This is a genomic window from Rhodoferax sp. MLSD5-FHT05B10, assembly GCF_058793415.1.
In genome coordinates this window covers 1-114,277 of the sequence record NZ_JBXAFT010000007.1, presented here as the reverse complement: position 1 = coordinate 114,277, position 114,277 = coordinate 1, and the positions used below count along the sequence as shown (strand labels likewise).

111 protein-coding genes and 3 tRNA genes (1 of these 114 cut by a window edge) are annotated in these 114,277 nt (G+C 60.9%); 42 read left to right on the top strand and 72 right to left on the bottom strand.

Annotated elements, in window-relative coordinates; genetic code table 11:
• The 3 genes in view from AC1Q5W_RS12820 to AC1Q5W_RS12810 are tightly spaced (at most 47 nt apart) and all read right to left on the bottom strand, a layout consistent with a single transcriptional unit that may run on beyond the window.
• Positions 1–579, bottom strand: the 5' portion of a protein-coding gene (locus tag AC1Q5W_RS12820) for a chemotaxis protein CheA (RefSeq protein ID WP_492644999.1). The gene continues 1,524 nt to the left of window position 1, outside the view; only the first 579 of its 2,103 coding nucleotides appear in the window; the start codon lies at positions 577–579; its stop codon lies off the left edge, out of view.
• A gap of 47 nt (positions 580–626) precedes the next feature.
• Positions 627–989: a response regulator gene (locus AC1Q5W_RS12815; RefSeq protein WP_492644998.1), complete on the bottom strand. Its 363-nt coding sequence runs from the start codon at positions 987–989 to the stop codon at positions 627–629.
• Positions 990–1,024: 35 nt separating this feature from the next.
• Positions 1,025–1,468, bottom strand: coding sequence for a hypothetical protein (locus AC1Q5W_RS12810; RefSeq protein ID WP_492644997.1), 444 nt, complete (start codon positions 1,466–1,468; stop codon positions 1,025–1,027).
• Positions 1,469–1,699: 231 nt separating this feature from the next.
• Between AC1Q5W_RS12810 and AC1Q5W_RS12805 the strand changes: the two genes are divergently transcribed.
• A complete protein-coding gene (locus AC1Q5W_RS12805; RefSeq protein WP_492704200.1) occupies positions 1,700–2,794 on the top strand; it encodes a hybrid sensor histidine kinase/response regulator in 1,095 nt (364 codons plus the stop codon).
• The gene (locus tag AC1Q5W_RS12800) at positions 2,791–3,420 is read left to right on the top strand and encodes a response regulator (RefSeq protein WP_492644995.1); all 630 of its coding nucleotides are present in this window, start codon (positions 2,791–2,793) and stop codon (positions 3,418–3,420) included. The genes AC1Q5W_RS12805 and AC1Q5W_RS12800 overlap by 4 nt, the downstream gene beginning before the upstream one ends.
• A 9-nt stretch (positions 3,421–3,429) precedes the next feature.
• On the opposite strand, the gene fliR is transcribed toward AC1Q5W_RS12800, so the two are convergent.
• From fliR to fliF, 13 genes are all read right to left on the bottom strand, one after another.
• Positions 3,430–4,197 carry a flagellar biosynthetic protein FliR gene (gene fliR / locus AC1Q5W_RS12795; RefSeq protein WP_492644994.1) on the bottom strand — a complete coding sequence of 256 codons (768 nt, stop codon included), beginning with the start codon at positions 4,195–4,197 and terminating at the stop codon, positions 3,430–3,432.
• A gap of 13 nt (positions 4,198–4,210) precedes the next feature.
• Positions 4,211–4,480, bottom strand: coding sequence for a flagellar biosynthesis protein FliQ (gene fliQ, locus AC1Q5W_RS12790; protein WP_492644993.1), 270 nt, complete (start codon positions 4,478–4,480; stop codon positions 4,211–4,213).
• Positions 4,481–4,495: 15 nt separating this feature from the next.
• A complete protein-coding gene (gene fliP / locus AC1Q5W_RS12785) occupies positions 4,496–5,251 on the bottom strand; it encodes a flagellar type III secretion system pore protein FliP (RefSeq protein ID WP_492644992.1) in 756 nt (251 codons plus the stop codon).
• A gap of 36 nt (positions 5,252–5,287) precedes the next feature.
• Positions 5,288–5,542, bottom strand: a complete 255-nt coding sequence (locus AC1Q5W_RS12780) for a flagellar biosynthetic protein FliO (protein WP_492646159.1) — start codon at positions 5,540–5,542, stop codon at positions 5,288–5,290.
• 69 nt (positions 5,543–5,611) lie between these two features.
• Positions 5,612–6,058, bottom strand: coding sequence for a flagellar motor switch protein FliN (fliN, locus tag AC1Q5W_RS12775; protein WP_492644991.1), 447 nt, complete (start codon positions 6,056–6,058; stop codon positions 5,612–5,614).
• Positions 6,048–7,052: a flagellar motor switch protein FliM gene (gene fliM / locus AC1Q5W_RS12770; protein ID WP_492644990.1), complete on the bottom strand. Its 1,005-nt coding sequence runs from the start codon at positions 7,050–7,052 to the stop codon at positions 6,048–6,050. Before fliM ends, fliN begins: the two co-directional genes overlap by 11 nt.
• Positions 7,053–7,073: 21 nt before the next feature.
• The gene (locus AC1Q5W_RS12765; protein WP_492644989.1) at positions 7,074–7,652 is read right to left on the bottom strand and encodes a flagellar basal body-associated FliL family protein; all 579 of its coding nucleotides are present in this window, start codon (positions 7,650–7,652) and stop codon (positions 7,074–7,076) included.
• Positions 7,653–7,762: 110 nt separating this feature from the next.
• Entirely contained in the window at positions 7,763–9,121 is a 1,359-nt protein-coding gene (locus tag AC1Q5W_RS12760; protein ID WP_492644988.1) for a flagellar hook-length control protein FliK, read from the bottom strand.
• Positions 9,118–9,585 carry a flagellar export protein FliJ gene (locus AC1Q5W_RS12755; protein ID WP_492644987.1) on the bottom strand — a complete coding sequence of 156 codons (468 nt, stop codon included), beginning with the start codon at positions 9,583–9,585 and terminating at the stop codon, positions 9,118–9,120. The genes AC1Q5W_RS12760 and AC1Q5W_RS12755 overlap by 4 nt, the downstream gene beginning before the upstream one ends.
• Before the next feature lie 24 nt (positions 9,586–9,609).
• Complete coding sequence (gene fliI, locus AC1Q5W_RS12750; protein ID WP_492646158.1) at positions 9,610–11,025, bottom strand: flagellar protein export ATPase FliI; 1,416 nt, start codon at positions 11,023–11,025, stop codon at positions 9,610–9,612.
• Positions 11,015–11,713 carry a FliH/SctL family protein gene (locus AC1Q5W_RS12745; RefSeq protein WP_492644986.1) on the bottom strand — a complete coding sequence of 233 codons (699 nt, stop codon included), beginning with the start codon at positions 11,711–11,713 and terminating at the stop codon, positions 11,015–11,017. Before AC1Q5W_RS12745 ends, fliI begins: the two co-directional genes overlap by 11 nt.
• Positions 11,713–12,714 (bottom strand): flagellar motor switch protein FliG, encoded by a 1,002-nt coding sequence (fliG, locus tag AC1Q5W_RS12740; protein WP_492644985.1) that lies wholly within the window; start codon positions 12,712–12,714, stop codon positions 11,713–11,715. Before fliG ends, AC1Q5W_RS12745 begins: the two co-directional genes overlap by 1 nt.
• Positions 12,715–12,735: 21 nt before the next feature.
• Positions 12,736–14,424 (bottom strand): flagellar basal-body MS-ring/collar protein FliF, encoded by a 1,689-nt coding sequence (gene fliF / locus AC1Q5W_RS12735; protein ID WP_492644984.1) that lies wholly within the window; start codon positions 14,422–14,424, stop codon positions 12,736–12,738.
• Positions 14,425–14,596: 172 nt separating this feature from the next.
• Between fliF and fliE the strand changes: the two genes are divergently transcribed.
• Both fliE and fliB read left to right on the top strand, forming a co-directional pair.
• Positions 14,597–14,914: a flagellar hook-basal body complex protein FliE gene (gene fliE / locus AC1Q5W_RS12730; RefSeq protein ID WP_492644983.1), complete on the top strand. Its 318-nt coding sequence runs from the start codon at positions 14,597–14,599 to the stop codon at positions 14,912–14,914.
• Between the two features lie 38 nt (positions 14,915–14,952).
• Positions 14,953–16,176, top strand: a complete 1,224-nt coding sequence (fliB, locus tag AC1Q5W_RS12725) for a flagellin lysine-N-methylase (RefSeq protein ID WP_492644982.1) — start codon at positions 14,953–14,955, stop codon at positions 16,174–16,176.
• A gap of 40 nt (positions 16,177–16,216) precedes the next feature.
• On the opposite strand, the gene AC1Q5W_RS12720 is transcribed toward fliB, so the two are convergent.
• The 4 genes from AC1Q5W_RS12720 to AC1Q5W_RS12705 form a co-directional block, all read right to left on the bottom strand.
• Positions 16,217–16,516: a flagellar protein FliT gene (locus tag AC1Q5W_RS12720; protein ID WP_492644981.1), complete on the bottom strand. Its 300-nt coding sequence runs from the start codon at positions 16,514–16,516 to the stop codon at positions 16,217–16,219.
• Between the two features lie 13 nt (positions 16,517–16,529).
• The gene (fliS, locus tag AC1Q5W_RS12715; protein ID WP_492644980.1) at positions 16,530–16,949 is read right to left on the bottom strand and encodes a flagellar export chaperone FliS; all 420 of its coding nucleotides are present in this window, start codon (positions 16,947–16,949) and stop codon (positions 16,530–16,532) included.
• An 82-nt stretch (positions 16,950–17,031) separates the two neighbouring features.
• Positions 17,032–18,438, bottom strand: a complete 1,407-nt coding sequence (fliD, locus tag AC1Q5W_RS12710) for a flagellar filament capping protein FliD (protein WP_492644979.1) — start codon at positions 18,436–18,438, stop codon at positions 17,032–17,034.
• Positions 18,439–18,570: 132 nt separating this feature from the next.
• Positions 18,571–19,368: a flagellin N-terminal helical domain-containing protein gene (locus AC1Q5W_RS12705; RefSeq protein WP_492644978.1), complete on the bottom strand. Its 798-nt coding sequence runs from the start codon at positions 19,366–19,368 to the stop codon at positions 18,571–18,573.
• A gap of 342 nt (positions 19,369–19,710) precedes the next feature.
• Between AC1Q5W_RS12705 and AC1Q5W_RS12700 the strand changes: the two genes are divergently transcribed.
• From AC1Q5W_RS12700 to AC1Q5W_RS12645, 12 genes are all read left to right on the top strand, one after another.
• Positions 19,711–20,511 carry a flagellin N-terminal helical domain-containing protein gene (locus AC1Q5W_RS12700; protein WP_492644977.1) on the top strand — a complete coding sequence of 267 codons (801 nt, stop codon included), beginning with the start codon at positions 19,711–19,713 and terminating at the stop codon, positions 20,509–20,511.
• Between the two features lie 352 nt (positions 20,512–20,863).
• Positions 20,864–21,190, top strand: a complete 327-nt coding sequence (flhD, locus tag AC1Q5W_RS12695; RefSeq protein WP_492644976.1) for a flagellar transcriptional regulator FlhD — start codon at positions 20,864–20,866, stop codon at positions 21,188–21,190.
• Between the two features lie 26 nt (positions 21,191–21,216).
• Complete coding sequence (gene flhC, locus AC1Q5W_RS12690; protein WP_492644975.1) at positions 21,217–21,753, top strand: flagellar transcriptional regulator FlhC; 537 nt, start codon at positions 21,217–21,219, stop codon at positions 21,751–21,753.
• Positions 21,754–21,971: 218 nt separating this feature from the next.
• The gene (gene motA / locus AC1Q5W_RS12685; protein WP_492644974.1) at positions 21,972–22,832 is read left to right on the top strand and encodes a flagellar motor stator protein MotA; all 861 of its coding nucleotides are present in this window, start codon (positions 21,972–21,974) and stop codon (positions 22,830–22,832) included.
• Between the two features lie 18 nt (positions 22,833–22,850).
• On the top strand, positions 22,851–23,795 hold the full coding sequence (motB, locus tag AC1Q5W_RS12680) for a flagellar motor protein MotB (RefSeq protein WP_492644973.1): 945 nt from the start codon (positions 22,851–22,853) through the stop codon (positions 23,793–23,795).
• Positions 23,796–23,855: 60 nt separating this feature from the next.
• On the top strand, positions 23,856–24,245 hold the full coding sequence (cheY, locus tag AC1Q5W_RS12675; protein ID WP_492644972.1) for a chemotaxis response regulator CheY: 390 nt from the start codon (positions 23,856–23,858) through the stop codon (positions 24,243–24,245).
• 2 nt (positions 24,246–24,247) lie between these two features.
• Positions 24,248–24,901 carry a protein phosphatase CheZ gene (locus AC1Q5W_RS12670; protein WP_492644971.1) on the top strand — a complete coding sequence of 218 codons (654 nt, stop codon included), beginning with the start codon at positions 24,248–24,250 and terminating at the stop codon, positions 24,899–24,901.
• A 94-nt stretch (positions 24,902–24,995) separates the two neighbouring features.
• Positions 24,996–26,150 (top strand): EscU/YscU/HrcU family type III secretion system export apparatus switch protein, encoded by a 1,155-nt coding sequence (locus AC1Q5W_RS12665; protein ID WP_492644970.1) that lies wholly within the window; start codon positions 24,996–24,998, stop codon positions 26,148–26,150.
• Positions 26,147–28,228 (top strand): flagellar biosynthesis protein FlhA, encoded by a 2,082-nt coding sequence (gene flhA, locus AC1Q5W_RS12660; protein ID WP_492644969.1) that lies wholly within the window; start codon positions 26,147–26,149, stop codon positions 28,226–28,228. Before AC1Q5W_RS12665 ends, flhA begins: the two co-directional genes overlap by 4 nt.
• Positions 28,225–29,658, top strand: coding sequence for a flagellar biosynthesis GTPase FlhF (gene flhF / locus AC1Q5W_RS12655; protein ID WP_492644968.1), 1,434 nt, complete (start codon positions 28,225–28,227; stop codon positions 29,656–29,658). The genes flhA and flhF overlap by 4 nt, the downstream gene beginning before the upstream one ends.
• The gene (locus AC1Q5W_RS12650) at positions 29,651–30,457 is read left to right on the top strand and encodes a hypothetical protein (RefSeq protein WP_492644967.1); all 807 of its coding nucleotides are present in this window, start codon (positions 29,651–29,653) and stop codon (positions 30,455–30,457) included. The genes flhF and AC1Q5W_RS12650 overlap by 8 nt, the downstream gene beginning before the upstream one ends.
• On the top strand, positions 30,457–31,173 hold the full coding sequence (locus AC1Q5W_RS12645; RefSeq protein ID WP_492644966.1) for an RNA polymerase sigma factor FliA: 717 nt from the start codon (positions 30,457–30,459) through the stop codon (positions 31,171–31,173). Before AC1Q5W_RS12650 ends, AC1Q5W_RS12645 begins: the two co-directional genes overlap by 1 nt.
• 61 nt (positions 31,174–31,234) lie before the next feature.
• Here AC1Q5W_RS12645 and AC1Q5W_RS12640 read toward each other — a convergent pair whose 3' ends face one another.
• From AC1Q5W_RS12640 to flgA, 3 genes are all read right to left on the bottom strand, one after another.
• Positions 31,235–31,615 carry a hypothetical protein gene (locus AC1Q5W_RS12640; RefSeq protein WP_492644965.1) on the bottom strand — a complete coding sequence of 127 codons (381 nt, stop codon included), beginning with the start codon at positions 31,613–31,615 and terminating at the stop codon, positions 31,235–31,237.
• Positions 31,616–31,654: 39 nt separating this feature from the next.
• A complete protein-coding gene (gene flgM, locus AC1Q5W_RS12635) occupies positions 31,655–31,987 on the bottom strand; it encodes a flagellar biosynthesis anti-sigma factor FlgM (RefSeq protein ID WP_492644964.1) in 333 nt (110 codons plus the stop codon).
• 94 nt (positions 31,988–32,081) lie between these two features.
• A complete protein-coding gene (flgA, locus tag AC1Q5W_RS12630; protein WP_492644963.1) occupies positions 32,082–32,825 on the bottom strand; it encodes a flagellar basal body P-ring formation chaperone FlgA in 744 nt (247 codons plus the stop codon).
• Between the two features lie 219 nt (positions 32,826–33,044).
• Between flgA and flgB the strand changes: the two genes are divergently transcribed.
• The 12 genes from flgB to AC1Q5W_RS12570 all read left to right on the top strand — a co-directional run bounded on the left by flgB (position 33,045) and on the right by AC1Q5W_RS12570 (position 44,717).
• Positions 33,045–33,485 carry a flagellar basal body rod protein FlgB gene (gene flgB / locus AC1Q5W_RS12625; protein ID WP_492644962.1) on the top strand — a complete coding sequence of 147 codons (441 nt, stop codon included), beginning with the start codon at positions 33,045–33,047 and terminating at the stop codon, positions 33,483–33,485.
• A gap of 30 nt (positions 33,486–33,515) precedes the next feature.
• On the top strand, positions 33,516–33,920 hold the full coding sequence (gene flgC, locus AC1Q5W_RS12620; protein ID WP_492644961.1) for a flagellar basal body rod protein FlgC: 405 nt from the start codon (positions 33,516–33,518) through the stop codon (positions 33,918–33,920).
• A 16-nt stretch (positions 33,921–33,936) separates the two neighbouring features.
• A complete protein-coding gene (locus tag AC1Q5W_RS12615; protein ID WP_492644960.1) occupies positions 33,937–34,593 on the top strand; it encodes a flagellar hook assembly protein FlgD in 657 nt (218 codons plus the stop codon).
• A 42-nt stretch (positions 34,594–34,635) separates the two neighbouring features.
• The gene (gene flgE, locus AC1Q5W_RS12610; RefSeq protein WP_492644959.1) at positions 34,636–35,886 is read left to right on the top strand and encodes a flagellar hook protein FlgE; all 1,251 of its coding nucleotides are present in this window, start codon (positions 34,636–34,638) and stop codon (positions 35,884–35,886) included.
• A gap of 16 nt (positions 35,887–35,902) precedes the next feature.
• Positions 35,903–36,643 (top strand): flagellar basal-body rod protein FlgF, encoded by a 741-nt coding sequence (flgF, locus tag AC1Q5W_RS12605; protein ID WP_492644958.1) that lies wholly within the window; start codon positions 35,903–35,905, stop codon positions 36,641–36,643.
• A 39-nt stretch (positions 36,644–36,682) separates the two neighbouring features.
• On the top strand, positions 36,683–37,465 hold the full coding sequence (flgG, locus tag AC1Q5W_RS12600) for a flagellar basal-body rod protein FlgG (RefSeq protein WP_492644957.1): 783 nt from the start codon (positions 36,683–36,685) through the stop codon (positions 37,463–37,465).
• Positions 37,466–37,473: 8 nt separating this feature from the next.
• The gene (locus tag AC1Q5W_RS12595) at positions 37,474–38,181 is read left to right on the top strand and encodes a flagellar basal body L-ring protein FlgH (RefSeq protein ID WP_492644956.1); all 708 of its coding nucleotides are present in this window, start codon (positions 37,474–37,476) and stop codon (positions 38,179–38,181) included.
• A gap of 66 nt (positions 38,182–38,247) precedes the next feature.
• Positions 38,248–39,390, top strand: a complete 1,143-nt coding sequence (locus AC1Q5W_RS12590) for a flagellar basal body P-ring protein FlgI (protein ID WP_492644955.1) — start codon at positions 38,248–38,250, stop codon at positions 39,388–39,390.
• Between the two features lies 1 nt (position 39,391).
• Entirely contained in the window at positions 39,392–40,267 is an 876-nt protein-coding gene (gene flgJ, locus AC1Q5W_RS12585; protein WP_492644954.1) for a flagellar assembly peptidoglycan hydrolase FlgJ, read from the top strand.
• Between the two features lie 12 nt (positions 40,268–40,279).
• The gene (gene flgK / locus AC1Q5W_RS12580) at positions 40,280–42,223 is read left to right on the top strand and encodes a flagellar hook-associated protein FlgK (RefSeq protein ID WP_492644953.1); all 1,944 of its coding nucleotides are present in this window, start codon (positions 40,280–40,282) and stop codon (positions 42,221–42,223) included.
• A 24-nt stretch (positions 42,224–42,247) separates the two neighbouring features.
• Complete coding sequence (gene flgL / locus AC1Q5W_RS12575; protein WP_492644952.1) at positions 42,248–43,498, top strand: flagellar hook-associated protein FlgL; 1,251 nt, start codon at positions 42,248–42,250, stop codon at positions 43,496–43,498.
• A gap of 4 nt (positions 43,499–43,502) precedes the next feature.
• The gene (locus AC1Q5W_RS12570) at positions 43,503–44,717 is read left to right on the top strand and encodes an HDOD domain-containing protein (RefSeq protein WP_492644951.1); all 1,215 of its coding nucleotides are present in this window, start codon (positions 43,503–43,505) and stop codon (positions 44,715–44,717) included.
• Between the two features lie 21 nt (positions 44,718–44,738).
• Here the strand turns inward: AC1Q5W_RS12570 and AC1Q5W_RS12565 are convergent, their stop codons facing one another.
• Complete coding sequence (locus tag AC1Q5W_RS12565; RefSeq protein WP_492644950.1) at positions 44,739–46,172, bottom strand: aminotransferase-like domain-containing protein; 1,434 nt, start codon at positions 46,170–46,172, stop codon at positions 44,739–44,741.
• A gap of 167 nt (positions 46,173–46,339) precedes the next feature.
• Here AC1Q5W_RS12565 and AC1Q5W_RS12560 point away from each other — a divergent pair, with 167 nt between their 5' ends.
• From AC1Q5W_RS12560 to AC1Q5W_RS12535, 6 genes are all read left to right on the top strand, one after another.
• Positions 46,340–47,272 carry a DMT family transporter gene (locus AC1Q5W_RS12560; RefSeq protein ID WP_492644949.1) on the top strand — a complete coding sequence of 311 codons (933 nt, stop codon included), beginning with the start codon at positions 46,340–46,342 and terminating at the stop codon, positions 47,270–47,272.
• Entirely contained in the window at positions 47,269–48,474 is a 1,206-nt protein-coding gene (locus tag AC1Q5W_RS12555; RefSeq protein ID WP_492644948.1) for an aminotransferase-like domain-containing protein, read from the top strand. Before AC1Q5W_RS12560 ends, AC1Q5W_RS12555 begins: the two co-directional genes overlap by 4 nt.
• Positions 48,471–49,406, top strand: coding sequence for a PhzF family phenazine biosynthesis protein (locus tag AC1Q5W_RS12550; protein ID WP_492646157.1), 936 nt, complete (start codon positions 48,471–48,473; stop codon positions 49,404–49,406). The genes AC1Q5W_RS12555 and AC1Q5W_RS12550 overlap by 4 nt, the downstream gene beginning before the upstream one ends.
• A 59-nt stretch (positions 49,407–49,465) precedes the next feature.
• Positions 49,466–50,149: a histidine phosphatase family protein gene (locus AC1Q5W_RS12545; protein ID WP_492644947.1), complete on the top strand. Its 684-nt coding sequence runs from the start codon at positions 49,466–49,468 to the stop codon at positions 50,147–50,149.
• Positions 50,150–50,272: 123 nt separating this feature from the next.
• On the top strand, positions 50,273–51,589 hold the full coding sequence (locus tag AC1Q5W_RS12540; RefSeq protein ID WP_492644946.1) for an ammonium transporter: 1,317 nt from the start codon (positions 50,273–50,275) through the stop codon (positions 51,587–51,589).
• 11 nt (positions 51,590–51,600) lie between these two features.
• Positions 51,601–51,945, top strand: a complete 345-nt coding sequence (locus AC1Q5W_RS12535; protein ID WP_492644945.1) for a hypothetical protein — start codon at positions 51,601–51,603, stop codon at positions 51,943–51,945.
• Between the two features lie 46 nt (positions 51,946–51,991).
• Here AC1Q5W_RS12535 and AC1Q5W_RS12530 read toward each other — a convergent pair whose 3' ends face one another.
• Positions 51,992–52,831 carry a creatininase family protein gene (locus tag AC1Q5W_RS12530; RefSeq protein WP_492644944.1) on the bottom strand — a complete coding sequence of 280 codons (840 nt, stop codon included), beginning with the start codon at positions 52,829–52,831 and terminating at the stop codon, positions 51,992–51,994.
• Between the two features lie 47 nt (positions 52,832–52,878).
• Here AC1Q5W_RS12530 and AC1Q5W_RS12525 point away from each other — a divergent pair, with 47 nt between their 5' ends.
• The 6 genes from AC1Q5W_RS12525 to priA all read left to right on the top strand — a co-directional run bounded on the left by AC1Q5W_RS12525 (position 52,879) and on the right by priA (position 60,766).
• A complete protein-coding gene (locus tag AC1Q5W_RS12525; RefSeq protein ID WP_492644943.1) occupies positions 52,879–53,211 on the top strand; it encodes a DUF167 domain-containing protein in 333 nt (110 codons plus the stop codon).
• A 173-nt stretch (positions 53,212–53,384) separates the two neighbouring features.
• Positions 53,385–53,963, top strand: coding sequence for an outer membrane beta-barrel protein (locus tag AC1Q5W_RS12520; protein ID WP_492644942.1), 579 nt, complete (start codon positions 53,385–53,387; stop codon positions 53,961–53,963).
• Between the two features lie 332 nt (positions 53,964–54,295).
• A complete protein-coding gene (locus tag AC1Q5W_RS12515) occupies positions 54,296–56,575 on the top strand; it encodes a protein-disulfide reductase DsbD family protein (protein WP_492644941.1) in 2,280 nt (759 codons plus the stop codon).
• 12 nt (positions 56,576–56,587) lie between these two features.
• Positions 56,588–57,049, top strand: a complete 462-nt coding sequence (locus tag AC1Q5W_RS12510) for a CoA-binding protein (protein ID WP_492644940.1) — start codon at positions 56,588–56,590, stop codon at positions 57,047–57,049.
• A 16-nt stretch (positions 57,050–57,065) separates the two neighbouring features.
• Positions 57,066–58,229 (top strand): uroporphyrinogen decarboxylase, encoded by a 1,164-nt coding sequence (gene hemE, locus AC1Q5W_RS12505; RefSeq protein WP_492644939.1) that lies wholly within the window; start codon positions 57,066–57,068, stop codon positions 58,227–58,229.
• Positions 58,230–58,600: 371 nt separating this feature from the next.
• Positions 58,601–60,766, top strand: a complete 2,166-nt coding sequence (gene priA, locus AC1Q5W_RS12500) for a replication restart helicase PriA (protein WP_492644938.1) — start codon at positions 58,601–58,603, stop codon at positions 60,764–60,766.
• Between the two features lie 6 nt (positions 60,767–60,772).
• Here priA and AC1Q5W_RS12495 read toward each other — a convergent pair whose 3' ends face one another.
• The gene (locus AC1Q5W_RS12495; protein WP_492644937.1) at positions 60,773–62,218 is read right to left on the bottom strand and encodes a catalase; all 1,446 of its coding nucleotides are present in this window, start codon (positions 62,216–62,218) and stop codon (positions 60,773–60,775) included.
• A gap of 296 nt (positions 62,219–62,514) precedes the next feature.
• On the opposite strand from AC1Q5W_RS12495, the gene AC1Q5W_RS12490 reads away from it, so the two are divergent.
• Together AC1Q5W_RS12490 and AC1Q5W_RS12485 are read left to right on the top strand one after the other, a co-directional pair.
• Positions 62,515–64,677 (top strand): ATP-dependent helicase, encoded by a 2,163-nt coding sequence (locus AC1Q5W_RS12490; RefSeq protein ID WP_492644936.1) that lies wholly within the window; start codon positions 62,515–62,517, stop codon positions 64,675–64,677.
• Positions 64,674–65,786 carry a phospholipase A gene (locus tag AC1Q5W_RS12485; protein ID WP_492644935.1) on the top strand — a complete coding sequence of 371 codons (1,113 nt, stop codon included), beginning with the start codon at positions 64,674–64,676 and terminating at the stop codon, positions 65,784–65,786. The genes AC1Q5W_RS12490 and AC1Q5W_RS12485 overlap by 4 nt, the downstream gene beginning before the upstream one ends.
• A 54-nt stretch (positions 65,787–65,840) precedes the next feature.
• Here the strand turns inward: AC1Q5W_RS12485 and AC1Q5W_RS12480 are convergent, their stop codons facing one another.
• The 46 genes from AC1Q5W_RS12480 to AC1Q5W_RS12255 form a co-directional block, all read right to left on the bottom strand.
• Positions 65,841–66,401: a sugar transferase gene (locus AC1Q5W_RS12480; RefSeq protein WP_492644934.1), complete on the bottom strand. Its 561-nt coding sequence runs from the start codon at positions 66,399–66,401 to the stop codon at positions 65,841–65,843.
• Positions 66,398–67,342, bottom strand: coding sequence for a UDP-glucose 4-epimerase family protein (locus AC1Q5W_RS12475; protein WP_492644933.1), 945 nt, complete (start codon positions 67,340–67,342; stop codon positions 66,398–66,400). The genes AC1Q5W_RS12480 and AC1Q5W_RS12475 overlap by 4 nt, the downstream gene beginning before the upstream one ends.
• Complete coding sequence (locus AC1Q5W_RS12470) at positions 67,339–68,577, bottom strand: glycosyltransferase family 4 protein (protein WP_492644932.1); 1,239 nt, start codon at positions 68,575–68,577, stop codon at positions 67,339–67,341. Before AC1Q5W_RS12470 ends, AC1Q5W_RS12475 begins: the two co-directional genes overlap by 4 nt.
• 10 nt (positions 68,578–68,587) lie before the next feature.
• The gene (gene wecB, locus AC1Q5W_RS12465; RefSeq protein WP_492644931.1) at positions 68,588–69,724 is read right to left on the bottom strand and encodes a non-hydrolyzing UDP-N-acetylglucosamine 2-epimerase; all 1,137 of its coding nucleotides are present in this window, start codon (positions 69,722–69,724) and stop codon (positions 68,588–68,590) included.
• Between the two features lie 23 nt (positions 69,725–69,747).
• Positions 69,748–70,878: a UDP-2-acetamido-2,6-beta-L-arabino-hexul-4-ose reductase gene (wbjC, locus tag AC1Q5W_RS12460; RefSeq protein ID WP_492644930.1), complete on the bottom strand. Its 1,131-nt coding sequence runs from the start codon at positions 70,876–70,878 to the stop codon at positions 69,748–69,750.
• 1 nt (position 70,879) lies between these two features.
• Positions 70,880–71,938 carry a polysaccharide biosynthesis protein gene (locus tag AC1Q5W_RS12455; protein ID WP_492644929.1) on the bottom strand — a complete coding sequence of 353 codons (1,059 nt, stop codon included), beginning with the start codon at positions 71,936–71,938 and terminating at the stop codon, positions 70,880–70,882.
• 22 nt (positions 71,939–71,960) lie between these two features.
• A complete protein-coding gene (locus AC1Q5W_RS12450; RefSeq protein WP_492644928.1) occupies positions 71,961–72,362 on the bottom strand; it encodes a GtrA family protein in 402 nt (133 codons plus the stop codon).
• A complete protein-coding gene (locus AC1Q5W_RS12445; protein ID WP_492644927.1) occupies positions 72,343–73,044 on the bottom strand; it encodes a class I SAM-dependent methyltransferase in 702 nt (233 codons plus the stop codon). Before AC1Q5W_RS12445 ends, AC1Q5W_RS12450 begins: the two co-directional genes overlap by 20 nt.
• Positions 73,041–74,006 (bottom strand): NAD-dependent epimerase/dehydratase family protein, encoded by a 966-nt coding sequence (locus AC1Q5W_RS12440; protein ID WP_492644926.1) that lies wholly within the window; start codon positions 74,004–74,006, stop codon positions 73,041–73,043. Before AC1Q5W_RS12440 ends, AC1Q5W_RS12445 begins: the two co-directional genes overlap by 4 nt.
• Positions 74,007–74,969 carry a glycosyltransferase family 2 protein gene (locus AC1Q5W_RS12435; RefSeq protein ID WP_492644925.1) on the bottom strand — a complete coding sequence of 321 codons (963 nt, stop codon included), beginning with the start codon at positions 74,967–74,969 and terminating at the stop codon, positions 74,007–74,009.
• Positions 74,966–76,240 (bottom strand): hypothetical protein, encoded by a 1,275-nt coding sequence (locus AC1Q5W_RS12430; protein WP_492644924.1) that lies wholly within the window; start codon positions 76,238–76,240, stop codon positions 74,966–74,968. The genes AC1Q5W_RS12435 and AC1Q5W_RS12430 overlap by 4 nt, the downstream gene beginning before the upstream one ends.
• 57 nt (positions 76,241–76,297) lie before the next feature.
• Positions 76,298–77,437, bottom strand: a complete 1,140-nt coding sequence (locus AC1Q5W_RS12425; RefSeq protein WP_492644923.1) for a glycosyltransferase family protein — start codon at positions 77,435–77,437, stop codon at positions 76,298–76,300.
• Between the two features lie 75 nt (positions 77,438–77,512).
• Positions 77,513–78,508 carry a polysaccharide deacetylase family protein gene (locus AC1Q5W_RS12420; RefSeq protein WP_492644922.1) on the bottom strand — a complete coding sequence of 332 codons (996 nt, stop codon included), beginning with the start codon at positions 78,506–78,508 and terminating at the stop codon, positions 77,513–77,515.
• The gene (locus tag AC1Q5W_RS12415; protein WP_492644921.1) at positions 78,501–79,475 is read right to left on the bottom strand and encodes a lipid II:glycine glycyltransferase FemX; all 975 of its coding nucleotides are present in this window, start codon (positions 79,473–79,475) and stop codon (positions 78,501–78,503) included. The genes AC1Q5W_RS12420 and AC1Q5W_RS12415 overlap by 8 nt, the downstream gene beginning before the upstream one ends.
• Entirely contained in the window at positions 79,450–80,562 is a 1,113-nt protein-coding gene (locus tag AC1Q5W_RS12410; RefSeq protein ID WP_492644920.1) for a DegT/DnrJ/EryC1/StrS family aminotransferase, read from the bottom strand. Before AC1Q5W_RS12410 ends, AC1Q5W_RS12415 begins: the two co-directional genes overlap by 26 nt.
• A complete protein-coding gene (locus AC1Q5W_RS12405; RefSeq protein ID WP_492644919.1) occupies positions 80,544–81,695 on the bottom strand; it encodes a glycosyltransferase family protein in 1,152 nt (383 codons plus the stop codon). The genes AC1Q5W_RS12410 and AC1Q5W_RS12405 overlap by 19 nt, the downstream gene beginning before the upstream one ends.
• Entirely contained in the window at positions 81,692–82,456 is a 765-nt protein-coding gene (locus AC1Q5W_RS12400; RefSeq protein WP_492644918.1) for a class I SAM-dependent methyltransferase, read from the bottom strand. Before AC1Q5W_RS12400 ends, AC1Q5W_RS12405 begins: the two co-directional genes overlap by 4 nt.
• Before the next feature lie 12 nt (positions 82,457–82,468).
• Positions 82,469–83,926, bottom strand: coding sequence for an oligosaccharide flippase family protein (locus AC1Q5W_RS12395; protein ID WP_492644917.1), 1,458 nt, complete (start codon positions 83,924–83,926; stop codon positions 82,469–82,471).
• A complete protein-coding gene (locus AC1Q5W_RS12390) occupies positions 83,927–85,303 on the bottom strand; it encodes a BFO_1060 family glycosyltransferase (protein ID WP_492644916.1) in 1,377 nt (458 codons plus the stop codon).
• An 83-nt stretch (positions 85,304–85,386) separates the two neighbouring features.
• Complete coding sequence (wecC, locus tag AC1Q5W_RS12385; RefSeq protein WP_492644915.1) at positions 85,387–86,679, bottom strand: UDP-N-acetyl-D-mannosamine dehydrogenase; 1,293 nt, start codon at positions 86,677–86,679, stop codon at positions 85,387–85,389.
• Positions 86,672–87,796: a non-hydrolyzing UDP-N-acetylglucosamine 2-epimerase gene (gene wecB, locus AC1Q5W_RS12380; protein ID WP_492644914.1), complete on the bottom strand. Its 1,125-nt coding sequence runs from the start codon at positions 87,794–87,796 to the stop codon at positions 86,672–86,674. Before wecB (AC1Q5W_RS12380) ends, wecC begins: the two co-directional genes overlap by 8 nt.
• A 128-nt stretch (positions 87,797–87,924) precedes the next feature.
• The gene (gene pseI / locus AC1Q5W_RS12375; protein WP_492644913.1) at positions 87,925–88,980 is read right to left on the bottom strand and encodes a pseudaminic acid synthase; all 1,056 of its coding nucleotides are present in this window, start codon (positions 88,978–88,980) and stop codon (positions 87,925–87,927) included.
• A gap of 7 nt (positions 88,981–88,987) precedes the next feature.
• Complete coding sequence (pseG, locus tag AC1Q5W_RS12370; RefSeq protein ID WP_492644912.1) at positions 88,988–90,556, bottom strand: UDP-2,4-diacetamido-2,4,6-trideoxy-beta-L-altropyranose hydrolase; 1,569 nt, start codon at positions 90,554–90,556, stop codon at positions 88,988–88,990.
• A 2-nt stretch (positions 90,557–90,558) separates the two neighbouring features.
• Complete coding sequence (gene hisF, locus AC1Q5W_RS12365) at positions 90,559–91,338, bottom strand: imidazole glycerol phosphate synthase subunit HisF (RefSeq protein WP_492644911.1); 780 nt, start codon at positions 91,336–91,338, stop codon at positions 90,559–90,561.
• Positions 91,332–91,970, bottom strand: coding sequence for an imidazole glycerol phosphate synthase subunit HisH (hisH, locus tag AC1Q5W_RS12360; protein ID WP_492644910.1), 639 nt, complete (start codon positions 91,968–91,970; stop codon positions 91,332–91,334). Before hisH ends, hisF begins: the two co-directional genes overlap by 7 nt.
• A 7-nt stretch (positions 91,971–91,977) precedes the next feature.
• Positions 91,978–93,129 carry an N-acetyl sugar amidotransferase gene (locus AC1Q5W_RS12355; RefSeq protein ID WP_492644909.1) on the bottom strand — a complete coding sequence of 384 codons (1,152 nt, stop codon included), beginning with the start codon at positions 93,127–93,129 and terminating at the stop codon, positions 91,978–91,980.
• 34 nt (positions 93,130–93,163) lie between these two features.
• Positions 93,164–93,796, bottom strand: coding sequence for a pseudaminic acid biosynthesis-associated methylase (locus tag AC1Q5W_RS12350; protein ID WP_492644908.1), 633 nt, complete (start codon positions 93,794–93,796; stop codon positions 93,164–93,166).
• Positions 93,793–94,497, bottom strand: coding sequence for a pseudaminic acid cytidylyltransferase (gene pseF, locus AC1Q5W_RS12345; protein WP_492644907.1), 705 nt, complete (start codon positions 94,495–94,497; stop codon positions 93,793–93,795). Before pseF ends, AC1Q5W_RS12350 begins: the two co-directional genes overlap by 4 nt.
• Before the next feature lie 15 nt (positions 94,498–94,512).
• Positions 94,513–95,673: a UDP-4-amino-4,6-dideoxy-N-acetyl-beta-L-altrosamine transaminase gene (gene pseC, locus AC1Q5W_RS12340; protein WP_492646156.1), complete on the bottom strand. Its 1,161-nt coding sequence runs from the start codon at positions 95,671–95,673 to the stop codon at positions 94,513–94,515.
• Positions 95,674–96,131: 458 nt separating this feature from the next.
• Positions 96,132–96,207, bottom strand: a tRNA-Gly gene (locus AC1Q5W_RS12335).
• Positions 96,208–96,266: 59 nt separating this feature from the next.
• Positions 96,267–96,342 (bottom strand) — tRNA-Phe (locus AC1Q5W_RS12330).
• A 48-nt stretch (positions 96,343–96,390) separates the two neighbouring features.
• Positions 96,391–97,068, bottom strand: coding sequence for a response regulator (locus AC1Q5W_RS12325; RefSeq protein ID WP_492644906.1), 678 nt, complete (start codon positions 97,066–97,068; stop codon positions 96,391–96,393).
• A 38-nt stretch (positions 97,069–97,106) separates the two neighbouring features.
• Positions 97,107–99,392 (bottom strand): sensor histidine kinase, encoded by a 2,286-nt coding sequence (locus AC1Q5W_RS12320; protein ID WP_492644905.1) that lies wholly within the window; start codon positions 99,390–99,392, stop codon positions 97,107–97,109.
• Complete coding sequence (locus AC1Q5W_RS12315) at positions 99,389–99,961, bottom strand: DUF4390 domain-containing protein (protein ID WP_492644904.1); 573 nt, start codon at positions 99,959–99,961, stop codon at positions 99,389–99,391. Before AC1Q5W_RS12315 ends, AC1Q5W_RS12320 begins: the two co-directional genes overlap by 4 nt.
• A gap of 7 nt (positions 99,962–99,968) precedes the next feature.
• A complete protein-coding gene (gene rsmB, locus AC1Q5W_RS12310) occupies positions 99,969–101,303 on the bottom strand; it encodes a 16S rRNA (cytosine(967)-C(5))-methyltransferase RsmB (protein ID WP_492644903.1) in 1,335 nt (444 codons plus the stop codon).
• Between the two features lie 7 nt (positions 101,304–101,310).
• Positions 101,311–101,868 (bottom strand): LemA family protein, encoded by a 558-nt coding sequence (locus AC1Q5W_RS12305; protein WP_492644902.1) that lies wholly within the window; start codon positions 101,866–101,868, stop codon positions 101,311–101,313.
• 102 nt (positions 101,869–101,970) lie between these two features.
• Positions 101,971–106,197 carry a DNA-directed RNA polymerase subunit beta' gene (gene rpoC, locus AC1Q5W_RS12300; protein WP_492644901.1) on the bottom strand — a complete coding sequence of 1,409 codons (4,227 nt, stop codon included), beginning with the start codon at positions 106,195–106,197 and terminating at the stop codon, positions 101,971–101,973.
• 26 nt (positions 106,198–106,223) lie between these two features.
• Positions 106,224–110,336, bottom strand: coding sequence for a DNA-directed RNA polymerase subunit beta (gene rpoB, locus AC1Q5W_RS12295; protein ID WP_492644900.1), 4,113 nt, complete (start codon positions 110,334–110,336; stop codon positions 106,224–106,226).
• A 265-nt stretch (positions 110,337–110,601) separates the two neighbouring features.
• Positions 110,602–110,976 carry a 50S ribosomal protein L7/L12 gene (rplL, locus tag AC1Q5W_RS12290; protein WP_492644899.1) on the bottom strand — a complete coding sequence of 125 codons (375 nt, stop codon included), beginning with the start codon at positions 110,974–110,976 and terminating at the stop codon, positions 110,602–110,604.
• 42 nt (positions 110,977–111,018) lie between these two features.
• A complete protein-coding gene (rplJ, locus tag AC1Q5W_RS12285; RefSeq protein WP_492644898.1) occupies positions 111,019–111,546 on the bottom strand; it encodes a 50S ribosomal protein L10 in 528 nt (175 codons plus the stop codon).
• Positions 111,547–111,775: 229 nt separating this feature from the next.
• Positions 111,776–112,471, bottom strand: coding sequence for a 50S ribosomal protein L1 (gene rplA / locus AC1Q5W_RS12280; protein WP_492644897.1), 696 nt, complete (start codon positions 112,469–112,471; stop codon positions 111,776–111,778).
• A 2-nt stretch (positions 112,472–112,473) separates the two neighbouring features.
• Positions 112,474–112,905, bottom strand: coding sequence for a 50S ribosomal protein L11 (gene rplK, locus AC1Q5W_RS12275; RefSeq protein ID WP_492644896.1), 432 nt, complete (start codon positions 112,903–112,905; stop codon positions 112,474–112,476).
• 123 nt (positions 112,906–113,028) lie between these two features.
• On the bottom strand, positions 113,029–113,619 hold the full coding sequence (gene nusG / locus AC1Q5W_RS12270; RefSeq protein WP_492644895.1) for a transcription termination/antitermination protein NusG: 591 nt from the start codon (positions 113,617–113,619) through the stop codon (positions 113,029–113,031).
• Entirely contained in the window at positions 113,619–114,002 is a 384-nt protein-coding gene (secE, locus tag AC1Q5W_RS12265) for a preprotein translocase subunit SecE (protein ID WP_492644894.1), read from the bottom strand. The genes nusG and secE overlap by 1 nt, the downstream gene beginning before the upstream one ends.
• Before the next feature lie 109 nt (positions 114,003–114,111).
• Positions 114,112–114,187: transfer RNA gene (locus AC1Q5W_RS12260), tRNA-Trp, on the bottom strand.
• 9 nt (positions 114,188–114,196) lie between these two features.
• Positions 114,197–114,277, bottom strand: an 81-nt coding sequence (locus AC1Q5W_RS12255; RefSeq protein ID WP_080700483.1) for an EF-Tu C-terminal domain-related protein, incomplete at its 5' end; no start/stop codon positions are given.

The following is a 114,277-nucleotide window of genomic DNA, read 5'->3' as shown; positions in this document are numbered from 1 at the left end:
TTCGATGTGCTCCAAGGGTCCAAAACGTATTTCCAAAGACCGGATGGAATGATCTTCCGGGGAAGCGGCCACCACAGCCGGCGGTGGTGGCGGTGGAGAAACAGTGGCGGGGACAACCGGCGCCGCAGCAGGCGGAGCCACAACAGCGGGAGATCCGCCAGAAGCCAAGATGCTGATTCGTCGAACCAAATCTGCCGTCGGCAGCGCTTCGCCCTCACCACCGGCCTGGTGGCGCGCCAAAAGGCTACGCGAGGCATCAGCGGATTCTAGCAGCACATCCACCATGGCCGCATTGGGCTGTAATTCATGGCGACGCAGCTTGTCCAGCAACGACTCCATTTGGTGGGTTAGTTCAGCCACGTCAGAAAACCCGAACGTGGCAGCCCCCCCCTTAACCGAGTGAGCACAGCGAAATACCCCGTTCAGTTCCTCGTCGTCCGCAGTATCTAGATTCAGATTGAGCAACATTTGCTCCATCAAATCCAGATTCTCGCCAGCTTCCTCAAAGAATATTTGATAAAACTGCGTTAGGTCAAAATCGCCACCCCCGCCGCCGCTGTCTTGATGCGTATCAGCCATGCCTAGCTCTCCTCTATATTCGTTCAGTCAAGTCACCAGACCGCCAATCAGCGAATGACTTTCTTAATTACATCCAGTAAGCGAGCCGGATCAAAAGGCTTTACCAGCCACCCGGTAGCGCCAGCTGCACGCCCCGCCTGCTTCATCAAATCACTGGATTCTGTTGTCAAAACCAGAATGGGAGTCATCTTAAACTGGGGGTGATCACGCAATTTCCGCGTCAACCCCAAGCCATCCAAACGTGGCATGTTTTGATCCGTCAGGACTAGGTCAAACGCTTGCGCCTGCGCCTTTTCATAGGCATCCACCCCGTCCACAGCCTCTACCACTTGGTACCCAGCACCAGTTAAGGTAAATGTCACCATCTTTCGCATGGATGGCGAATCGTCAACGGCAAGAATTAAAGGCATTAGAAACTCCGACTAGTTCAGTTTGATCGTTTTTTTCAGAAAAGCTCAATGGACCCTGCGTCCATTTCGTCTTGCGTTACCGGATTGGGGCGCTCCGGGACCTCTTCCACGAAAGGAACCGCCTCCCCATCTTCAGACCCCATGGATTCAGAAGCCAGCCGGTAGGCACATCCCTGCAAGATTTTTGAAGTGTGGGAAATCAGCTGCGACGCCATATCCTGGAACTGCAATTCCGTAACCGCAGCCCGCAACGTGCTACGAACGTCATCAAGCTCACGGGAGTCCATGAGTGCGGGCTCGGCAAGATTGGCGCTCGCACTGGTGAAACGCTCCATTAGGTTTTCCATGGCGTGTGCAAGCAGATCATCCAGGCGCGTCAGATCATGCACGACCACAAGCAAGGCGTCCTGGACCTCCGCCACGAGCATGACAGGCACTTGCACAACCGGCGTACTCGGCGTTGTCAATGATGGTTGCATTGTCATTTGTCCTAAAAACCGCTCTTCACGTCAATCAGCGCCCGCCCCGCACCAGCAACCGGGAATCCTGCATGCGCCTAGGTTAGCAGGAATCTTGAAGCATGGGGGAGATATCGACAGCCGTCCAAACGGTCTGCGCCGGGGTCGAAACGCCAAGTATTGCCCATCTGGCCCTCATAATCCGCCACAATGATAGCGTTGAACATGGAACACAATCCCTCCGTAACCCCCATGAAAGTCCTCCATCTGGAGGATTCGCTGCTGGATCACCAACTGGTCTGCCGTGCGCTGAAAAAGGCGAACTTCAACTTTGAAATCACTCGCGTGGAAACGCTTGAAGCGTTTACACAAATGGTCAACCATTCCGCATTTGACCTGATTCTTGCCGACTATCGGCTTCCTGGCTTTACCGCCCTCGATGCTTGGTCCGCGTTGCCAACAAACAGTGTCCGCCCGCCATTCATATTGCTTTCAGGGACGATCGGCGAAGCTGCCGCGGTATCGGCCATACATTCGGGCATCAGCGACTATTTGCACAAAGACGATCTGGAACGGCTCGAGCGTGTGATCAAAAGGGCTCTGGAAGTGTGCCAAGCCCATGCCGCAAAGGAAAAGGCCAACCGGGAACTTGCGCTCTCAGAGAAACGCCTGGCGGAATTTGCCAGCTATTTGCAAGCCGCCATCGAAAGGGAACGTGCCGTTATCGCCCGCGAGATCCATGACGATATCGGCGGCTCTCTGGCCGCAGCAAAACTCGACTTGGCCTGGATATCTAGGCATCAAACCGAAGCCACCGTTGAAGCCCACGTGCAAGCTGCCATCGAGATGCTGCAACATGCCATTGGCGCCAGTCAACGCATCATGATGAACCTGCGGCCATCCATTCTTGATCAGGGCCTCTTTGCGGCCATCCAGTGGTTGGCCACCAGCTTCGAAAAACGCACGGGGGTCAAAACATACCTGCGGACCAATAACGAGCACCTCGTCCCACGAAAGGACATCCAGTTGACCGCGTACCGAACGGCGCAGGAAGCGTTGACGAACATATCCAAATATGCAGCCTGCAGCCAGGTCCATATTGAGCTATCGGATGCAGAAAACGTCCTGACTTTGGAAATCACCGATAACGGCCAAGGAATGTCCAGGCAGGAGATGGCAAAGACCGAAGCATTCGGATTGCGCGGCCTGCAGGAGCGGGCAAAAACGGTTGGCGGCTGGCTGGATATCAGTACACGCGAAGGCACAGGCACGTCCATCATCCTGTCCGTGCCGTTAGGGCCCACAGGGGATAGCAGCCATGACGCATTGGAGGAACAGTTTCAGTGATAAAAGTGGTTCTTTGCGATGACCATGCAATGGTCCGGCGCGGCATCCGCGACACTCTGGCAGACGCGGTCGACATACAGGTTGTTGCCGAGTCGGGCAGTTATGCCGAGGTCCGGGAAGTATTGCGTACAACGCCCTGCGATGTGCTGCTACTGGACCTGAACTTGCCGGGACGAGGTGGGCTTGAGGTCCTGGCCAGTCTGCGCGAGGCCAATTCACCGATCCGGGTTCTGGTGGTTTCCATGTTCGCAGAAGATCAATATGCCATTCGGTGCTTGCGCGCAGGCGCATACGGTTACCTCAACAAGGCAGGGGACCCCACAGAATTGATCACTGCCGTGCGTACGCTGGCCAACGGCCGCAAGTACGTGACACCCGCCATATCCGAAATGCTGGTTGAGAATCTGGCCTCACCGAGCGAAGAGGCCCTGCATGCGGCCTTGTCAGAACGCGAGTTGCAGACGTTACTCAAAATTGCCTCTGGGAAACGTCTCTCCGACATTGCGGAAGAACTCATGCTCAGCCCGAAAACCGTGAGTGTCTACCGGTCGCGGCTTTTGGAGAAACTCAAGCTGACCAACAACGCCGAGCTCACGGTTTACGCCATTCGGAATGGCCTGGTTTGAGCCGGACTCCTAGTTGTTGACAAAAATCTCAATGGCTCGCTCCATGATCGCCATAAAAGGCTGATCCAGCATCGGCAAGGTTGTCGCAATGCCAATCAAGCCCACCATCAGGGTCACAGGAAATCCCACTGCAAAGATATTCATCTGTGGCGCAACACGGGAAATAATGCCCAGCGCCAAATTGACAAACATCAGCATGCCCACCATGGGAAGTGCAATCCATAAGGCGCTGGCAAATACATCCGCGCCCAGTCGGTACAACTTCATGCGTGCCAGTGTCTCCAGGAAATTCTGGTCAATGGGAAACGATTGGAAACTGCGATTGATCGCCAGAAGCACCATGAGATGCCCATTCATCGCAAGAAAAAGCAGCGATGTCATTTGCCCGAAAAACCGGGCAACGGCACTGGACTGGGCATTGATGGTCGGGTCAAAGAATGCGGCAAAGTTCAGACCCATCTGAAAGCCCACTACTTCTCCGGCCAACTCTACGGCCGAAAATACCAACCGGACAGCGAACCCGATCGCCAATCCAACACCGACTTGTTGAATCACTACGCCCAGCGCCTGGGGATCGTTGAACCCGATAACTGGCATGGCGGGCAGGCTCGCCTGTGTCGCCAGCGCAATCAGAAAGGCCAATGCAATTCTGGCTCTCAGCGGAATGGCCCGAGAAGAAAACACCGGAGCAGTGGTAAACACGGCCAGCACACGCAAGAAGGGCCAGAATATCGGCGAAATCCATGCCGCAAGTTGCGCCTCAGTAATGGAAATCAACCGATACCCCCAATCACACGACGGATCCGGGAATAGCCTCAAATGTCCGGCGGATGTACTCCACCAGCATGGTCAACATCCAGGGGCCGGCAATGGCAAATACGGCAATAACGGCAATCAGCTTGGGAACAAAAGCGAGCGTAGCCTCATGGATCTGTGTCACGGCCTGAAACAAGCTCACCAACAGCCCCACCACCAAAGCAACACCCAAAACAGGTGATGACACCATCAACAGCATCAATAGAGCGTCCTGCCCCATTGTCAAAACCATTTGTGCGTTCATGGTTCGATGCGCTCCTCAATTGACAAAGCTGGCTGCCAGCGAACCAATCAGCAGGTTCCAGCCATCTGCCAGCACAAAAATCATCAGCTTGAACGGCAGCGCCACCAGCACCGGCGACAGCATCATCATGCCGAGAGACATCAATACGCTGGCCACCACGATATCAATGACCAGAAATGGGATGAAGATCATGAACCCGATCTGAAACGCCGACTTCAGTTCACTGATCACAAATGCCGGCACCAAGACCCGTATGGGAGCCGTATCCGGCTTGATATCCGGCGCGAGCTTGGCCAGTTTGGCAAACAGAGAAAAATCCGACTGCCGGGTCTGCTTCACCATGAAGTTCCGAATCGGGGCCTCCGCCCTTTCCAGCGCCTGCTCAAAAGAAATGGCATTGTTTGTGTAAGGCACATAGGCATCGGCATAGACGCGGTCAAAAGTGGGCCCCATGACAAAGAAAGTCAAAAACAACGAGAGCCCCACAATAACCTGATTGGGCGGCGCAGACTGGGTGCCCAGTGCCTGCCGCAGCAGCGATAAAACAATGACGATTCGGGTAAACCCAGTCATCATCAACAAGATCGCCGGCAAAAACGACAGCGCCGTGAAAAACACCAACGTCTGGACCGGGACCGAAAAACTGACACCCGATCCCCCGGTCCCTACCAGCAAAGGTAACTGCCCTGCAGCCTGGGCGCTGGCAGCGCCATGCAGCAAAACTGCAACAAGCCCTATAAAACCTTTGCCAAGCAAACCAACCCCGTTCAAGCGACCCCCCCAGTTATACATACCAACACCCCGTGCTCACACCGCCGCGACCTGTTGCACGGAGGCCCCGCCACCAACCGCGGGAAGAGATGCTTCAACAGGTGCAGTGTGCAGACAGGTAATTGCCTGGGAGGTTACACCCAAGGTCAACCAAACCCGTGCGCCATCCGGTCCGACTTCGACTGTAACCACTCTTTGGTGCGGACCTACCGCCACAGCCGAAATAAAGCGGGCCTGCCCACCCAACTCTCGCGACCCTATTTCCGAGCGGCGCTTGACCCACTTCACCATAAAAGGCAAGCACACCAGCAACGCCAGAAATATCCCAACCGGGATCAGGGATTGGGACACCACAGGGCGTCAACCCTTGCTGACGCGGCGCAACCGCTCGGACGGCGTAACAACGTCCGTCAGGCGAATGCCGAACTTGTCATTCACCACGACCACTTCCCCCTGCGCAATCAGGTAGCCGTTGACCAGTACATCCATGGGCTCACCTGCCAGCGCATCCAGTTCAACCACCGAGCCCTGACCGAGCTGCAAAATGTGCTTGATGGGGACTTTGGTGCGTCCCAGTTCAACCGACAGCTGTACCGGAATATCCAGCACCATATTGATGTCGCTGACGGGGCCATCTCCCCCTCCGCCGGACGTGGAAGAAAACGGCTTGGGTGTATCGCCTGTCAACACCCCACCCTGCCCGTCAGCCGCAGCAGAGTCATTCGCTTTTTGTTCCAACAGGGCTTCCGCCCAGTCGGCCATACCGTCATCGGCGGCCGCTTCACCGGGTTTATCTTCAGATGCCATTTCTATCTCCCAACCAGTTTTGGTCATTGCCACGCAAAGCTTTGTCTATGCGAATGGCGTACTTGGCGTTGTGCGTGCCATATTGGCACTCGAAAATTGGAACGCCGTCCACAGACGCCTGAATCTTAGGCTCCCGATCGAGTTCGATAAAGTCGCCCTTTTTCATGGCCAGCAGCTGTTCAACCGTCGCGTCTGCGCGCGCCAACTCTGCCACCAGCGTCACCTCCGCCGCCTGAATTTCCCGCGTCAACACGTTCACCCAACGGCGATCGACTTCGATCGAATCGCCCTGGGTAGACGAGTAGAGCACATCCCGGATGGGTTCCAGTGTGGAGTAGGGAAAGCAAAAGTGAATGGCCCCGGTGATGTCGCCAATTTCAAGCTGGAAGGAAGTCGCAATCACAATTTCGCTAGGTGTCGCGATGTTGGCAAACTGCGGCTGCATCTCGGACCGCTGGTACTCCAGTTCCAGCGGATAGATGCCTTTCCATGCCTTCTTGTATTCCGTGGTGATCACGTCCACCAGACGATTGATACCCCGCTGTTCCGTGGCGGAAAAATCCCGCCCCTCAATCCGGGTCTGGAATTTGCCGATTCCTCCGTACAGGGTATCGATCACGCCAAATACCAGTGCGGGTTCGCATACGATCAGGCCGCTCCCACGTAGCGGGCGAATCGCCACAATGTTGAAATTGGTCGGCACTGCCAGTTCACGCAGAAACGCGCTGTACCGCTGCACCGCAACGGGCCCTACCGATATCTCCGGACTGCGGCGTATGAAATTAAACAGTCCGACACGGAGATTCCGCGCAAACCGTTCATTGACCACTTCCATGGTGGGCATACGCCCACGCACAATTCTCTCCTGGCTGGAGATGTTGTACGAACGGACTTCGCCATGCTCCGCCGCTTCTTCAACGGTTTTCTGGCTTTCGCCCGTTACGCCTTCAAGAAGGGCGTCAACTTCTTCCTGGGAAAGAAACGACTCACTCATAAATAGGCACTCGCAACATCGTTATTGGACGATAAAGCTTGAAAACAATACACCCACCACAGGGTACTCGACAGAGGCTTCCTTCTTGTCGGAATCCTTTTTACTGGCAGAACCCGTCTTTTCATCGCGCCCCGCGGCACTACCGCCAAAAGGAACCGACGCCAGGCGAAGAATATCCTTCGCCAGCTTTTCCTTGCCTTCCTGCTTCAGCAACTCTTCGGAAGTTCTCTGCGAAATAAGCATGAGGACACCGCTGCGAATAGTGGGCAAATAGGCTTTAACCTTGTCAGAGGCATGGGAGTCACTCACTTCCAGCGTGATACCCACCTGAACTACTTTTTCCCCTCCGGGATCTGCCAAGTTCACCACCATGGTGTCCAGAGGCAGGTAAATGGGAGGCGCCTTGGGCGCAGTATGTGCCGACTTGCCCGATCCGCCCTCTTCACCGTCTTGCGCGGCAGCCCGCTGCTTGCTGACGTAGAAAAACGCGCCGCCACCGCCCAAGATCAACACCAGAACTGCCCCAACAATGATGAGCAGCACTTTCTTGTTCTTGGCGGGCGCCTTGGCCACTTCAACAGTTTCAGGTTTCGCTGACACAACATTTCCTTATAAGGCTAACCATTATTCGCCACATCAGAGTGGCCTAAACCGCAAATAAAGCCAGTCAAACCGGCCGCTAGCAGCGATTTTGGTACAAATTACGCGCGCTAGACAAAAAGATCCAACGCACGCCCAGCCACACCACCTTGGACAGGGTGCCGATCCATCGGCCGCACCGCCGTGGACACCACTGTGGCAACTTTCGCACCTTGCCGGGGTCGATGCTCCTGCCCCCCGGAATCACCTGCACCAGACGTTCCAACGGATACCCCGGCCAAAACAAGGCCCTCCCGCTGCAGCAGGTCTTTCAAATGGAGGCTGGCATTTTCCAACGCCTCACGCGCCTGCAACTCGTCCGTACGGAAAGTCACATGGGCCTCGTTTCCGTGCATGCTGATACTCACTCCCACGGGAGTATCTCCGATGCCATCGAGCTTCATTTCGGCGTTCTGCACGTCGTTCGAAATCCAATAGGAAATCTGCTCCGCTACAAAAGTGTCCGTCGGAGAAACAGCATCCGACGACCCCACAACCGGTGCATTAACAGCCAACTCCGTGGCGGGCTGCTGCTGCGCATAGGTTGTTTCCGCGCCGCCCGGCTTAAAAATGGAGCGTTCAGACAGGTGGTCTTCACGCCGTGAAGGGCTTGCAATGTTGGCAACTGCCAATTCCAGGGCCACAGGCGTGGCCTGCGGGCTGGAGACCCGTTGAATGAAATCCTGCGCCTTGGCATCTGACTGGACGCTGGATTTTGCCAAATTCGTCTGCATGGCGTCAGATGGCGCCTGCCTCGCGCTTGCGTCTGATGGTTTGCCAGCGATTTTTCGGACGGCCTCCGGCGCAGCGTCCCCCGTGAAATCACGCGACGCCGGAACAGCCGCTGGCGCGGCGGCGGCCCGCACCGGCTTCGCCCCTGCAGGCACGCCCTCAACAGAGGTTGATGCCTGGGTGTCGTCCGTTGTGCTAACGCGCTGCTCCGTGGGAGCCGCAGCGGCTTGCAGAGTCTGCGCCACCAGAGCCGCCGGATCCATGGACACCGTAGACACCACGTCCGCACTGCTCAACGCCGGTAGCACAGGCACCGTGCCCATGCTCGAATCCGCCCCCGCCAAGGTCGGCCCTGGCGACGCAGTCTCTGCACCCGCCATATCCGCGACGCCCTCTGCATTCGTGGACAGCGGAGCCGCAGGTGCAAAGTTGAAACCCGACAGGAAAGGCATACCGGACATGGCGACAGGTCCCGTCGTAGTGCTGGCCTCGCCGGACACGGGTAGTGTCTCGCTATCCGCGGCAACAGGTTCGGCGGCGACCGAGGTAGTGTCCATCGCAGCCAAGACCGCCATGAACCCGATCGGCACACCAGCGTTGGACTTTCCCACCGCATCCGTCTTTCCTTTGGCGCCGGTTGCATGGCTAACCCCGGACGACTTGCTGCCGGTTGGCGCAGGACCTGTTTCAATTGTCATTTTGTCTCTCCACTCACTGCCGACGCCCTGGCACGGGTATGCAACATTGCCGCAAATTCGTCCGTCTGTCGCTGCTCACGCCGCTCTTGCTTGCGCAACAAAGCGGCCTGACGCGTTTTAAGAATCTGGTTTAAGCCCGACAGACGGAATTCCGCCTGCAACAACGTTTTGTTGGCCAACTCCAATTGCCGACGACTGTTGGCCAATACACCGGACTGCATGCCAATGGCCTGCTGCAGCCGATCCATGAACTGGTAATGGTGGCGGATCAACTCGGCGGACAGCACCCCAGGCGCCGCCCCGGTCCATCGGGAATCGGTTTCTGTCGCGTACCCCTGCAGTTGCGCCATCTGATCCTCAGCAAATCCCACATTACGTTTTGCCCGCGTCGCGGCCTTGACCAATTCATCCCGCTGGCGTGTGGCGTGCTCAATCGCCAGCTGAATGCTTCGCAACTCAGCCATGGGCCACCCGCGGAACTAGCTGTGTCATGCGACCTCCACCTGGGGAAAAACAGTTGAAGTCAAGGCGTCCAGAACACCGTCCATGGCCGCCTTTTCCTGCATGTCCTGCTGCAAAAACTGCTCCATCCCATCATGCAAGAGGATGGCCTCGTCCAGCGCCGGATCAGAACCCTGGGCATACGCACCAATCTGGATCAGATCCCGTCCTTTTTCGTATTTGGAATACACCGCGCGGAACCGCCGTGCCAACTCAAAATGCTCACGTGACACCACGTTGTGCATAACCCGGGAAGCGGATTGCTCTATGTCAATCGCAGGGTAATGTCCCGCTTCAGCCAGGGTACGAGACAGCACGATGTGGCCATCCAAAATGGCCCTTGCGGCATCGGCTATCGGGTCCTGTTGATCATCGCCCTCCGAAAGCACCGTGTAAAAAGCGGTAATCGACCCCACCCCATTCAAGCCATTACCACTGCGCTCCACCAACTGTGGCAACTTGGCAAAACAGGAAGGTGGATACCCCTTGGTCGCGGGAGGCTCCCCAATAGCCAATGCAATTTCCCGTTGTGCCATGGCATAACGGGTCAACGAATCCATGAGCAAAAGCACATGCTGACCACGGTCGCGAAAGCTTTCTGCAATGGCCGTGGCGTACGAAGCACCCTGCATGCGCAGCAGCGGCGGGGCATCCGCAGGAGCCGCCACCACCACAGACCTGGCCCGGCCCTCTGCTCCCAGAATATCCTCGATGAACTCTTTGACTTCACGCCCCCGCTCACCGATCAAGCCGACTACGATCACATCCGCCTGGGTGTAACGCGCCATCATGCCCAACAACACGCTCTTACCCACGCCGGAACCGGCAAAAAGTCCAATCCGCTGACCGCGTCCGATGGTCAGCAAGGCATTGATCGCGCGCACCCCGGTATCCAGCGACTCGCGCACCGGAGCCCGGTCCATGGCATTGATGGGTTTGCGGTCCAGTGGTCTGGACGTCACATCGGCAATGGGCCCCAGGCGATCCATCGGAATCCCTTGAGAATCGACCACCCGTCCCAATAGCCCATCGCCCAAGGGCAAGCGCAGCATGCCCGCATCGGCGCCGGCATCGACGGGCGCGGGCTCCCCCAATCGGGGGACCGGCACATACGCGGCGGCCGGCGCCACACTGGCGCCACTGGACAGTCCATGGACATCCCCCGCCGGCATCAAAAATGCCCGGTCGCCTGAAAACCCTACCACTTCGGCCAGCACCGGAGGGCGTGACTTCATCGTCACCACACATTGCGAGCCCACTGGCACACGGATTCCCGTGGCTTCCAGCACCAGCCCTGCCAATCGGGTCAGGGTGCCACGCACCTCCAGCGCGCTGTCCTGCGCCACGCTGGAGCGGGCATTCGCCAGGAAGTCCTGCCATTTGGTACCGGCGTCAGTGGACATCATCGGGAACCTCCCAGGACGACTCCAGCCCCAGGCTGGCCACCACACGTGACCAGCGTTTCTCCAACGTGCCATCCACCACGGTTCCGGCCGACTCCACCAGACAACCGCCCCGGGTGATAGCGCCATCGGCCAGCAAAGTCAGCAACAACCCCTCAAACTCCTGGCGCAGTCCCTCTGCCAGAACATCCATATCCAATGGGTTCATGCGCACCACTGCCGCCTTGCTGTCCGCCGCCAGCACACCAAGCGCCTCCCGCACGACAGGCAGCAGCGCGTTGGGGTTTGCCGACAACTCGTGGCGCAGCACCTGGCGCGCAAGTTCACAGGCCAGTTCCAGGACGCCCTTTGCCATCACCTGCTCCGACTCGGCAAGCTGCGCTTGAGCGGATGCAAAGATCTGTCCGAAATTGTGGGCCGCCTGCGCGCCTTGCGTCTCGACGTATTCGTTGATCAGACGCTGGCCTTCCAGCGTAGCCTGGGCATGCCCCTGTGCAAACCCCTGCGCGTACCCCTCTGAGTACCCTGCCTGCCGGACCTCCTCGTCCCGGGCTTGCTCCTCCGCCATGGCCTGCGCCTTGAGCTTGGCTGCAAAACGCGCCGAGCTCTGGTCGACGGCTGAAAAATTCCAGTCGGCCACCGCGCCGATTTCTTCGCCAGGGATAAAACGGTTATTCGAACGGGTCATCAGATCATGGCGTCGTCGCCACCTCCGCCACCGAGCACAATTTGCCCTTCGTCGGCCAAGCGACGCACAATCTTGAGAACCTCTTTCTGCTGCGCTTCCACCTCGGACAAACGCATGGGACCACGCGATTCCAGATCCTCCCGCAAGGACGCGCCCGCGCGGGACGACATGTTGGCAAAGATGCGTTCCTTGAGTTCCGGCTGCGCGCCCTTGAGCGCGGCAATAAGAACATCCGAAGTCACTTCCTTCAGCACCATCTGGATGGCCTTGTCATCGAGTTTCATCACGTCATCGAACACAAACATCTTGTCCATGATCTTCTGCGCCAGATCCGCATCATGGTTGCGAATAGACTCAATGACCGTCCCCTCAATAACCGTGCCCAGCAAATTGATCATTTCGGCGGCCGTCTTCACCCCACCCAACGACGACTTGCGGATCTTGTCTCCACCCGCCAGCACCTTGAACAGGACTTCATTGAGGTCTTTCAGTGCCGTGGGCTGAATACCCTCCATCGTGGCAACGCGCAGCATGACCTCATTGCGTTGACGCTCGGTCAGGTTCTTCAACACATCGGCAGCCTGGTCGTAGTCCAGGTGCACCAGAATGGCGGCCACGATTTGCGGGTGCTCGTTGCGCAACAATTCGGCCACCGACAGCGGATCCATCCATTTCAGACTCTCAATGCCGGAAACGTCACCCCCCTGCAAAATGCGATCGATCAGCAGTGCCGCCTTGTCATCGCCCAACGCCAGCTTCAACACCGAACGGACATAGTCACCCGAATTGGAAACCAGCAAGCTCTGCGAGGCCGCAACCCCCGTGAATTTGTCGACCACCTCATCGACCCGCTCACGCGTGATCTGGGTCGTCTTGGCGATTGTTTCCCCGAGCTTCTGAACCTCTTTGGGAGACAGGTGCTTGAATACCTCCGATGCCTCGGCCTCGCCCAGAGACATCATCAGAATTGCCGCGTCTTGTAAACCGTTGTCTTGTGCCATGGTGTTATTTTGCGCCAGCCGTCAGGTCGGCACCTCGCCGTTCATCCACGCCTTGACAATGTTGGCCACGGCGGCGGGGTTGTCACGTGTCAGTTTCCGGGCATCTTCCAGTCGCAACTCTCCCGGGCTCGGTTGGGCCGGTTCATTATTGATGGCCGGCGCGCTGAGTTGGGGCCGGTCCGGCTGGTCACCCTCCACCGCATCGAGCTGGTTGGTGCGCGCTGCAGTAACGCGGGCCGGCTGCGCCAGGGTCTTCATGGCTGGCCGAATCACGCCCAGCAGGACAAGCGCCCCCAACAACAGCGTCCCCACAGGCCAGGCAAAGCTGCGCGCCATATCGACCACTTCAGGTTGGCGCCACAGGGGAACATCCACCACTTCAACCTTGTCGGCCACGAATGCGGCGTTCACCAGATTGACGGAATCACCCCGATCCTTGTTGAAACCCACCGCTTCGCGCACCAATGCCGTCATTTTCTCGACCTGCGCGTCTGACAGCGGCGTACTGGTGGTTTTGCCCTTGTCATTGGTGACAACCTGGTTGTTCACCACCACTGCCGCATTGATGCGCTTGATGACACCGGTAGCGCCTTTCACCACCCGTACGGTCTTATCCACCTCGTAATTGACGATGGATTCACGCTTGGATGCGCCCGTTGACGCAGCCCCGGCTGCCGACTGACCCGCCGCGGCCAGGGGTTGGGCCGCCCCATTGATGGGCGCCGAGGCCTGCGCCGGCGGCTGGTTGGTGGTGGCCCCCGGCACGCCCGAAGGAGGGGCAGCATTGCCGCCATTGGTACTCTCCACTACCTGCTGGCTGCGGATGGCACTGGATTCAGGCGTCTGGTTAGGCTTGTGTGATTCGGTGGTGGACTCGGTCTGCGAAAAATCCAGCTCCGCAGTCACTTGGGCTTTGACATTCTCCTTGCCGACGATGGGCTCCAGAATATCCAGAATCCGGCGACTGTAGAGTTGCTCGATCTGCTGCACATGCTGAAGCTGCTCTGCGTCACCGCCCAGTGCGCCGCCAGAGCCGTCCGGGGCCGCGGAGAGCAGTTTCCCGGTGTCATCCAGCACACTCACCGCCGAAGGCGCCATCTCCGGCACGCTGGAGGCCACCAGATGCACGATACCCGCCAACTGGGCACGGTCCAGGGTCCGACCCGGATGCAAACTCAGCAAGATGGAAGCGGAGGGTTTCTGCTGTTCACGAAAGAAGCCATTCTGATTGGGCAGCGCCAGGTGCACCCGCGCATTCTGCACGGACGAGAGGGCCTGAATAGAGCGGGTCAGCTCGCCTTCCAGGCCACGTTGGAACGTCAGACGCTCCTGGAACTGGGTCATGCCAAAACGGTTGGCCTCCATCATCTCGAACCCGTTGACCGAGCCCTTGGGCAATCCCAGCGAAGCCAACTTCAGCCGGACATCGTGCACCCGGTCGGCAGGGACCAATATGGCGCCACCGCCTTCGGTGTACTTGTAGGGAACATTCAAGGTAGTCAACTGGGTAATCACGGCTCCGCCATCCTTGTCCGCCAGGTTGGAGTACAGCACCCGCCACTCTGCCTGACGCCCCATGACCAGCCCGACCACGCCGATTGCCACAAAGAGCACCACGCCCAGGGCCAACCGCAGGCGCTGACCTTGGTCCAGCCCTGCCAAACGCTGGGCAATAGTGGGATTTACCGGGATAGTGACAACTGCAGACATCTTGCTTTCCAGTACAACGGGGCACGGATTGCCCCATGAATGGGATTGATTATTCGGCTCGCCTCCAAAAACATTAGGGTAATAAGCACCTGGTTTACCCGCCAATTCAAAATAATAGGCAAATGTCTTGGGTTATACGATCGCTGCACCCTAATTAACAAGGGAGACCGATATGGATCTCAAACTCACCCCAGTCTCAATGCCCACCACCATCCGCCCCGGCGCGGGTGTACGGCCCAGCACCTCCGCTGCAGCCGAAGGCGTAGGCGGAGGGTTCTCGGGCGCCCTCAAAAGCGCCCTGAATTCGGTGAGTGCCGCGCAGAACGACGCCACACGGCTCCAGCGCGAGGTACAAATGGAAAACCCCAACGTCAGTCTGGAAGAAACCATGGTCGCCATCCAAAAGGCACAAATCGGGTTCCAGGCCACGCTGCATGTGCGCAACCGCATGGTGCAAGCCTATACCGATATCATGAACATGCAGGTCTAAGGCGCTAGACGGCACTCAACGCCCCTCCCAATCCGGCCATGAAAAAGAAACTGACCACCACCATGCTGGTGCCCAGGTATGTCACGCAGTTTCACTGCACCGGCAGCAGCTGCCCTGACACCTGCTGCGCTGGCTGGCAAGTTCCCATTGACCGGGAGACTTTCAGAGACTACCGGCGCGTAACCCACCCCGCGCTCAAGCCGCTCTTTCAAACCTATTTGGTACAAGCAGACAAAAACTCGTACCCCAACCATGGTCGGATCAACACCTGCACGCCCGAAATGCGCTGCGTCATGCTCTCCGACGACCGCCTGTGCGCCATCCAGAAAAACCTGGGCGAAGATGCGCTATCGGACACCTGCCACGTCTATCCCCGCGCGGTTGTCCAGTTTGGCGACCGCGTAGAGCAAAGCTTGACCCTGTCATGTCCCGAAGCCGCACGCCTGGCCCTCACCCAAGAAGACGCTTTTGAGTTTACCGCTGCCGAATTCAGCGTCCGGCAGAGCGCTATGGCCATCACGCCGGCAATCCATGGTTTTGATTTCTTTGCCATGGGTGAAGTACGCGCCTTTGCCATCCAACTCTTTCAGACGCCGACCTTGTCCAATGTGGAGCGCCTGGCGGTCTTGGGGTGGCTATGCAGCCAACTGGACGAGCTCGCGGCATCTGGCACCCAGCATCGGGTCCACCAGGTACTGGAGGAATTGGCCACATCCATTGAAAACGGTTCCATCCAGGCAACGGTCCGCCAGCTTGCCCAGCAGTCTTCGATAGCGGCCGGCGTATTTTCCATCCTGTTCGGACGGCCGCTGAGTGCAGGCCGATCTGCCAACCAGCAAACCGTGCTGGCCTGGGTCAGCCAGGGACTGGGGCTGGATGCAAATGGCACGGCTCCAAGCGCCGCGTCACTGGAGTCCCATTACCTGCGGGGGCTGGGCCTACTCCATGCGGACGGGACGACCGCAGAAGGGATACTGACACGCTACCTGCTCAACGACCTGCTACGCGAAACCTTCCCCTGGAACCAGTCAACAGCCCTTTTCAACTACCGCCAGCTGCTGACCCGTTTTGGCATCGTGCGCCTGATGCTGGCGGCCACCGCCGCAGCGCACAACACCTCCCTCGACGAGACCCAAATGGTACAGGTGGTGCAGGTGTTTTGTCGCATTTACCAGCACAGCGATACCTTCGCAAAGCACGCGGAACGCGTGCTGGCGGGCGCCAACTGGGATACGCTGGACAGGTTGTACGCGCTTCTCTGAATGGAATACGGGCTGCCGCAGCAGCCCGTATTCCATCGACTTAGTGCAGCAATGGTCTGGCGCCTTCAGCGTCGGCATCCAGTTGCATCACCCAAGGCTCTGCCAACGTCCGAATCTGTGCGTCATTCAGCAAGATGCGCTGCATGATGCGGGTCTTCTCGCTGCGCTGCTCGGGCAGCAACTCTTCCGTGCGGCCCTTCATGCGCAACTGTTCAATCAAAACAGCGCAGACACCTTCAAAACGAACCACTTGCTCCCAGTCCTCGGACTGGGCTGCGGCCAACATCTTGCGGCTGCTGTCTTCAATGGCCTTGTAGTAATCCATCAACACTTGTGGCATGTCAATCTCCCGATTACGAAGCCGCCCGGGGCGTTGCAGCCACCTCGGGCCGAATCTGCGTCCACGCCTGCGCAATGGGCTGAATCAGACTGATCACCTCGTCCACCTTCTGCAAGTTCGTATACAGATTGGCCTCGGACAAGACCACGATGCAATAGTCGTACAGGCCGCGCAAATTGCCAGCCAGCTCACCACCCTTGGCGTCAAGGCCGGCCTTGAGTCCCTCTTCCAGCAACCGGACCGCCCGTCCAATCGCCTGCCCCTTGCCGGCAATGTCGTTGGCCTGCATGCACAATTTGGCGGTTCCCAGCGACTGCAGCAGCGCCTCGTACAACATCCCCACCAGTTGGTGCGGATCGGCGCCCGACACAGCAGTCTCTACGCCAATGGTCTTGTATGCATTTGCAGATCGCATGCTAACGGATGTGTACATTTTGAATCCCTCTTGTGTGCTTGATATATGTTGTATCGGCACCCATCGGAGAAACTCAAGTGTGTTTCGTGACCAACTTGTCTTATGCCTTGTTCCACTGCGCCAGCTGAGCCGTCACGTAAGAGCTCAAAGCCGTCATCTGCGCCATCTGCGCATCCAGTGCCGAGTATTGCGCACGCAATTGCTTCTCCACATTCGCCGCTCTTGCAGTGACCCGGTCTTGCTCATCCGAGTTGCGGTTGATAGCCCCCTGGATGGCGGCTGCCTTGTTGGTCACCGTGCCACCGGCAGCGACAAGCCCCTTGGCCACATCCCTAAACTTCAGGGCAAAGCCGTTCGTGGCGCTGTTGGAGTTATCGGTGGTGAACAGCTTCTGCAGATTGGTCATGTCCGCCATCGCGGTACCGAGCTTGGTCGTGTTGAGCTTGAGGGAGCCGTCGGTTTGCTGTTCCAGGCCGATATCAGACAGGCGCGAGAACGTGGAACCCACGCTGCTGGAGCCCAGTATGTTGCGCATCACCGTTTGCAGCCCCACCGTGGTGGAGTCGCCCTGCAAGGCGCCCGACGTGCCACCCGGCACATACTTGGTGTCGGCGGCAATGGTCCGATTCAAGGCGCTGTAGGCATCCGCGAACGCCTGAATGCTCTTCTGAATCGCTTCCTTGTCGTTGCTCACCGTGACCTGCACCGGCGATGTGGTCACCTGCGCCAACTGCAGGGTGAGCCCCGGCACCACGTTGGTCAGGGTATTCGTCGCTGAAGTGATCGCTACGCCGTTGATTTTGGCTTGGGCGTCAAGGCCTGTCTGGCTGGACTGCATACCAGTGGCAGACGCCGTTGCCGCCTGGCTGGTAAAAGACAGGCTGTCCAGGGCGGTAAAACCACTGGACGTGATCTGGAATCCGGCCGCCTCACCCGTGGTGCTGGACTGAAAAGACAGCCGCTCCTGGCCGCCACTGCGCAACACGGTGGCGGTCACGCCGGCGTTGGCCGCATTGATCTTGCTCGCAATGGTCGTGAAGGTATCCGCACCATTGATGGATACGGCCACAGAACCGGTCCCGGCGGCAAAAGACCCCGTGGCCCAGCTCCCCAGGTTGATGGTCAGGGTGCCGTTGTCCGACGATGTCCCCAACGTGGAATCCACAGCCACATTCTGCGACGCCGTGGTTTGCGCGCGCGCCAGTTGCGTGACATCCAGACTGAACGCCGTCGACACGGCCGTTGAGCTGGCCGTCACCGTCACGGCGGAGGTGTTCGAAGACGTGGCTTTCTGGGCGGCCCAGTTTTGCGCGTTGGCCAATGCCGCGGCCGCATCCCCCAGCGCAGACACCTGCGACTGGATGGTCCCGTACATCGACAACTGAACCTGATAATTGTTCGCCTTGGTCTGCAGGGCCGTCAGCGGCTGCTTTTCAATGGCAACCAGTTGACTGACGATGCTGTTGACGTCCAGTCCACTCCCAATACCCGCTGATGAAATTGCCATAATCGTCTCCTAAGACCTGTTTATACCGCCAAGTCGCCATTTCCAAAACGACAAAAAGCGGCGCGGACCCATGTCACACGCCGCGAACAGAGCGCCTAGCCGCCTCCCCCCGGGATGGCGGCCCTCTGTGAATTAACGCAACAGAGCCAAGACACCTTGGGGCATCTGGTTGGCCTGGGCCACCATGGCCGTGCCGGCTTGCTGCAACACTTGCGAGCGCGACAGGTTGGCGGTTTCCGAAGCATAGTCCGCGTCAACGATACGGCCATGCGATGCGGCAGAGTTTTCTGCGCCAACACGCAAGTTGGCCACCACGCCTTCAAAACGGTTCTGGGAAGCACCCCAGGTAGCACGCTGGCTGGTCAGGTTGTTGATGTCCGTATCCAGTGCCGTGATTTGTGCCGAGGCGGTTGCTGTGGTTGCACCCAGGGTGGTAGCGGTCTGTGCAGTCGCTGCCACGGTGATGTTGATGGTGTCACCAGCGTTGGCGCCCACTTGGAAGTCGGCGTTGAAACCGCTCAACAGGGCTGTGCCGTTGAACTTGGTGGCGCCGATGATACGGGTGTTTTCTGCGGCCAGCAGTTTGTATTCCTGGTCGAGAGAACCGATGTCCGAGGCGTTGTTGGTACCGTTGGCGCCCTGCACGGCCAGTTCACGCATACGCTGGAAGTTGTTGGAAATCGCGCCCAGTGCACCGTCGGCTGTCTGCGACAGGGAGATGGCGTCATTGGCGTTGCGGATGGCAACATTCATGCCGCGGGTTTGGGCGTCCATACGCTCGGCGATGGCCAGGCCGGCGGCGTCGTCCTTGGCGCCGTTCACACGCAGACCCGAAGACAGGCGCTGCATGGAAGTTGCCAATGACACACCCGAATTGGACAGGTTGCGTTGCGCATTCAAGGAAGAAACGTTGGTATTGATAGCAGACATGTGAAACTCCTGTAAAGCTGAAAAATCGGCATTGCTGCCCATCCTGATGCCAACCCCAAGGCTGGTCGCCATGTCCGGAGAACCTGCCACCAGGCACCTGTCGGACGACGAGCCCCTGAATCAGAACCCGTTGGATTTGTTTTCGACCCTCCCCATCAAAACTTGAGGCCGAAATAAAAAATCAGCGTTTTAAACACCGGAAATAGCCGGGTTTACGCCTTTTTATCGGCCTTACAGGCTGCGGGATCTTCTCCACAATTTGCTGACCGTGTACCCAAGTCGGCGACTGAGCTGACACCAACCGGGAATCAACCCGAGCTTTCAGCTTAAAAGGAGTTTCACATGTCTTCAGCTATCAATACCAACGTTGCTTCCTTGAATGCGCAACGCAACCTGTCTACCTCGGCACTGTCGCTGACGACGTCCATGCAGCGCCTGTCGTCGGGTCTGCGCGTCAACAGCGCCAAGGACGACGCCGCCGGCCTGGCCATCGCCGAGCGTATGGACACCCAGACCCGCGGCATGAATGTGGCCATCCGCAACTCCAATGACGCCATCTCCATGGCGCAGACGGCGGAAGGCGCACTGGGCGCGATTTCCAACAACCTGCAGCGCATGCGTGAACTGGCCGTGCAGGGCGCCAACGGTACCAACAACGCCACCGACATTGGCTCTCTCGACCAGGAGTACAAACTGCTGGCCGCAGAAAACACCCGCATCATTGGCACCACCAAGTTCAACGGCACGCCCGTTCTGGGCGCCGTCAACGCCGACTTCCAGGTGGGCGCCAACAACGGTGACACCATCAATGTCACCGTCGGTGCAACTGCTTTGACCGCCACCACCCTGGGCGGCACCAACGCCAATGCAGCCGCGCAGATTACTGCACTGGATACCGACATCAATGCCATCACCTCCACGCGTGCCACCTGGGGTGCTTCCCAGAACCGCTTTGAGCAGGTGATCGCCAACCTGCGCGTGGGCGCCGAAAACTCGGCAGCAGCCCATGGCCGCATCATGGACGCCGACTACGCCCAGGAAACTGCCAACCTGTCGCGCGCCCAGGTGTTGCAGCAGGCCGGTACAGCCATGGTGGCCCAGGCCAACCAGATGCCCCAAGGCGTCTTGGCCCTGCTGAAATAAGCACCGGCGCAGGCCCCTGCGCACGGCCGCCTCCCCTGAGGGCCGGCCCTTCTCCCAAACGGTTACATGCTGGCGGACCAACGCCAGGATGTAACCGTTTTGCTTTTCTCGGTCGGCTGTTACCCGCGATCGCCAGGCCACGCCCTCTGGGGCATCAAGCTGCATCGCTACCGCTCCCGACAGGCGTGTAGGAATTTGCCTGACACGCGCCGGCTCGCAGGCTTACAGCGCTTACATCCAAACGCTGATTCAAGTTTTGCACGCGGACTTCCAGAATCCATTCCATGGTGAACGGCAAGGCAATTGGCCCCCAAACACCGTTCAATTCAACGAATTACGTCTGGAGTCCAACATGACCAACGAGCAAATGCTGACTGCAATCCGGGAAGCCAACATGACCTATTTGATGCTGGCCCAGAACCTGATCCGCCAGGACCGGGCCGAGGCCCTCTTCCGTCTGGGCATGTCCGAAGACGCCGCTGAACTGATCAGCACGCTGTCGCCGGCACAGATCCTCAAGATCGCTTCCGGCAACATGCTGCTGTGCCGCTTCCGGGTGGATGACGACATCGTGTGGAACCTGCTGACCAACCACACCACCAGCAAGGTCGACAACGATGCCACCACCAAGCTGCACGCCAGCATCCTGATGGCCGGCCGTTTTGCCGAAGCCATGTAAGACCCACCCCCATTCGGAGCACCACCATGGCCACCAAAAGCGTACTGAACGATTCCAAGCAAGTTGAACGCGCCGTCGCGCTGATCCAGCTGGGCGCCCGCCTGCAGGTTCTGGAGAGCGAGACCGACCTGTCGTACGAACGACTGCTGCGCCTGTACAAGGAAGTCGCCGGACGCTCGCCCAGCAAAGGCCAGTTGCCGTTTTCCACCGAGTGGTTCCTGACCTGGCAGCCCAATATCCATGCCTCGCTGTTCCAGAACACCTACGAGTACCTGACCAAGGTCAGTGCCATGGAAGACATCGAGGCCATCATGAAGGCCTACCGGCTGTACACCGAGCAGATCGCTGCCTGTGGCGTGGAGCCCCTGCTGACCATTACGCGCGCCTGGCGCCTGGTGAAGTTCATCGACAACAACATGCTGTCCATGACCAAGTGCTCCAAATGCGGCGGCCATTTCGTGAGCGAGGCCTACGAGAACTCCCGCCATTTCGAATGCGGCCTGTGCACACCACCGGCCCGTGCGGGCAAAGGAGCCACAACAGGCGGAATCCTGCTGCACTGATCGCTACGAAATTCATAGCTATCCACGCAACAACGAAGGCATCTACAGCCCATTTTCGCCCCAAAAATGGGGCAAAACCATGGCCTCAACCCAGCGGGCCGTGACTGTTGCATAAAAATTCAAGAGCCCCCCGATTGGGTCGATATGATGGATTGAGGCCCTGAAAAGCCACCCTCTTCAACCCTTAAAGCCGCTGGCTTGGCTGTCACAATGCTCCCATGTTTGTAATCATCGGTTGGCTGATCGTTCTGGTTTGCGTCTTTGGCGTGTACGTCTTCCACGGCGGAAATGTCATGGTGCTGTTGCTCGCGCTGCCGTTCGAACTCATCACCATTGGCGGCGCCACCGTGGGCGCTTTCCTGGCCAACAACCAGATGAAGGTGGTCAAAGCCACCATGCGGGGCATTGGCGCGTGCTTCAAGGGCAGCAAATACACCAAAGCCCGGTACATGGAGTTGATGGCCCTGATGTACGACATCCTGCAAAAAGCCCGCAAGGAAGGCCTGATGGCCATTGAAAAGGACGTGGAAACGCCCGAAGAATCGGATCTGTTCAAGAAATACCCCACCGTCGGCAGCGACCACCACGTCGTGGAATTCATTACCGACTACCTGCGCATGATGGTTTCCGGCAACCTCAACGCGCACGAGATCGAGTCCCTGATGGACAGCGAAATCGAAACCCACCACGCGGAAGAGCACGCGGCGGTTGCCGCCCTGCAGCGCGTCGCGGGCGCATTGCCGGCGTTCGGTATTGTTGCGGCGGTTCTGGGCGTGGTGAACACCATGGGGTCGGTAGGACAACCGCCCGCGGTGTTGGGCGGCATGATCGCCTCGGCGCTGGTGGGCACGTTTCTGGGGATTTTGCTGGCTTACGCCTTCGCCGAGCCACTGGCCGGCGTTCTGGAGCAAAAGGTGGAGGATGCCGGCAAGGAATTGCAGTGCATCAAGACCACCCTGCTGGCCAGCATGCAAGGGTACAACCCCGCGACCGCCATCGAGTTTGGCCGCAAGGTGCTGTATTCCACGGAGCGCCCAACCTTCCTCGAGCTGGAAAGCTACGTCAAGGGCAAGAAGTAGGGCCATGGGAGGGTAAACATGGCCGGAGACTCGAAAAAACTCCAACCCATCATCATCAAGCGGGTCAAGAAAAAGGGCCACGTGGCGCATGGTGGTGCCTGGAAGATTGCCTACGCCGATTTTGTGACCGCCATGATGGCGTTCTTCCTGCTCATGTGGCTGCTGGGCAGCACCTCAGAGGGCGACAAAAAGGGACTTTCCGACTATTTCCAATCCCCCCTGAAGGTGGCGATGCAAGGCGGCCCGGGCACCGGTGCCAGCAACAGCGTCATCATGGGCGGCGGCAACGACCTGACGCAGACCGCCGGTCAGTCGCGGCGCGGCGACGGCAACGACCGCACGGCCAAGAAAATGTCGGGCGACCAAACCAAGGTCGAGGTGGCCAAACGCGACGCCAAGAAACTGGCGGCATTGAGCGCCAAGATCGCCGGGGTGATCTCCAACAACCCGAGGCTGTCCGAATTCAGTTCCCAGATCCGGTTGGAAATCACGCCAGACGGCTTGCAGATCCAAATCGTGGACGACCAGAAACGCCCCATGTTTGACAGCGGCAGCGCCACCGTGAAACCCTATATGCGCGACATCCTGCGCGAAATCGGCATCGCACTGCTGGATGTCGAGAACAAAATCAGCCTGGACGGCCACACCGACCGGGCGGCCTATGCCAACGCGGCCCGCGGTTACAGCAACTGGGAGCTGTCGGCTGACCGGGCCAACGCGTCCCGTCGGGAACTGACCGCCGCCGGCATGCCCGAAGACAAGCTGGCCCGTGTGGTCGGCATGGCGTCCAGCACATTGCTGGACCCTGCCAACCCCTTGAGTCCCAGCAACCGGCGCATCAGCATACTGGTCATGACCCGGGAGGCGGAAGAACGCCTTCTGAGCAGCCGGCACATCCCGGTGGAAGGGGAAGGCGAAACCGTCCTCCCCCAGACCGCGGCACCGGCAAAGTCACCCTCTTGAGTCTGCGAAAATACGGTCATACTCGCTTACATACAAAAATCGCCCGGGAAAGGGTAATCCATGTCAAAAGAATTGCGTTTTTTAATCGTTGATGACTTCTCCACCATGCGGCGCATTGTGCGCAACCTGCTCAAGGAGAGCGGTTATGCCGACGCAGACGAAGCCGAAGACGGTGTGGCGGCGCTGGCCAAGCTGCGCAACAGCAATTTCGATTTCGTGGTGAGTGACATCAACATGCCCAACATGAACGGCTTCCAGCTGCTGGGCGAGATCAAGAAAGACGAGAAACTCAAGCACCTGCCGGTGCTGATGGTGACGGCCGAAGCCCGCAAGGAAGACATCGTGCTGGCGGCACAGCAAGGCGCGGCCGGCTACATCGTGAAGCCCTTCACCAAGGCGACCCTGGAAGACAAGGTCAACCACATCATCACCAAGCTGGGATTGAAATAGACATGCTGCAAGAAGATCCGGTTGCTGCAGCGCCCTCGGCTTCGCCAACCACCACGCCCCCGGATGTCCATCAGCAGTTAGGCATCCTGACTCGCCAGTTGCACGACTCCCTGAACGGCCTGGGCCTGACCGAGAAGGTCAAAGGCTGGGCCGGAGAGCTGCCCGATGCCAAAAGCCGCCTGTCCTACATTGCTCGGCTGACCGGCCAGGCTGCGGAAAGGGTTCTCAACCAAGTGGACCAGGCCAAAGCCCAGCACGACCACATTGCGGCCGAAACGCGCCGCATCGGCGCCCTGATCGTCAAGGATCCGGTCGCAGCCGTGGCCAAGGGCCATGTCATGAACTTCATCACCGATGTCGAGCAGGCCAGCAACAAGGTCGACGGACACCTGACCGAAATCATGATGGCACAGGACTTTCATGACCTCACGGGGCAGGTGATTGCCAAGGTGGTCAACCTGGCGGCCAACATTGAAGAACAGCTGCTGCTGCTGCTGATCCAGACCGCCCCGCCGGAAGCGGCCGTCAAGGCCCCGGCTCCGCATGCGCAATACGTTCCGGCGCTGGATGGTCCGGTCGTCAGTCCGCAAGACAATCCCGACGTGGTGACGGACCAATCCCAGGTCGACGACCTGCTGGCCAGCCTGGGATTCTAGACCTTTTGGATTAAAGGGGGTATTTCCCCCCTTATCAGCCTTTAGTTTCCGGGGGCGCTCGCGACAATGGTGGCAACACTAAAGTCCCGCCACCATGGAATCAGGCAGTCAAGATCGCAACCTACCGGCCACCGAACGCAAACTCCGCAAAGCGCGCGAGGACGGTCAGGTCAGCCGTTCCGAAGACCTCAAGCACCTGGCCGTGCTGGGGTCTGGTACGGCAGGCCTGCTGGTGCTGGCCCCCGTACTGTTTGATCGCCTGCAGCAGAGCATGGGACAGCAGCTGTCCTTTGATGCAGCCTCCGTGCGGCAAACCGCAAGCATGCTGACCCGTCTGGCCGATGCGAGCTCCATCGGCCTGGCAGGTTGTGCCGCTTTCGCCACCATCGTGACCCTGGCTGCCGTGGCGGCATCGGTTGCATCGGGTGGCTGGGTCAACAGCCTCAAGCCCGTCATGCCCGACTTCAGCCGCGTGAACCCGCTCGCCGGGTTTGGGAACTTGTTCACCAAGAAAAAGCTGCTGTCCGTGGCCAAGATGACGCTGATGACCGTCATCCTGTTTGCCATCGCTGCCGTGTTCCTGAACTCCGGCCTGCAGACCGTGGCGTCGTTGCTGCTGCAACCCTCCACCTCTGCCATCAAGCATCTGACCGAATGGCTGATCTCTGGCATGGGTTTGCTGCTGCTGGTGCTGCTGGTGGCGGCGATGCTGGACGTGCCTCTGCAGATGTTCCTGCACAAGGGCGAACTCAAGATGTCCCACCAGGAAGTCAAGCAGGAAGGCAAGGAGTCCGACGGCAATCCCCAGATGAAGGGGAAAATGCGCCAACGGCAACGCGAACTGGCTCAAAAAAGCAGTGTCAACGCCGTACCCAAGGCCGATTTCGTGGTGATGAACCCCACCCACTTTGCCGTAGCCATTCGCTACGACGAGAAGACCATGCGCGCGCCCCAGGTCATCTCCAAGGGGGCAGACCTGCTGGCCATGAAGATCCGCGACATCGCCAAGCACCACGCGATTCCCGTACTGCAGTCACCCATGCTGGCACGGGCGCTGTACGCCAATTCGGAGCTTGACCAGGACATTCCCTCCAGCCTGTACACCGCCGTGGCGCAGGTTCTGGCCTATGTCTACAAGCTGCGCGCCGCCATGCGCGGCGATGGCCCGATGCCGGGTGAAGTGCCGCACCCCTTTGTCCCGCCCGAGCTCGACCCCCTGTCTAAAACCGTCAAGGCTGCCACAGCATGAACGCACAACTGAAATCCCTGCAGCAATGGTATGGCAACAACGCCGGACTAGTACAGGGCGCCGCGGCGCCCATGCTGGTGGTGGCGATTCTGGCCATGATGGTCCTGCCGCTGCCCCCCATCCTGCTCGATGCCTTTTTCACCATCAACATCGCCGTGGCCTTGATGGTCATGATGGTGGCGGCCTACATGATCCGGCCACTGGATTTCGCCGCATTTCCGTCCGTGCTTCTGCTCACCACGCTGATGCGCCTGTCGCTCAACGTTGCCTCCACCCGCGTGGTGCTGCTGGAAGGACATACCGGCGCCGGCGCGGCCGGTGCCGTGATTGAAGCCTTTGGCCACTTCCTGATCGGCGGCAACTTTGCCGTCGGCCTGATCGTCTTTGCCATCCTGGTGGTCATCAACTTTGTGGTGGTGACCAAGGGCTCCGAGCGCATCGCCGAAGTGTCGGCACGCTTCACCCTGGACGCCATGCCCGGCAAGCAGATGGCGGTGGACGCCGACCTCAACGCCGGCCTGATCGACGAAAAGGAAGCCAAGCGCCGGCGTGCCGAGGTGGGCGAGGAAGCGGAGTTCTTCGGCTCCATGGACGGTGCGTCCAAATTTGTCCGCGGTGACGCGATTGCGGGCATCCTGATTTTGCTCATCAATATCTTTGGCGGCTTCGCCGTCGGCATCCTGCAGCACGACCTGACGGCGTCGCAGGCCGCCAATACCTACATCCTGCTGGCGGTCGGTGACGCACTGGTGGCCCAGATTCCGGGCTTGCTGATCTCCGTGGCTGCAGCCATGGTGGTGTCGCGGGTGGGCAAGGACCACGACCTGGGCAAGCAGATCATCGGACAGATGTTCGTGTCACCCCGCGTGCTGGGCATCACAGCGACCATCATGTTCATCCTGGGCGTCATTCCCAACATGCCCCATTTCGTCTTCCTGACCATCTCCTCGGTGTTGGCTTACGGCGCCTGGGTGCTGGCGCACAAGCCCCCCCCCGTCGACCCCGCTTCGATCGCCCCGGCCCCGGCCACGGACGGCGAGGCATCCTGGGACGACCTGCAGCCGGTGGACCAACTGGGCCTGGAACTGGGTTACCGCCTGATTGCCCTGGTCGACAAAAATCGGCAAGGCGATCTGCTCACCCGCATCAAAGGCGTGCGCCGCAAGTTTGCGCAGGAAGTGGGCTTCCTGCCTCCCGCCGTCCACGTGCGTGACAACCTGGAACTCAAGCCCAGCGGCTACCGCATCACGCTGCGCGGCGTCATCGTGGGCGAGAGCGAGGCCTTCCCCGGCATGTACCTGGCCATCAACCCGGGCGGCATCACCACCCCCCTCATCGGCACGGCAACCACCGACCCGGCATTTGGCTTGCCGGCCCACTGGATCGACGAACGCCAGAAGGAAGCCGCGCAAATGGCCGGATTTACCGTGGTTGATTCCGAGACTGTGATGGCGACCCATTTGTCACACTTGATGCAAGTTCAAGCCTCCAAACTGCTCAGTCGTACAGAGACCCAACAACTCGTGGAACACGTTGCCAAACTGGCCCCCAAGCTGATCGAAGAAGTCGTGCCCAAGATGGTTTCGATCGCGGTCTTCCAAAAGGTTCTGCAATTGCTGCTGGACGAGTCGGTGCACATCCGCGACATCCGCACCATCATCGAGTCCATTGCCGAACACGCCACCTCCACCACCGACCCCGCCGAACTGGCACGCCGGGTGCGGGTGGCCCTCTCGCCCGCCATCGTGCAGCAAATCTATGGCCCGACCCGCGAACTCAATGTCATCGCCATCGATCCGGGTCTGGAGCGCCTGCTGGTGCAAGCCCTGGGCAATGCCGCAGGCCCGGCCCTGGACCCTGGCGTGGCCGACATGTTGAGCCGGCACGCCGCCGAAACCGCTATGAAACAGGAAGAAGTGGGTGTCCCCGCCTGTTTGCTGGTGCCCGATCAGATCCGCAGCGCGATTGCCCGCCTGGTGCGCCGCGTCGCCCCCCGCTTGCAGGTTCTTGCCCACAGCGAGATTCCTGAAACCCACACCATCCGCATTGGCCCGATTCTCAGAGGCGCAACATCATGAACATTCAACGCTTTACCGCCGCCACTTCCCGCGAAGCTCTCGCCAAGGCACGCATGGCCTTTGGCGAGGGAACCCTGATCCTGTCCAACCGCCCGACCGAAAACGGGGTGGAAGTAGTTGCCACGGCCGAAGACACGCTGGACTCGCTGGGTCACCACCAGGGTGCTGCGGGCCAGAAATCGTCCGGCAAGCACACCTCCGCCGGCACGCCCAGTTACCAGGAAGTCGCCAGCAAGGTGGAAGAGGACGCAGCCCAGTTGGCCATGAGCACCCTGTCCTTCCAGGACTACGTGCGTGAGCGCATGCTGCGCCGCCGCCATGAATCCACCACTGGACAGGCCGAACCCAGCCCCGCGCGCGAAGTCGCCAAGGAACGTCCACGCATCATTGCCGCCGAGCCCCTGCAGGACAACGCCCCGGCGGCCCCGAAGGCGGCAGCTGCACGCAAGCCCGCCGCGGCACCCATCCAGACAGCCAGCGTGCCGCAGGGCATTGTGGACGAGCTGCATGCCATGAAGGAGCTGATTGAGGACCGTTTCAATACCCTCACGTGGCTGGGCCAGGCACGTCAGAACCCGATCCAGTCCAACCTGATGCTCAAGCTCATCCGCGCTGGCTACTCCCCCAATCTGGCACGCACCATTCTGGAACGCATGCCGGAAGACCTGTCCGCACCGGATTCCGTGCGCTGGGTCGTGGACGTGCTGGAACGCAACCTGAAGACCGACGCCGAAGGCCCTGCCCTGCACGAAGCAGGCGGCACCTACGCACTCATCGGCGCCACCGGTGTTGGCAAGACCACCACCGCCGCCAAGCTGGCCGGCCTGTGCGCGCAGGTGCATGGCCCTGGCAGCGTGGGACTGATCACACTGGACACCTACCGCGTGGGTGCCCACGAACAGCTGCGCGCCTACGGCAAGATGCTGGGCGTGGTTGCCCATCTGGCCCACGACCGGGCCGCCTTGCAGGATTTGCTGGGCCTGTTGTCCGGCAAGAAGATGGTCCTCATCGACACCACTGGACTGGCGCCCCGCGACCCACGCAAGCGCGAACTGCTGGACCTGCTGGACCTGCCCGATGTGAAGCGCCTGCTGGTGCTCAACGCGGGCGGACACGGCGACACGCTGGACGATGCGGTGACCTCCTTCAAGTCAACCGGCGCACCGCAAGCCATTCTTTCCAAGATCGACGAAGCGGTCAAACTGGGCCCCGCCATTGACGTGGCCATCCGGCACCAGCTGGTGCTGCGCGGCGTGACCACCGGCCAGCGCGTCCCCGAAGATTGGGAAGCCGCCAACGCCTCCAAGCTCATTCGCATGTCCATGCGCACCGTTGGCAACTCCGCGTACGACCCCAAGGCCAGCGATCTCGGCTTTTTCTTCAGCCAGCCCGCAGGGCACGTTTCTGCCAGAGGACGCCTGGATGCTTGAGCACACCCTCAACCAGGCGGCCGGGCTGCTGGCACTGACGCCCCATGCGGGCCCCCAGATGCTGGCCATGGTCAGCCATGGTGACGAACAGGCCGAGCTGCCCCTGCTGTGGCGGCTCTGCCTGGCGCTGGTGGACTTTGGTTACTCGGTCACGGTTCTGGATGCCACGACCTACGAAACCGAAACCAACCCCGGCCTGGACCAGATGCTGGACGACCGGTACTGGCACGAGGATGAGGATCTCGACACCCCAGCTTGGACCGTGCTGCCGGCCGGCAGGGGCATACAAAATTTATGCGCGGTGCCAGCGCGCCGGCAACAAAACCTGCGCCAGCTGGGCCAGTTATTCCGGCATGACGGTGTGGTGATCGTTTACAGCCCGGCAGAATGGCTGGTGCCCTTGGTTGGAGAAACCGGCATTGAACCCCTGCTGGCCATGTCGTCCATGAAGTCCTCGCTGCTGACGGGTTACGTGGCTTTGAAGCGTCTGTTGATCAATGGCAAACTAGAGCCTACCATTGTCAATATGATTCAGGAACACCGTCCAGCCAAAGTCATCGCCTCAGGGGCCATGGCGACCAGCCTGAGCGAGTGTGCCAAGAACTTTCTGGGTTACGACGTGAAGGCCATCAACATTGCAGCACCCGCCGACGAGGAGCCCCCGTGCCGGAAAATCCAGGGCCTGGCCCTGCGTCTGCTGGAAAATGCCATGCCCCTGCGAAACGGTTTTCTGACCACATTGCCCGAAGCGGGCGGGGTGCATCTGCACGCTGATGATCCATTTGCAGGGAGCCATTGATGTACACAGCCAAAGGGCAGCTGGATCGCACCGCCCTGATCAAGCAATACCAACCACTGGTGCGCCGGTTGGCCCACCACATGATGGCCAAGTTGCCACCCAGCGTGGAAGTGGACGACCTGATCCAGGTAGGGTTGATCGGCCTGTCTGATGCCCTGTCCCGCTTTGAGTCCTCCCAGGGCGTGCAGTTCGAAACTTTTGCCACCCAGCGCATTCGGGGCGCCATGCTTGACGAATTGCGGGGAAATGACTGGATGTCGCGCAGTTCGCGCAAAAGCCAGAAAGACATTGAAGTCGTTCTGCGGCGCCTGGAGCACCGCCTGGGCCGCAGCCCGGCCGAGTCGGAAATCGCCACCGAACTGGGCATGAGCTTGGCAGATTACCAGAGCCTGCTGGGCAAGGTGCGGGGCACCCAACTGGTGTACCTGGAAGACATGAGCCGGGGCAACGAAGACGACGACACCTTCCTGGACCGCCATGTCGCCGACAGCGACGCCGATCCCATGAACATGCTGCGCGACCAGCGTCTGCGTGAATCCCTGGTGGCAGCCATCAAGGGCCTGCCCGAGCGGGAGCAGTACATCATGAGCATGTACTACGAGCAGGACATGAATCTCAAGGAAATTGCAGCCGTGCTCGATATCACCGAGTCCCGCGTGTGCCAGCTGCACAGCCAGTCCATCGCCCGCCTGCGGGCCAAGATGCGCTCACATTAAATACCAATGGCGTGAAACCGGGATGAACGGGCTGCCATCCCGGCAGCCCGCGCCGGCCACCTCAGGCTGAGAGCACGGTCGTGAAGGCTCCCGCTTGCCGCGCACCGCTGCCGTAGCGGCTGTGGTCGGCATAAGTCGCTTTGGGAGCGGTAGGCACCACCAGCTGCAGCGCCTGCTCCACATAGGCCGACTGGCGCAGGAGACTTTCACGCAGGGCAGGAAACCCCTGGGCCAGCGCCTTGACGCGCAGGACCCGGTTCGCAGCCCCCGGACCGCCTGGCTCCATGCTGTCCATCATCTGCACGAACTGCACGGCCAATTGCTGCAACGTGGCGCTACCCGACTGCAGCGAGGCTATATCGCCCTCCGCCACAGCGACGGAAACCTCCTTGAACTGCTGTTCAAGGAGGTCCAGTTGGTGATCTACCAAAGAATGTGACATGTCAGGGCCCTTGCACTTGGTTAGGTGCACAGGCCCGACTCAACGCGTGGTTCGGTTGAGCATTTCCTGTGCGTTGGACAACAATTTGTCGGCGATGGCTTCCGGATTGACCACATAGGTCCCATCCTGGATGGCGGCACGCACGCTTGCGACTTTCTGGGTGTCGATATCGGCAGCCTCGTTGCGGCTGGATTTCTCCAGACCCCGGGCGGCCGTGGATACGGTAACGGCGACCCCGGCAGAGCGGGTGCTTTGCGCAGCATTGGCGCCCGCTGCCGCAGCTGCACTGCCCCCTTGCGCCGATTTCTGGGCTGCAGGTGACTGGCTCTGGGTGACGGAAGCCGGAATATCTGAAGGTTGACCTATTTTCATCGTGCTCTCCAAAACTACGGTACGCGTAGCCTCGTACGATTGTTATCGGCACCATCATGGCTGACTTTAGAACTATTTGCACAAAATTTTGGGGCTAGAGGTCGATTTTGACTGTACGAGTATCCAGTACTACACCCGATGTCACCCGCCCGTTGTCCATGCGTACGCGGGCAATCTCCCCCACCACACCGGCCGACAGCGCCTGAGCGTCGGACGAAATCTGAAACCCGGTGCCTTGTGCCACCACCCGAACCTGGGCGCCCGCCTGAAACACCTGGGCTGGCTTGACCATCCCCTGACGCAAGGTCTGTCCGGTGGTCAGCAACCGGGTTGCGACCTGCCCGACCCACAGGGACCGGTCCCGCAGCACCGGGCTCATGTCTTCCGCCCAGTTCACCTCGGCCTCCACCAGATCGTTCTCGGTCAGGACCGCGCCCGACGGCACAGGGCTCTTGACCACCCAAGCGGGTCCATACGCATTCACCGTCACGGGCAGGGTGACATTCCAGCGGCTCACGCCATCCACGCAGCGCAAGCCGACCCGGGTACGCCCCCACAGTCTCGATCCCGGTGGCAGATACGGCTCAATATTGCCGCAGGCTGCCAATTTCAGCCGGCTGTCCAGGCTGCCAACCGTCACGTCCATGCGCAAGCCGGCAACACCGGCGGGCTGGGCCGCCGCGGCCGCGTTGCGCAGCCAGCTTTGCGTCATCGCCTGCAAGTCAGGCGCGGGCCCCCCTTGGGCGCAGGCCGCGCCGGCGGCAAGAACCGCGCCCACCCAGCAAACGGCGGCAGCACACCGGCTCAGGAAGGAACGGGGTTGAGTCAGACAGGACATGGTGCATCTCCAGGTATGGCGGCCCGGTCACGAACACCGCGCGACCCGAGCCTTCCAGCCAGACAACTATAGGCCGCCGTCTCCCGGCAAAACCCCCCAAATGCACCGTTTTCCCCCCTGTATTCCCGTGCTAAAAAATTAAAGCTTTTCCCATAATTGCCCCACGTCGAACCGTTTGCCCCCACTCGCAGTGTTCGATACCCGACCCAAAGGTGATCTATGTTTGCCAATTTGACCAACGCGCTGGACTTTCAATCGAAAGCCTTGGTGCTGCGCGCCGAACGCCAACGCGTCATCGCCAGCAACATCGCCAACGCCGATACGCCCGGCTACGCGGGCCGGGATTTCAATTTTCACGAGGCCCTGAGCGCCGCCACCGGAGAAAGCTCGTCGCTATCCCTGGCCCCCAGCGCACCCTCTGGCAATTCCGCGGGCGGCCTCACCAACGCACGGCACATCCCGCTGCAGGCCAGCACCGCCAGCTTGGGAACCTCCAAACTGGACTACACGGCGCAGACACAACCGGCCATGGACGGCAACAGCGTCGACATGGACCGGGAGCGCGCCAACTTCGTGGACAACTCGGTCCGGTATGAAGCAACCCTGCGCTTTATTAACGGCCAGTCCAAGACGATCTTGAGCGCCATTCAAGGCCAGTAACGCCTGATTCAGCGCCAACGGAGCCACACCATGTCCATGTTTTCCATCTTCAACGTATCCGGCAGCGCCGTCAGCGCGCAGGCACAGCGGCTCAACGTCGTGGCCAGCAATCTGGCCAACGCCGATGCGGTGGCCGGCCCCGATGGCCAGGGCTACAAAAGCCGCCAGGTGGTGTTTGAAACCGTTCCCATGGGGTCCGATGCATCGTCCGGCGTACGTGTCAACGCCATCCAGGAAAGCAATGCGCCCCTGCATCGCGTGCACAACCCCTCCCACCCCTCCGCCGATGCGGAAGGCTATGTCACCCAGTCCAACGTCAACCCCGTGGAAGAAATGGTCAACATGATTTCTGCCTCGCGGTCTTACCAGAACAACGTCGAGGTCATGAACACGGCAAAAACGCTGCTGCTCAAGACCCTTCAAATGGGTCAATAACCCAGGGAGCACCTAGATGACCACCAGCGTTAGCAGCACCACCAGCAGTACCGCCCTGACGTCCTCGACGTCCCAGAAGACCGCGCAAACCACCGCAGATGCGCAGCAGGACCGTTTCCTGAAACTCCTGGTTGCCCAACTGAACAACCAGGACCCCATGAACCCCATGGACAACGCCCAGATGACCAGTCAGATGGCGCAGATCAACACCGTTTCGGGCATCCAGCAACTCAATGAGACCGTGAAATCCCTGTCCAGCCAGTTTGCAGGAATGCAGATGCTGCAGGGCGCCGCCCTCGTAGGCAAGAGCGTCCTGGTGGAATCCAATACCCTGACCATCAAGAACGGCGTAGCGGCCGGAGCCGTCAGCCTCGACAGCAACGCCGACACCATCTCGGTCCAGGTCCTGTCGCCCGGCGGGCAGGTTCTGGACAAGTTCGAACTGGGTGCACAAGGCGCCGGCCTGCACGGCTTCACATGGGATGCCTCCAATTACCAGGGTACCGGCAGCCCCACGTTCAAGATCACCGCTTCGCTGAAAGGCACCGCGGTGCCTACCACCGCGCTGGCACTGGATTCCGTCGTGGCCGTCGGCACCAAGGACGGCAACCTGTCCCTGGAACTCGCCGGCCGCGATGCCGTTGCCTACAGCGACGTGCGCTCCATTTTGTAACACCGAACAACACCCGATCACCGCAACACAGAGGAACACACCATGAGCTTTCAAACAGGTCTCTCCGGATTGAATGCCTCCAGCAAAAGCCTGGACGTCATCGGCAACAACATTGCCAACGCCAACACGGTGGGCATGAAGTCCTCCCGCACCGAGTTTGCGGATTTGGTCGCATCGACCCTGGGCACCAGCGGCGGCGGCACGGGCGCAGGCATCGGGGTGTCCGTTGCCACCATCGCTCAGCAATTCTCCCAAGGCAACATCAGCATCACGGGCAACAGCCTGGATGTGGCCATCAATGGCGGTGGTTTCTTCCAGCTCACGCAGCCCGATGGCAGCATGGCCTACACCCGCGACGGCCAGTTCAAGATGGACAAGAACGGCTACATCATCACCAACACCGGCGCCAACGTGATGGGCTACCCCACCGATCTGGTAGGCAACGCCACCAGCATCACCACGCAGAAGATGCAGGTTCCTACGGGCGCCCCCATCGCGGCGCAGGCTACCAGCAACATCACGGCGGAATTCAACCTGGACGCACGCGCCAAGATTGCCGCCAGCGTCGTCCCGCCCACCCCGCTGACCACCTACGGCACATCGGTCACCGTCTTCGATTCGCAGGGTGTGGCCATTCCCGTCAACCTGTATTTCACCAAAGTCACCCCGGCAACGGCCGGAACGGACCAATGGGACGTGTACGACGGAGCGACCCCCCCAGCCAAGGTTGGCGCCTTGATATTCAATGCAAGCGGCGCGTTGACCGGGACCACGGACGGCGCGGGCGCAGCCACGGCGTTGGGGCAAATTCCCCTGACGATCACCCCGGCCGCCCCCAGCATCGTGCCGCCGTTCAGCGTCACGGCCAACGTGTCGAAGGCGACCGAATACGGCTCGGCCTTCAATGTGTCCAATCTGACGCAGGACGGCTATACCTCGGGTGAACTGGTCGGCGTCAACATCGACCCCTCCGGCGTCATCACCACCCGCTACTCCAACGGACAGACCCAGGCCCGCGGCAAGATTGCACTGGCCGACTTCCGCAACGTGCAGGGTTTGGCACCGGTAGGCAGCGGCACCTATCTGGAAACGTTTGCCTCCGGACAGAGCGTTCTGGGCTCTGCAGGGATCGGCAAATTTGGCGAGCTGCGCTCCGGCGCCCTGGAAGAGTCCAACGTGGACCTGACCGGTGAACTGGTCAACATGATGACCGCCCAGCGCAACTACCAGGCCAACGCGCAGACCATCAAAACCCAGGACCAGATCATGTCGACCCTGGTCAACCTGCGTTAACCCGGAGTAGCTCACCATGGACCGCCTCATCTACACGGCAATGACAGGTGCCAACGCGGCCGCCAGCCGCCAGGCGGTCCTGTCCAACAACCTGGCCAACGCCTCCACCAACGGGTTCCGCGCCGAAATGGCCACCTACCGGGCCGTGCCCCTGCGCGGCGATGGCGCCACCACCCGGGTCTTTGCCCTGGAAGCCACCGCCGGCTACCTGGACACCCCCGGCGCAGCCCAGCGCACCGACCGCAGCATGGACGCCATGACCACCGGCAACGCCTGGTTTTCCGTGCAGGGACTCGACGGCACGGAAGCCTACACCCGCAACGGCCACTTTGATGTGTCGCCGGACGGCACCCTGGTCACGGGCAGCGGACTGCCGGTGCTGGCCAACGGGGGCTCCCCGATCACCGTACCCGCCGGCGCCGAGCTCTCCATTGGCCACGATGGCAACATCAGCGCCAAGGTCGGCAACCAGCCCGCCAACACCATCGGGCGCCTGAAAATGGTGACCCCGACCGCCGACGACCCCATCAAACGCAGTGACGACGGACTGTTCCGCTCCGTGTCCGGCGACCCGCTCAACGCCGATGAAAACGCCCGGCTGCAGGTCGGCGCACTGGAAGGCTCCAACGTCAACCCCATCGAGACCATGGTGGGCATGATCCAGACCGCACGCCAGTTTGAAGCGCAGATGCGCTTGATGCAATCGGCCGAGTCCAACGACCGCTCAGCCGGACAACTACTCGGCCTGCAAGGCTAAGCCCCCACCCGACGCACGCAACCACTACGGAAATTTGCCATGATCAACTCACTGTGGATATCGAAAACCGGCATGGAAGCCCAGCAGATGCAGCTGGACGTCATCTCCAACAACCTGGCCAACGTATCGACCAACGGTTTCAAGAAATCGCACGCGGTCTTCGAAGACCTGATGTACCAGAACCTGCGCCAGGTCGGCTCCAACACGTCGGAGCAGTCCACCTTACCCACCGGCTTGCAGGTGGGCTTGGGGGTTCGCACCGTGGCCACCAGCCGCAATTTCTCGCAGGGCAACCTGCAGCAGACCGGCAACAACCTGGACGTGGCGATCCAGGGCAACGGCTTTTTCCAGCTCACCATGCCAGACGGCACCACCGGCTATACCCGTGACGGCGCCTTCCAGATCGACAACCAGGGGCGCCTGGTGACCTCCGGCGGCCTGCCCGTGGCCAGCGGCATTACCGTTCCCAGCAACGCCACCAGCGTCACGGTCAGCGCGGATGGCGCCGTCTCGGCCACCATTCCCGGCGCCACGGCGCCGCAGCCCATTGGCACCATCACACTGGCCGGCTTCATCAACCCGGCCGGCCTGGAGCCCAAGGGGCAGAACATCTACGCCGAAACAGCCGCGTCCGGCCAGCCCAATGCGGCCACGGCCGGCACCAACGGAATGGGCTCCCTGATGCAGGGGTTTGTGGAAACCTCCAACGTCAACGTGGTGCAGGAGCTGGTAACCATGATCCAGACCCAGCGCGCCTACGAGATGAACTCCAAGGCCATCCAGACCTCGGACCAGATGCTGCAGAAACTCGGCCAACTGTGAGGCGCGCCATGCACGATTTCCTTTTCCCGGCCGGCGCGCTGCGCACCGGCGTGCTGGTGGCCGCCGTCAGCCTGCTGTGCAGTGCCTGCCAGCAGCTGCCGCAAAAGGCGGTGGTGGACTTTGCCGAACCCAAAGCCAGCCCGATTCCCGCGCAGTCCGGCGCCATGGCCCGGCCTGCCACGGGCAGCCTGTTCCAGTCGGTGGGCTACCGGCCGTCCTTCGAAGACCGCCGCGCCCGCAACGTGGGCGACACCGTCACCATCCTGATCGTGGAAAACGTGACCGCAAGCCAGAAGTCCACCTCCACGGTCAACCGCAATACGTCCATCGACTCCAACATCACAGCCCTGCCGGACCAGACGCTGGCAGGCCTGTCCAAACTCGGTGTCGGCGCCACCACCAACAACAATTTCTCGGGCAAGGGCGGAACCGAAAGCGCCAACACCTTTACCGGTTCCATCACGGCAACGGTCATGGAAGTCCTGCCCAACGGCCACATGGTGGTCACGGGTGAAAAACAGATTGGCGTAAACCAGAACGTCGACGTGTTGCGCTTCTCGGGCACCGTGGACCCCCGCCTGGTGCAGGCCGGTGGCGTCGTGAACTCGACCCAGGTCGCCAATGTCCGGGTAGAGTCCCGCGGACGGGGTGCCCAGGGCGAAGCCCAGACAGTTGGCTGGTTATCCCGGTTCTTTTTGAGCTTTCAGCCGTTCTAAAGTTATCCAGAATAGTGCCGAGGGGTAACCGATCCAGTTGGATCGACCCGAAGGAATACTCAGCACATGAATACCTGGACTACTCTGGCAATCCGCACCGGCCTCCGGCACTGGGGTCAGCTGTGTCTGGCGCTGTGCCTGGCCACTTCGGGGCTGGCACACGCTACCCGCATCAAGGAAGTGGCCTCCATTGAAGGCGTTCGCAGCAACCAGCTGACCGGATTTGGCCTGGTGGTGGGCCTGGACGGCACCGGCGACCAGACCACGCAGATGCCCTACACCACCCAGGGCCTGAACAACTACATGCAGCAGCTGGGTCTGACGCTGTCTCCCGCGTCGCTTGCCCAATTGCAGATGAAAAACGTGGCCGCCGTGCTGGTCACCGCACAGTTGCCCGCCTTTGCCCGGCCGGGCCAGCTGCTGGACATCAACGTCTCCTCCCTGGGCAACGCCAAGTCGCTCAAGGGCGGCACCCTGATCGCCACACCGCTCAAGGGCGCCGATGGCGAGGTCTATGCCCTGGCACAGGGCAATCTGATCGTGGCCGGTGCAGGTGCCGCCGCCGGTGGCAGCAAGGTTCAGGTGAACCACCTGAGCGCCGGACGCATCCCCGACGGCGCCCAGGTGGAACGTGCCGTTCCGACCTCCCTGCAAGAGGGCTCCAGCGTCAACCTGAGTCTCAATGCCTCCGACTTCCAGACCGCGCACCGGGTCGCCCAGGCGGTCAACCGCCGGTTTGGCGAGGGCGTGGCCCGGGCCCTGGATGGCCGCACCGTGCAGGTGCAGGCCCCCCCCAACCCCGATGCACGCGTCAGCTTCCTGGCCGAAATGGAAGAGCTGCCGGTACAACCCTCAGTGGCCGCGGCCAAAGTCATCATCAATTCCCGCACCGGCTCCATCGTGCTCAACCAGGCCGTTTCCCTGGGCGCCTGTGCCATTGCCCACGGCAACCTGTCGGTCAGCATCTCGTCCACCCCCGTCATCAGCCAGCCCAATGCGTTTTCGGGTGGTCAGACCGTGGTCCAGGAAAAGTCCAATATCGAAATCAAGCAGGAGGCCGGCAAACTCATCCAGGTGCCCGCCTCCGCCCAATTGGCCGATGTGGTGAAGGCCCTGAACGCGCTGGGGGCCACGCCGCAAGACCTGCTGGCCATCCTGCAGGCCATCAAGGCGGCAGGAGCCCTCAACGCCGAGCTGGAGGTCATCTGACATGAGCTTTGGCGCCATCTCCAACTCCCAGGCACTGGCCGCCGACGCCCAGTCGCTGGGCGGACTCAAAATGGAAGCGGGCAAGAGCAGCCCGCAGGCCATCCAGGAGGCGGCCAAACAATTTGAGTCCCTCTTCATGCGCGAACTGCTCAAGAGCATGCGCGAAGCCACCGTGAAATCGGGCATGCTCGACAGCCCCGGTGGGGATTTGGGCACCGATCTGCTCGACCAGCAGTTTGCCGTGCAGATGTCCGGCCAGCCCGGCGGCTTGTCTGACCTGATTGCGCAGCAGCTCAAGCGCCAGATGGGCACGCCCACCGACACGGCCAAGACCGACACCGTGGCGCCCGCCAAAGCCACACCGGTACGCCCCACGGTCAGCAGGACCGCGCGGGCGCCGACCGAAAGCCAGTCGGACTTCGTGCAGCAGCATTCCAAGGTCGCCAACGAGGTTGCGCAGACCAGCGGCATTCCCGCCAGCTTCATGCTCGGGCAGGCCGGCCACGAAACCGGTTGGGGCAAGCACCAGATCAAGCTCAAGGACGGGTCTCCGTCCCACAACCTGTTTGGCATCAAGGCCGGGGCCAACTGGACCGGCAAGGTGGCAGAAGTCACCACCACCGAATATGTCAACGGCACCGCCCAGAAACGGGTCGCGCGGTTTCGCGCCTACGACTCCTACGCGGACTCCTTCAAGGACTATGCCCGCCTGATTTCCGAGAGTCCCCGCTATGCCAAGGCGCGCGAACAGACCGGTTCGGCCCACGCCTACGCCAGCGGGCTGCAGAAGGCCGGCTATGCCACCGACCCGGAATACGCGGCCAAACTCAGCCGCGCCATCAATACCACGCTGCAAATCCGGCGTGCACAGGCTTGATCGAGGACCACCATGGGCTTACTCAACATTGGCACCCGGGCGATGCAAGTCAACCAGGTTGCACTGCAAACCGCCGGCAACAACATTGCCAACGTCAACACCCCGGGCTACTCGCGCCAGCAGGTCGTTCTCAAGACCGTGGAAGGCCAGTTCACCGGCGGTGGCTACATCGGCAAGGGTGTGGACATCCAGACCATCCAGCGCAATTTCAGTGAATTCCTGACCCGCCAGTCCGCCATGGCGACCGCCACGCAGTCCGCTGACAACGCGCGCTCGGACAAGCTCAAGCAACTCGAAGGCATTTTCCCAGGCGGCGCCAGCGGCCTGGGCGCGTCCATCAGCGACATGCTCAACGCGTTTTCCGACGTGGCCAATGCCCCCACCGACCTGACCGCCCGCTCCGTGGTGCTCACCAAGGTGGACGAGACCGCGTCGCGCCTGCGCTCCGCCTCCCAGAGTCTGGACGACCTGCAGATCGGCGTGAAGCAGGAGCTGGACCAGAAGGTCACCGTCATCAACAGCCTGGCCCAGGGCATTGCCGGGGTCAACCAGCAAATTGCCCGCGCCCAGGGCTCTGGACAACCCCCCAACGACTTGCTGGACAAACGCGACCAGCTGGTGCGCGAACTCAACCAGTACGTGCAGACCTCCTCGGTCCCGGCCGACGATGGCACGGTCGGCATTTTCATTGGCGGCAGCCAGGCCCTGGTCCTGGGCGCCAGCGCCGCCACCGTGGCGATTGGCAGCGACGACTTCGGCGACCAGCTCAAGAGCAAGCTCACCATACAACGCAACGGCCAGACCACAACGCTGGATGAAAATGCGCTCGGCGGCGGCGAAGTGCCCGGCCTGCTGCGCTTTCAGAACACCGATCTGGCCGAAGGTCGCAATCTGCTCGGACGGCTCACCATGGCCGTGACCGAGACCATGAACGCCCAGCACAAGCTGGGGCTGGATCTGGACGGCAAGGTCGGCGGCAACCTGTTCAGCCCCACCGTATTCACGGGCAGCAATGTGCTGACTCCCGTTTCTCCGGCTGTGGTGAACGCCGGAACGGGCGTGCTGACGCTGTCCATCAGTGATTCGACCCAGTTTGCGGCATCGGACTACGACGTGAACTTCACCGGCGCGGCGACGGGCACCATTACCCGCCGCTCGGACGGCATGGTCGTCAACTTTCCGCAAGTCCCGCCCACTACGGCCCCCATCCTGGCCACGCTGGACGGCCTCAATATTTCGCTGGGTGGCGCCCCCGTCGCTGGCGACCGGTTCCTGATCAAGCCCTACAGCACGTCGGCCAGCAACGTCACCAGCGTGTTCTCCACGCCCCGTGCACTGGCTGTCGCCAGCCCGGTGGCGGGTCTCATGGGCTCCGGCAACACCGGCAGCATGCAGCAGCTGAGCCTGGCTGCGCGCAGCAATCCCCCGGCCAACGTTCCGGTCACCCTGACATTCACCGGGCCCAACACCTATACGCGCAGCGACTACGTGGGTCCGCTGAGTCCGTTCACCTACACGCCCGGTCAGGCGATTGAAGGCACGGTCCCTGCGACCACACCGCTGTCCGAGTGGTCGCTGACCCTGCAGGGATCTCCCAACGCCGGCGACACCTTCACCGTCGAAGCCAACCCCTACCCCACGACCAGCGCCGGCAATGCCAGCGCCATGCTGAACCTGCGCGACAAGGCCGTATTCGATGGCGCCGCGCTGACCGATGGCTATGCCGGCCTGATGTCCCAGATTGGCATCCGCGTCCAAAGTGCCGGGTACGCGGCACAGGTGTCCGACACCATCGCCGTCAATCTTGAGCGCGACCGCACCAGCGTTTCCGGCGTCAATCTGGACGAAGAGGCCTCCAAGCTGCTGCAGTTCCAGCAGGCCTACCAGGCATCGGCCAAAATGATCCAGATTGCCAACAATATTTTTGATACCCTGATGCAAAGCATGACCCGCTAAGGGCATTGAGCAGGAGCACCCACCATGGCAACAGCTTTTTCCCGAATCGGATCGGCCAACACCTACGACAATGCGCTGCACAACCTGCAGATCCGCCAGTCGGCCCTGTCCACCCTGCAAGAAAACCTCTCGTCGGGCAAGAAAGTGGTCCGCGCCAGCGACGACCCCACCGGTGCCGCGCAGGCCGAGCGGGCCATGACCCGCATCACCCGCATCCAGACCGACCAGCGCGCGCTGGAAGCACAGCGCAACGCCATTGCCTCGGCCGAAAGCACGCTGGGTGATGTATCCCAGACCCTGCAGAACTTCCGCGAACTGGTGGCCAGTGCGGGCAACGGCACCCAGACGGCGCAGGACCGCAAGACCATTGCCGCCCAGCTGATGGGGCTGCGCGACCAGGTACTGGCGCTGTCCAACCGCAAAGACACCAATGGCCTTCCCCTGTTCAGCGGGCTGGGCAGTGCACTGGCGCCGTTTGTCGGCCCGCAGGCCCTTCCATCCGACTACACCTTCAACGGCCTGCCCGGACAGTCTTCCAGCAGCGACGTGTCCATTCCGTTCACCCTGGATGGCGACAGCGCCTTTATGCACCAGCCGGCCCGCGACGGGGTTTACAACGTATCGGTCGCCGCCGTTGCGCCAACCCACCAGATGCAGACCAGCGCGGTCACGGTCACCAACGCGGCCGCCGTGACGGGCGCGTCCTACGCGATTGCCATCACCGCCGTGGACACCACGACCGTTCCCGGCACCACGACCGTGTCCTACAACGTGACGGCAACGCCACCCGGAACCGTGACGGCCCAGACCGCACCCGGCTATCCGACCGGACAGGCCGCCAACATCGCCGTTGCTGGCATGCCCGGGCTGTCACTGAGCATCAAAGGCGCGCCGGCCGTCGGCGACACGCTGTCCATCAACCCCAGCCCCAGTGTTTTCAGCGTGCTCGACAACGCCATCCGCGACATCGGCACCGCCACCGACAGCAACGCCGCCATCCAGGCGGTCAACCAGGCGCTCAACAACATCGACATCGGCATGTCCCGCGTATCCGCGGTGCGAGGCCTGGCCGGCGACTTGCTCAACCGTGCCGACCGCATCACTACCACCCAGGAAAAACGCAGCATCCAGCTGGAGGCCGACCGCTCGCGCGCCGAGGATCTGGACATGACCAAGGGCATCTCCGACTTCCAGCAGCAGCAGACCGCATACCAGGCCGCGCTGCAGTCGTACGCCCAGGTCCAGAAACTGTCGCTGTTCAACTACATCGGTTAGCGTCGTGGCCCAGTCGGTTCTTGGCAGCATCACGCTAGGCTACGAGCCCATCTGGAACCTGCGGCGCCAATGCGCAGGCGTGCGCCTGTTCGTCGCGGCCGACAGCAGCAGTGCGGTGGACGCCACCCACCTGCTGGACGCCCTCGCGGCCCTGTGGTCGGCCGCATCGCCCACCCTGCTGCTGAGCGTGCAGTCACCCGCGCTCCTGAGCGACCTGCTGGACCATGCCCCCGCGCGCGGCCTGTGGGTCGAGGTGCCGGACCACGTGCTATCGGACCCCCTGCTGGCGGCGCGGGTCCGCGCGGCCCACCAGCGCGGGCTGCCGCTGGTGTGGACGGGTGACGCCGGCCAGTCGCCCGCGCCCGCACTGGCCGGCTGGTTCCACCAGACGCTGCGCACCCTGACACCCCACGAAGCACTGGCCGCCCTGCGGGTGTCCCTGCGCCAGCACCCGCAAGGCGGCACGCCAGACGCCGCTCCCAGCCCCGTCGTGCCCGGCAGCATCTACCAGGGGCTGGCCAGCCAGGCGCTGGTCGAGCACGCGCTGGACCAGCAGGGGGTCTGGGGCGTCGCCGGCTGGCCCGTGGAAGAAATCCTGCACGCCTACCGCTTTCGCCAGATCCAGCCCGCGCGCCACCTGCTGATGGCGCTGGTGCAGGCCATCGACGCCGACGAGTCACTGGAAACCCTGGAGCAGCACCTGGGCAATGAACCCCTGCTGGCCTACCGTTTCCTGCGCTACGCCAACTCCGCCCATCTGGCGCTGAAAGCCGAAGTGGGAACGATCCGCCAGGGTCTGATGGCCCTGGGCTACGCCCGGCTGCGCGCCTGGCTGGTCGAGCAGCTGCCCCAAGCCAGCAACGACCCCAACCTGGACCCTGTGCGCGCCCACATGGTCTTGCGCGCACGCACCATGGAACAGCTGGCCGACGCCGGCATCGAAGACGATCTGCGCCGCGAGGTGTTCCTGTGCGGCATCTTTTCGCAGCTCGACCTGCTGCTGGGCGAGCCCCTGGGCGCCGCCATCCACCGGTTGCCGTTGCCCGGGCGCATTGCCTCGGCGGTGGTCGGCCAGTCCGGCCCCTACGCGCCCTGGCTGGAGGTCGCCTGCGCGCTGGAATCGTCCAATACCCGCATGATCCGCGACGTCTGCCAGGCCCATGCCCTGCCGGCCGACGAAGTCAACCGCGCCTTGCTGCGCACGCTGGCGGGCATCTGACCCCCCACGCGGGAAGCGGCGCTACTGCTCGGCGCGCAGGCGGCCGAACGCGTCCCAGAACTGCGCGTCCTGCGTGGAGGTGAAGTTGATGCGCATCAGCGTGCTGGGTTGGCGCTCGGCGTGGAACAGGCCACCGGGAGCCAGCAGATAGCCCTCGTCGAGCATGCGCTGCGCCAGAGCATCGGTGTCCACTCCCGTGTCTACCCAGCCAAACAGCCCCGCTGGCGGCGCGGCAAAAGTGCAGCCCTGCGCCAGGGCCAGCTTCGCGCTGCGGGTGCGCGCCTGGTCCAGCCGGGCGCGGATGCGTGCGGCATGGCGGCGCAACTGCCCCTGGTCAATGCACCAGGCCAGGGCTTTTTCCAGCAGCGCAGGGGTGGTCAAGGTGGCCAGCAGCTTGGTGTCGAGCAGGGACTCCACCAGCGCCGGCGGCGCAGCCAGGTAGCCGACGCGCCAGCCCGGCGCCAGAATCTTGGCAAAGCCGCTCACATAGATCGTGCGCTGCAGGCCATCCAGCGCGCACAGGCGGGTGGCGTGGTCGGGCGCCAGGTGGCTGTAGGTGTCGTCTTCGACAATGTGGAAGTTGTGCGTGTTGGCCAGCTGCAGCACGCGGTGCGCGCTGCCCGGCGTCAGGCAGAAGCCGGTGGGGTTGTGGAGCACGCTCACGCTCACGAACAGCTTCGGGCTGTGCAGGGCACAGTAGCGCGCCATCACCTCCAGGTCGGGGCCGTCAGCGCGCCGGGGCACCGGCAGGATGCGCATGCCCAGCGCCGTCAACCGCGCAAACTCGATGGCCCAGCCAGGCTCTTCCACCATCACGTAATCCCCCGGGCGCAGCAGGGTGCGGCTCACGATGTCCAGCGCATGGGTGGCGCCCACCGTGGTGATGATCTGCGCCGGCGACGCCGGTATGTTGAGCGCCGCCAATTTCTGTGACAGCGACTGGCGCAGGCCGCGGTCACCCGCCGGTTCGCCGTAATTCAGCGAGTACGACTGCAGGGCCTGGTGGCTGCTGGCCTTGCGCACGGCCGTGGACATGAAGCCGGTCTCCAGCCAGTCTGCCGGGAACACGCCCATGCCGGGCTGTGGCTGGTCGGAACTGCCATGGAACATGCCGCGGATCAGCGCCGTGGCATTCACCGGCACATGCGAGGCCTGGAAACCCTCGGCGGCAACCGGGTTTGCTATCGAATTCGTAGCTGTCTGCGCAATGGATTCGGGCGACAAAACCATTTCCCGCACATAAAAACCGCGATTCCGGCGTGCCTCGATCAGGCCCTGGGCCAGCAGCTGGTCATAGGCGGCCACCACGGTGGACGGGCTCACGCCCTGCTGCTGCGCGCACAGGCGCACCGAGGGCAAGCGTGCCCCGGGGGCCAGCAAGCGGGTGCGAATGCGCTCGGCAAAGCGGTTGCACAGCTGTTCCGTCAGGGATTGCGAGGGGGTTTTGATCAGCATGGTGTGCGTCTGCCTGTATTGCCACAACCAACCACACAGATGAATATTTGCCTGCCATAAGTGTATTGGTAGTGTGCTGGTTTCGACTATAAAGTCTGTGGCATGAACTGGCAAGCATTCACCCTTTTGCGGACAGGGGAGGCCTCTGGCGCCCCCCGGCCCATCCGATGACACACCGCACGCACAACCTCACCAAGGGCCTGTGGCTGGGTTTGCTGGGCATCGTGATTTTTGCGGTCACCCTGCCCATGACACGCCTGGCCGCCGGCACGCCCGAAGCCCCCCAGATGTCGGGCTTCTTCATCGCGTGCGGACGGGCGGTGGTGGCCGGCGCGCTGTCCGCCGTGTTTTTGCTGGCGACCGGCGCGCGCCTGCCCCGGCGCGCCGACTGGTGGCCGCTGGCCGTCACCGCCGGCGGCGTGGTGTTTGGCTTTCCGCTGTTCACCTCGGTGGCCATGCGCCACGTGGCGGCCATGCATGCCAGCGTGATCGTGGGCGTGCTGCCCCTGGCCACGGCGGCCGTGGGCGCCTTGCTGCACCGCCAGCGGCCCTCCGCCGGCTTCTGGCTGTGCGCCGCGCTGGGCAGCGCCCTGGTGGTGGCGTTTGCCATGCTGCACGGCGACGGCGCAGCGGGCGGCCCGACCCTGCAGGGGGCCGACCTGCTGTTGCTGGCCGCCATGCTGTGCGCGGCCGTGGGCTACGGCTATGGCGCCCGCCTGTCGCACCACATGCGGGCGGAACACGTGATCTGCTGGGCGCTGGTGCTCTCGCTCCCCCTGACGCTGCCCCTGTCCCTGGCCAATTGGCCCGCCGCACCGCTCAAGCCGGCCGCCTGGTGGGGCTTGGCCTACCTGGCGGTCTTTTCCATGTGGCTGGGTTTTTTTGCCTGGTACCGGGGCTTGGCACTGGGCGGCACGGTGCGCGTCAGCCAGGTGCAGCTGGTACAACCCTTTCTGTCCATGCTGTTTGCGGTTCCCCTTTTGGGGGAGCGCCTGGACGCGGTGACAATCGGCTTTAGCCTGGCCGTGATTGCCACCGTGTTCGTGGGCAAGAAAATGCCCGTTCGCACACCCCCTATTCGCTCTGGAGATGCCCCATGAAACCCAACGATCTGCCCCAAACCCCCTGGACCATGGCCCGCCGTGCCGAGCGCATGAACCCCTCCGTCATCCGTGAAATCCTCAAGGTCACGGAGAAGCCCGGCATCATCAGTTTCGCCGGTGGCCTGCCCTCGCCGCGGACCTTCCCGGTGGCCGAATTCGAAGCGGCCTGCGCCCAGGTGCTGCGCGACGACCCACAGGGCGCCCTGCAATACGCCGCCAGCGAAGGCTACGGCCCGCTGCGCGAGTTGGTGGCCGCCATGTTGCCCTGGTCGGTCGACCCGGCGCAGGTGCTCATCACCACCGGCTCGCAGCAGGGCCTGGACCTGGTGGCCAAGATCCTCATCGACGAAGGCAGCCGCATTCTGGTGGAAACCCCCACCTACCTGGGCGCGCTGCAGGCCTTCACTCCCATGGAACCCACAGTGGAGAGCGTGGCCAGCGATGACGCCGGCGTGGACATCGCGGACCTGGCGGACAAGGTGGGCACCGGTGCCCGCAAGGCCCGCTTCCTCTACGTGCTGCCCAACTTCCAGAACCCCACCGGCCGCACCATGACCGAGGCGCGCCGCGCCGCGCTGGTGGCCAAGGCCGCCGAGCTGGGCTTGCCCCTGATCGAAGACAACCCCTATGGCGACCTGTGGTTTGACAACGCGCCCGCGCTGCCGCTGACCGCCCGCAACCCCGAGGGCTGCATCTACCTGGGATCGTTTTCCAAGGTGCTGGCACCGGGTCTGCGCCTGGGCTTCATCGTGGCGCCCAAGGCCATGTACCCCAAGCTGCTGCAGGCCAAGCAGGCGGCCGACCTGCACAGCCCCGGCTTCAACCAGCGCCTGGTGGCCGAAGTGATGAAGGACGGTTTCCTGGACCGCCACGTGCCCACCATCCGCGCGCTGTACAAGACCCAGCGCGACGCCATGCTGCAGGCCCTGGCGCAGGACATGCCCGCCGGCGTGAGCTGGAACACGCCCGACGGGGGCATGTTCCTGTGGGCCCGGCTGCCCGAGGGCATGAACGCCGTCGACCTGCTGCCCCACGCAGTGGACAAGGGCGTGGCCTTCGTGCCCGGTGCTGCCTTCTACGCCGACCACGCCGACCCGCGCACCGTGCGCCTGTCCTTTGTCACGCCCAGTGTGGAAGAAATCCGCCGCGGGGTGGCCGCGCTGGCGGCAACCATCCGCGAACACCAAGGGGGGTCCTGATGCCCCGGCCTTTCAAGCAAGTCGACGTCTTTACCGCCCAGCCCTACCTGGGCAATCCGCTGGCCGTGGTGCTGGACGGCACGGGCCTGAGCGATGCGGCCATGCAGCGCTTCGCCCAGTGGACCAACCTGTCGGAAACCACCTTCCTGCTGCCGCCCACCGAGGCCGGGCGCCAGGGCGGCGCCGACTACCGCGTGCGCATCTTCACCCCCGGCAACGAGTTGCCCTTTGCCGGCCATCCCACACTGGGCAGCTGCCACGCCTGGCTGCAGGCCGGCGGCCAGCCCCGTGCGGCACAGCACATCGTGCAGGAGTGCCAGGTCGGGCTCGTGGCCATTCGCCGGGAGGGGCCCCGGCTGGCCTTCGCCGCGCCGCCGCTCACGCGCAGCGCGCCCAGCCCCATGCTGCTGGCCAAGGTGGCCGCCGCGCTGGGGCTGAAGGCCCACCACATCGTGGCGGCCCAGATGCTGGACAACGGGCCGGTCTGGCTAGGCCTGCTGCTCGACAGCGTGCAGACCGTGCTACAACTCACACCCGACCACTTGGAGCTCAAGAATTTGGGGCTGAAAGTGGGCGTAGCAGCCGTGGAAACTGCGCAGGGCGCTCCTGTTTTAATAGCGCGATCCAACCGGGAAGCCCGCGCCTTTGGCGAGCACGCCGCAGAACCTGGCGAGGCAACACCCGAACCCACCGTGGAAGTGCGCGCCTTTGCCGCGCCCGTCGGCATTCTCGAAGACCCCGTGACCGGCAGCTTCAACGCCAGCCTGGCCCAGTGGCTGATAGCCGACGGCCACGCTCCTGCGCGCTACCTGGCCAGCCAGGGCACCTGCCTGGGGCGCGAGGGCCGGGTCTGGGTTGAGCGCGACGCCAGCGGCCAGGTCTGGGTAGGCGGGGAGTCGGTCACCTGCATCGACGGCCAGGTCACCCTGTGAACCCCGGCCTGTCGCAGGCAGGACATGGGCGAGGCGGGGATGTCGCGTAGATTCCCCCCATGGGAAATCTCTATCTGGTGCGCCACGGGCAGGCTTCTTTCGGAGCCGACGATTACGACAACCTGAGCGAACTGGGCCAACGCCAAAGCGTGCGCCTGGGTGAGTACTTCAGGCAAAAGGGGCTGAACTTCGAGGCCGTCCTCACTGGCACCCTGAAACGGCAGATCCAGACCTATGCCGGCATCCGCGAAGGCATGGGCACCGACACCGTGCCGACCAGCCCCGAGCCCCTAACCTGGGAAGGCCTCAACGAATACAGCAGCGAAGCGGTGATTGCCGCCATCTGCCCGCATGCGCTGGAAAAACCCACCACCCCCGAGGGCTACAAGCAGCATTTCCGCATGCTGCGCGACGGGCTGGCCCAGTGGATGAATGGCGTCATCAGCCCCCACGGCATGCCCAGCTACGCGGAGTTCGTGCACGGCGTGACCGGCGCGCTGAACCATGTCCGCAAACACCACACTGGCAACGTGCTCCTCGTCAGCAGCGGCGGCCCCATCTCCACGGCGGTGGGTCACATCCTGGGGACCGCTCCCGAGACCACGATCGAGCTCAACATGCGCATCCGCAACAGCGCCATCACCGAGTTCGCCTTCACCCCCAAGCGCCACGTGCTGATCACGTTCAACACGCTGCCGCACCTGGACAGCGCCGAACACGCGTCCTGGATCACCTACGCGTAAAACGCACCGGCCTGGCCCGCATCCCGCCCCGAGCCGGCACCTAATAACCGGCACCGCATGACCCGCCCCTAGGTGGCACGCCTTGTGCTTTTAGGACTGGATGTAAGTCATAAAAGGAACAAGATGCACCGAATCAGACCCCAATGGCTCCTGGTATGCGCTCTGGGCCTCAGTCTGGCCGCCTGGGGACAGACGTCCACCCGCCCTGGCCTGGTGGCACAGGACAGCCTGAATGCCGCAGACACCGCCTGGATGATGACCAGCACCGCCCTGGTGCTGTTGATGACGCTGCCCGGCATCGCGCTGTTTTACGGCGGCATGGTGCGCAGGAAGAATGTGCTCAACACCATGGCCAGCATCGTGGCGGCGGCCGCGCTGGTCAGCCTGCTGTGGTTTGCCGTGGGCTACTCCATAGCCTTCACGCCGGGCAACGCATGGCTGGGTGACGGTAGCCGGCTGTGGTTCAGCGGACTGGATTACCTGAAAGAGGCCGGCAAAGTGGCAGTGAGCCACGTAGCCCCCAATGTGCCGGAGTCGGTATATGCCATGTTCCAGCTCACGTTCGCCGTCATCACGGCCGCACTGATCGTGGGCGCCCTGGTCGAGCGCATGCGCTTCTCCGCCATGCTGTGGTTTCTTGGCATGTGGTCCATCGCCGTGTATGCGCCGGTGGCCCATTGGGTTTGGGAGCCGGGTGGCTGGCTGGCCCGAATGGGAGTGCTGGATTTTGCCGGCGGCGCAGTCGTCCACATCAACGCTGGCGTGTCCGGCCTGGTCTGTGCCTACGTGCTCGGCCCCCGCAAGGGCTATGGCCAGGAGCCCTTCAAACCGTTCAACCTGGGGCTCACCATGGCGGGCGCGGGCCTGCTATGGGTGGGGTGGTTTGGCTTCAACGCCGGGTCCGCCGTCGCCGCGGATGGCCGCGCGGGGCTGGCCATGGCCGTCACGCACATTGCCGCGGCAGCAGGCGCCATTGCCTGGATGCTGGGTGAGTGGATTGTGCGCAGGCGCCCGTCCCTGCTGGGTCTGAGCTCAGGCTTGGTTGCGGGGTTGGTCGCCATCACACCAGCGGCCGGCTTCGTCACACCCGCCTCGGCCTTGCTGATCGGCACCGTGGCTGGCCTGGCCTGTTACTGGGGCGCAACCGAACTCAAACGCCTGCTCAACGCCGACGATTCCCTGGATGTGTTTGGCGTGCATGGCATTGGTGGCATCGTGGGGGCCCTGATGACCGGGCTGCTGGCCAACAAAACCCTCTCGGGCGTCACAGGTGACGTGGGCATTCAACTGCTGGGAGTGGTCGCAGTGCTGCTGTACAGCGCCACCATGAGCGCCGTGCTGCTGGGTGTGACCAAAGTGATTGTCGGCTTGCGTGTGGATGATGCCTCCGAGGCCACCGGGCTGGACATTTCCCAGCATCGCGAGCAAATGGGAACCTGAAGGAGAGCACCATGCTGCCCAGCGAAAAAATGGCCATTGCCGCCCACCTGCACGTGCTGTTGCGCCGTAAAACCGGCCGCGTAACCGACACCGAGTGGATGGCTGGCAATGCCGAGTACGCGGCGGAGATCGTTCGCTTCGCACGTGCCAGCGCCAAGCATGACGGACACGTGGACCTGGGCGAATGGGCCGCCAAGCTGGAAGCCGCAATGGCGCCCACCCTCCCGGCAGCCACCATGGCAGAAAAACTCCTCGTTACGGCAAGGCCCTCAACGGATGCAAACACGGCAAGCCCACCCGCCAAGACTGATCCGGGCAACCCTGCCGAGGTTCGCTACGTCCGCGGTATTCGCTAGCGGGCTCCGGCCACCCGCGCTGCATGCCAATCTCCAGACCAGGAATTTAGCGCGGCACGTTCTTTAGCAAGCCCCCGGGCAACTGGTGGATTTCCGCCAGCAGTTGCGCCAGTGCCCGCCCCGCGGCATCCAGCACGGCGCGGCCCTTGTCGGCCGTGGCCACCGCGGCGTTGCCCACGGCACCGGCCGGGTTGTAGTCCTGCATTTGCCAACCCAGTTTGGCGCTCTTGCCGTTGCCCAGAATAGGGAAACGCCGGGCCCGGTCTTCGGAGGTCGAGGCAAAATTTTCCGCCCGCGCCATGTCCACCTGGTGGGGCGCCAGCGCCAGCATCATGGACGTTTCGATGTCCCCCGCGTGGATGCCAAAGCGGTGTTCGTGCGCGCTGAACAGGGCGTTCACGTCGTCCCCCTGCGGCCCCAGCAGCGGCAGGCCAAACCAGTTGACGCTGTACACCAGCATGCCCAGACGGGCACGCAGGTCACGCGCCACGATGTCCATCACCCCCACTTGGCCGCCGTGGGCGTTGAGCAGCACCAGCTTCTTCACGCCGCTGGCCGCCACGCTCTCGCCGATGTCGGTCCACAGACGGATGGTCGTTTCGGCTTTCAGCGTCAACGTGCCAGGGAACTGCGCGTGCTCCGGGCTCAGGCCCACCGCCTGGGTGGGCAAGAACAGGGCCGGCACATCGGCGCCCAGGTGCGCCAGCGCCGCGGCCACCACGCCATCCACCAGGGCTGTATCCACCCGCAGCGGCAGGTGCGGACCATGCTGCTCCGTGGCGGCCACAGGCAGCACGGCAATGGTCGATTCAAGGGCGCCTCGGGCCTGGCACTGTGCGAAGTCGTGGGTGCTCCAGTCGGCCCAATATCGGGATGGGTTGCTCATGGCGCTATCTTAGGGCCTAGACCGGCCCCCACCCGTATCATTGCCGCATGTCCACCGCACGCCCCCGCAACGCCACCGGCGACTCCTTCTTCGCCTGGGAGGGCGACACCCTGGTCGTCAACGTCCTGGGCAAACCTTCGGCCAGCAAGGACGCCATCGGCAAGCCCAAGGGCACCCAGCTCAAGATCAGCGTCACCGCGGCGCCCAAGGGCGGCAAGGCAACCGACCACATGGTGCGCTTCCTGGCCCCCCTGTTCGGCGTGGCGGTGGCCGACATCACGGTGGTCTTTGGCCAGGAGAACGTCAACAAGCAGCTACGCATCAAGGCCCCCAAGAAACTGCCTGCAGTCTTCCTGCAGGGCACGCCGGACGCCTCCTAAGCCGGTGTTCCCCGCAGTGGGTAGGGGCTTGCGTTTTCGCAACTTGCCATAACCGTTCCAGTACCTATACTGAAATCATCCGTTCAATGGCGTTCGCACCGGCCTGCGTTACCCGACGCACGGAGGCGCGGTCACCGTTTGCTGTGAAGTGCCCGTTTTTCAAGGAGTGCCTTATGAAACGTATTGTTTTGATCGCCGCTTCGGCCCTGCTCGCCACGCCTGTGGCCTTTGCGCAGGCCCGGAATTTTGAAGGGTTCAGTCTGGCCCTGATCGCTGATTCGTCCCGATCGACCGCCGAGGTAGTCGGAACCAGTTCGGACAGCAGCACGGTCGGCGGGCTGGGACTGGAGGCGCAATACAGCATCCCCATGGGGAACCAGTTTGTGCTGGGCCTGGGTGTCAACTACCGTGCCGGCAGCCGCAGCGCCGGAACCGTGGGCGCGACCAATTTCAGCATCAAGGATGCCGCCTCGTTTGACATCGTGCCGGGCTTCGCCCTGTCCGATTCCATGCTGGTGTATGGCAAGGTTTCCGGCCTGTCCGCCAGTGCGGTCAGTAATACGGGAGCCACGGAAAGCTCCGAGTCGATCAGCGGCATTGGCTACGGCTTGGGCCTGCGCTCGTTCATCGACAAGAACATGTACTTCCAGGTGGGCTATGACGCCAACACCTACGACAACAAGACCAAGGCGGGCGTAACCTACAAGAACAGCGCCAACGTGTTCTCACTGGGATTCGGCTACAAGTTCTGACCGTCTCTCCCCCAGCAAAAATGCCCACCAAAGTGGGCATTTTTTTGGAAGCCGGCGGGGCTCAGAACGAATAGCTGACGCCGAACCCCAGCACCGGCATGTTCTTGAGCTTGTCCATCGCGTCCTGCACCTTGGCGATCTGCGCGTCAATGTTCGCCTGACAGGCCGGTCAGTCACAGGCTACCAGCCGTCTTTATACCGGTGGACCCGGCCCGCTCTGGAAACCGTCGGCCACAAAAGACGACCCAGATCAGCGCAATGCCACAATGCGGCATCGACCGTTGTTCAATGGCAACGGAACTTTTACGCTGGCACGGGGCTCCCAATTGGCAATGACTTTCCTGTTCACCCCTCTCCACCCCGCCCTGTCGCGCGGGCCACGGATCGCGGCGCTGCTGCGCAATGCTCTTTTTTTCATAGCTATCTGCGCAGTATGGACGGGGGCAACAGCCCAATTGTTCTCCAAGAACCCAGCCCAACCCGAGTCGGCCGGCGCGATCGTGCAGACCGAACAGGTACGGGCCGAGCTGGTTGCCCATGCCCCCGACGGCGTGGGAGCGGGCAAGCCCCTCTGGCTGGGGTTGCAACTGGCCCACCAGCCGCACTGGCACACCTACTGGAAAAACCCCGGCGACTCCGGCCTGCCCACCACCCTGCAGTGGACGCTGCCGGCTGGCGTCACCGCGGGGGACATCGACTGGCCCACACCCAAACGCATTCCGATCGGCAATCTGGCCAACTTTGGCTACGAGGAAACGGTGCTGCTGCCCGTTGCGTTCACGGTCACCCCAGCCTTCCAGCCACCGGCATCGGGCGAACTGGAGATCCGGCTGACGGCCTCCTGGCTGGTGTGCCGGCTGGAGTGCATTCCCCAGGAAGGCACATTCATGCTGCGCGTGCCCGTGCGGGGCTCCACGGCCGCCCACGGGAGCGACTTTGAGCGCGCACTCCAGTCCCGCCCACGCACCCTGGCGGGCGCCGCCCAGGCCACGGTGACCGGCAACGCCCTGACGGTCTCCGTTTCCGGCCTGCCGGCTGCCTGGCACGGCCGGGCCCTGCAGGTGTTCCCCGAGCCCATCAATGTGGCCGAACCGGTGGCAACACCGCAGGCCAGCGATGCCGTGCGGCCCAGCGGCACTGCGCAGCAGGCGGGAACGCAGGCCTGGAATCAAGGTACCTGGTCCGCCCAGCTGCCCCTGTCGGCCCAGCGTGACAGCAGCCCCGACGCCCTGCCGCTGGTACTGACGCTGGGCACGCAGAGCCTGCGCATCGTGGCCCCGGTCAGCGGTACCTGGCCGGCGCTGGCCGCTCCGGCCACGGTCTCGCCGGCGCTGCAGGCCGCGCTGGACCGCAACGCGCAGTCGCAAGCGGCTCCGACCCGTTCGGACAGCGGCTGGGGTACCTGGGGGCTGGCGCTGGCCGCCGCCGTACTGGGCGGCCTGATCCTGAACCTGATGCCTTGCGTGTTGCCGGTGCTGGCTATCAAGGTGCTGGGCTTTGCGCAGCATGCCCGCCACAACCGCGCCTCGCAGCGCCTGCAGGGGCTGGCGTACACCCTGGGGGTCGTGCTCTCCTTCCTGGCGCTGGGCGGCCTCATGCTCGGCCTGCGCGCCAGCGGGGAACAGCTGGGCTGGGGCTTTCAATTGCAGTCCCCCGCCGTCGTCGCCCTGCTGGCCGCCCTGTTCACCCTGATCAGCCTGAACCTCGCCGGCGTATTCGAAGTCGGCCATCTGCTGCCCCACCGGCTGGCGTCCCTGCAAGCGCGCCACCCCATGGTGGATGCCTTTTTGTCTGGCGTGCTGGCCGTGGCCATCGCCTCCCCCTGCACGGCGCCCTTCATGGGGGCTTCGCTGGGCTTCGCCATCGCCCTGCCCGCGGGGCAGGCACTGGGCATTTTTGCCGCACTGGGCTTGGGGCTGGCCCTGCCCTTTCTGGCCGCCAGCTGGGTGCCCGGCCTGGGGCGCTGGCTGCCCCGGCCCGGCGCCTGGATGAACGCCCTGCGCCGCTTCATGGCGTTTCCCATGCTGGCCACCGTGGCCTGGCTGGTATGGATCATGGGCCACCTCAGTGGCATCGACGGCGCCGGCAGCCTGCTGGTCCTGCTGCTGGGGCTGGGCCTGCTGGTCTGGTCACTGGGTCTGCAGGGACGCAGCCGCTGGATCTTTGCTCTGATTTCGATCGCTGTCGGCGCCGCATTGGCGGCGACCATCGGCCCCAACATTCTGCGTCAGGAAGGAGGGGCCAACGGTGCTGTGGCCGACGCCCCGGCGGGCGCAAGCTGGCAGGCCTGGGCGCCCGGGCGGGTGGAGGCAGAACGGGCCGCCGGCCGCGCCGTGTTCGTGGATTTCACCGCGGCCTGGTGCATAACCTGCCAGTACAACAAAAAGACCACCCTGGCCAACAGCGAGGTCCTGGCCGACATGCAGGCACACCAGGTCACCCTGCTGCGCGCCGACTGGACCCGGCGTGACCCGGCCATTACCCGGGCCCTGGAAGACCTGGGCCGCAGCGGCGTGCCGGTGTACGTGCTGTACCCCCCCGGACGGCCCGCCGTGGTGTTTTCCGAAATCCTCAATCCACAGGAACTGCGCGCCGCGCTGGCCCAGCTCTAGGAGACCTCTGCCATGCATCCCAGCCCCGCCCCCGCCGCTGGCACCCCGCCAGACGCCATGACCACCATCCTGGAGCAGTGCCGCACCGTGGCCGTGGTTGGCCTGTCGCCCAAGCCGCACCGCGACAGCCATGAAGTGGCCCAGTACATGCAGACCCAGGGCTGGCGCATCGTTCCCGTCAATCCCAATGCCGGCACCATCCTGGGGGAAACCGCCTACCCCAGCCTGGAGGAAGCCGCACGCCACCACCGCATTGAACTGGTCAACGTATTTCGCAACAGCGCCGACGTGCCGCCCGTGGTGGCCGACGCCATCGCCATTGGTGCCCGCGCGGTGTGGCTGCAACTGGGCATTGCGCACGAGGAAGCCGCCGCCCAGGCCCGCGCTGCCGGGCTGATGGTGGTGCAAAACAAGTGCCTGATGGTGGAGCACGCACGGCACCTGCGCCAGGGCGCACCAAACAGCCCCCGCTAGCTGCGACAATGGGGGCATGAACGCACCGCACAACGCCCCCGGCAGCGCAGCTGCCCAAGACCCCACTTTTTCCCGTCTGCACAACGCCACGTTTCTGCAGGCCTGCCTGCGCCGAGCCACGGACCACACCCCCATGTGGATGATGCGCCAGGCCGGACGCTTCCTGCCCGAGTACCGCGCCACCCGCGCCAAGGCCGGCAGCTTCATGGGACTGGCCACCAACCGCGACTACGCCACCGAAGTGACGCTGCAGCCGCTGGACCGCTACCCGCTGGACGCCGCCATTTTGTTCAGCGACATCCTCACCGTGCCCGATGCCATGGGCCTGGGGCTGTCCTTTGCCCAGGGTGAGGGCCCGCGCTTTGCCAGCCCGGTGCGCGACGAAGCCGCCGTGGCCAAGCTGGCCGTGCCCGACATGGCCAAGCTGCAGTACGTGTTTGACGCCGTCTCCTCCATCCGCACGGCGCTCACGCAGGACGGCAAGGGCCGCGTGCCACTGATCGGCTTCTCGGGCAGCCCCTGGACCCTGGCCTGCTACATGGTGGAGGGCGCCGGTTCCGACGACTACCGCCTGGTCAAGACCATGCTCTACAGCCGCCCCGACCTGATGCACCGCATCCTGGCCATCAACGCCGATTCCGTGGCGGCCTACCTGAACGCCCAGATCGATGCCGGCGCCCAAGCCGTGATGGTTTTTGACAGCTGGGGCGGTGTGCTGGCCGACGGCGCCTTCCAGGAGTTCAGCCTGGTCTATACCGCCCGCGTGCTGGCCCAGCTCAAGCGCACAGGCCCCTTGGGCGAGACCATTCCCCGCATCGTATTCACCAAAGGCGGGGGCTTGTGGCTGCAGGAGATGGCGGCGCTGGACTGCGACGTGCTGGGCCTGGACTGGACGGTCAACCTGGCCCGCGCCCGCGCCTTGGTGGGCGGCGTGGAAAACGGCCCCGGCAAGGCCCTGCAAGGCAACCTGGACCCCAACGTGCTATTCGCGCAGCCGACCCAGATTGCGGCCGAAGCCGCCAAGGTGCTCGACAGCTTTGGCACCCCGTACCAAGGCAAGGGCACCGGCCCCACGCACATTTTCAACCTCGGGCACGGCATCAGCCAGCACACCTCGCCCGAGCATGTGGCGGCCCTGGTGGAAGCCGTGCACGCACACTCCCGCGCCCTGCGCGCCTGAAGTGCTTACCATTTTTTTCGCCCATTTCTGACGCTGCTGTTGCACTTATGCACAAAAATGGTCCCTCGAATCCTGCGGCATCCCCCAAATGGGGGATAGCCGCTATAAAACCGATAGCGAAGCTAAGTTATTGATTTATAAGGATTTAAAACTTTGCTTTTTTTGTGGGCATTCCAGCGAAAGCCTTGATTTTCAAGGCTTCGGCGGCCACCACGACGAGATATCAACAAAGTTATCCACAGAAACTCTGAATTTGGTGTAAACCGCTTTTAAATCAAGCACTTAAGCCCTGTTTCGCAGACTTTTCTCAACATTCCGCGCCAAGTGGCTTTTTGCCCCCCATCCCACCCTGTGGCAGAACTTTCCAGCCCATGACCCACTGGCTTTGCATCCTGGTCCAGACCCCGGCCCACGCGGCGCTGGGGTCCGTCCTGAGCTATCGAAGTGAGCTGGCACTTCCGCCCGGAACCCTGGTGCGCGTACCCCTGGGGCAGCGTGAGACCCTCGGCGTGGTGTGGGACGGTGATGCCGCCCAGGCCACCGGCGAGCTGGACCCGGACAAGATTCGTGCGGTGGCAGGAGCGCTGGACGGCATTGCCCCCCTGAGCGCCACCTGGCAACAACTGCTTACATTTACGGCCCAGTATTACCAGCGTTCCCTGGGCGAAGTGGCATTGGCGGCGCTGCCCCCCCAGTTGCGCGGACTCTCACCGGCGCAGGTGCAACGGCGCCTGAAACGACGTGCGGCCCAGCCAGCACCGGCACCCACCGACGCGGCCCGCACGGCAGGCACCGCCCCGGCCCTGACGCCGGAACAGCAGGCCGTCGTCACCCAGATCCAGTCGCACGCCGGGCCGTTCCTGCTCTTTGGCGCCACCGGCAGCGGCAAGACCGAGGTCTATCTGCACTGCGTGCAGACCCTGCTGGAAGGCAACCCCCAGGCCCAGGCGCTGGTGATGGTGCCCGAGATCAACCTGACGCCCCAGCTGGAGGCCCGCTTCAGGGAGCGCTTTGCACCCGTCTACGGCGACGACGCCGTAGTGTCCCTGCACAGCGGCATGACCAACCCGCAGCGCCTGAAAAGCTGGCTGGCCGCGCACAACGGCTCCGCGCGCATTGTGCTGGGCACGCGCATGGCGGTATTTGCCTCCCTGCCGCACCTGGGCCTGATCGTGGTGGACGAGGAACACGACCCCAGCTACAAGAGCAGCGAAGGCGCACGCTACTCGGCGCGCGACCTGGCGGTGTACCGCGGGCGGCTGGAAAACGCCAAGGTGCTGCTGGGCTCGGCCACGCCCTCGCTGGAGAGCTGGCACCAGAGCCGCCCCGCCAGCGAAGGCGGGCGCTACCTGCGCCTGCACATGCCCAGCCGCGTGGGCACGGCAGCCGGCAGCCCGGCCGGCCTGCCGCTGGTGCGCCGGGTGGACATGAACCACCAGCACCGTCACGCGGTGTTCTCCATCCCGCTGCTGGAGGCCATCAAGGAGCGCGTGGCACGCGGCGAACAGTGCATGGTGTTCCTGAACCGGCGCGGTTACGCCCCGGTGCTGCACTGCGCCGACTGCGGCTGGAAAAGCGAATGCCCGCACTGCAGCGCCTTCCGGGTGTTCCACAAGATCGACCGCACCCTGCGCTGCCACCACTGCGGCTTCACCGAACGCGTGCCCCGCGCCTGCCCCGGTTGTGGCAACCCCGACATTGCGCCGCTGGGCCGCGGCACCGAACGGCTGGAAGAGCACCTGGCCGAACTGCTGGCCGATGTGCGCCGGCCGAACTCCGTCAGCGCCGAATTCCCCGCCGGCGAGCCGGTGCGGGTGGCCCGCATCGACGCCGACACCACGCGCCTCAAGGGCGAGCTGCAGAGCCAGCTGGCCGCCGTGCACGCCGGCGATGTGGACGTGCTGGTGGGCACGCAGATGATTGCCAAGGGCCACGACTTTCGCCGCATCACGCTGGTGGCGGCTGTCAACCCGGACGGCGCGCTGTTCTCCAGCGACTTTAGGGCGCCCGAGCGCCTGTTTTCCCTGCTGATGCAGGCCAGCGGGCGCGCCGGACGCGATGCGGCGCTGGGGGAACGCAGCGAAATGTGGATCCAGACCTTCCAGCCCGCGCACCCGCTGTACGCCGCGCTCAAGCAGCACGACTACCCGGCGTTTGCCCAGGCGCAGCTCAAAGAGCGCGAGCAGGCCGGCCTGCCGCCCTTCAGCGCGCAGGCCCTGGTGCGGGCCGAGGCCCGCACGCAGGACGTCGCACAGGGGTTCCTGACGACAGCCAGCGCCGCCGCCCACAGCGACATGGCGCAGTGGCCGGGCTGGGCCGACGTGCTGGAGCAGGTGACGCTGTACCCGGCCGTGCCCATGACCATCCAGCGCGTGGCCAATGTCGAGCGGGCCCAGATGCTGGTGGAAAGCCCTTCGCGCGCCGCGCTGCAGCGTTTCTTGAGCGGCTGGCAATCGGTGCTGCACGCCACGCGCCAGGGGCCGCAGGGCAAGGGCCTGATCCGCTGGGCCATCGACGTCGACCCGCTGGCCATCTGAACGGCGCTACAGCCCCAGCGCCTTGCGCACGCCCGCGCCGTAGGCCGGATCGGCCAGACTGCAGTTGGCAATGTGGCGCTCCTTGATGGCCGTGGGCGCATCCCCCATGGCGCGCGCCGTGTTGTCGAACAGCACCTGGCGCTGCGCCGGGCTCATCAGGCGAAACAGGGCGCCGGGCTGCGAGTAGTAATCGGCGTCCTCGCGGTGGTTCCAGTGGTCGGCCACGCCCTCCAGCGACAGCGGCGGCTCGCGGAAATCGGGCTGCTCGGCCCACTGACCCGCGCTGTTGGGCTCGTAGGCCAGCGTGCCGCCGTGGTTGCCGTCCACGCGCATGGCGCCGTCGCGGTGGAAGCTGTGCACGGGGCAGCGCGGCGCGTTCACGGGGATCTGGTGGTGGTTCACGCCCAGGCGGTAGCGTTGGGCATCCCCATAGGAAAACAGCCGCGCCTGCAGCATCTTGTCGGGCGAGAAGCCGATGCCGGGCACCACCTGCGCCGGGTTGAAGGCCGACTGTTCCACTTCGGCAAAGAAGTTCTCCGGATTGCGGTTGAGCGCAAAGTAGCCCACCTCCTGCAGCGGGTAGTCCTTGTGCGGCCAGACCTTGGTCAGGTCGAAGGGGTGGTAGGGCACCTTGGAGGCGTCCTTCTCCGGCATGACCTGCACGTACATCGTCCATTTCGGGAAGTCGCCTTTTTCGATGCTGTCGAACAGGTCGCGCTGGTGGCTTTCCCGGTCCTTGCCGATGAGGCTTTCAGCCTCGGCGTCGCTCAGGTTCCTGATGCCCTGCTGGGTGCGGAAGTGGAACTTGACCCAGTGCCGTTCGTTCTGCGCGTTGATGAAGCTGAAGGTGTGCGAGCCAAAGCCGTGCATGTGGCGGTAGCTGGCCGGAATGCCGCGCTCGCTCATGACGATGGTCACCTGGTGCAGGGCCTCGGGCAGCGAGCTCCAGAAATCCCAGTTGTTCGTGGCGCTGCGCAGGTTGGTGCGCGGGTCGCGCTTGACAGCGTGGTTGAGGTCGGGGAACTTGAGCGGGTCGCGGAAGAAGAAGACCGGCGTGTTGTTGCCCACCAGGTCCCAGTTGCCCTCCTCGGTATAGAACTTGAGGGCAAAGCCGCGGATGTCGCGCTCGGCATCGGCCGCGCCGCGCTCGCCGGCCACGGTCGTAAAGCGGGCAAACAGCTCGGTGGTCTTGCCGATCTGGCTGAACAGCTTGGCACGCGTGTACCGTGTGATGTCGTGTGTCACGGTGAACGTGCCATACGCGCCGGACCCCTTGGCGTGCATGCGCCGCTCGGGGATGACCTCGCGGTCGAAGTGGGCCAACTTCTCCAGCAGCCACACGTCCTGCAGCAGCGCCGGGCCGCGCGGGCCGGCAGTGAGGATGTTCTGGTTGTCGACCACCGGCGCGCCGGCAACGGTGGTCAGGGCGGGACAGACGGGTTTGCTACGCATGGCATTTCTCCTGGAGTGGACCGACGGATGGGCTTGACACAGGCGCACGATAAGCCGCGCGGGAAAATAGGGCAATGGGGCCCAGGCAATGGCCGTCATAGCCATTTCCCCCTTCGCACCGGCCAGGAAGGCCCCGCAGTTTGCTATCGTTTGCATAGCTGTCGACGCATATTGCACAAGGACTTCAGCCGTATTTCTTCATGCAAAATCAGCACCCCTGCCGGTCATCGCCCTGCGCCGGCATAGGGAGAGCATCACCCGGTAAGATGGCACGCTTGTCTGCCCGTAACGTCTGCATGTCTGCCCCTTCCTCCCCCGCCTCTCCCGTCAACCACGGCCTCAACTTGGCCCAGCAGGAGGCCGTCAACTACCTGCACGGCCCCTGCCTGGTGCTCGCGGGCGCCGGCTCGGGCAAGACCCGGGTGATCACGCACAAGATCGGCCGCCTGATCCAGATGGGCATGCCCGCCCCGCGCATTGCCGCCATCACCTTCACCAACAAGGCGGCCGCAGAAATGCGCGAGCGCGCCAAGGGCCTGATCGGCAAGGCGGCCAAGGATGTGCTGGTGTGCACCTTCCACGCGCTGGGCGTGCGCATGCTGCGCCAGGACGGCGACGCGCTGGGCCTCAAACCCCAGTTCAGCATCCTGGACAGCGATGACGTCACCAGCATCCTGAAAGACGCCGGCGGCAGCACCGACGCCGCCACCGCCCGCCAGTGGCAGTGGACCATCAGCGGCTGGAAGAGTGCCGGGCTGAACGCCGCCCAGGCCCTGGCGCTGGCCGAAGACGACAACGCCCGCATCACCGCCACCGTGATGGCCCGCTACGAAGAGCGCCTGACGGCCTACCAGAGCGTGGACTTTGACGACCTGATCAGCCTGCCCCTGAAGCTGCTGCAAGACCATGCGCACGTCCGACAGAAGTGGCAGGCTCTGATGGGCCACATCCTGGTGGATGAATACCAGGACACCAATGCCACGCAGTACGAAATGCTCAAGCTGCTGGTGGGCGGCAACCCGGCCGACAGCGCCCGCTTTACCGCCGTGGGCGACGACGACCAGTCCATCTACGGCTGGCGCGGGGCCACGCTGGACAACCTGAAGAAGCTGCCTGTGGACTTCCCGGCGCTCAAGGTCATCAAGCTGGAGCAGAACTACCGCTCCACCTCAGCCATCCTGCGGGCGGCCAACAACGTGATCGGCCCCAACCCCAAACTCTTTCCCAAGACGCTGTTCAGCGAACTGGGCGAAGGCGAGCCGGTGCGCGTGGTGGATGCCGACAACGAAGAACACGAAGCCGAGCGCGCCGTGGCCCGCATCCAGAGCCTGCGGGCCGAAGGGGCGCTGGCGCAGGCCGGCGCCCAGTACAAGGATTTCCGCCACTTTGCCGTGCTGTACCGGGCCAACCACCAGGCCAAGCCGTTCGAGAAGGCGCTGCGCAAGGCGGGCATTCCCTACAAGGTGTCGGGCGGCCAGAGCTTTTTTGACCGGGCCGAGATCCGCGACCTGTGTGCCTGGTTCCGCCTGTGGGCCAACAACGACGACGACCCGGCGTTCCTGCGCGCCGTGACCACGCCCAAGCGCGGCATCGGCCACCAGACGCTGGGCACGCTGGGGGTGTATGCCAGCCAGTACAAGCTCAGTCTGTTTGAAGCCCTGTTTTCGTCCTCCCTGGGTAGCGCCCTGGGGGCCAAGGCACTGGGTAGCCTGCACGAGTTCGGCCGTTACGTGAACGACCTGCAGTACCGCGCCCGCCAGACCGAGGGCGCCGAGGCTGCCCGCGCCTTCATCACCGAATGGCTCAAGGAAATCGGCTACGAGAAGCACCTGTACGACGGCGAAGACAGCGAGAAGGTGGCTGCAGCCAAGTGGGCCAACGTGATGGAGTTCTGCGACTGGATGGCCCAGCGCTGCGGCGGCCAGATCGACGACGCCGGTGGTGCCACCATGGCCCGCGAGACCAAGAGCCTGCTCGAGGTGTCGCAGACCATTGCCCTGCTCTCCACCATCAGCGAGCGCGAGAAAGACCAGGACGTGGTCACGCTGTCCACCCTGCACGCCGCCAAGGGGCTGGAGTGGCCGCATGTGCTGCTGGTGGGGGTGACCGAAGGCATGCTGCCCTTCAAGCTGAACGACGGCGCCGACACGCCGGGCGGCTCCGAGCGCGCGCACGAGGCCGCCAATGACGACGTGGCCACCCGCCTGCAGGAGGAACGCCGCCTGATGTATGTGGGCATCACCCGCGCCCAGCGCAGCCTGGCCGTGAGCTGGACCCGGCGGCGCAAGAAGGGCCGCGACATGGTGACCGCCCTGCCCAGCCGCTTCATCGCGGAGATGGGGCTGGACCAGACCACCGTCAAGGAAGACCCGCGTGAAAAACTGCGCGCCCTGCGCGCCGAATTCGCCAAGAAGGCGCAGGAAACGGCGGCCGCCCAGACCCAGGCGGGTCTGGCATGAAGCCAATAGCTCCTTTTTTGATAGCAATCTGCGCAATATCGACGGGCGCAGAAGCCCAAAATGGCGTTGAGAAACCGGGTGCGGCGTGGCAAGCATGCACCCGCCTGAACGCCGCACCCGAGCGACTGGCCTGCTTCGATCGCTGGGCCGGGGAACAGGCACCAGCGCCAGCCGCCACGGTGGCCGCCGCAGCGGCGCCGGAGCCCCCCGTCGCCCCGGCGCAGCCCAGCCACACGGTCTTCAGCGGCTGCAAGAACCCGCAACTGACACCCCTGTCGCGTTTCTGGGAACTGGAGCCCGCCAGCGATTGCGGCACGTTTGGCCTGCGCGGCTACAAGCCCATCAGCCTGTCGGTCATCGGCTCGGACAGCGTCAACACGGCGCCCTCCTCGCCCACGGCCGGCCATGCAGCGCCCTACGCGGCCTACAACACCCAGGAGACGCGCATGCAGCTCTCGGTGCGCACCAAGATTGCCCAGGGTCTGCTCACGGGCGGCGACCCCAACCGGCTGGATTCCCTGTGGTTTTCCTACAGCCAGCAGTCGTACTGGCAGCTGTTCAACAACGACCTCTCGCGCCCATTCCGCTCCACCGACCACGAGCCGGAGCTCACCTACATCTTCCCTCTGGAAAGTGCCTTGCCCCTGGGCTGGCGCCTGCGCTACATCGGTCTGAGCGCCAACCACCAGTCCAACGGCCAGAGCCTGCCCTATTCGCGCAGCTGGAACCGGGTCATTGCGAAGGCAGGGCTGGAATATGGCAACCGCTGGGTGATCAACGCCAGCGTCTGGCAGCGCATGCCCGAAGACGCCGCCACCGACGACAACCCCGACATTGCCGACCTGGTAGGCCGCGCCGAAATCGCCACCACCTGGAACTTCGACCCCGACAACGCCTTGACCATGACCGTGCGCCACTCCCTGCAGGCCAACATGAACGGCTCGGTCCGCCTGGGCTGGCTGCACCGGCTCGGCTCCGCCAGCACGAACAGCGAACGCAGCGAACTGCGCCTGCACACGGAGCTGTTCAGCGGCTACGGCGACTCGCTGCTGGATTACAACCGCAAGCGCACCGTGCTCAGCATGGGACTGACGCTGCTGGACTGGTAGCTGCGCGGCGACCATCTCCAAGGGCTTTCATCACCCCATGGGGAGACTTCCTATTCAATGCGCAACCCCGTCCCGTTTCAGAACCTTTAATACGGTCATCCACAAAATCCGGACGTCAAACCACAGCGAACGTCTCCGCAGATACTCAGCATCCAGCTGGACCTTAACTGGAATCGGTAACTCGTCCCGTCCGTTAACCTGGGCCCAACCAGTCAAGCCGGGCAACAGTTCGTGCACTGCAACCTCTGTTCGCAATACGATAAGGTCGTCCTGATTGAACAAAGCAGGCCTGGGTCCCACAAAACTCATGTCACCCTTCAAGATGCTCCATAACTGAGGCAACTCATCTAAGCTTGTCTTCCGCAGAAACGACCCGACCGGCGTCAGATAAGCATCTGGATCCATCAAAAGGTGTGTAGCTACCGCTGGCGTATTGACACGCATGCTGCGGAACTTGGGCATCTTGAAAAGCTGATTACCTCGACCAACACGATCACTCCAATACAAAATCGGTCCAGGGGAGGTCAACCGCACGACCAAGGCAATGATGGTCATCGGAATAATTAAGATCACGCCCGCGAAAATCGCCAGCGACAGATCAAAAATACGCTTCATATGGAGTGCTCCCGGCGATACCACTGAGCAGTCGCCGCCAATCCACTTTGCATCGTATATGGCGGTGTCCACCCCAACTCACTCTGAAGAGCGCTGATATCCACAGCCAAACTGCCCAGCAATCGATCCACTTCCTTACCTTTTCCAATAAGCCGTCCCGCAAATCGCATGAAGTTCGGCGGTACGGGGAGTAAACGGCACGGTCGATTTAAGGCCTCTGCCATTTTCCTAATCAACTCTGGAGTAGACACATCCTCGCCATCACTAACCAACAAGGTTCTTCCTGCGGCAAGAGGATGGTCTAAAACGAGACTGATGGCGTCTACCAAGTTACCGAGGAAAACCAAACTACGGCGGTTATTAACTGCCCCAAATGGAAGAGGTATTTGCGCATCCACCGCTCGCATTAAGCGTAGAAAATTGGCTCCCACGCCAGGTCCATAGACCAAGGGGGGACGCAGCACCACCAATTCCATGCCCGTACCCCGTGCAATCTCGCGCAAACCTTCCTCAGCTTCCCGCTTGGAGATGGCGTAAGGATCTTGCGGCGCGGGGTCGTCTGCACCGGAAAACATGCCGCTTTCACCAAGGACCTTCACGCTGCTGAGAAACACAAAACGACGAACTCCCCGATCTGCGGCCTGCCGCGCTAACCGTAACGTAGCGTTGGTATTGATTTCTCGAAATGCCATCAACGGGTCCGTGGACGTGTCATGCATAACATGCACGCGGGCAGCCAGGTGCACTACAGCATCAACTGACTCCAAGGCACTGTTCCAGTCGGACATCGACCCCAAATTTCCAACCTCGACAACCTCCCCACCCACTGGCGGGCTGACACCGCCATGGCGATAGACTGCCTTCACAGCCCGTCCATCTCCCGCCAACCTGCGTAGCAACGCAGTTCCTACAAATCCCGACGCACCAGTGAGCAATATCACAGACGATTCCCCGTCTTCTCTGCCGCCAGATCAAGCAGCCAACCTTCGAGTCGATCCAACAGGAGTTGGCGTTCAAATTCACGTGAGTACAGCGCCCGGCCACGCTCGCCCATGGCCTGACGCTCCGTTTTCTCCAGGTCTGCAAGCCGCAAGACCGCCTGCGCCAGAGCGACGTGATCGCCAGCCGCGCAAGTCAACCCTGCCATAGCACCCGACAACAACTCAGCCCCCTCGCCATTGAGCATGGCAATCACCGGGACGCCCGTTGCCAAGTAGGACTGCAACTTGCCGGGTATGGTCATCGAAAATATGGGCTCGTCCTTAAGGCTCACCAGCAGAGCATCCGCGTGCTCAAAGAAGGATGGCATACGCTCGAGCGGGTGACGCCCCAGCAACTGGACATTGCGCCCCAGGTTCCGCATTTCGATTTCGCGTGCCACCCACTTGGCCATGCGGCCGTCACCCACAACCAGCCACCGGATGTCGGCGCTGTCCCTGAGTATCTCTGCAGCAGCCAGAATTGCCGGGAAGTCCTGAGCTTCGCCAATATTGCCCGCAAACATCACTGTGAAGCAGTCGGGATCGGTACTAACCTCAGCTGCTGGCTCGACGGGACTGCCGTCGAACACGGACTCGGCCCAATTCGGGAAGTACGCGATCCTGCGATCTTCCCCGGCATAACGACGGATCTGGGGAATAAAGCTTCTGGATTGCGCCAAGATCAGATCGCAATGCCTGTAAATGAAGGCCACCAGTTTGCCGACCAGCCACAAGAGCCTCTTCGATTTGACAATACCCACAGCCGAGAGTGTTTCCGGCCACAGATCAAGCACCCATAGCGCCATTGGCGCACGCTTAATGGCACGCAACACTACGCCAGGTATGCCCACGGTGATCGGGGACGGCTCATACACCAGCACCGCATCGTACTTCTGCCCGCGCAGCTTCCACGGGCCAATAACCGACGCGGTGAGGGCGAACGAGAGATAGTTCGATATCAGGCGCAGTCCACCCCGGCCACGGGGCAGGAGGGGGACGCGCACAACCCGCGCACCTTCGAAGCTGGCGTACTGTGCAGGGTTCTTCCGGTAGGCATCAAACACCTTACCGTCCGGATAGTTCGGCCAGCCGGTCAATATCGTGACTGCATGCCCCCTGCGGGAGAACTCAGCTACCAAGTCGTTGATTCTGAAGTTTTCTGGCCAGAAATACTGTGTGACGACAAGCAGACGCATGAATTACCGCTCAGTACTTCTTCCAGACGACACGGTTCACGTAATCCGTGTAGCTGTGAACAATGCGTACCACCTTTTCCGACACATTAGGCATGCTGTAATCCGCCACCTGCCGCAATCCGCGAGCATCGCCCCGCGGCTGCGTTGCGAGGATGGCCAGCGCCTGACGCACGCGCTCGGTCTCCAAGCCCACCATCATGACGACGGCCTCTTCCATTCCCTCCGGTCGCTCATGGGCCTCCCGCAGGTTCAGCGCCGGGAAGTTCAGGATAGAGGATTCCTCGTTGATCGTGCCGCTATCCGACAGCACGGCGCGTGCCGACACCTGCAACTTCACGTAATCGTGAAAACCCAGCGGCTTGAGCAACCGCACCTGCGGATGAAATTTGGCGCCCGTCGCATCAATCCGTTTTTGCGTGCGGGGATGGGTGGACACGATGACCGGCAGATTGTGGTCTTCGGCCACGGCGTTGAGCACTGCGACCAGCTTGGTAAAACACTGTGGCGACTCGATGTTTTCCTCACGATGGGCGCTGACCACAAAGTATTCCTCTGGATGCAGACCCAGCCGCTGCAACACGTCAGATGCATCGATACGCGAGCGGTAGTGCTCCAGCACCTCGAACATGGGGCTGCCGGTCTTGATCACCAGATCGGGCGGCAATCCCTCTCGCAACAGGTAGTCGCGCGCAATGGTGCTATAGGTCAAATTCACATCGGCGGTGTGGTCAACGATGCGCCGATTGGTCTCTTCTGGCACACGCTGGTCAAAGCAGCGGTTCCCCGCCTCCATATGAAAAATCGGGATCTTCCGCCGCTTGGCGGGAATCACCGACAGGCAACTATTGGTGTCACCCAGCACCAGCATGGCGTCTGGGAGCACGTCGGCCAATACTTGGTCCACGGCAATGATGAGATTGCCAATGGTTTGCCCCGCTCCAGTCGAGTTGGCTGCGCTTTTTAGAAAATGATCCGGTTTGCGTACGCCCAAGTCGTCAAAAAAAACCTGGTTCAGTTCGTAGTCATAATTTTGACCAGTATGCACAAGCACATGGTCGCAATGTTCGTCCAGTCGGGCCAGCACGCGCGACAGGCGAATGATCTCGGGCCGGGTGCCCACCACCGTCATAACTTTGAGTTTTTTCATTGCTAATGCCAATCTTCGGTGTTTCAGACGGGACAATTGAAAGTATCGGGCTGCTGGCGATCAAAGATTTCATTGGCCCACAACATAACTACCATTTCATCCGGACCGACGTTCGTGATGTCGTGCGTCCAGCCCGGCACGGTTTCCACAATTTGCGGCTGCTCTCCGCTGGTGTGCAGTTCATGCGTCTGACCCGTCCGCATATGCCGAAAACGGAACCGCGCCTGGCCCTTTATGACCAGAAACTTTTCGGTCTTGCTGTGGTGGTAATGTCCGCCGCGAGTCACCCCTGCATGAGCCGTGAAAAAGGAAAATTGCCCCGCATCAGGCGTCTTCAGCATTTCCACGAACATGCCGCGCGGATCGCGATGCGCCGGCACATCGTAGGCAAAAGCCTCCACCGGCAGATAGCTCACGTAGGTGGAATACAGAGCCCGCGTCAACCCCTGCCCAACACGGGCCGTCATCAGGGTCGTCCGGTTGTCGCGAAAACCTCGCAACTGCTCCGCCAATGCCCCAACCGTGATCTGATATTGAGGGGCCACACAGGCAAACTCACCGGGCAGGGGCGGGGACAGTTGGCCTGCCAGTATCTTCATGAACTGGACAAGTACATCGTCCACATAGACCAGCGTCAACGATGTCGCAGGATCATTGATCTGAATCGGCAGGTCGCGCGCAATGTTGTGGCAAAAAGTTGCAACGACAGAGTTGTAGTTGGGTCGACACCATTTTCCAAAGACATTGGGCAGACGGAACACATGCACCGGCACAGCGTACTGCTCGGCCAGTTGGAAAAGCGCCTGCTCGGCCTCCCGCTTACTCCTGCCGTAGGGGTTGTCCAAACCCGCCTGGGTGGATGATGTGTACACCACCGGTACCAATCGACCGGACACCTTCGCCACCTGCGCCACCGCATCAACCAGTTGACGGGTTAGCCCGGCGTTGCCCGCCTGGAATTCGGTTGGATCCTGGGGGCGATTAACACCCGCCAGATGGAAAACGATATCTGTATCCAGCAACAGCCCAGGCAACTGGGCCACGCTGTCATTCCGGGTAAAGAGGGTCACCTGCACATCCGGCCGTTCGACCAAGTACAGCTGCAGATTCTTTCCAACGAACCCTTGTGCGCCGGTGATGAGAACCCGTGTCAATTCATTCCTCTGCTTCAGCGTGTTCGCCGCGCACGATGCGTCTAATGAAGTCCAGCTTGAGCAGCAGGGTCTTCATGCCTGTCACATCCAGACGCGTCGTATTGTGCGAGTTGTAGTCCTCGCCATGGTTGCTTTGGGTCAGGCGACGTTCGCCCTGTTCAACGAACTTCGCATAGTTCAGGTCACGCCCGTCCGGCGGCACACGGTAGTAGGAACCCAGGTCTTCGGCACAGGCCAGCTCTTCACGGCCTAACAGGACTTCGTACAACTTCTCACCATGACGAGTACCGATCTCGCTTACCGGATGGGCGGGTTTACCCATCAACTCAAGGATGGCCTCGGTCAGGACCTGCACCGTCGCCGCAGGCGCCTTCTGCACAAAGATGTCGCCATTGTTCCCATGCTCAAATGCATAGAGCACCAGATCCACAGCGTCGTCCAGCGTCATCATGAACCGCGTCATACTCGGGTCGGTGACGGTAATGGCTTTACCGGCGCGCACTTGGTCTACAAATAGGGGAATCACCGAGCCGCGAGAGGCCATCACGTTACCATACCGCGTGCCGCAGATGACCGTATTCGTGCCCTCCAGATTGCGGCTGGTCGCCACCATAACCTTCTCCATCATGGCCTTGCTGATACCCATTGCGTTAATGGGGTAGACCGCCTTATCCGTACTCAGGCAAACCACCCGCCTGACACCGGCCGCAATGGCAGCATCCAGCACATTTTCGGTACCCAGAACATTGGTTCGCACCGCCTCCATGGGGTGAAATTCACAGGACGGCACCTGTTTCAGTGCGGCCGCATGAAAAACATAATCCACACCACGCATGGCCGCACTCACACTGCGGATGTCACGAACATCACCAATGTAGAACTTGAGCTTGGGGTGCGCATAGCGCTTGCGCATGTCATCTTGCTTTTTTTCATCGCGGCTGAAAATGCGGATTTCAGACAGCCCTGAATTAAGGAACCGTCGAAGCACGGCGCCACCGAATGATCCCGTTCCCCCTGTTATCAACAACACCGATCCATCCATGATCAACTTTTTGCTCATACTGCCTCAAGACTCCGATAGCTTAGTGTTTGCGGGAGAACACGAAGGTTTTGTTCAGAAAATAGGACGTTAGTGTGAACGCCGGGACACCAACCAACTGCGCAAGATCTCCTGGCATATCCAGCACCTCGATCGACGTCAGAACGGCTACTAAATTCATCAGATAAGCCGCGCCAGCCACCAAAAAGTACCCAACCAAATGCCTGGCCTTCAGCGCCGGGGTTGCAAATGTCCAGCGACCATTCAAGACGAAACCGATGGCGATACAGATCAAATACCCTGCCAAATTCGAGACTGCATCCCCCCAGTGAAGGTACCACTTCAGCGAGTAGATGATGATCAGTCCGACTATGGTGTTTAAGACACCTACGCCAACGAACTTAGCCAACTCGACCGAGGCCGCCTTACGCCAGACAGCGGACATAATACTGCCCCCCAAGCGGCAACCACTTCAAAAACACTTCCGCAAAACGGAATACCTTAAGGAAGCCTGGAAAAAAAACTCGGTATTTCACGCTGACATCCCTGAATCCCGCACTCCGGCAGCGACTTGCCATGAGCGAGGCACGAATCAGCTTTGCATTGATGTCAAAAGGACAGTTGTTCACCACCCGGACGGTCAGCGGGTTCAACGGATTGTGTTCGTACACCATCAAGAGACCGCCCGGCTTGAGTCGACTACGTATCGCCGACAGTAGTTCAACATGCCTACCCTCGTCCACATGATGGAAAACGCACATGGCATACGCCGCATCCAGAACCCCGACTTCAACCGGTAGTTCACCATCGCTCACGGGGAGAAATTTTGCGAAATTTCCATACTGTGAACGCGCCAGCTCCAAACTCTCAGGGGAAACATCCACGCCAAACAGCTCGGCTTGCGAAAAGTACTGGCGAAGATAGGGAATTGACGCCCCCACCCCGCATCCAAAATCCATGAGGCGGAGACCGGCCTTGGTGTCAACGCCCTGCGCTGCCAATTCCTGGTACAGATCCCTGATCTTATATTCGGCAAAGTAGGCTGAATCCTCGCCGGAAAAGCTGACGCTCGCGTCCAAGACTTCGTTATAGGTCTTAGCGTGCGCGTCGAATTCTTGCTGCATCATGGTCTATCCTTATGTGAACCAGCGATGTAGGTCATGCGCTCGGCACGCAGCAAAATCGCAGTTCCTTCAATCAGCGTATGGCGTTTGAATTCGTGGTCGACAATTAAAGGGTACAGAGATCGGTAGGAAACTCTTGGCGCATACAGACTCGACATGCTGTTGCGATTGCAAACGACACGAACCCGCCTCTTGAGCAGTCTATTAAACGTCGAGACGACCTCCGAAATCGTCACACTACGCTCAGCGGCAATGATCTTGACCAGTGACGTACGACCAGGGCCACGCAGCTTCCTAAGCGACCCGATGAAGTCACACGCTGCGTCGTCGGTAAACAGATAGTCTCTCGATGTATCCAGCGGGACAAATATCTCCACAGGTTGGTGCCTGAGCGCGCATCGAGCAATGTGGGACAGCAACCCTTGCCGCTTCCCGAACGACTGTCCAGGCCCATACAAGGTCGAAAACCGCGCAACCAGCAGACTGACCCCCGCAACGGAAGCCACAAAGCTCTGCAACATTTGCTCCTGTGCAAGCTTGGCCTTCGCGTACTCCGTCAATGCCGTCACGGTTGCCGACTCCGTTATTTCGAAGTCTGGGCATCCCGAGTAAAGCGCACCCGCCGAACTGGCAAAGCCAATAGCACCGGCGACATCGTTAGCTGGCAACTGCTCGCGGAGTAGAGACAACAAGGCTTCCAGTGCCGCCGTTTCACCGTCCAAGTCGGCCTGAGTGCTTCCCATGGCCCCAACACCTGCAGCCCAGTAGATTTCCCACTGGTCGCCACGCGACAGTCCGCTGAGAAACTCCCCCGCAGCCAGACGGAACTGCGACCGTATCCGGTCCACATTTCTCCAATCGAATGGCTCAAAGTGGTGATAGACGTCGATGCCTTGTCGGCATAACTCACTGACAACGGCCGCCCCCAACATCCCCCCTGAACCAAGAACCCAGGCCCGCACCATTTAACGCGACCTGCTACTACGGGTCCCGATCACGTACAAGGGCTTGCCCATAGCAATTCCCATGGAGACGGCAAGATACTCCGCGATCATTCCCAGTGAAACCAAAATGCAACCGGAAAAGAACGAGACAACAATAACCAAGGATGCCCACCCTTGCACCTGCACACTGCCGGTCAATTTTTCATATACGGCGTAGACCCCGATAAACACCGCGATGGCCACTGAAGAAAACCCCAGCAGAGTAATGAGACGCAGCGGCCGCGTCCCGACAGTGAGCAACATGTTCCAGAAGTGTGCCAACAACCTGCTGTAGGTATATCCTGAAGGCCTGTCGTCCTCTACTCTCATCTTCACCGGACACTGACCAACCCGTCCAGCGACCCATAGCAGCCCTACATCGAGAAATACGCCGTGTCCACAGTAAGCGGCAAGGCTGCGAGCGATCTCGCCATTGATCAACCGGTAACTATGAAAGTACTCCACAACGTCGTGCCCCATCATCACGCGTCCGATGCGCTTAGACAATCTGCTAGTGAAGTTACGCAAGAAACCATGCGGCGGTTTGTTTACGGGATGTGCGTACACCACCTGTAGGTCCTCGTCCAGCGCACGGTCGAGCAGGCTACCCATGTCCTTGGGGTCATGCTGCCCGTCCTCGTCCATCGTGATGATCCAGTCCCCTGTGGCGGAACTCATGCCCGCAAGCGTGGCCGCATGCTGGCCGAAATTCCTGGTCAGCCAGACCGACTTAACCTGCGGGTGGGACTGCACCAACTCGCTAATGACGATGTCGGATCGATCCGGTCCGCAGTCGTGAACAAGCAGCACCTCGGACACGACCATCGCGTGGCCACCAGCAGTCATAGATGGCTGAAAGTACACCGATATTTCGTCAACCAAGGACCTAATCGAACGCTCCCCTTGGTAAACAGGAATCACGACCGAGACGTGTTGTTGTTTCATGGCAGACGGAACAGCCTTTCCTTCAAGTAGCGCACAAATGCGCCAGCGCGACTGGAGTTGCCTAATTGATCAACTATGCTCGCCAGCGCCAGAGACAGAAGGAGATAGTTACCAAACATATACGCAGGTATTGGCGGGTAATAAGCCACGAAACCCGCCACGCCGGCCAATACAAGTGCAATTGTCACATACATTCGACAAATCACCAGCACCGCCAAAGCGATCAAGCCGACGAGCGCGCTTACGTAGGCTAACGCAAGATGGCCTACTGGATATCCAACTGAAAAGCTCTGCAACGTATTTAGCGTGGCACTGCGGATCATCTGCAAAGGATGGTCTTTTGCATAACTTGCGAGCTGCTCTTTCAGCGCCTCGTAGTACTGTCCACGGACTTTTTCGTCGTAATAGTTTCCACTCGGCGGAGCAGTATTGATCTGGATGCCCGTGCGGTCCTTGAACATCTTGTAGCCGGATTCATCGTCCAGCACGATACCCGCGTCATTGGGATATGCACCTATGCCCACGTACGCGGTGTGCCAGGGCTGTGATGGATTCTTGCCGAGCATCGCAACGAGCAGAAAGCCGACAACCGCCCCCCACCCCACAACCCTCCTGTAGCGCCACGCCGAATAACTCAGGATGAAAAGCGAAATAATGGCGGTTGACTGCCGGATCAGAAAGGCCGCCGCCAACACCAGCGCAAGCAGGTAAAGCCAACGCACCTTTCGAGTATCGCCCCTGGCTTCGTAGCAGAACCAGGCCAGGGCGGGGATGACCTGCCAGTAGTAGTGATAGGCGAAGGTCACGAAATGCAGCACGATCGGATTTGCACCATAGGCCAGCAGGAAGATGATCTGCTGGCGCCGGCTCGGAAGCCGGCTGATTACCCACAGTGAGCTGGCGACGTGGAAAAGTATCTGGAACCAGATGACGGCCTTGATCTGCGGGAGCCAGAACAACAGGTGCTGCGCGACCCAGATGACGTAGACGTATCCCTTGTCCAGCACGGAGTAAGCTGCAAGATTGGAGAGTTCCGAACGCCCGAATCGATAATCCATTTGCTGGCTGTAGGTCATGCCCGCAAAGTCAGCAAACGCTCCCATGTCCACCCGCCAAGCGAGATCGAGGCTCAGATTTGTCGCTCCCGAGAAGTAGGGGTATATCCACGACGGCGCCTGGGACCGCTGATTCCAAAATAGCAGCGCGCAGGCCATCATTGCGATGGCCGCCAGCAGGGCCTGCTGCCATGTCAGTGAAATACGCTTTTCCATTGCGCCCTCAGTTATAGATCAAGAATTCACCCACGGGTCGGACAAGCCTGCTCAGAGTCACCCGTCAATGGACGGATTGCCCGTAACAAAGCGGGCAAAGACCTCGTAGTCGCTGTCGGCAAAGTACGCCTCTTCCGGCAGGGCCCGGAATGCTTCTTCAAACTCTTCTGCGCGACCCGAATGCGATCTAAGAATATCCCTGATCTGCTCGACGCTGCCACAATCAATTTCGTAGCCGATACCCAGCGCCATCACCCGTTCGGCAAGGTACGTTCCCTTACTCGCCACAATGGGAACCCGGAAGTACATCGCCTCGTACAACTTGTTGGGCAGCGCCACCCGGTTGTTCATCATGGTCTCGACCGTGTCATACGAGACATAGAGCAGGTCCAGGCCGCCATAGATGCGCGCCGCGTCCTTGAAGAAATCGTATTCCCCCCTGAAAACAATGTTGCGTTGCTTGGCGCAATAGCTCTCGATCAGGGCCCTGCTGTTCTGGGCGTCATAAAGCCGCCCATAGATCTGCACTTCGACGCTATCGTCATCCTTCACTGCATCGAACAGCGCCTGGATGGGGGCCGCCTGATAAATCAGGCCGACGACCCCGACGACCGTTCGCCCGCCCTTGGCACGTCCTTCCCCCCTTGGGGGGACGTTATCTCTCAGCGGCTTGTTCTCCAGTTCCAGGTACGGGCCACGAAAGAACTTCCCATAGTAGACGTCGTAATACTTCTTCGAAGTTACGATGAGACGGTCAACAAAGAGGCGCACAACAGCTTGGTCTACCGCCCTGAATATCCTTGCCGTCAACCCACGACTGAATACATACTGGAGCAAATCCGATACCTCGAGCACAATCCTGGTCGAACGAAACGCCAGCAACCGCATGGCCACTTCCAGCAGCAGGACGTCGATATTGTTCACGATGACGACATCGGCACGAACCCGCCTTCTGCAGCGCCACAGCACACCCATTGCTCTCACATAGGCCATCGCCCGCGAGAGGTATCTGCCGCTCGATCCGATTTCGCCAACGGGGAAACAGTCCACGCTGCCTGCAATGTTTGAATTAAGGTTTGGTAGGCTTGAGCGACTGAAATAAATCACACTAACCTGATTGGATTCCGCCAGGTAATTGATCTGCTTGATGAAGCGCGGGTTCGGCTGATGCGAAAGAAAGAGCAATATTTTCTTCAAGTTCCTACCCAATCCATTCGATTACCGGTTGTTTGCAAGGACATTTTGCATCGCGCGACACGCCACCCGCTCCGATCAGACACACTGCAAGACTTCCTCAGTCCGCAAGGTCTTGTATTGTTGAAGCAAGAATTCCAGATTGCTGAGCGAGGCCGAACTGAATATCTTGGGGTGAGAGGCAAAAACTCGCACTGCATAGTTACCAGTACCGCTCAGCGACTTCTTCAACAGCTCATGCGAGCACATATCCAGCGTCAGCTGCCTGGTTTTCTCCGCGGCCAGCACCTTGCCCACAAGCTCGCGCAACCGCCCTCCGCCTACACCGAGTCCCTGGCCATCACCATAGATCTTTTGCCCTCGGATTCGAAGGTTGTTGGCAACCAAGCTCGCCAGCGTGGCCTTGAACGCCGTGACAGGCACTTCGACAAACTTGCCGTCGTCCTGTGGAACACAAGGATCGTCGGTAAATCGCCATGCCGCCCGATCACTCGGAGCAGTCCGGTAATCGTAGAAATGCCCCGGCAGACTGTCCTTGTGCAGGCCCGAGGTGACGCTGAATTCGTATTCGATCCCGAACTCCTCGAATGAAGTTCTGAGGCTTGAAAACGGTTGCAGGCACCAGCCTCCGGCCCTGAAAGTGTTGATTCGGCATGAACTGTCGGCCCTGTCAACAGCCCTTTTCAGGCTCGCCAGCGATTCACTGAAGACCTGACGCAACTCGGCAGCGTCAAGCGCATGAAGGCGATACCTGCTGATGTTTTCAAGGGACCAGGTATCGCTCCCCACTCTCACCGCATCTAGCCAATGAGGGTGCAGGTGAAATCCGACTTCGCAACCGGAACCGATCATCTCCTCGATTTGCCCTGCAACCCTTGCGTACGATTGCTTGTCGCTCGCTTCGATCTTGTGCAGATAGGTCGCATCGACGAAGAAAAGTGCCGTTGCCGCGTGCTGTCTTATCAGCTTCAGGATCTCCCTGGTCGGCGCGATGAGGCAATTCTCCACTGATCCACTGTTCCGCCCAAGAAACAGCTCGTAGTCGAAGGTGAGCATGATCTTTTCGTCAGACAAGCGCCCTCTCCTCATCGATGAGGTCACCCTTGTATGTGGCCCCGTGCATCAGCGAATTCGCTCTGGCAAACAATTGATACGCGGAATAGCGCAAGGGCTTGAGGGGATATTTCCAGAGATACCCCTCCCTCATGGTCGCACCGAACCTTACCTTGAAACGCTGAATTGTCTCCAGCTTTGAACCCGGCTGGGGATTTACCCGCGCGCCGACAAAATCGTATTGCCGCACGCCTCTTGCCTTCATGTCGGTCATCGCCTTCCAGTGTAGAAGGTTCATGGCACCACCGAACGGCGAATCGCTGGTGCCACCATGCAGATAGTACGCCGTGTGCCCCGCATTCCAGACAATGACGGCGGCCCCCTGGGCGACATTGTCCTTCTTGGCCACATAGAACGATACGTTCCCGGCAAGGTTCGCCTTGAATCGCTCCAGCTCACCCAGCGACACAGACAACTTCTGGTTCCGTTTCATGGTTGAGTGGATCAATTCATAGCAGGTGTCGAGGTTGTGTGGCCCCTCGGAAATCTCCACGCCGGCGTCCTGCGCCTTCTTGATGACGTTGCGATGCTTGCCGTGCACATTGGCCCAGAGCTGTTCAACCGGCAACTCAAGATCTACAACGTAGGTGCCAAACCGGGCATAAATCGCCCCCTCGGGGACGACGGAGAAAACAGCCGTGGCCTGCGGCTGGTAGATGAAATCCACGTCAAGATTCCGCGCCGCAGCGACGACCTGGTTCAGGAATTCGTATTCACCGGACTGCGAGTCGCCTCCGTTCAGGCAGATCGTCTGGTGCGTAAATACCAGGCGGTCAAACAGCGCACGTCGCTCTACGATGAACGGAAGCACAAAGTCGCCGCTCTTGAACCAGCCATACCTCGATGCCTTGGCCTTCAGGTAGGCGGCCTCGCCAACGATCGGCAGAACGCCAGCCAGCCCCTTATCTGTTGTCAGTATTTCGACCATCATTGAATTCCTGAACGACATCAAACAGATGCGTCATCTTTCTTGCATCATCCTCGATCGGTATCTCCACGATGCACCCATCGATCTGCGTAGCGTTCTTCAGCTGCGGGTTGCCCGGGGACAGCAGCGGATAGCCCCCGTTGGAATAGATCTGTCGGCGCCCGAGGAAACCCCTGAGTTTCAGCGCGATCTCCCGGCTCACGCAACGCAGCACAATCTTGTGATTGCTCGGCGCTCCCCGGAGGGATCGGACGACAGAAAAATAGTTGCTTCGGGAGAATCTCTGGGCGAAATCATCGAAATACTTCTGCCGGAACGCGAAGCACCCCGACAGCGAATCCTTGAGCAGCCCCCCCAGAATCGGTGCCTCAAAGGGCGCCATTGAGTCCAGGCTGAGGTCGACAAATTTCGTAAGTGCCAGCGTTCCGTACTCCAGCAGCGGGTTCAGAACCAGTAATTTCCTGCTGGAGTATGCATTCAACCTGCGGATGCAGAAATCCATCCACTTGATGTAGTGAATCAGGTCGTGCCGGGTGTGCTCAAGCGCGGCCGACTGGTCCGACCAATAAAACGCCCCCATGTGCCCAGCGAGCGGCTTGCCGGGGCTGATCGAAAAGAAACCAGCTTCTCCAAATGTACCCACCGGTCGGTCCAGCAGGCGCGCGCCAAAGCTCTGCGCAGCATCATCAATCAGGCAGATGCCTTTGCTCCTGCAAAGCTCTTCAGCCCGATGGAGATCAGCCGGGTTGCCGTACATGCTGGGCAACAAGGCCGCGCGCACTGAATACTTGTCGGCCAGATACTCCAGCGAATCGAGATCTCCGTTCAGGTCCCGGGAATCTATGTCGTAGAAGATGGGCTCCACCTTTGCCTTGCGCAGCGGAATCAATACCGACGAGCAAAGGTATGTCGGCAGGAGCATCCTGGTCCAGCCGCTGTTAGCCGCGATGATCTGGTACAGAGCTGATCGTCCGTTCGACGCATAGTGCAGGTGCTTGTTGAACAGCCGCTCCACGCCCCGCAGGTCCAGCTCGGCCCTGGAAAATGCGGGAGGCACAAATTTCTCGACTACAGGTCCTGAAGCCATTTGTAAACTTCCGTCATCCTGACCGGCATGAACCAGTCGTTCCGATCGCGCAAAATCTGCTGGCGATACTTCTCCAGGACCTGCTTCCCATCGGCGATCTCCACGATGGCCTTGCGCTGGGCCTGGACGTCATCTAACCCGCATGCAACGCCGTATCCCCGGCCGTTGATGATCTCCCCGGCATCTCCCGGCGGCAAGACCCCGAATATGGGCAGGCCGATATTGATGTATTCGAACATCTTGGAAGGCACGCACGCGCCCAGATAGGGGCTTGCAAGCGACACAAACCCCATGTCCGCATGGTCAGTCAGGTAACGCAGGAAATCCGGATAGCTCAACTGATTGACGAATTTGCAGTTCGGTTGATTCCTACGCGCAAAATCCAGCGGTTTGTACGCAGCGTGATTCCCGACGAAGTGGGCCTCGACGCTCCCGATCCCTCGAACGGCCTCCGCCAGAAGCTCCGGCGACTGGTTCTTGTCGTAGGTTCCACCGTACACGATGGTCAGCCCTGTCGACGGTGCTTTCTCGCGCAACTCGGCCTTAGCCATGTATCCAAAATACGAGCACCTGATTCGTGCTGCCAGTTCCGGATACTTTTCGGTCAGAGAGGCCTGGTTCGATTTCGACGACGTGATGACCAGATCGGCGTTTTCCAGATACTTGCGCTCCTGCCCCTCCCGACTGACATGAGGCAACTTGTTGATCTTCCTGCCGGACACCCGTGTGTAATCGACCGGATCATGCAGGTTCACGACGAACCTGCAGCCAGCTACGTCTTTCAACTGACTCCCGAGCTTGATGCAGCCCAGTTCGCCGCCGCTCGTGACAAAGACAAGATCTTCCTTACGCACCCGCCCCTTCAGCAGTGCCAAACTCCCGTCCACCCATGGGTCCAGGTAATCCTCGTAAAAACCGATCCGTTCGAAGGCCTGATCCAGTCTGATCCTGGACTGTCGGTAGGGCAGCCGGATCTCTCGTTCGGAAATGACGGCATCCTGGCCCAGGTAATCTGGCGCCACCACCACGACCTCTGCCCCCTGGCTTCGGAAGAAGTCCACCTGGGCAATTCTGATCAACGCACCGCCCGTCTTTTCGGGCAAGTAGGTTCGGCTGATGTACCAGATCTTCATTCGTGAGACTTCGACAGGATGACAACTGTCAAATAGCCTTCATAGCGGAAGAACTTGTCCAGAAACCGAAACAGAACCTTGGCCGGCGGCAGGAAATTCAACCAGTTGAAAATTGTTCCCCTGGACAACGTCAGGCGCTGGCCGATACGCAACCCACAACGCTGTGCCTCCTCACCCAGGTCAAAGATCTTGTACTCCGACGGGAAGCGCCAGACCCCCAGCAGCCTCATCGTCAGATACGCAAATCGGTAAGGCGGGCAGTAATGATTGGGAAACGCGATGATCATGAGCCCGTCTTCCTTCATGACTCTCGAATACTCCGACAGGGCCCGGACTCTTTCTTCGACGGAGAAATGCTCAATGACGCCCGCGTTGAAAACGATGTCAAACTCGGCGCCCCGAAAGGGCATGGAAAACATGTCGCATACCATCGCAGTGATTTTCTTGTTCAGCTGCGCGGCCGCAGCCTCCACAAGGCTGATCGCTCGCTGGTTGATGTCGATCACTGTCTTTTCATTCGCGTCCGCGAGCAGGAGCGTCGTGACCGCCGTCTCGCACCCCACCTCGATGATCTTGCGCCCACCACCGGCACGCGAGTCAATCAGCGCGGCCAGTTCGCGCTGGAATTGCGCCGGAGACCGGAACGCCGACAGCACGTCCGCCAACTCGATCCGGCTCATATGGTCGTCCCATATATCAGACTGAGCTGCGTCGCCCCTCCTGCAGAAGATGTTTTTGATAGCTTTCATGATTTCAGCCATATTTTATTTGTGTCACCCAACAGCGTTGCTTTTCAACACCTTCATGCTGGGCGCCAGCATGCGGTAAGTAATGAAGGCGTACAAGGCAGTCGTCAGTAATTTGAACATCACGCCGCCATTGGCCCACTGGGGCTGCATCCGGTCCGCGAACACGAAGCCGAGGAACACCGCGAACGCCAACCCCGCCTTACCCCACCGCAGGGTCAACCCCTCGAATTTAAGAACCCAACCATACAGCCAGGCCGTCTGCGCCGCCGTTGCGGCGATGAATACATAGGGCGCCGCAATGTAGCCGAACTTCGGGACCAAATAGAAATTCAGGGCGAGACTGCAGACAGCCATGATCAATGCACCGCTCGAAATGATCCAAGTCTTCTTGTTGAAGCCGATGACGTCCTGCAGCAATCTGTTCTGGGGCGACAGAACATAAATGAATCCGCAGGCACCAATGAGGCTAGCGGCACCCAGGTAGCCCTTGCCGGTAAAAATCTGCACTACCTGCACCGAGTAGGCAACTGCGCAGTAGTTCACGAACAACATAACCACCCACATGACGATGGACAACTCGCCGAGCATGTGCAGTGTCCGCTTGCGGTCGGTGGCCATTCCAACCTGCGTCTTGACGCCTGTCACCTGAGTCACGGCATCCTGCACCACGTACAGCAGCGATGCGATGGTGGCAGCCAGGGAATACACGCCAACTGCCTCCAGATCGACATACTTGGCAATGATCAACCGGTCCGAGGTCCCGGCAATCCACCCGGCCACCAGATTCGGCAACAACGGAAGGCTGTATACAAGACACTCCCTTAGCTTGCGTCGGTCAAACTGGAAAATGAGCAAGTGGGCCCTGACGAAGTGCCAGACCACAAAGGCAAAGACATAAGCCGATGACAGCGCAATCGCCACCAGACGTCCGAGCACACCCTCCCCCAGCGTTGCCACCAGAAGATAGGTGGATACCGCGCCGATCAGCGCGCCCCATATTTCGATCTTCGTGACCGTCCGGGCTTCAAACGACTGCCGCAGGAACATCATCCCAAGTTGCGCCAGCTGCAGCAGCAAAGTCGGCACCGTCGCGATCCAGAGATACGTCGGGGGGACCGATGCCATGTCCGCCGCCAGCCAGGTGGACAGCAAGGAAAACACGATCAAAGACACGCTGCCCCATGCCAGCACAAACCAGAATACCGTGGAAAACAATCCCGCGAGCTGACGCCGGTTGGCCTGGTACTCGTGATACAGACGCGCCAGCGCCGAATCCAGGTACAGCGACAGAATGATGGGCAGTGCCTGCGTCAGTGCCACCAGTGCGTTCAAGGCGCCAAATTCGGTCGGGGACAGGCTATGCGTCAATATCGTCAGCGTGAGCAGCGCCAAAGCCTTGGTCGTCACGCTGGAGAGCAGATACCAGCGCCCGTTGCTGACGATGGACGAGAGCCAGCCCGCCGGACGTCGTTCTTCACGCATCTACAGGCACCTTATCTGCCTTAGGTCCGACAGCGTTAGCCCCTGCTTGAGGTAGTACGCTTCCTGCTCCTTGAGTTTGGTCTCCTGATAGGTCGTTAGGGCCGTGGTCGAAAAATTGATCCGGTTGGCGTAGCTGGCCCTGAAAGCCGCAGACCGCCTGACGTAGGGGCCGAGCTGCCATTTTACGTGCTGCTTCCAGCGGTTGGTGGTCTCGTCCAAGCTCTCACCTGTCCAATCCGGGCGAGGCCGGCTGAGCAACAGCTCGATAATCTCGTTACCGGCTCTGACATGATTCAGGCCGTCATCCCATTGAATGACGCCCTTTATCAACTGCCTTCTCTTGCCCGCCCGCTCTGCAAATTCAGTGGTTTCGTTGCCCGAGTAGAACGCATTGATCACCCTTTGGAGCTGATCGGCACTATGAAATACGGGGCTCCCCTCATTCAACTTATCTCTTGGGAAGTCACGCCCGCTTGGATTGAGCAGGCAAGTTGGTTTTCCAAGCAGCCAGGCTTCCATGGCAGTTGTCGATTCATAAACCATCCAGATATCCGATGCCTGGATGCAGGCCAGGATAGGCTCTTCGTTTGTCAACACCAGCACATTTTCCAGTTGAGCTGCTTTCGTGATACCCGACGCCATATGCCCCAATTGAACACCCGGGTGCTGTTTCAACAGAAAAAGCACATCTTTATTGGCCTCCGCCAACTGGGTCAACACGTCATCGAATGCAAATGAGTCTTGTATGAACCGCTTCTTCTGGGAACCTTCATACAGGCTGTCAAACACCTTGAAGCGGGAATCTTCCGGATAGAAGAAACCAAAGTCCCAACAGCCTACGCCAACGACTTTCCGGTATCCGGTCTTTCGGTATTTCCCCAGAATTGTCTCCTTGATGTTGTCGGAGACGGCAATCTTGTAGTTATCAAACCCGACCCCTCCCGACACCTTGACCCGACCGGTCAGTTCCGGATGCAACGCGAGTGTGGAATCACGCGAAAACTCGGACCACTGCATATTGATATCTTCATGCAACTGTTTTTCCTTGTTCCAGCCCCAGATCATTTCACTTTGGTACGCGGCATCACCCTGCAAATTTCCCTCTGACACAAGCGACACCCCCAACATATTGCGCCGTTTCGCATAACGCATCAATTCGAGGTTCTCCACCGCGCCAACCGTATTGGTGATGAACAACAACCTGGGCTTGGCCTCATGGATGGACTGGAACCCGTCCCAGACGCTGGCTTCACTGACGCTGAGACCCTGCAGTCTCAGATAGTTGCAGACGAGTGTGGCCGAGACGCGGTCGCGACTGGGCGTGGTGGTCCACTCCAGACTGATCACGTCAATGCCGCTCTTGCTTGTTTTCGACATGGATTCCCGAACTTACGGTGACACCCTGCCCCGGGGGCGCGACAGGATTGGTTAGGCAGCCTAAACAAAAGCCATGCGCATCGTCATTGGATGGACAAGCCGTCCGGCGTCTTCCGGATCATGCCGCGCGTATCAATGACCACTTTGCCCTTCAGTGCGTCGACCTGGATGCCACGGAACTCGTCATGATCCACGAGAAGAACAACAATGTCCGCCTTTTCCAGCGCATCCGCCAGGCCCGACAGCCTGACGTTGACTCTGGAATTCAGCGAGTCGGGCAATTGCTTGATGAAGGGCTCGACCACCAGGATCTGCGGGCCATTGTCCTGCGCCAGGGATACGGCGATATCCAGGGACGGGCTTTCGCGCAGGTCGTCGATGTTGGCCTTGAAGGACACGCCTAGGCAAGCCACCGAGATATTGTGTTTTGTGCTCTTGAGGCTGGCGACGGCATCATGAACTTTCCCGATCACCCATTCCGGTTTATGGTCGTTGACTTCGCGGGATTGGCGAATCAGCTTGGCCTGCTCTGGCGCGGAAGCCACGATGAACCAAGGATCGATGGCAATGCAATGCCCCCCCACTCCCGGCCCCGGGCGCAGAATATTGACGCGTGGATGGCGGTTGGCCAGTGAAATCAGGTCCCACACGTCGATGCCGATCTTGTCGCAGATCATGGACAACTCATTGGCAAAGGCGATGTTGACGTCGCGGAACGCGTTTTCCGTCAGCTTGGTCATCTCGGCTGTTCTCGCGTCAGAGATCAGGCAATCGCCCTGGACAAATGTCCGATACAGATCCCGCGCACGGTCGGCGCACCGGCTGGTCATGCCACCGATGACACGGTCGTTGCGCACCAGTTCCTGGACGACGGCACCTGGAAGCACGCGCTCCGGACAGTAAGCGATATTGACATCGGCCGCCTCGCCGGCTTGGTGAGGGAACGTCAGGTCCGGGCGCTCTTCGGACAGCCAGCGCGCCATCGATTCGGTGGACCCGACGGGAGAGGTGGACTCAAGCACCACCAGGTTTCCTTTTTCCAGCACCGGCGCAATGGATCGGCTTGCCTTTTCCACATAAGTCATATCCGGCAGGTGGTCGGCTGTGATCGGGGTGGGAACGGCAATGAGGAAGGCCTGGGCCTTCTGGGGCCTAGTGAAAGCGCGCAGCTTTCCGGCATGCACCGCACCATGAACCAGCACGTCGAGCTCGGGCTCGACAATGTGTATCCGGCCCTCGTTGATAGTGGCGACGACCTCGGCATTCACGTCTACACCCATAACATTGATGCCGCGGGAAGCGAGTACGGCCGCGGTTGGCAGGCCGATATAGCCCAATCCGATGATCGAGACGCGGGAGAATTCTTCTTTACTCATTGACGATCCATTCGCAGATTTGTTGGCTGGCTGTTCCGTCCCCGTAAGGATTATGAGAAAAGCCCATTGCTCGATATTTTTCCGGATCGTCGAGTAGCAGACTGGATTCCTGGAAAATACGCTCTCGGCTGGTTCCCACGAGCCTGACCGTACCGGCCGCCACTGCCTCGGGTCGCTCGGTAGTGTCGCGCATAACGAGCACGGGCTTGCCCAGTGTCGGGGCCTCTTCCTGAATGCCGCCTGAATCGGTCAGTATAAGGGCCGAGCGGTTCATCAGGTAAACGAACGGCAGGTAATCCAACGGCTCGACCAAGAAGATATTCGATTTTGCCCCCAGTATTCGTTTGACTGGTTCCTGCACATTGGGATTCAGGTGAACCGGGTAGACGACTTCCACATCTTCCCGATTGGCCAAGTCATTCAGAGCGTGGCAGATATTTTCAAACCCCTCACCGAAATTTTCCCGGCGATGGCCGGTAACGAGAACCAGGCGCTTGGCCGGATTCAAATAGGCAAACTGCTGTTCCAGTTGCTGCCGCAGGGCCTTGTTGCTGTTCAGCTCCTTGACCACCCACAGCAAGGCATCAATCACGGTATTGCCGGTAACGACGATTCTTTCCGCGCCCACGGACTCGTTGAGCAGGTTCTGTCTTGCCTGCTGGGTGGGGGCGAAGTGCACGTCCGCGATGACCCCCGCCATCCTCCGGTTGATTTCCTCGGGCCAGGGTGAGTAGATGTCTCCGGTCCTCAGCCCGGCCTCTACATGACCCACCGGAATCCTGGCGTAATAAGCCGCCAATGCTGCAGACATGGTGGTCGTGGTATCGCCGTGAACCAGCACACGGTCCGGCCGCCAACCGGAAAATACTTCTCGCAACCCCACCAACGCTCTGGCTGTGATATCCGTTAAATCCTGACCAGCCCTCATCAGATCGAGGTCAAAATCCGGCGCGATGGAGAACAGCTTGAGGACTTGGTCCAGCATGTGGCGATGTTGCGCCGTCACGCACACGCGCGCGTCCAGCTCCGACCTCGCCCGCAATGCGTTGACAACCGGAGCCATCTTTATCGCTTCAGGCCGTGTGCCGAAGACGATCAGGATTTTCTTTCGATGCATTCCCACTTAAAACCACCACTTTAAATAGAGATCACAGGCCAGCCGTCAGGGAAACGACTTCGCCGCCGTATTCATGACCATTTGCAGCAGGCTTGAAAAAACCGCTTCGGTATTGGACATCCCGCTCATCACTGACCGGGGGATGCAAGCAGCGACCACGCCATTGGCGTGCCCGTGTCGACATCTCGCGCAACTCTGAGACCCAGCAAGGTGTCCATGTGCTTGGGCGGCAAGCCCAAGCCTGGACGAACACAGCGCAAATTCTCGCGGGTCAGGATATCGCCGGCCTTCATATCTTTGGCGATATAGAGCGAACGACGGAAGACGAGTGACTTCATCTCGGCAGCAGTTGGGCCGTACCGGACCTGCCCAAGGGCCTGCGCAGCCCGTTCTGTCTCTTCCCGCAGCTGCTGCAATTCGTTGGGCTCCATCGAAAAAGTCGAATCCACCCCCCCGTCTGCTCGTCGCAGAGTAAAGTGTTTCTCGATCACGGTCGCGCCGAGCGCCGTTGCCGCGACAGACACACCGCAGCCCATCGTGTGGTCAGATAGGCCAACTTCGCAGCCAAAGAGGGCTCGCATATGCGGAATGGTGCTGATATGCGTGTTCTCGGCGGTAGCCGGGTAGGTGCTGGTGCACTTGAGAAGTACTAGATCGCGACAGCCGGCCTCGCGGGCGGCGCGCACGGCTTCGTCGATTTCGGCTGCAGTGGCCATACCAGTGGAGATGATCATGGGCTTGCCGGTGGCGGCCACGCGGCGGATCAGCGGCAGATCAGTGTTCTCGAACGAAGCAATCTTATAGGCCGGCACATGTAGCGACTCCAGAAAGTCCACCGAGGTGTCGTCAAACGGCGTGCTGAAGCAATGCACACCAAGCGATGCCGCGCGTTCCATGATGGGGCGGTGCCACTCCCATGGGGTATGCGCTTCCTGATACAGCTCGTAGAGCTGGCGATCGGCCCACAGGCTCTTGGGATCGTCGATCACAAAGCCCGGCTTGCGCACATTGAGCGTCATGGTGTCGGCCGTGTATGTCTGCAACTTGATCGCGTCGGCGCCGTGCGCGGCCGCTGCGTCCACGATCTCCAGCGCACGGTCAAGCGACTGATTGTGGTTGCCCGACATTTCGGCAATCAGATAAGGGCGGCGACCAGGGCCAATTTCACGATCCAGAATCTTCATAGCGGAGTCACCGGGTAGTCGGCCTCAAGCCAACGGTCTTTTGATATTGCAGCGGACCACCATGGTACCCACATGCTTGGAACAGGCGCTGGGAGGCTGTATTCCCGGGCACGACACTGGCATCCACGGTAAAACCATGGCCCAGGCGCTGGTGCACGGCCCGCTCTCCTGCCAGCAGGAGTCGCTGCCCCAGTCCTAGTCCCTGCAGGTCAGGATCCAGATAGAGTGACACTTCGATGTGGTCCGCGGCAAGCCGATCAAAGCGGATGCAACCAACCGGCAGCTGACCAACCTCGGCAACAAACAGCCAGCGATCACCGGCCGCAAGCACACGCTGTAGCCAGCCCAAGTGGTCGGCCAGGCCGATGGGAGCCGTTGTGCCCGACACAGCGCGCACTGCGGGGTGGTTGCGCCAGCGGTGCAGCATCTGCCCATCGCCGCCTGTAGCCGGACGCAGATGCAAGGTGGCGCACAACAGGCTCAATGCCACGCGCTGCGCGCCGCGACCGTCGACCAAGAGGGCTGCGCGCTCGCCCAGGACCTGGCGGGCAACCGGATCAGCCAGCAAGACCCTGAGCACCTGCGACAGCGCAGGCACGCCAACGGGGTCGGATTGGCTGTCAAGGCGCGCGGCCTGCAGTACGCCCAGTTTGTCGAGTGCGGGTACCACCGCCATCTGGTTGGCGGCCAGCACCAGCCCGATGGTGGGAACACCGATGCAGCAACGCTCCCAGGTGGCCCCACCACCGGCGCCAATCTGCAGGTCGTGGCGCGCGAAGAAGGCCGCGAGATCGGGTTCGTCGAGCGTAAGAGACGCCCCCGGCATGTCGGCGCAGGCCGCGCGCAACTCGGCCAGATGGGGACTGGCCGAGGTGGAGACGACCTCGATGGGGCCGGCAAAGCCGCTGCGGCGGCAGGTTCTCAGCACCTGCACGGAGGCACCGCCAGGATCCGTTCCGCCCACAAAGATCCCCAGGCTACGTACCAGGGGATGAAAACGGTATCGCGGCGCTTCGCGGTAGGCCGTCGACAGCAGTGCGTAACGCGGGCCGGTCATCCAGCGCGGCCTGCGGCGCAGGTGCGGTGCATACTTGGCGCGGTGGTCGGCATCCCAGTTCTGGTCGAGCAGCGCGTCGGCGTCCAGCGCACGGTCGGCCATGTCGTCGATGACGAACAACTGGCACCCCAGGTCCTGACGTATCGCCGCGTGCCAGCGCGCGTCGAAGGCGTAATGGTCCACCACCAGCCAGTTCGGAGCGGCGTCGCGCAGCACGGCCGCTGTGTCCCTTGCGTCTTGCGTCCAATGCACACCGGCCCAGGCCTGCAGGGGTGGCCCCTCTGCCTCGGGCACATAGGAGATGGCTGGCGCAGGCAGCCAGTGCACAGCGAGTCCGGCGCGTACCGCAGGTCTGGCCAGGACCTGCGGTGCCACGTCATCGAGCCGGCGGACCAGCAGGTCGACCCTGGCGCCCAGTTCGGCCAGGGCCTGCGCCAGCGAGAGGCAGCGCCGCAGGTGGCCCGTCCCCATGGTTGCGGAAGCATCGACACGCAGGGCGACGTGGAGAACCGCACCCATGATCAACGCGCTCCATCGGGCTGGAAAGCCTGCCGCACCGGCACGCCAGCGGCCGCCAGCGCCGCCTTGGCGCCAGCCGGGGTTTGCTCAGTGAAATGGAAGATACTGGCAGCGGCCACGGCCGAGGCCCCCGCTTGGACCACCGCGTCCACCATGTGCTGATAGTTGCCGGCACCGCCCGAGGCGATGACCGGAACGCTGACTGAGCGGACGACGGCCTCGATGAGTGCCAGATCGTAGCCCTGCATGGTGCCATCGCGCTCGATCGAGGTAATGAGAATCTCGCCAGCCCCGCGGTCCTCGAGCTCACGCGCCCAGGCGCGGACATCGCGACCGGTGGGCTGCCGGCCGGCATGGCTGAAGCAGTTCCAGCCGCCATCCTGCGCCCGTACGTCGATGCTGGCCACCACGCTCTGGACGCCGTGCCGCCTGGCGATCTCTGTCACCAGTTCCGGCCGGGCATAGGTTGCGGTGTTCACACTGACCTTGTCAGCGCCTGCACGCAACAGACGCTGCACCTGCTCGATCCGGGTGATACCGCCACCGACGGTCAGGGGAACAAAGCAGTCCTGGCCAAACTCGTCGATCGACTCGAAATCAGGATCGTCGTTCGACTGATGCGCCACGATGTCGACCAGCACCAGTTCGTCAACCTCCCGCTGGTTATAGACCTTGATGGCGGGCAGCACGGGGCCGACGCGACGCCAGCTGTCGAAGGCAGTCCCCTTGACCAAGCCAAACTGCTTCCAGAGCAGGGTGGGAATGACACGCACCTTCAGCACTTGGGGCTCTCGATGAAGTTGCGCAACAGCCGGAAGCCGGCGCGCGAGCTCTTTTCCGGATGGAACTGGGTCCCCCACACATGGCCGTGCCGAACCGCGGCCGTGACTGGCACGCCATAGTCGGCCGTGGCCAACACGTTCGCCGGATCCTGAGGCACAAAGGCGTAGCTGTGTACGAAGTAGAAATCGGTGCCGTCGGGGATGCCGTCGAACAGGTGGTCAGCACTGCCGAAGCGGGTTATGCCATTCCAGCCCACGTGGGGTACGCGCAGTCCGCAACCAAGCACACGCAGGTGCTCGACCTGGCCGGGAATGAAACCCAGCCCCGGCGTTCCCTGCCCCTCGTCGACCCCCTCGGTGCTGGCATCGGCCAGCAGTTGCATGCCCACACAGATGCCCAGCAGGGGACGGCCGTAGCCCACCACCTCCTGGCGCAGTGCTTCGACCCAGCCGCCTGCCTGCAGCAGTCGGGCGCAATCGGCGAAATTGCCCACCCCGGGCAGGATGAGGCAGTCCGTGGTGTGCATGTCGACTGCGCGGTTGACCAGCACCGGCGCGACGCGCAACTCTTCCAGTGCACGCAGTACCGAGCCCAGGTTGCCCACACCGTAGTCGATGACGCCGACTCTCATGGCCTTCTCAGACGTTGTCGTAGTTGATCTTGGTCAGGTTGCCGTCACGATCCTTGAGCAGGGCGCCGCTGACGTCGCGCTTGAAGATCTTCTTGTTGGTGAACTTGTCGCAAACCCGGATGAATTCATCGACTGTCAAGTCCAAAGGCCGCAGGATGTCTTCCAGCGACTTGCCCAGGTACTCCCATGGGAAGCGGCCGTCCAGCCGCTTGACGGCCTCAAGGCCGTCAAGGCGGGTGAGGCGGCCGCGGCGGATGTGCAGGCAGGCCAAGTCGGTGGCGCGGCCGAAGCCGAATTTCAGGAACTTGAAGTAGTCGTGAATGCCGGTCTGGTGGTTGTCCAGGTTCTCGTAGTTAACCATCGAACCCTCGACCACCTTGTCGTAGCTGCGGAAGCCGTTAGCCTGCGCAATCAGGGTATTGGACAAGCCGTCCCACGGAATGTAGTGACCTAGGAAGAGGCCCGTCACCCCCACGCGAGTGAGCTCTTCATCGCTCGGATAAGTGTAGTGAATCAGATGCTTGGCCTCGATGCCCTCCTGGCCTATCAGGTCGGATACCCGCATGCCCAGCAACCCGCCGAATTCCTCGAGCCAGCGACGATTGAGCACGCTGTTTTCTGCGGCCGCAGCCGGACCGCCATATTCGTTTTGCGAATTCTCGCCCCAGACGATCAGCGGAACGTTGAATTGCACAGCAGCCCGGACAGGGATGGTGAAGATGCCCGCATGCTCCGGCCAGGAAATATCCCCCACCTGGGTCAGGCCGACGCGGTTGAGCTTGGCACGCACCAGCGGATTGGGCGAAACCTCGATGTAGTCCACCCCGAGGTGCTTGAGGTTCTCGATGTTTTTGCGCCCGAGTTCGGACAGGTCACAGGTCGTGGAGGTCACGCACAGCGGATTCAGGCCCAACTGCAGCATGCGCACAACCTGGTAAGTGCTGTCCTTGCCGCCGCTAACAGGCACGATGCAATCCCAGTTGCTGCCATCGCGTCGGCGATACTTCTCCAGAACCTGCAGCAGTTCCTTGTAACGGGCGTCCCAATCCACCTCTTTACGGCGCTCGTAACTGCGGCAGGCGTTGCACACGCCGTGTTCGTCTAGGTGCAGATCCGGCTTGGTGTCCGGCATTACACAGTGCTTGCAATAGGTCAACATAGGACGGTGTCAGAGATCAGGTAAAGAGGACGAATCAGCGCTTTTCCATCAGGAACCACGTGATGTCGTCCTGGGGAAAGTTGGGATCGCGGCGATAGGCGAAGCCATAGTCGATGAGTTGCAGTTGCGGGTGGCGCTCCATGATCTCGCCGGCAAAGTCGCGTTTGAACAGACGATCACTGTGGCCGCGGTAAGGAATGACGACCGGTGCGGGGTTGTAGTACTCTGCAACGAGCAGGTAGCGGCCAGTGCACGCCACGAGTTTGTCGTAGACCTGCGGCAGCACCTCGGGGTTGATGTGGATGAGAACACCCTTGATGAGAGCAAGGTCCCACTTGCGCTCCGGTTCAAAATCAAGAATGGACGTGTTATAGACGTGCGCGGGTCGAATCACCTCGCCAAGCTGACGGGCCGCCTCAGCATTGATTTCAATACCATGGGAGTCGATGCCGGGGTGCAGCAGGTTCAACGCTTTCAGGTTCATGCCGATGTTGGCGCCGAACTCCACACAGCTCTTCACACCCCGCGTGGCATGCAATGCGCCGACGAAGAAGTTCAGGTTCGAGGCCAGCAGCAGATCACCTTGATTGCGCTGGATATATTCATCACCAAAGTCTCCGGCCCAGAAGGCTTCTTGTTCAGTCTTGAACGTATTGTCAGATTTCATTTTTGTTTCTCTCGCTGAAGAATCATGGATTTGAACATCCATTCTGCCCGCTCCCAATCTTCCGGGTTATCTATGTCCTGTACGCGATGGTGCGGCAGGATCACCGGGGTAGCATCCTCGGAAAAAATGGTTCTGCCGGATAGCCACGCGTCCGTGCGCCCCCAGTAGAACTGGGCGGCATCATGGTAAGCCTCTTCCAGGTCCTGCGATCGGGTATTGAAATGCTCGGGATAGAACATGGCAACCCGTCCAGAATCGGCGATGCGAATCGCGCGCTGAATGGGAAACTCATACCGGGTAACTGAGAACGCATAGTCTGCGCCGGTCTGATCTAGATCTCTCAGGCCTTGATTCAAATCCGCCCCTTGCAAGAAGGGGGCTGTCGCGTATATGCAGCACACAGCATTGGGCGATACCCCCTGTGATTGAACTGTTTTGACAGCATGTGCAACCACGGGAATCGTGCCGGCATAGTCATCAGAGAGCTCGGTCGGTCGCCGAAACGGAACGTCGGCACCGTAATGGCGCGCAATGCCCGCGATCTCATCATCATCGGTCGACACTATGATCCGGTCGAAGCATCCGCTCTCCCGGGCAGCCTCGATAGACCACGCAAGCATGGGCTTGCCGCAGAATAGCTTAATGTTCTTGCGGGGTATGCGTTTACTCCCCCCGCGCGCCGGTATGACCGCCAACCTCATGATCACACCCCAATATTAGAAAAGGGTTTGGTAGCCGGTCGGGGTCAGCAACTGCTGGACCACCTCGTCCTGCTGCTCTTGCGTCAGGTCCGGGTACATGGGAAGGCTGATGACCTCAGTGTAATAACGCTCCGACTCAGGGTAATCTTCTCGCTTAAACCCCAAGCGCTCGTAATAAGGTTGCCGGTAGACAGGGATGTAATGCAGATTCACGCCAATGCCGCCAGCCCGCAGGTTATCGAACAGCGCCCGGTGATTCTCCGCGGGAACGCGAACAATATACAGGTGCAAACCTGAGTAGGTGTCAGGATGCTGCCACGGCGTGGCAATCAGACTCTTATCCAGCAATTTGTCATACCGAAGAGCAATGGCGTGGCGTTTGGCCACGAAGTCATCCAGTCGCTTAATCTGGCTCACGCCTAGAGCCGCCTGCAACTCCGTCATACGGTAATTGAAACCCAGCTCGATCTGCTGGTAGTACCAAGGACCGTCCGGCGCGTGCGTCATCTCCGAAGCGTAGCGTGTCACGCCGTGGCTTCTCAAACGAGCCATCACTTTTACGAGCTCTAGGTCATTGGTAACGGCCATGCCGCCTTCGCCCGTGGTGATGATCTTCACCGGATGAAAGCTGAATACCGTGATGTCACTGAACCGGCAATTGCCGACTTTTTCACCTTGATAGCCTCCGCCGATGGCATGGGACGCGTCTTCGATGATACGGAACCCATATTTCTGGGATAGGGCGTGGATGGACTCCATCTCGCATGACTGTCCCGCCAAGTGCACGGGAATGACAACCTTGGGTAACCGGTTATTGGCCTTGGCCCGCTGCAGTTTCTCCGCTAGGCGCTCCACGCTCATGTTGTAGGTGCGTGGATCAATGTCCACGAAATCAACATCCGCTCCGCAGTAGCGTGCACAGTTAGCGCTGGCCACGAAGGTAATGGGTGTGGTCCAAACCACATCCCCCGGCCCCACGCCCAGAGCCAGACAGGCAATGTGCAAGGCGCTAGTGGCACTGTTGACCGCCACGGCATGGTTTGCGCCACAGTAGCCTGCAACTGCCTTTTCAAACTCCGGGACCACAGGCCCTTGCGTCAAAAAATCGGAGCGCAGAACCTCGACGACAGCATTAATGTCATCTTCCGAGATACTCTGCCGACCGTATGGAATCATGCTCATAAATCACACCCAATTGTTGTTGGATTGTATGGACGTGTTGTGCGAACGCACCATGATGCACAACTCCTTCCCAGCAAGGCTAAAAATTGCCCCTTTTCGCGCACTATGTTAAATGCAGCTATTTTTCTGTAACACGCATAGCCTTCTGGCCATCTCCCGCCAACATTAGCCTTGAGACAGCTTCCCCCAGATAACAAGTTATTCAACTTAAAACGAACTGTAGATGCATTGCAATTTAGAAACACACCTCACCACGCTGACCTTATAGCCAGCAAACACAACTTGGAGATTCCGCCGGGGAGCCCGCCACAGAGAAGACACCGAAGAATACGGCGTTATATTTACAGCGGGCGAACGAATTTTGCCACACTAAGCACATTCGCCACAAAGCCACTCGGTCACAAATGGTCCCGTATCGCATTGCGCGAGTAGCGTTTTGCCATAGAAAAATATGGAGCGGGAAAAGAGTCTCGAACTCTCGACCTCAACCTTGGCAAGGTTGCGCTCTACCAACTGAGCTATTCCCGCGCATTGACCACTGCGATGGTCAAAGAAAAAGCCCATCGTCGTCAATGGGCTTTCCAATTTGGTGGCCTGGGGCGGAATCGAACCACCGACACAAGGATTTTCAATCCTCTGCTCTACCGACTGAGCTACCGGGCCTGAGCCTGAGATTATAGCAGCAACAACGGAGCCTTCAGCCAAATTCCTTCAAATTCCGTTGCGCTTGCTGCGCGTCAAATCCACTCCCAGCTGCTTAAGCTTGCGGTACAGGTGGGTGCGCTCCAGACCGGTCTTCTCGGCCACCCGCGTCATGGAGCCGTTCTCCTTGGCCAAATGGTACTCAAAATAGGCTTTTTCGAACTCGTCACGGGCCTCGCGCAAGGGCTTGTCGAGCACAAAATTCTGACTGGCCTGCAGGCCCACTTCGACCGGACCGGGTGTAGCGGCCGGTACGTAGCTCACCGGCTCCAGCGAAGACGTCAGCGCCCCTTGCGCCATCGGTGCAACCGGCTTGCGCAAGGCGCTGCGGGCCAAACCCTGCTCGACCGCCTTGAGCAATTTCTGCAAGGTGATGGGTTTTTCCAGAAATGCCAGTGCGCCGATCTTGGTGGCTTCCACCGCTGTATCAATGGTGGCATGCCCGCTCATCATGATCACCGGCATGGTCAGCACACCGGCGGTCAGCCACTCCTTCAAGAGCGTCACGCCATCCGTATCAGGCATCCAGATATCGAGCAACACCAGATCCGGCCGTTCGCGCATACGCGCCGCACGCGCCTGGGCAGCATTCTCCGCGAGTTCTACGTTGTGACCTTCGTCATTCAAAATTTCCCAGAGCAGATCCCGAATACCGTGCTCATCGTCAACAACCAGAATGTTTGCCATGGTGTACGCGCTATCCCTTAGATGCCATTGTGTTGCGCTCAGGCCTGAGCGCTGTTATCCACGGCCAATGATAACGACACTTGTGCACCCACCACGACGCCGTCCGCGACCCGGTTGGCGATGTCAATGCGCGATCCATGCTCGTCGGCAATCTTCTTCACCACGGCCAGACCCAGCCCGGTTCCCTTCGCCTTGGTGGTGACGTAGGGCTCGAAGGCCCGCTTGAGAATGTGCTCCGGAAAGCCGGTGCCGCGGTCCAGAACACTCAGGCGAACGCGACCGCTTGCCGGCTGCCACTGGGTGCGCAAAATCACGCTGCGATCTTCCTGCACAACCGAATTGGCCGACTCGCAGGCGTCCAGGGCATTTTGTAACAGGTTGTGTACCACCTGACGCAATTGCTGGGCATCGCCCAGCACCGGGGGGCATTGCGCGTCCAGTTCCAGACAGACCGGCACGGCCGTGCCGCTGTCGTACAGGTGCAGGGTGTCCTGAACCAAGGCATTGAGGTTGACTGGCTTGAGTTCCGCCGCAGGCAGACGCGCATAGTCCCGGAACTCATTGACCAGCCGTTTCATCGCGTCGACCTGGTCCACAATGGTTTTCACGGATTTGGTCAGCAGCGCCTCATCGGTCGCAGCCAGCTTGCCAGACAGTTTCATTTCCAGGCGCTCGGCAGACAGCTGGATCGGCGTCAGCGGATTTTTGATTTCGTGGGCCAGCCGGCGAGCCACTTCCCCCCAGGCCTGTGCGCGCTGCGCCGAGACGATCTCGGAGATATCGTCGAACACCAGCAAACGCGCGTCGCCCGGTAACTCGGCGCCACGGGCCACAAGCGTAAGGGTCCGGTCAAAGGGGCCGCGCATGGCCCCCTGGGAGCCGCCCCCAATTTCAAACGACTGCTGCCAATGGTCCTGCCCATGTTCGGCGCGCTGGTTCAGGAAGCTGCTGAACTGCGTCTGCACGGCACGGCCGAAATCCTGCAACCCCTCAACTTCGGCCAGCAACTGCCCTTCATGCGCGACCAGTGCGACCTGGAGAATACGGGCAGCCCCCGGGTTGGATGAACGAATCTCTCCCTGCGGACCGAGGACGATGACACCCGCCGTCAGGTTGTCCAGAATCGTTTGCAGATTGGCGCGCGCGGCATCCACTTGCGCCATGCTGTGCTGCACGGATTGCCGCGCATCGGCCAGTTGCTCGGTCATGGAGGCAAAGGCTCGCGTCAGGCCGCCCAGTTCATCCTTGCCTTGCATGGCCAGCTTGGGAGTCAGGTCACCGGCTGCCACTTGGCTGACACCTTCCGCCAGCACCAGCAGAGGGCGGGCAATCTGGTTGCCCAGAATCACCGCCAGCAGCACCGCACCAAACACCGCCAGGAACAGGCTCAGTGTGAGGGTGCCGATGTACATGCGCTTGAGGCCTTCCCGACCCAATGCTCGCTCCTGGTACTCGCGGTTGGCGCTTTCCACCGCCAGTGCATTGGCTACCAGATTGGGGGGGAGCGCCTTGGAGACCAGCAGAAACCGGGTCTCCGGTGTAAGGCCGAGAGCCGCGCTCGAAAGAGGAACCAGGACTTTGATGCGCGCGGCACTCGCCGCCGAGGGAACTGCATCCTCCAGCCCCTCCACCCAGGACAGGGAGCGTTCGGCCCTGGCGATGCGAAATTGGCTGGGCGATGGCTTGTCCGGACTCAGCTGGAAACCCGACTGGCCGGCGCTGGCGATCAGGGTGCCCGAAGTCCCCCAGACGGCGACATCCGTAGCGCCTAACTGCTCCACCATGCGATCCAGCAGCAGCCCGGTCATTGCGTCCGGATTTTGCGACAGCTGCACAGCCGCCGTCCGCGATTTGTCCGCCAGGTCGTTGGAAAGAGTGTCCAGGGTGACACGCCCCAAATTCAGACCGGCATCCAGTGCCCCCTCCACCTTCACGTCAAACCAGGTTTCAATGGATCGGGAAACGAACTGGTACGACACCACATAAATAAGCAAGCCCGGCGCCAAGCCGACCAGGGCAAAAATGGTTGCCAGCTTCACCAGCAGCCGGCTGCCAAACTTGCCCTGGCGCAGACGCACCAGCAAGCGGTACCCAACCCACACAATGGCCGTCAGCAGCACCGCAGCCACGACCATGTTAATGGTGAAAAGCCGGGCATAGTTGCGCTCGTACATTTCACGGTTGTTGGTGGCCTGCATCAGAAGGTAGAGCAACACTAGGCCGATCACCACCATGGTGACCGCAACCACGGCCACCGTCCGGCGCAGTGCGCGGGAGCTTTGCAAGGCCGCGGCCGGATCGCCAATGCCAGGCAGACGCTTCATTTCAGAGACAAGAACGTGCTGGCGGACGCCGCCAAATCCCAATCGGACTGCCCGATGGCACCAATCTGGAATGGCCTGGGCAACTGGCTCAGGTCCAGCCGGAAACGGAACTCCACCTTGTAGCGGACGCTGCCATCCAGATCCGTTGCGTCTGCAACCTTCCAGCGCAAAATCCGCTTGATGCTGGCAAGTGCCTGCGGCAGGGTGTCGAAACTCTGGTTGAGTGCCAAGCCCAGACTGCCTTCGCGCGCAGCCCCTGAGGTGACATTGAGCCGCCAGCGCCGGGTCAACGGCTGGTAAGCCAGACGCATGTGGCGCGCGGCGGTGCTGACCTGCTTGTCATACCAGTACCAGCGCTCCCGCACGATGTCGGCCTCGGCGACAAAAAAGAGGGGGACGCCCTTGAGCAGCGCGTCTTCTACGGCAGAAGGCAGGTCAAACAGCATCTGCGCCGACACCAGCACTTCATCTTCGACACGCTCCACCCGGAACTGGGTGACTTCGGTGCTGGTCTGAGCCTGCGCCAGCCCTGCCACCAGCATCAAACCCCACGCCCACAGCGCCCGCATGGCCCCGTCAAGCCAGCCGTTTTTGCAGCAACGCGTAGTAGAAACCATCGTGATCACCCGCCCGATTGTCCGGGACGGCACCCGCTTTGGAACCATTTTGGGGAATTAAATGGCCTGGAGATGGCAGCAAAATCGCATCGGTGTTGTGCGCAAGAAACGTTTGGACCTGGTCGTACCCTTCGGCACGGAAAACAGAACAGGTGCAGTACACCAGCTGTCCGCCCGGACGTAACAAGGCCCACAACGTTTGCAGTAGGTGTTTCTGCTGGTCCGCCAACTGCGCGATATCCGACTCGCGGCGCAGCCAGCGCACATCCGGATGGCGACGGACAATGCCAGAGGCCGTGCACGGTGCATCCAGCAAGATGGCATCGAAGAGTTGCCCATCCCACCAATCCTGCGGCCGCGCGGCGTCAGCCGTCTGTACGCGGGCCTGCAAGCCCAGACGGGCGGTATTCTGTGTGATGCGTGCACAGCGGCGGGCGTCTATTTCCAACGCCGTCACCGCACCATCGGAGATCTCCAGCAAATGGCCGGTCTTGCCGCCGGGCGCCGCACAGGCATCCAGAATGCGCAGACCCGCCCCATTTGCCATTCCCTGCAGCAACAAGGGCGCCGCCATCTGCGCCCCCGCATCCTGCACCGAGACCAACCCCTGCTCAAAACCGGGAATGCGCTGAACCGGAATGGCATGTTCCAGAACGACAGCGCTGGGGACCTGAACGTCCGCACGGGCCGCAATGCCCGCCTGCGCCAGCAGGGCCAGATAGTCCGGTGTACGGATTTTGCGTCCGTTCACCCGCAAGGTCATGGGTGCCGGATCATTGGCTGCCGCCAGTATGTCGCGCCATTGCTCGGGATGGTCCTGCTTGACACGCTTGATCCACCAAGAGGGGTGGTTCCAGCAGGCGACCGGGTCGGCATCGGTGCTGGCCACCAAAGCGTCCCGCTCCCGCAAGAACCGGCGCAGGCACGCATTCAGAAAGTTGGCCTGCGCCCGGATGGCGGCACTGTGCTTGGCGGCCTCCACGGTCTGGTTGACCAGGGTGAATGCATCATACGGGGCGTCCGCGTCGCGCCAGGACAGCGCCAGGGCCGTGCACAGAAGCGCATCGGCAGCCGGCGGCGGCAAGCGAGTCGCCAGCTTCTGGAGCAAGGCTTGCGCACGCCCCAGATTGCGCCACACATGAAAGGCCAGCGCCTGCACGCCGGGGCGCAGGTCAGCCGGTACGTCCTCGAGTGCGGCCGTGCCGGATGCACCATTGCGTACGGCGGTGACGACTACCGAGGTTGCCAGCAACTGGCGCCACAGCGGGATGGAAGTATGGGCGGGATTCACCATGGTGCGCTCACAGCAACCCCGCGGGTTTGAATCCCATGGTACCGGCCACCAGCCGCGCCGGGAATTGGTCTATGGCTTCGTTGTATTTGGTCAAAATGCGATTGAAGCCGCCGCGCGCGGCTTCTACTTTCAAAGTTACGGCGTCCCATTGCAACCGCATGGTGTCCGGAACCGGTGGCCCGGCGAGATCGGCCGGTGCATCACACAGGCGCTCCCACGCCTCATGCAGGGCTGTCAGGGCCTGTGTCAACCGGGCAACGGGCTCCACCGCCAGCGGCATGCCCCGGGCATCCTTCAATGCGCGCTCCAGGGTCTGCAGAATGGTCAGCAGATGTGCCCATTCCGGCGGCAAATGCTCAGTCGACACGGGACTGGCCTGCGTCGGGCTGGCACCGGGAACCGACAGGTGCACGCTCACCAGATCCGCATAGCGACGCAGGTATTTTTCAACCGAGCCCAATGCAGCCAGTCCACGGGCACGCATGCGCATCAAGCGGTTGTACAAGCCCACGCCCCAGAAAACAGCAAGCGCCAGCCCCATCCACAGCAACAGTGAACCACTCATGATTGTCCTGTCCATTCCAGCCTGCAACCGGAGATTCCAACAAAAAACCCCAAGCTCCTCGCAAAAGGGGCTTGGGGTGCTACGTTTCAGTAGCAGCAGACCTTACTCGTCCGCAGTGCCTTCCTGGGCTTGCACTTCGCCAACAGTTTCGGCGTCGCCAGCCAGCTCGGCCGCTTCTGCCTCGGCAATGGCGCGACGTTCTGCGTCATCCATCTGCTCCCGTACCTTGCGGGCTTCATGGTACGCCAAGCCGGTGCCCGCTGGAATCAGGCGGCCAACGATGACGTTTTCCTTCAGACCACGCAACTCATCGCGCTTGCCCATAATGGCCGCTTCGGTCAGCACTCGGGTCGTTTCCTGGAAGGAAGCGGCAGAGATGAACGAATCGGTCGACAGCGATGCCTTGGTAATACCCAGCAGCAAGTTGCTGTAGGTTGCAGGAATCTTGCCCTCAGCGCGCAACGCATCGTTGGTGTTGAGCATTTCGGAACGCTCAACCTGTTCACCGTTGATGTAAGAGGAATCACCGGCGTTCTCGACCACCACACGGCGCAGCATCTGGCGAACAATCACTTCAATGTGCTTGTCGTTGATCTTCACGCCCTGCAAGCGGTACACGTCCTGCACTTCGTCAACGATGTAGCGCGCCAGTTCTTCCGACCCCAGCAGACGCAGGATGTCCTGCGGATCAGCCGGGCCGTCCACCACGCTTTCACCCTTGTTCACAACCTGGCCTTCGTGAACCAGAATGTTCTTCTCCTTCGGCACCAGGTCTTCCCAGACCTTGCCGTCCGGATCCGTGATCTGCAGGCGGATCTTGCCCTTGGTTTCCTTGCCGAACGACACGGTGCCGGTGATCTCGGCCAGCGTACCCTTGTCCTTGGGCGTGCGGGCTTCGAACAGTTCTGCCACGCGGGGCAGACCACCGGTAATGTCGCGGGTTTTCTGGCCTTCGATCGGGATGCGGGCCAGCACTTCGCCGGGGCCCACGTCCTGACCATCACGCACCTGTACCAGCGCGCCCACAGGGAAGCCGATGGTCACCGAGTGATCGGTTCCCGGAATCTTGACTTCCTGTCCCGACGCGTCGATCAGCTTGACCTGCGGACGGACAATCTTGGCCGCGCCACGGCGCTTCGGATCGATCACCACCAGCGTGGACAAGCCGGTCACTTCGTCCACCTGCTTGGCCACCGTCAGACCTTCTTCCACATTTTCGAACTGCGCCTTACCGGCGAATTCGGTAATGATGGGGCGGGTCAGCGGGTCCCAGTTGGCCAGAATGGTGCCTGCCTTGATGGCTTGGTCGGCCTTCACGGTCAACACAGCGCCGTACGGCACCTTGTGGCGTTCACGCTCGCGGCCATGCTCGTCCTGGATGATGATCTCACCGGAACGTGCAATCACCACCAGCTCTTTCTTGCTGTTGGTCACGTAACGCATGGTCGCGTTGAAACCAATCGTGCCGTTGGATTTTGCTTCCACGCTGGAGGCGATGGCGGCACGCGATGCTGCACCACCGATGTGGAACGTCCGCATGGTCAGCTGGGTGCCTGGTTCGCCGATGGACTGGGCAGCAATCACACCGACGGCCTCGCCGCCGTTGATCAGACCGCCGCGCCCCAGGTCACGGCCATAGCACTTGGCGCAGATGCCGTAGCGGGTCTCGCAAGTCAGCGCCGTGCGCACCTTGACTTCGTCCACGCCGGCCGCTTCCAACTCGTCGATCAGGTCTTCGTCCAGCATGGTGCCGGACGTTGCCAGAACCGCACGGTTCTCGGGGTGCACCACATCTTCCGCTGCCGTGCGACCCAAAATGCGGTCCCGCAGGGATTCGATGACCTCACCACCCTCAACAATGGCGCGCATCAGCGAGCCTTCGTGGGTGCCGCAATCCTGCTCGGTCACCACCAGATCCTGGGTCACGTCCACCAGACGGCGGGTCAGATAACCGGAATTCGCGGTCTTCAAGGCGGTGTCGGCCAGACCCTTACGGGCACCGTGGGTGGAGATGAAGTACTCCAGCACGTTCAGACCTTCACGGAAGTTCGCGGTAATAGGCGTTTCGATGATGGAGCCGTCAGGCTTGGCCATCAAACCCCGCATACCGGCCACCTGGCGAATCTGCGCCGCAGAACCACGGGCACCGGAGTCGGCCATCATGTAGATGGAGTTGAAGGACTCCTGATCCACTTCCTTGCCGTGGCGATCCAGCACCTTCTGCTTGGAGAGCTGGGCCATCATCACCTTGGACACTTCGTCACCCGACTTGCCCCAGATGTCCACCACCTTGTTGTAGCGTTCACCCGCAGTCACCAGACCGGACACATACTGCTGTTCGATTTCCTTGACCTCTTTCTGAGCTCGACCAATGATGTCGCTCTTCTCGGGCGGCACCAGCATGTCGTCAATACAGATCGAAATACCGGCCTTGGTCGCCAGGCGGAAACCGGACTGCAACAGCTTGTCGGCAAACACCACCGTGTCCTTGAGTCCGCACTTGCGGAAAGACACGTTGATCAGCTTGGAAATTTCCTTCTTCTTCAACGCCTTGTTGATGTTGGAGAAAGGAAGCCCCTTGGGCAGGATCTCGGACAGCAAAGCACGCCCGGCCGTGGTTTCCCACAGCTTGGTGGACGGTGTCAACTCGCCGGTGGCCTTGTTCTTGGTGTACTCGGTCAAACGCACATTGATCTTGGCATTCAACTCGACTTCACCCGCGTCAAAAGCGCGTTGCACTTCACCGGTGTCGGCAAAAATCAGGCCTTCACCCTTGCCGTTGATGCGTTCACGGGTCGTGTAGTACAGACCCAGCACCACGTCTTGCGACGGCACAATGGAAGGCTCTCCGTTGGCGGGGAACAGGATGTTGTTGGAGGCCAGCATCAAGGTGCGGGCTTCCATCTGCGCTTCCACCGACAACGGCACGTGAACGGCCATCTGGTCACCGTCGAAGTCGGCGTTGAAGGCCGCGCAGACGAGGGGGTGCAGCTGGATGGCCTTGCCTTCGATCAGGATGGGTTCAAACGCCTGGATACCCAGACGGTGCAGCGTAGGCGCACGGTTGAGCATCACCGGATGCTCTTTGATGACCTCTTCCAGAATGTCCCAGACCACGGGGGTGCCGGATTCCACTTCCTTCTTGGCCGCCTTGATGGTGGTGGCAATGCCCATGGCTTCCAGGCGCGCGAAGATGAAGGGCTTGAACAGTTCCAAGGCCATCAGCTTGGGCAGACCGCACTGGTGCAGCTTGAGCGTTGGGCCCACGGTAATCACGGAACGACCGGAGTAGTCCACGCGCTTGCCCAGCAAGTTCTGGCGGAAACGACCGGATTTACCCTTGATCATGTCAGCCAAGGACTTCAAGGCGCGCTTGTTGGCGCCGGTCATGGCCTTGCCGCGGCGGCCATTGTCCAGCAAGCTGTCCACGGCTTCCTGCAGCATGCGCTTCTCATTGCGCGCAATGATTTCCGGCGCCTTCAACTCCAGCAAACGGCGCAGACGGCTGTTGCGGTTAATGACGCGGCGGTACAGGTCGTTCAGGTCGGAGGTCGCAAAGCGGCCGCCGTCCAGCGGCACCAGCGGACGCAGGTCCGGCGGCAGCACGGGCAGCACGTCCAGCACCATCCACTCGGGTTTGATGCCGGATTTCTTGAACGCTTCCAGAACCTTCAAACGCTTGGCGTTCTTCTTGATCTTGAGCTCGGAACCGGTCAGGTCGTTGCGCAGCTTCTCGATGGAACCTTCGATATCAATGCTTTGCAGCAGGTCCTTGATACCTTCCGCGCCCATCTTGGCCTGGAACTCGTCGCCGTATTCCTTGAACTTGGCGTCATAGTCGTCTTCGGACATGATGCTGAACTTCTTCAGCGGGGTCATGCCGGGATCGGTTACCACGTACGCTTCAAAGTACAGCACGCGTTCGATATCGCGCAGCGTCATGTCCAGCACCAGGCCCAAACGGCTGGGCAGGGACTTCAGGAACCAGATGTGCGCGCAGGGAGCTGCCAGGTCAATGTGACCCATGCGTTCGCGACGCACCTTGGTCTGAGTGACTTCAACACCGCACTTCTCGCAGATCACGCCGCGGTGCTTCAAACGCTTGTACTTGCCGCACAGGCATTCGTAGTCCTTGATAGGTCCAAAAATCTTGGCGCAGAACAGACCATCGCGCTCGGGCTTGAACGTGCGGTAGTTGATGGTCTCAGGTTTGCGCACTTCGCCGAACGACCACGAACGGATCTTTTCTGGCGAAGCCATACCGATCTTGATGGCACCGAAGTGCTCGTCGGGCGTGAACTGCTTGAACAGGTCGAGTAATGATTTCATGGGTTAAATCCTTTTCTTGTTCGCAATCAGCTACGCTCAAGTTCCATGTCGATACCCAGGGAACGAATTTCCTTGAGCAGCACATTGAACGATTCGGGCATGCCGGCTTCGATGGAATGCTCGCCCTTGACGATGCTTTCGTACACCTTGGTACGACCTTGCACGTCGTCGGACTTGACCGTGAGCATTTCCTGCAACGTGTAGGCTGCGCCATACGCTTCCAGCGCCCACACTTCCATTTCACCAAAGCGCTGTCCACCGAACTGGGCTTTACCACCCAAAGGTTGCTGGGTCACCAAGCTGTACGGGCCGGTTGAACGGGCGTGCATCTTGTCGTCCACCAAGTGGTGCAACTTCAGGTAATGCATATATCCGACCGTGGTGGTGCGCTCGAAAGCGTCGCCGGTGCGGCCGTCATACAGTTGGGCCTGGGTACGAGCGGCGGTCAGGCCCTTGGCCTTTGCCACGTCATCCGGATAGGCCAGTTGCAGCATGTCGCCGATTTCCTTTTCCGTCGCGCCGTCAAACACGGGAGAGGCAAAGGGAACACCACTGGTGAGCTCTTGGGCCATTTCCTGCACCTCTGCGTCGGACAGCTGGGCCAAGTCTTCCTTGCGACCGGCACTGTTATAGACCTTCTCGAGGAAGCCGCGGATTTCGGCCGCAGCGGCTTCTCGTTGCAGCATGTCGCCAATACGGTGTCCCAAGCCCTTGCCAGCCCATCCCAAGTGCACTTCCAGCACCTGGCCAATGTTCATACGCGAAGGCACGCCCAATGGGTTCAGCACGATGTCTACAGGGGTACCGTCAGCCATGTACGGCATGTCTTCCACGGGCGTGATCTTGGAAACCACACCCTTGTTGCCGTGGCGACCCGCCATCTTGTCACCGGGCTGCAGGCGGCGCTTGACCGCGATGTAGACCTTGACCATCTTCAGCACGCCAGCTGGCAACTCATCGCCTTGTGTAAGCTTCTTGCGCTTTTCTTCAAAGGCGAGGTCAAAGCTGTGGCGGGTTTGCTCCAGCGAGTTCTTGATGCTCTCCAGCTGGGTGGCTACTTCATCGTCCGCCGGTCGGATGTCGAACCAGTGGAACTTCTCGACGGAGGCCAGATACGCCTTGTCGATCTTGGTGCCCTTGGCCAGCTTCTGCGGACCACCGTTGGCAACCTTGCCAGCCAACAGCTTTTCAATCCGGTCGAACGCGTCGGCTTCCACGATACGGATCTGGTCATTCAGATCCAGGCGGAAACGCTTGAGTTCGTCGTCAATGATCTGCTGGGCACGCTTGTCGCGGGTAATGCCTTCGCGGGTGAAGACCTGCACGTCGATCACAGTGCCTTGCGAGCCTTGATCCACCCGCAGCGAGGTGTCTTTCACGTCCGACGCCTTTTCACCGAAGATGGCACGCAGCAGTTTCTCTTCAGGCGTCAGAGTCGTTTCACCCTTGGGCGTTACTTTACCCACCAGCGTGTCACCCGGCTGAACCTCGGCACCCACGTAGATGATGCCGGACTCGTCCAGACGGTTGAGTTGCTGTTCGCTCAGGTTGGGGATGTCGCGGGTAATTTCTTCCGCGCCCAACTTGGTGTCACGCGCCATCACTACGAGCTCTTCGATATGAATGGAGGTGTAGCGGTCTTCTGCCACCACGCGCTCGCTAATCAGAATCGAATCTTCGAAGTTGTAGCCGTTCCAGGGCATGAAGGCCACCAGCATGTTCTGGCCAATGGCGATTTCGCCCAGATCGGTGGAAGCACCGTCAGCGATGACGTCGCCCTTGGCCAGCTTGTCGCCCTTCTTGACGATAGGACGCTGGTGAATGTTGGTGTTCTGATTGGACCGCTGGTACTTGATCAGGTTGTAGATATCCACACCGACTTCGCCAGCTTGCGCTTCCGCGTCGTTCACGCGAATCACCACGCGGGTTGCATCCACGTAGTCCACGATACCGCCACGGGTGGTGGTCACCACGGTGCCGGAGTCGACCGCAGCGACGCGCTCAATCCCGGTACCCACCATGGGCTTCTCGGGACGCAGCACGGGCACGGCCTGACGCGACATGTTGGCGCCCATCAGTGCCCGGTTCGCATCGTCGTGCTCCAGGAAAGGCACCAGCGAAGCTGCCACCGACACGATCTGTGCGGGCGAAACGTCCATGTACTGGACACGCTCCGCGCCCACCAGAATGGACTCGCCCTTCTCACGCGCAGAAACCAGATCGCCGGTCAGCTTGCCGTCCTTGTCCAGGGCCGCATTGGCCTGGGCAATCACGTACTTGCCTTCTTCAATGGCCGACAGGTAGTCGATGTCGTTGGTCACCTTGCCATCGACCACGCGACGGTACGGCGTTTCGATGAACCCGTATTCGTTCAAGCGGGCGTAGAGCGCCAGCGAGTTGATCAGACCAATGTTTGGGCCTTCTGGCGTTTCGATAGGACACACCCGACCGTAGTGGGTCACGTGCACGTCGCGGACTTCAAAGCCGGCACGCTCACGCGTCAAACCGCCCGGGCCCAGGGCCGATACGCGGCGCTTGTGGGTGATTTCGGCCAGGGGGTTCGTCTGGTCCATGAACTGGGACAGCTGCGAAGCGCCAAAGAACTCCTTCAACGCAGCCGAGATCGGCTTGCTGTTGATCAGGTCGTGCGGCATCAGCGGCTCTTGCTCGGCCTGACCCAGGCGCTCTTTCACAGCCTTCTCGATCCGTGCCAAGCCGGTGCGGTATTGGTTCTCGGCCAGTTCGCCCACGCAGCGCACACGACGGTTACCCAAGTGGTCGATGTCGTCGACGTCGCCACGGCCATTGCGCAGGTCCACCAGGATCTTGACCACGGCCAGGATGTCCTCGTTGGTCAGCACCTTGGGGCCAGTAGACTCGGAGCGGCCCATCTTGGCGTTGAACTTCATGCGACCGACGCGCGACAGATCGTAGGTGTCCGGGTTGTAGAACAGGCGCTGGAACAGGGCCTGCACGGCGTCTTCCGTAGGCGGCTCGCCAGGGCGCATCATGCGGTAGATGGCCACGCGAGCGGCGAACTCGTCCACCGTTTCGTCGGTGCGCAGGGTTTGCGAAATGTAGGCACCCTGGTCCAGTTCGTTGGTGTAAATGCAAGGCAGGTCCTGCACGCCGGCCAGACGCAACTTCTTGAGCAGTGCTTCGGTCAGCTCCTCATTGGCTTTGGCCACGATTTCACCGGTATCACCGTCGACAACGTTGCGTGCAACCACGCGGCCGATCAGGAAGTCTTCCGGCACGCTGATATGGGTCGTGCCCGACTGCTCCAGTTCGCGGGTGTGGCGGGCTGTGACCCGCTTGTCCTTGGCCACCACGACTTTTCCGCTCTTGTCGGTAATGTCGAAACGGGCCACTTCACCGCGCAGGCGTTCGGCCACAAACTCCATCTGGGCGCCACTGTCCATCAGGCGGAAGTTGTCGTTGACGAAGAAGTTGGCCAGGATGGATTCGTTGGTCAGGCCAATGGCCTTGAGCAGGATCGTGACCGGCATCTTGCGGCGACGGTCCACGCGGAAGTACAGCAGGTCCTTGGGATCGAACTCGAAGTCGAGCCAGGAACCGCGGTACGGAATGATGCGCGCCGAGAACAGCAGCTTGCCCGAGCTGTGGGTCTTGCCCTTGTCGTGCTCGAAGAACACGCCAGGCGAACGGTGCAACTGGGACACGATCACGCGCTCAGTACCGTTGATGATGAAGGATCCCTTGCCCGTCATGAGCGGAACTTCACCCATGTAGACTTCCTGCTCCTTGACCTCTTTGACCACCTTGTTTTGCGTCGTCGAGGACTCGCGATCGTAAATGATCAGTTGCACCTTGGCACGCACGGCGGAGGCGAAGGTCAAACCACGGGTCTGGCATTCACGCACATCGAAAGCCGGCTTGGCCAGGCTGTACTCCAGGTACTTCATCTCGACGAAACCGTTGTGCGAGACGATCGGGAAAGCGGCTTCAAAAGCAGCCTGCAGACCTTCTGCGGTCCGCTTTTTCGGAGCAACATCGGCCTGCAAGAATGCCGTGTAGGCATCTTTTTGCATTTGCAGCAGGTAGGGAATTTCGAGCACGCTATCGCGACTACCGAAGTTTTTGCGAATACGCTTGCGTTCAGTGTATGTGTAAGCCATTAGATCTCCGGGCAAAGACTGAGGAATCCTGGGGGTCCTAGGCGACTGTCGTGTTGAACATCACTTTCAACACTCCTTGGCGATTGGCCACTACCAATCACTGGCGGACGGTCGTGCGTTGCACACAACCCGTACCAAGGCGTCTTCTGCAGTCGGGGTCAGAAGACACTAAAAAACGGTGAGTCACCGCTTTTTAGTGCGCTCTTATAGAACAGCAAAGGCTGGGAGCCCTTTTGGAGCATCCCAGCCCAGGAACAAAGATCGATTACTTGAGTTCGACCTTGGCGCCAGCTTCTTCCAGCTTCTTCTTGGCAGCTTCAGCGTCAGCCTTGGCAATGCCTTCCTTGACGTTCTTGGGAGCGCCGTCCACCAGGTCCTTGGCTTCCTTGAGGCCCAGGCCGGTGATTTCGCGCACTGCCTTGATGACGGACACCTTGTTGGCGCCGGCGTCAAGCAGCACTACGTTGAATTCCGTCTTCTCTTCAGCAGCAGCAGCAGCACCGCCACCAGCAGCAGCGGGAGCAGCCATGGCTGCAGCGCTCACACCAAACTTCTCTTCAATGGCTTTCACCAGGTCGTTGAGTTCCATGACCGTCATGCTGTCCAGCGCGGTCAAAAATGCGTCTTTATCGAATGCCATTTTTATTTCCTAACAATATTGGTTACTACAGGCCGCGGGCAATTACGCCGCAACTGCCTCTGCGGGTGCAGCTTCTGCTGCGCCAGCGCCCCGTTGCTCCGCCAGTGCGGCCAGCACACGGGCCGTACGCGAAATGGGGGATTGCATCAAGCCCAGCAACTGCGCCAACAACACTTCCTTGGAAGGGATGCTTGCCAATTGCTTCACGCCGTTCACGTCCAGGGCTTTTCCGCCGTACGCACCAGCACGGATCACCAACTTGTCGTTGGTTTTCGCGAACTCGGCAACCACCTTGGCGGCAGCTACTGCGTCTTCAGAAAAGCCATAGATCAGGGGACCGGTCATCTGGTCGGCCACGACTTCAAATGCGCTACCTGCAACAGCACGGCGAGCCAGGGTGTTTTTCAACACACTCAGGCTCACGCCAGCGCTGCGCGCGGTGTTGCGCAGTTTGGTCATGTCAGCGACCGTGATGCCGCGGTATTCCGCGATCACGAGCGTTTGAGCTTTAGCGGCGAGGCCGGTCACATCACTGATGACCGCTTCTTTCTCACTGCGATTAAGACTCAAGGTCTACTCCTTTAAATGCGCTTGGCAGCTTGCGCCACCTCACGCTCCACATTGCAGCGACCAACTGTTAACAGAAATTTTCATTCCATCTGCAGCGGGATCGCCATCTGCGTTGGACATTAAGCGCAATTGCTTGCGCACCAACGGTCTTGGATGACCTGCCAGCACCTTGCGGCACCAACAGCCCACCACATCGGGCGTCCTTTTCAGGACCCCCAGATTTCTGCGATTACGCCGCGATGGATTGGAGGTCCACGCGAACCCCCACGCCCATGGTCGACGAAACAGCAACTTTCTTCAGATACACACCCTTGCTGGAAGCCGGCTTGGCCTTCTGCAAAGCATCCACCAGAGCTGCCAGATTGCCCTGCAACTGGGCAGAGTCAAACGAGCGGCGACCAATGGTGGAGTGAACGATACCGGCCTTGTCAACACGGAATTGCACCTGACCAGCCTTGGCGTTCTTGACGGCGGTGGCGACATCAGGCGTCACGGTGCCGACCTTGGGGTTAGGCATCAAACCGCGCGGGCCCAGAATCTGGCCCAAAGTACCCACAACGCGCATGGCATCCGGAGCGGCAATGACTACGTCGAAAGGCATGTCGCCAGCCTTGACCATGGCAGCCAGATCGTCCATACCGACGATGTCAGCGCCAGCCGCCTTGGCTTCTTCAGCCTTGGCACCCTGGGCAAAGACTGCAACACGGGTGGTTTTGCCGGTGCCGTTGGGCAGCACGACCGCGCCACGCACGACCTGGTCCGACTTCTTGGCATCCACACCCAGCTGAACAGCGACGTCGATCGACTCGTCAAACTTGGCGGTGGCGAAGCTCTTCACCAAGCCCAGTGCATCACCCAGGGGATACAGCTTGTTGGTGTCGACTTTGCCTTGCTGGGCTTTTTGCTTTTTGGTGAGCTTGGACATTTTTATACGCCCTCCACATTCACACCCATGGAACGGGCGGTACCGGCAATGGTACGAACGGCGCCTTCCAGATCGGCAGCATTCATATCCTTCATCTTGGTCTTGGCGATTTCTTCCAGCTGAGCGCGGGTGATCTTGCCAACTTTATCCTTCAGCGGATTGGCAGAGCCCTTGTCCAGCTTGATGGCCTTCTTGATCAGGACCGTCGCGGGCGGCGTCTTGATGATGAAGGTGAAGCTCTTGTCTGCATAAGCCGTGATCACCACAGGCAAGGGCAGGCCGGGCTCAACACCCTGGGTCTGCGCATTGAAAGCCTTGCAGAATTCCATGATGTTCAAGCCGCGCTGACCCAAAGCCGGGCCAATGGGGGGGGATGGGTTGGCCTTACCAGCTGGCACTTGCAGCTTGACAAAACCGACGATTTTTTTCGCCATGATTGCTCCTTACGGGTAATAACGCTTGGGCTCCGAACATTTCAGAACCCTTGCTCCCCGGGGTTAACGACTCACCAACAACATCCGCACCGAGTCGAAAAATGCGGACTGAAAATCTGAAATTCAGGTTTTCTCGATTTGAGAAAACTCCAGCTCAACCGGTGTCGAGCGACCAAAAATGGTGACCGACACGCGCACCTTGCTCTTTTCGTAGTTCACGTCTTCCACGGAACCATTGAAGTCGGTGAAGGGGCCTTCCTTGACCCGCACAAACTCGCCCACCACGAATTCAACCTTGTGGCGGGGCTTGTCGGTGCCTTCTTGCATCTGGTTGACAATCTTCATCACCTCGGCTTCCGAAATAGGTGCCGGGCGATTCTTCGCCCCACCGACAAAACCGGTCACCTTGTTGGTGTGCTTGACCAGATGCCAGGTGTCGTCATCCATCACCATTTCCACGAGCACATAACCCGGGAAGAACTTGCGTTCGGTGGTCTTCTTCTGGCCGTTCTTGACCTCAACAACCTCTTCCATGGGAACGAGGATGCGGCCAAACTTGTTTTGCATGCCAGCGCGCGCGATGCGCTCCAGGATGTTGCGCTCCACGGCCTTTTCCATGCCGGAATAGGCATGCACCACGTACCAGCGCAAGTCCGGATTGGCCGAAGTAGCGGCCGGCAATTCTGCTGAGGGGGTTTCTACAACGTCCGTCATTATTTTCTCCACCCCAGAATCAGGTCATAAAAAAGCCATTCCAGCGTCTTGTCCGTCAGCCACAAGAACAGCGCCATGATCAACACGAAGCCGAAGACATAGGCTGTAATCTGGATCGCCTCCTTGCGCGCCGGCCAGACCACCTTGCGGACTTCCCGCCAGGCATCCCGTCCGAAAGCCACCAACTGGCGGCCCGACTCGGAAGAAAAGAAAACACCCGCCGCAAAAACCAGGCCCAACACCAGGACCACCCATTGAACCAGAGGGCCCCGATTGCCCAACAGGTAAAAGGCGGCCAAAGCAGCCACCACCAAAGCAGCAGCAGCCACCAATTTGGCCTTATCCGCTCCGGTACTGACTGTTTGAACTTGTGATGTGGCCATAATTTTCGTATTTCGCGTTCTGTCTTCGACTCAAATCCAGCAAGCTCAAGGCACCAAAGCCCGCTACACCGTAGCGGGCTTGCGTGCCACCAGTATTACGCTAACCGGGTGGCAGGGGCAGTAGGAATCGAACCTACAACCTTCGGTTTTGGAGACCGACGCTCTGCCAATTGAGCTATACCCCTAAACAATCCTTAGGCAATGATCTTGGCAACCACGCCGGCGCCCACGGTACGGCCACCTTCGCGGATCGCGAAGCGCAGACCTTCTTCCAT

Coding starts and splice junctions, on each gene's coding strand:
- AC1Q5W_RS12670 (WP_492644971.1), top strand. CDS start 24,248: ATGCTGCAAGAAGATCCGGTTGCTGCAGCGCCCTCGGCTTCGCCAACC.
- AC1Q5W_RS12640 (WP_492644965.1), bottom strand. CDS start 31,615: ATGTCACATTCTTTGGTAGATCACCAACTGGACCTCCTTGAACAGCAG.
- fliQ (WP_492644993.1), bottom strand. CDS start 4,480: ATGAACGCACAAATGGTTTTGACAATGGGGCAGGACGCTCTATTGATG.
- motA (WP_492644974.1), top strand. CDS start 21,972: ATGTTTGTAATCATCGGTTGGCTGATCGTTCTGGTTTGCGTCTTTGGC.
- rsmB (WP_492644903.1), bottom strand. CDS start 101,303: ATGGTGAATCCCGCCCATACTTCCATCCCGCTGTGGCGCCAGTTGCTG.
- AC1Q5W_RS12650 (WP_492644967.1), top strand. CDS start 29,651: ATGCTTGAGCACACCCTCAACCAGGCGGCCGGGCTGCTGGCACTGACG.
- wecB (WP_492644931.1), bottom strand. CDS start 69,724: ATGAAAAAACTCAAAGTTATGACGGTGGTGGGCACCCGGCCCGAGATC.
- AC1Q5W_RS12445 (WP_492644927.1), bottom strand. CDS start 73,044: ATGATGCAGCAAGAATTCGACGCGCACGCTAAGACCTATAACGAAGTC.
- AC1Q5W_RS12400 (WP_492644918.1), bottom strand. CDS start 82,456: ATGGCTGAAATCATGAAAGCTATCAAAAACATCTTCTGCAGGAGGGGC.
- AC1Q5W_RS12430 (WP_492644924.1), bottom strand. CDS start 76,240: ATGGAAAAGCGTATTTCACTGACATGGCAGCAGGCCCTGCTGGCGGCC.
- pseF (WP_492644907.1), bottom strand. CDS start 94,497: ATGAGGTTGGCGGTCATACCGGCGCGCGGGGGGAGTAAACGCATACCC.
- AC1Q5W_RS12450 (WP_492644928.1), bottom strand. CDS start 72,362: ATGTCCGCTGTCTGGCGTAAGGCGGCCTCGGTCGAGTTGGCTAAGTTC.
- fliS (WP_492644980.1), bottom strand. CDS start 16,949: ATGTACACATCCGTTAGCATGCGATCTGCAAATGCATACAAGACCATT.
- flgA (WP_492644963.1), bottom strand. CDS start 32,825: ATGTCCTGTCTGACTCAACCCCGTTCCTTCCTGAGCCGGTGTGCTGCC.
- AC1Q5W_RS12720 (WP_492644981.1), bottom strand. CDS start 16,516: ATGCCACAAGTGTTGATGGATTACTACAAGGCCATTGAAGACAGCAGC.
- motB (WP_492644973.1), top strand. CDS start 22,851: ATGGCCGGAGACTCGAAAAAACTCCAACCCATCATCATCAAGCGGGTC.
- AC1Q5W_RS12615 (WP_492644960.1), top strand. CDS start 33,937: ATGACCACCAGCGTTAGCAGCACCACCAGCAGTACCGCCCTGACGTCC.
- cheY (WP_492644972.1), top strand. CDS start 23,856: ATGTCAAAAGAATTGCGTTTTTTAATCGTTGATGACTTCTCCACCATG.
- AC1Q5W_RS12760 (WP_492644988.1), bottom strand. CDS start 9,121: ATGACAATTGAAACAGGTCCTGCGCCAACCGGCAGCAAGTCGTCCGGG.
- AC1Q5W_RS12455 (WP_492644929.1), bottom strand. CDS start 71,938: ATGAGCAAAAAGTTGATCATGGATGGATCGGTGTTGTTGATAACAGGG.
- AC1Q5W_RS12815 (WP_492644998.1), bottom strand. CDS start 989: ATGCCTTTAATTCTTGCCGTTGACGATTCGCCATCCATGCGAAAGATG.
- fliM (WP_492644990.1), bottom strand. CDS start 7,052: ATGAGTGAGTCGTTTCTTTCCCAGGAAGAAGTTGACGCCCTTCTTGAA.
- AC1Q5W_RS12495 (WP_492644937.1), bottom strand. CDS start 62,218: ATGCGTAGCAAACCCGTCTGTCCCGCCCTGACCACCGTTGCCGGCGCG.
- priA (WP_492644938.1), top strand. CDS start 58,601: ATGACCCACTGGCTTTGCATCCTGGTCCAGACCCCGGCCCACGCGGCG.
- flgB (WP_492644962.1), top strand. CDS start 33,045: ATGTTTGCCAATTTGACCAACGCGCTGGACTTTCAATCGAAAGCCTTG.
- fliB (WP_492644982.1), top strand. CDS start 14,953: ATGAAAAAGAAACTGACCACCACCATGCTGGTGCCCAGGTATGTCACG.
- AC1Q5W_RS12490 (WP_492644936.1), top strand. CDS start 62,515: ATGTCTGCCCCTTCCTCCCCCGCCTCTCCCGTCAACCACGGCCTCAAC.
- rplA (WP_492644897.1), bottom strand. CDS start 112,471: ATGTCCAAGCTCACCAAAAAGCAAAAAGCCCAGCAAGGCAAAGTCGAC.
- AC1Q5W_RS12745 (WP_492644986.1), bottom strand. CDS start 11,713: ATGACCCGTTCGAATAACCGTTTTATCCCTGGCGAAGAAATCGGCGCG.
- hemE (WP_492644939.1), top strand. CDS start 57,066: ATGAACGCACCGCACAACGCCCCCGGCAGCGCAGCTGCCCAAGACCCC.
- flgG (WP_492644957.1), top strand. CDS start 36,683: ATGATCAACTCACTGTGGATATCGAAAACCGGCATGGAAGCCCAGCAG.
- flgK (WP_492644953.1), top strand. CDS start 40,280: ATGGGCTTACTCAACATTGGCACCCGGGCGATGCAAGTCAACCAGGTT.
- AC1Q5W_RS12405 (WP_492644919.1), bottom strand. CDS start 81,695: ATGAAGATCTGGTACATCAGCCGAACCTACTTGCCCGAAAAGACGGGC.
- flgJ (WP_492644954.1), top strand. CDS start 39,392: ATGAGCTTTGGCGCCATCTCCAACTCCCAGGCACTGGCCGCCGACGCC.
- AC1Q5W_RS12595 (WP_492644956.1), top strand. CDS start 37,474: ATGCACGATTTCCTTTTCCCGGCCGGCGCGCTGCGCACCGGCGTGCTG.
- AC1Q5W_RS12470 (WP_492644932.1), bottom strand. CDS start 68,577: ATGCGTCTGCTTGTCGTCACACAGTATTTCTGGCCAGAAAACTTCAGA.
- AC1Q5W_RS12805 (WP_492704200.1), top strand. CDS start 1,700: ATGAAAGTCCTCCATCTGGAGGATTCGCTGCTGGATCACCAACTGGTC.
- AC1Q5W_RS12780 (WP_492646159.1), bottom strand. CDS start 5,542: ATGGTGAAGTGGGTCAAGCGCCGCTCGGAAATAGGGTCGCGAGAGTTG.
- AC1Q5W_RS12540 (WP_492644946.1), top strand. CDS start 50,273: ATGCACCGAATCAGACCCCAATGGCTCCTGGTATGCGCTCTGGGCCTC.
- AC1Q5W_RS12415 (WP_492644921.1), bottom strand. CDS start 79,475: ATGGTCGAAATACTGACAACAGATAAGGGGCTGGCTGGCGTTCTGCCG.
- flgM (WP_492644964.1), bottom strand. CDS start 31,987: ATGAAAATAGGTCAACCTTCAGATATTCCGGCTTCCGTCACCCAGAGC.
- fliF (WP_492644984.1), bottom strand. CDS start 14,424: ATGTCTGCAGTTGTCACTATCCCGGTAAATCCCACTATTGCCCAGCGT.
- AC1Q5W_RS12435 (WP_492644925.1), bottom strand. CDS start 74,969: ATGAAACAACAACACGTCTCGGTCGTGATTCCTGTTTACCAAGGGGAG.
- rplL (WP_492644899.1), bottom strand. CDS start 110,976: ATGGCATTCGATAAAGACGCATTTTTGACCGCGCTGGACAGCATGACG.
- AC1Q5W_RS12510 (WP_492644940.1), top strand. CDS start 56,588: ATGCATCCCAGCCCCGCCCCCGCCGCTGGCACCCCGCCAGACGCCATG.
- AC1Q5W_RS12755 (WP_492644987.1), bottom strand. CDS start 9,585: ATGGCTGAGTTGCGAAGCATTCAGCTGGCGATTGAGCACGCCACACGC.
- AC1Q5W_RS12350 (WP_492644908.1), bottom strand. CDS start 93,796: ATGAAATCTGACAATACGTTCAAGACTGAACAAGAAGCCTTCTGGGCC.
- flgF (WP_492644958.1), top strand. CDS start 35,903: ATGGACCGCCTCATCTACACGGCAATGACAGGTGCCAACGCGGCCGCC.
- AC1Q5W_RS12705 (WP_492644978.1), bottom strand. CDS start 19,368: ATGTCTGCTATCAATACCAACGTTTCTTCCTTGAATGCGCAACGCAAC.
- flhA (WP_492644969.1), top strand. CDS start 26,147: ATGAACGCACAACTGAAATCCCTGCAGCAATGGTATGGCAACAACGCC.
- flhD (WP_492644976.1), top strand. CDS start 20,864: ATGACCAACGAGCAAATGCTGACTGCAATCCGGGAAGCCAACATGACC.
- fliD (WP_492644979.1), bottom strand. CDS start 18,438: ATGGCAATTTCATCAGCGGGTATTGGGAGTGGACTGGACGTCAACAGC.
- rpoC (WP_492644901.1), bottom strand. CDS start 106,197: ATGAAATCATTACTCGACCTGTTCAAGCAGTTCACGCCCGACGAGCAC.
- AC1Q5W_RS12530 (WP_492644944.1), bottom strand. CDS start 52,831: ATGAGCAACCCATCCCGATATTGGGCCGACTGGAGCACCCACGACTTC.
- wecB (WP_492644914.1), bottom strand. CDS start 87,796: ATGCATCGAAAGAAAATCCTGATCGTCTTCGGCACACGGCCTGAAGCG.
- nusG (WP_492644895.1), bottom strand. CDS start 113,619: ATGACGGACGTTGTAGAAACCCCCTCAGCAGAATTGCCGGCCGCTACT.
- AC1Q5W_RS12590 (WP_492644955.1), top strand. CDS start 38,248: ATGAATACCTGGACTACTCTGGCAATCCGCACCGGCCTCCGGCACTGG.
- secE (WP_492644894.1), bottom strand. CDS start 114,002: ATGGCCACATCACAAGTTCAAACAGTCAGTACCGGAGCGGATAAGGCC.
- AC1Q5W_RS12525 (WP_492644943.1), top strand. CDS start 52,879: ATGTCCACCGCACGCCCCCGCAACGCCACCGGCGACTCCTTCTTCGCC.
- flgC (WP_492644961.1), top strand. CDS start 33,516: ATGTCCATGTTTTCCATCTTCAACGTATCCGGCAGCGCCGTCAGCGCG.
- fliG (WP_492644985.1), bottom strand. CDS start 12,714: ATGGCACAAGACAACGGTTTACAAGACGCGGCAATTCTGATGATGTCT.
- fliN (WP_492644991.1), bottom strand. CDS start 6,058: ATGGCATCTGAAGATAAACCCGGTGAAGCGGCCGCCGATGACGGTATG.
- hisH (WP_492644910.1), bottom strand. CDS start 91,970: ATGAGAGTCGGCGTCATCGACTACGGTGTGGGCAACCTGGGCTCGGTA.
- AC1Q5W_RS12520 (WP_492644942.1), top strand. CDS start 53,385: ATGAAACGTATTGTTTTGATCGCCGCTTCGGCCCTGCTCGCCACGCCT.
- AC1Q5W_RS12395 (WP_492644917.1), bottom strand. CDS start 83,926: ATGCGTGAAGAACGACGTCCGGCGGGCTGGCTCTCGTCCATCGTCAGC.
- rplK (WP_492644896.1), bottom strand. CDS start 112,905: ATGGCGAAAAAAATCGTCGGTTTTGTCAAGCTGCAAGTGCCAGCTGGT.
- AC1Q5W_RS12545 (WP_492644947.1), top strand. CDS start 49,466: ATGGGAAATCTCTATCTGGTGCGCCACGGGCAGGCTTCTTTCGGAGCC.
- AC1Q5W_RS12440 (WP_492644926.1), bottom strand. CDS start 74,006: ATGGTGCGGGCCTGGGTTCTTGGTTCAGGGGGGATGTTGGGGGCGGCC.
- flgE (WP_492644959.1), top strand. CDS start 34,636: ATGAGCTTTCAAACAGGTCTCTCCGGATTGAATGCCTCCAGCAAAAGC.
- AC1Q5W_RS12560 (WP_492644949.1), top strand. CDS start 46,340: ATGACACACCGCACGCACAACCTCACCAAGGGCCTGTGGCTGGGTTTG.
- AC1Q5W_RS12390 (WP_492644916.1), bottom strand. CDS start 85,303: ATGTCGAAAACAAGCAAGAGCGGCATTGACGTGATCAGTCTGGAGTGG.
- AC1Q5W_RS12645 (WP_492644966.1), top strand. CDS start 30,457: ATGTACACAGCCAAAGGGCAGCTGGATCGCACCGCCCTGATCAAGCAA.
- fliE (WP_492644983.1), top strand. CDS start 14,597: ATGGATCTCAAACTCACCCCAGTCTCAATGCCCACCACCATCCGCCCC.
- flhF (WP_492644968.1), top strand. CDS start 28,225: ATGAACATTCAACGCTTTACCGCCGCCACTTCCCGCGAAGCTCTCGCC.
- AC1Q5W_RS12700 (WP_492644977.1), top strand. CDS start 19,711: ATGTCTTCAGCTATCAATACCAACGTTGCTTCCTTGAATGCGCAACGC.
- AC1Q5W_RS12480 (WP_492644934.1), bottom strand. CDS start 66,401: ATGAAGCGTATTTTTGATCTGTCGCTGGCGATTTTCGCGGGCGTGATC.
- AC1Q5W_RS12355 (WP_492644909.1), bottom strand. CDS start 93,129: ATGTTGACCTATTGCAAGCACTGTGTAATGCCGGACACCAAGCCGGAT.
- AC1Q5W_RS12665 (WP_492644970.1), top strand. CDS start 24,996: ATGGAATCAGGCAGTCAAGATCGCAACCTACCGGCCACCGAACGCAAA.
- pseC (WP_492646156.1), bottom strand. CDS start 95,673: ATGATTCCATACGGTCGGCAGAGTATCTCGGAAGATGACATTAATGCT.
- pseG (WP_492644912.1), bottom strand. CDS start 90,556: ATGGGTGCGGTTCTCCACGTCGCCCTGCGTGTCGATGCTTCCGCAACC.
- flgL (WP_492644952.1), top strand. CDS start 42,248: ATGGCAACAGCTTTTTCCCGAATCGGATCGGCCAACACCTACGACAAT.
- wecC (WP_492644915.1), bottom strand. CDS start 86,679: ATGAGTAAAGAAGAATTCTCCCGCGTCTCGATCATCGGATTGGGCTAT.
- AC1Q5W_RS12305 (WP_492644902.1), bottom strand. CDS start 101,868: ATGAGTGGTTCACTGTTGCTGTGGATGGGGCTGGCGCTTGCTGTTTTC.
- AC1Q5W_RS12410 (WP_492644920.1), bottom strand. CDS start 80,562: ATGGCTTCAGGACCTGTAGTCGAGAAATTTGTGCCTCCCGCATTTTCC.
- AC1Q5W_RS12810 (WP_492644997.1), bottom strand. CDS start 1,468: ATGCAACCATCATTGACAACGCCGAGTACGCCGGTTGTGCAAGTGCCT.
- AC1Q5W_RS12315 (WP_492644904.1), bottom strand. CDS start 99,961: ATGCGGGCGCTGTGGGCGTGGGGTTTGATGCTGGTGGCAGGGCTGGCG.
- pseI (WP_492644913.1), bottom strand. CDS start 88,980: ATGAAGATTCTGGATCGTGAAATTGGCCCTGGTCGCCGCCCTTATCTG.
- rpoB (WP_492644900.1), bottom strand. CDS start 110,336: ATGGCTTACACATACACTGAACGCAAGCGTATTCGCAAAAACTTCGGT.
- AC1Q5W_RS12555 (WP_492644948.1), top strand. CDS start 47,269: ATGAAACCCAACGATCTGCCCCAAACCCCCTGGACCATGGCCCGCCGT.
- AC1Q5W_RS12565 (WP_492644950.1), bottom strand. CDS start 46,172: ATGCTGATCAAAACCCCCTCGCAATCCCTGACGGAACAGCTGTGCAAC.
- AC1Q5W_RS12485 (WP_492644935.1), top strand. CDS start 64,674: ATGAAGCCAATAGCTCCTTTTTTGATAGCAATCTGCGCAATATCGACG.
- AC1Q5W_RS12320 (WP_492644905.1), bottom strand. CDS start 99,392: ATGAAGCGTCTGCCTGGCATTGGCGATCCGGCCGCGGCCTTGCAAAGC.
- flhC (WP_492644975.1), top strand. CDS start 21,217: ATGGCCACCAAAAGCGTACTGAACGATTCCAAGCAAGTTGAACGCGCC.
- AC1Q5W_RS12325 (WP_492644906.1), bottom strand. CDS start 97,068: ATGGCAAACATTCTGGTTGTTGACGATGAGCACGGTATTCGGGATCTG.
- AC1Q5W_RS12535 (WP_492644945.1), top strand. CDS start 51,601: ATGCTGCCCAGCGAAAAAATGGCCATTGCCGCCCACCTGCACGTGCTG.
- fliI (WP_492646158.1), bottom strand. CDS start 11,025: ATGTCCACTGACGCCGGTACCAAATGGCAGGACTTCCTGGCGAATGCC.
- AC1Q5W_RS12515 (WP_492644941.1), top strand. CDS start 54,296: ATGACTTTCCTGTTCACCCCTCTCCACCCCGCCCTGTCGCGCGGGCCA.